Below are 113,678 nucleotides of genomic sequence, written 5' to 3'. Positions count from 1 at the left end.
AGCCGCGAGCCGACCGGGACGGTCGAGGGGAAACGGACCTTGTTGGTCCCGTAGTTGATGCCCATCTTCATGCCCTCGACCCGCATCACCTGCGGTACCAGCGCGGGCAGCAGCGACAGCGTCAGATATCCGTGCGCGATGGTCGTGCCGAACGGCCCGTCCTTCGCCCGCTCCGGGTCCACGTGGATCCACTGGTGGTCGCCGGTCGCCTCGGCGAACTGGTCGATCCTCTTCTGCTCGATCTCCAGCCAGTCGCTGTGCCCCAGCTGCTCGCCCACTCCGTCCCGCAGGTCCTGCGCGGACGTGAAGATCTTCGGCTCTGCCATGTTCCCGGTCCCTGCCTTCCGGCTCGCCGCGCCGTCCGGCGCGATGTCTAAGCGCTTGCTCAGCATCGTTGGGCGGCCCGTTCCTGTCAACGACATGGCAGTAGGTTTGAGGGGTGCCCCAGATCCCACAGACACTGCACGAACTCTCGGTCGGCCAGCTCTCGGCGCGCAGCGGCGCAGCCGTCTCGGCCCTGCACTTCTACGAGTCCAAGGGCCTGATCACCAGCAGCCGCACCAGCGGCAACCAGCGCCGCTACACGCGTGACGCGCTGCGGCGGGTCGCCTTCGTCCGGGCGGCCCAGCGCGTGGGTATCCCGCTGGCCACGATCCGGGACGCCCTCGCCGAACTGCCCGACGAGCGCACGCCGAACCACGAGGACTGGGCCCGCCTCTCCGAGGCGTGGCGCAGGGAACTGGACGACCGCATCACGCAGTTGCACCGGTTGCGCGACCATCTGACCGACTGCATCGGGTGCGGCTGTCTGTCGCTGGAGACCTGCGTGCTCTCCAACCCCGACGACATCAACGGCGAGAAGATCACCGGATCCCGTCTGATGCCCGAACGCAAGCAATCGACCGAGAACTGTTCTTAGTACACGTCAGGCGGCCGCCGCCGCCGGCCTCCGGTGCCGTGGCAGCCGGGCCCTGGCCAGCGTGCGGTCGGTCAGGGCGGGCTGCGGTACCGCGATCCCGCAGCCCGTGCACACCGGGCCCGCCCACGGCTCCTCGCCCCGCTCCTGCCGCCACTCGATGCCGGTGCCCGCGCAGACCGGACAGGCCGAGCCGGGACCGGAGCCGAGAGCCGCGATCAGGCGGCGCAGGACCTCCGCGAGCGGCTCCGTGGGATGGACGCCGGGGTCGGTGCAGCGGGCCACCCCGTGACCGCCCCAGGTGCGCCGGTGCCAGTCGTCGAACGCGCCGGGCCGCCGCAGCCCCGCGTGCTTCTCGCGACGCCGCCGCTCCGCGAACCCCGCCTCGTACGCGAGCCAGACCGCCCGCGCCTCCTCCAGCTCGTCCAGCGCGCGCATCAGACGCGCCGGATCGGGCTCCCGGTCCTCGGGGCCGATCCCGTGCCGGGCGCACAGATGGTCCCAGGTCGCCCGGTGCCCGTACGGGGCGAACCGCTCCAAACACTTCCGCAGCGAATACCGCCGCAGGGCCAGATCACCCCGCGGATCTCGGACCTGTCTCGCAAGACTCCGGAAACCGGCCATGACACCGCCACCTCCGTCGCTCGTCCTTGGACGTCATGGAATGGACGTACGCCTGCCCGTTTCGGCTCCATCGAAAGATGAAATCCGTCCATTGGCCGAGAATCCCCATGTGGGGCGGGGTGCCACGGGCGGAAGCGGAGCGGCGCACGGGCTGGTGGTGCGCGGGCGTGCACGCCTTGCGCGGATGGCGAATTCCCCCGGCGTCGATACGGTCCCGTTCCCGCATGACAACAGCTCGACCGCGCCTCGAAAAGATCACCGCCGGCAATGTGCTCGACGCCTGTCGGCTGGAAGTGGCGCCCGAGCAGCGCAGGTTCGTCTCCCGGGTCGCACGGCCCCCGGCCGAGGCTTGTATGCATCCCGGCCTCGCCTGACCCCGGCCGATCTGTGACGGGGAGCGTGCCGTCGGCTTCGTGATGGCGTACGTCGATCTGCCGTTCGACTTCGACGCCGGGGTGCCGGACGCCCCGCCCCGCTCCGTGCTCTGGCGGCTCGCCGTCGCCGCCGGTGAGCAGGGCCAGGGCTACGGGCGGTTCGCCGTCGGGGCGGTCAACGAGGAGATCCGGGGGCACGGCGGGACGGTCTCGCCCCTGACCTGGAAGCCCGGAGAGGGCGGCTCCGAGGAGTTCCGCCTCGGGCTCGGCTACCGCAGGCGGGGCCTCACCGACGACGGCGAGCACCTCGGCGACCTCGGCCTCACGGCAGCCTGACCCGGCAGAGGCCCTACCCCCCGTACCGCAGATACCTCCGCCGCTTCGCCCGGAACGCCGACAGGTCCCGCTGCCAGGCCCGTACGACCTCGTCCGTGTCCGCGCCCGCGTCGATCATCGTGCGGACCCGGGTGTTCCCGGTGAGCTTGTCGATCCAGTTGTCCGGCCGCCAGGCGAAGCCGCTCCACGTCCGCTTCGCCGTCACCAGCAGGGCGATGCCGGTGCGGACGGGGTCGAAGACCTCCCGGTCCTGGACGTGGAGCTGGACCCCGCCCACCGTCTTGCCCTGGAACTTGGAGAACGTCGGCGCGAAGTACGCCTCCCGGAAGGCGACCCCGGGCAGCTCCAGCGCGTTCGCCGCGGCCGCCCAGCGGTGGTCGATGCCCTCCGCGCCGAGGAGTTCGAAGGGGCGCGTGGTGCCCCGGCCCTCGGAGAGGTTCGTGCCCTCGAACAGGCAGGTGCCGGAGTAGACGAGAGCCGTCTCGGGCGTCGGCATGTTCGGGCTCGGCGGCACCCACGGCAGCCCGGTGTCGTCGAAGAAGTCCGAGCGCCGCCACCCCGACATCGTCACCACGTCCAGCCGCACCGGATTCTCGTGCAGGAACTCCGCGTTGAAGAACAGCGCCAGCTCCGCCACCGTCATCCCGTGCGCCTGGGCGATCTCCCGGCGGCCGACGAACGTCGCGAACGCCGGGTCCAGCACCGGGCCCAGCGCCGCCCGCCCGGTCACCGGGTTCGGCCGGTCCAGGACGACGAGCCGCTTGCCCGCGAGCGCCGCCGCCTCCATGCAGTCGTACAGCGTCCAGATGTACGTGTAGAAGCGCGCACCCGCGTCCTGGATGTCGAAGACGACCGTGTCCACGCCCGACGCGGTGAAGATGTCCGCGAGGTCCTGCCCGCTCTTCAGGTACGTGTCGTAGACCGGCAGCCCGGTCGCCGGGTCGTCGTACCGGCCCTCGGAGCCGCCCGCCTGCGCGGTGCCCCGGAACCCGTGCTCGGGGCCGAACACGGCGGTCAGGTTCACCCGCTCGTCCGGGTGCATCACATCGACGATGTGCCGGACGTCGGCGGTGATGCCGGTCGGGTTGGTGACGACCCCGACCTTCTGGCCCCGCAGCAGCCGGTAGCCGTCGGCCGCCAGCCGGTCGAAGCCGGTACGCACCCGGCCGCGCCCGTGCCCCGGGCCGCGCCCGGGGGCGGCGGAGGCGGGGCCGGTGCCGGCCGCCGTCGCCGCGAGCGCTCCCATCGCGCCTCCCGCGGCCAGCACACCACGTCGGGACAGGCTCATTCCGCTACCTCCATGATCGCGCCGACTGTCATGGCCACGCACGCTAGCGCGGGCCGGGGCCGCGCGGAACGACCTGGGCCGCGCCGATTCCCCGAGCCGCCCGCCGTACCCCGCCCAGGTCCTTCCCGATCGCGGACCGACCCCTTCCCGATCACATACCGACCGGTTAGTCTGCCGGTGCAGCCGGATCGGAGAGGCGGGATGACGATGGGTACGGTGCAGGGCGCCGGTGTGGTGGTCACGGGGGCCGGAGGCGGCATCGGAGCCGCTCTGGCCCGCAGGTTCGCCGGCCGAGGGGCGCGGGTCGTCGTCAACGACCTCGACCTCGCGCGGATCGAACCGCTCGCGAAGGAGATCGGCGGCACCGCCGTCGCCGGGGACGCCTCGGGGATCGTGGACGCGGCCCGGGAGGCGCTGGACGGCACGGTCGACGTCTACTGCGCCAACGCGGGCCTGGCCTCGCCCGGTGACGCGTTCGCCGACGAGGACGTCTGGGCCGCCGCCTGGGACGTCAACGTGATGGCCCACGTCCGCGCGGCCAGGGCCCTTCTGCCGGACTGGCTGGAGCGCGGCAGCGGGCGGTTCGTCACCACCGCGTCCGCCGCCGGACTGCTGACGATGATCGGCGCGGCCCCGTACAGCGTCACCAAGCACGGGGCGGTGGCCTTCGCCGAGTGGCTCTCGCTCACCTACCGCCACCGCGGGATCAAGGTCCACGCGATCTGTCCGCAGGGCGTCCGCACCGACATGCTCACCGCCGCCGGATCGGCCGGCGAGCTGGTCCTCGCCCCCGGCGCCATCGAGCCGGACGCCGTCGCCGACGCCCTCTTCGAGGCGATGGACGCCGACCGCTTCCTGGTCCTGCCGCACCCGGAGGTGGCGGACTACTACCAGGCCCGCGCCGCCGACCCCGACCGGTGGATGCGCGGGATGAACCGGCTCCAGCGGCAGTGGGAGGAGGGGAGCGGAGCATGAGTGACCCGACGTCCGACGGTGCCCCGGCTCCCGGAGCCCCCGCCGGCTCCCTCTACGCCGCCCGGCCCTGGCTCGCCCTGCTCAGCGAGGCCCAGCGCGCCCCCGTCACCCCGCCCCCGACCGTGCTGCACGCCTGGCGGGCGGCCGTGGGCCGGGCCCCGGACCACCCGGCCCTGGCCTACTTCGACGGACGGCTGAGCTACCGCGAGACCGACGAGCTGTCCGGCTCGGTGGCCGGGCACCTCGCCGCCCGGGGGCTGCGCCGCGGCGACCGGGTCGCGATCATGCTCCAGAACAGCCCGCACTTCGTCCTCGCGCTGCTCGGCGCGTGGAAGGCGGGAGCCACCGTCGTACCGCTCAACCCGATGTACAAGGCGGGCGAGGTCGGCCACGTCCTCGCCGACGCCGGGGTCACCGCGCTGATCTGCTCGGACCGGGCGTGGGAGACGTACCTCCGGGACACCGCGGCGGCCGCCCCGGACCTCCGGATCGCGCTGACCGCCTGCGAGCTGGACCTCCAGAGCGTGAACGACCCCCGCGTCCTCGGCTTCGAACGGCTCCCGGCCCCCGGCCCCGACGACCTCGCGGACGACCTGCTGACCGCCGCCCGCGCCGGGCACCCGGCCCCGGCGGACCGCGGTCTCACCACCGAGGACGTGGCGCTGATCAGCTACACCTCCGGCACCAGCGGCACCCCCAAGGGCGCGATGAACGCCCACGGCAACATCATGGTCAACGCCGAACGCCAGCGCACCGGCCATCCGATCGCCGAGGGCTCCGCCTACTTCGCGCTCGCCCCGCTCTTCCACATCACCGGCATGGTCTGCGAGCTCACCGCCTGCATCGCCAACGCGGGCACCCTCGTTCTCGCCTACCGCTTCGAGGCGGGCGTCGTCCTGGAGGCCTTCGCGGCCCACCGCCCCGCCTACACCGTCGGGCCCTCCACCGCCTTCATGGCGCTGGCCGCGCACCCGGACGCCACCCCGGACCACTTCGCCTCGTTCCGGGTGATCTCCTCCGGCGGCGCGCCCCTGCCGCCCGCGCTCGTGGAGAAGTTCCGCGCGGGCTTCGGCCCGTACATCCGCAACGGCTACGGGCTCACCGAGTGCACCGCCCCCTGCGCCTCGGTCCCGCCCGAGCACGAAGCCCCCGTCGACCCGGTCTCCGGCACGCTCTCCGTCGGCGTGCCCGGGCCCGACACCGTCGTCCGGATCCTCGACGAGGAGGGGCGGGAGGTGCCCTTCGGGGAGCAGGGCGAGATCGCGGTGCGCGGCCCCCAGGTCGTCTCCGGCTACTGGAACCTCCCCGAGGCCACCGCCGCCGCCTTCCCGGACGGCGAGCTGCGCACCGGTGACATCGGGTTCATGGACGCGGCGGGCTGGCTGTACGTCGTGGACCGCAAGAAGGACATGATCAACGCCTCCGGGTTCAAGGTCTGGCCCCGCGAGGTGGAGGATGTCCTCTACACCCACCCGGCGGTGCGGGAGGCGGCCGTCGTCGGCGTGCCCGACGCCTACCGGGGGGAGACGGTCCGGGCGTACGTGAGTCTGCGCCCGGGGGCCTCGGTGGAACCCGGCGAGCTGGGCGCGTACTGCGAGGAACGGCTCGCCGCGTACAAGTATCCGCGCGAGGTGGAGATCCTGACCGAGCTGCCGAAGACGGCGAGTGGGAAGATCCTCAGGCGGGAACTGCGTTCCCTCCGTTAGAACAGCGTCGAAACAGCTCACGCACAGTACGAAAGGAAGGTGGCGGCTCATGGCCAAGGCGACGGACCAGAACGGCACTCCCGTCCCCCAGAGGCTGCTGGCCGCCGCCACCCGGCTCTTCGCCGAGCGCGGGTACGACCGCACCTCGGTCCAGGAGATCGTCGAGGCGGCGGGCGTCACCAAGGGGGCGCTCTACCACTACTTCGGCTCCAAGGAGGACCTGCTCCAGGAGGTCTACGCCCGGGTGCTGCGGCTCCAGCAGGAGCGCCTGGACGCCTTCGCGGACGCCGAGGCGCCCGTCGAGCAGCGGCTGCGTGACGCGGCGGCCGACGTGGTGGTCACGACCATCGACAACCTCGACGACGCCGCGATCTTCTTCCGCTCCATGCACCACCTGAGCCCCGAGAAGAACAAGCAGGTGCGCGTCGAGCGCCGCCGCTACCACGAGCGCTTCCGGGCGCTGATCGAGGAGGGGCAGAACAGCGGCGTGTTCTCCTCCGCCACCCCCGCCGACCTGGTCGTCGACTACCACTTCGGTTCGGTCCACCACCTCTCCACCTGGTACCGACCGGACGGCCCGCTCAGCCGTCAGGAGGTCGCCGACCACCTCGCGGACCTGCTGCTGCGGGCCCTGCGCCCGTAGAGCCCGGTCCCGGGGCGCCCGCGCCGGGGGATGATCCAGTGGCCCGTCCCGCCGGGCGGGGTGAATCTGGACGTATGAGGTATGTCCGGCCTCCTCCGGAGGCGCCGGTGTTCGCGGGGGAGAGGCCCGTTCGTCCATGGAGAGGGATCCGTTCGTTAATAGAACGGACCTGTCCGGTTTCCGCTCTTGACGGAGCACTGTCATTTCCTTGAGCATCGGTCTCGCATCGCGCACAGCCAGCTCCAGGACCCGACCGGGCACCGCGCGGCCGGGTACCCCCCGCACGTTCCGTCAGTCCCCAACGGAATCCGGAGCCCGTGAATGAGACCGAACCGCTTCACCCTGCGCAGATCCTCGGCGGCCGTCGCCGCCGTAGCTCTCTCCGTCGCTCTGGGGGCCGGTGCGCCGGCCGTCCAGGCAGCGGGAGCGCCGACGGCCGGGGCGGCTGCCGCGGCAGCCCCCGACATCTCCCTGGCCAACGTCAAGGCCCACCTCTCGGAGCTCTCGACGATCGCCGCGAACAACGGCGGCAACCGCGCCCACGGCCGTCCCGGCTACAAGGCGTCCGTCGACTACGTGAAGGCCGAGCTCGACGCGGCCGGATACACCACCAGGCTCCAGCAGTTCACCTCCAACGGCGCCACCGGCTACAACCTGATAGCCGACTGGCCCGGCGGCGACCCGAACAAGGTCCTGATGGCCGGGGCCCACCTCGACTCGGTCTCCTCCGGCGCCGGGATCAACGACAACGGCTCCGGCTCGGCCGCTGTGCTGGAGACCGCGCTCGCCGTCTCCCGCGCCGGACACCAGCCCGACAAGCATCTGCGGTTCGCCTGGTGGGGCGCGGAGGAGCTGGGCCTGATCGGCTCCCGGTACTACGTCAACAACCTGCCGTCCGCCGAGCGTTCCAAGCTCTCCGGCTATCTCAACTTCGACATGATCGGCTCGCCCAACGCCGGTTACTTCGTCTACGACGACGACCCGGTCATCGAGAAGACCTTCAAGGACTACTTCGCGGGTCTGAACGTCCCCACCGAGATCGAGATCGAGGGCGACGGCCGCTCCGACCACGCCCCGTTCAAGAACGTCGGCATCCCCGTCGGGGGGCTCTTCACCGGCGCGGGCAACACCAAGTCCGCCGCCCAGGCGCAGAAGTGGGGCGGAACGGCGGGCCAGGCCTTCGACCGCTGCTACCACTCCTCCTGCGACAACCTGAGCAACGTCAACGACACCGCTCTGGACCGCAACAGCGACGCCGCCGCCCACGCCATCTGGACCCTCTCGTCCGGCACCGGCGAACCGCCCACCGGCGAGGGCGTGTTCAGCAACACCACCGACGTCGCCATCCCGGACGCCGGAGCGGCGGTCACCTCGGCGGTCGCGGTCACCGGACGAACGGGCAACGCCCCGGCCGCACTTCAGGTCGGCGTCGACATCAAGCACACCTACCGGGGCGACCTCGTCGTGGACCTGCTCGCCCCGGACGGCAGCGCGTACCGGCTGAAGAACTCCAGCAGCGGCGACTCGGCCGACAACGTCATCACGACGTACACGGTCAACGCCTCCAGTGAGGTGGCCAACGGCTCCTGGAGGCTCAGAGTCCAGGACGTCGCCCGGTACGACACCGGCTACATCGACAGCTGGAAGCTCACCTTCTGAGCCCTGCTGTGCGAGTGCGAGTGCGAGTGCGAGTGCGTGTACGGCGCGGCCCCCTCCCGACGAGCACCTCGGGAGGGGGCCGCACCGCGTCCGTCACACGTACCGCTTGATCTCCCGCCGGGCCAGCGACCGCTGGTGCACCTCGTCGGGACCGTCCGCCAGCCGCAGCGTCCGCGCCGAGGCCCACAGCTCCGCCAGCGGGAAGTCCTGGCTCACCCCGCCCGCGCCGTACAACTGCACCGCGGAGTCCAGGATGTCCACCACCGCGCGCGGGGTGGCGATCTTGATGGCCTGGATCTCGGTGTGCGCGCCCTTGTTGCCCACGGTGTCCATCAGCCAGGCCGTCTTCAGCACCAGCAGCCGCAACTGCTCCACCGTGACCCGGGCGTCCGCGATCCAGTTCTGTACGACGCCCTGCGCGGCCAGCGGCTTGCCGAACGCCGTACGCGCCACCGCCCGCCGGCACATCAGCTCGATGGCCCGCTCCGCCATCCCGATCAGCCGCATGCAGTGGTGGATCCGGCCCGGGCCCAGCCGAGCCTGGGCGATGGCGAAACCGCCGCCCTCCTCGCCGATCAGGTTCGCCGCGGGCACCCGCACGTCGTGGAAGACGACCTCGGCGTGGCCGCCGTGGGAGTGGTCCTCGTACCCGTACACCTGCATCGCGCGCCGCACCTCGACGCCCGGGGTGTCGCGGGGGACCAGGATCATCGACTGCTGGCGGCGGATGTCCTCGCCGTCCGGGTCGGTCTTGCCCATCACGATGAAGACCGCGCAGTCCGGGTTCATCGCCCCGGAGATGTACCACTTCCGCCCGTTGATGACATATTCATCGCCGTCCCGGATCATCCGCGTCTCGATGTTCGTCGCGTCCGAGGAGGCCACGTCCGGCTCCGTCATCGCGAACGCGGAGCGGATCTCCCCGGCGAGCAGCGGCTCCAGCCACTGCTTCTTCTGCGCCTCGGTGGCGAACTGGAACAGCACCTCCATGTTCCCGGTGTCCGGGGCGGCGCAGTTCGTCGCGGTCGGCGCGAGGTGCGGCGAGCGTCCGGTGATCTCCGCGAGCGGGGCGTACTGGAGGTTCGTCAGCCCCGCTCCGTACTCCGCGTCGGGCAGGAAGAGGTTCCACAGCCCCTGCCGCCCGGCCTCGGCCTTCAGCTCCCCGACGACCGCCGGGGTGTCCCACGGCGAGGCGAGCCGCGCCCGCTGCTCCTCGGCGACCCGCTCGGCCGGGTACACATGCTCGTCCATGAACGCGAGCAGCCTGCTCCGCAGCTCCTCGGTACGGGCGTCGAATGCGAAGTCCATGGGGTTCAGCCTTCCTGGAGGGTGGTGAGGCCGTGCGCGATGAAGACGGGGACCAGCTCGCCGATCCGGTCGAAGCCCGCGCCGACGGTCTGGCCGAGGGTGTAGCGGTAGTGGATGCCCTCCAGGATCACGGCGAGCTTGAACCAGGCGAACGCGGTGTACCAGGAGATGGCGGAGGTGTCCCGGCCCGAGCGGGCCGCGTAGCGCTCGATCAGCTCGGCGGGGGCGGGGTGTCCGGCCGCCCCGCTGGTGGTGGAGACGGGCGACTTCGGCAGCCCGAGGTCGGAGCTGTACATCACGAGCAGCCCGAGGTCGGTCAGCGGATCGCCGAGGGTGGACATCTCCCAGTCGAGGACGGCCCTGATCCGGTCGTCGGAGCCGATCAGGACGTTGTCCAAGCGGTAGTCGCCGTGGACGACGGTGGGCGCGGGGGAGGAGGGCAGCGCGCGGCCGAGCGCGGCGTGCAGCTCGTCGATGCCCGCCAGGTCGCGGTTGCGGGAGGCGTCCAACTGCTTGCCCCAGCGCCGCAGCTGCCGGTCCAGGAAGCCCTCGGGCCGCCCGAAGTCCCCGAGCCCGACCGCCTCCGGGTCCACGGCGTGCAGGTCGACCAGGGTGTCGACGAGCCCGAGGACCGCCGCCCGGGTGCGCTCGGGGCCCAGCGGGGCGAGCTGCTCGGCGGTGCGGTACGGGGTGCCCTCGACGTACTCCATCACGTAGAACGGCGCGCCGATCACGGAGTCGTCCTCGCAGAGCAGCAGCGGCTCCGGCACCGGGACGGCGGTCGGGTGGAGACCGCTGATCACGCGGTGTTCGCGCGTCATGTCGTGCGCGGTGGCCAGCACATGGCCGAGCGGGGGCCTGCGCACCACCCACTGTCCGGTCCCGTCGCCGACGACGTACGTGAGGTTCGAGCGGCCGCCCTCGATGAGCCGCGCTTCGAGGGGTCCGCTCACCAGCCCCGGTCGCTCGCGGTCGAGATGGCCGCGCAGCAGCTCAGGGTCGAGACCAGGTGGGGGGACTGAGCTCATGGTGCGTACCTCCGGGCGGCTGCGGAACGGTCGGCAACCATGATGCCGACCAGTCGGTATGTCGTCCAGTGCCCTTCCGTGATCCGGCCGCGGGGGAGGGGTGTCACGGCCGGAAAACTCCTCCTGACCCTGGCGAGGAGTGCGCATCTCTGAATAGGGTTCACGTATGAATACAGCCCTGGTGATCGAAGACATCCGGCTCACCCCGATCCTCGTGTCCGATCCGCCCCTGCTGAACACGCAGGGCGTCCACCAGCCCTACACCCCGCGCCTGATCGTGGAGGTCATCACCCGCGGCGGCACCACCGGTGTGGGGGAGACGTACGGCGACGCCGCCTACCTGGAGCCCGCGCGCTCCCTCGCCGAGGCGCTCCCGGGCCGGGCGGTCACCGATCTGAACGGGCTGTTCGCCCTGGCCGACGAGGTGTGCGACGGATCGCACGCCGCAGCCGACGACCGGGTGGACGCCGGAGGGCTGCGCGGGGTCCGGAACGCCGGGAAGATCCGGCTCTCGGTCGTCTCCGCCTTCGAGGTCGCCTGCCTGGACGCCCTCGGCAGGGCACAGGGCCTGCCGGTGCACGCGCTGCTGGGCGGCAAGGTCCGCGACAGCGTCGAGTACAGCGCGTACCTCTTCTACCGCTGGGCCGCCCACCCGGCCTCCGGCGAGCGCGACGACTGGGGCGCGGCGCTCGACCCGGCCGGCGTGGTCGCCCAGGCCCGGCGCATGGCCGACACCCACGGCTTCGGCTCCTTCAAGCTCAAGGGCGGCGTCTTCGGGCCCGACCGGGAGATCGCCGCGATGCGCGCCCTGGCCGAGGCGTTCCCCGGCCGCCCGCTGCGCCTGGACCCGAACGGCGCCTGGTCCGTCCCCACCTCGCTGTACGTCGCCGAGCAGCTGAAGGACGTCCTCGAATACCTGGAGGACCCCACCAGCGGCACGGACGACATGGCCGCCGTCGGCGCCGCCACCGACGTCCCGCTCGCCACCAACATGTGCGTCACCACCCTCGCCGAGATCCCCGAGGCGTTCGCCCGCGACGCCGTCTGGATCGTCCTGAGCGACCACCACTACTGGGGCGGACTGCACCGCACCCGGGAACTGGCGGGCATCTGCCGCACGTTCGGCGTCGGGCTCTCCATGCACTCCAACACCCACCTCGGCATCAGCCTCGCCGCGATGACCCACGTCGCGGCCACCGTGCCGGACCTCGCGTACGCCTGCGACAGCCACTACCCCTGGCAGACCGAGGACGTCATCACCGAACGCCACGCCTTCACCGGCGGCCGGCTGAGGGTCTCCGACGCCCCCGGCCTCGGCGTCGAACTGGACCGCGACCGCCTCGCCGCCCTGCACCGCCGCTGGCTGGCGGACGACGGCACCCACCGCGAGCGCGACGACGCGGCGGCGATGCGCGTCGCCGACCCGGACTGGGCGACCCCGCCGGTCCCGCGCTGGTGAGGGCGGGACCCACGGCCGTACCGCCTGAGTTGCGGCGACCCTGACCTGCGCGGAAGGTCGAGGGATGAAGGCGATCAGCTACAACGCGTACGGTTCCGCCGACGTCCTGGAGTACGGCGAGCGGCCCGACCCCAAGGTCGGCCCCGACAGCGTCCTGGTGAAGGTGCGGGCAGCGGCGGTGAACCCGGTCGACTGGAAGGCCCGCGAGGGCTATCTCCAGGGCGCCCTCGACGCCGTGTTCCCGGTGATCCCCGGCTGGGACGTCTCCGGGGTCGTCGTGCAACCGGGCGTCGCCGTCGACGAGTTCGCGGTGGGCGACGAGGTCATCGGGTACGTACGCGAGGACTTCCTCTCACGCGGTACGTTCGCCGAGTACGTCGCCGCCCCCGTGCGCACCCTCGCCCGCAAGCCCCTGAGCCTGAGCTTCGAGGAGTCGGCGGGTCTGCCACTGGCGGGGCTGACCGCGTACCAGGTGCTGCACCGCTCGCTGAAGATCCGCGAGGGCGACACCGTCCTGGTCCACGCGGCGGCCGGCGGCGTCGGATCGCTCGCCGTCCAGATCGCCCGGCACACCGGCTGCCGGGTCGTCGGCACCGCGAGCCCCCGCAACCACGAGCACCTGCGGAGCCTCGGCGCGGAGCCCGTGGAGTACGGCGAGGGCCTCGTCGAACGACTGCGGGAACTGGTCCCCGAGGGCTTCGACGCCTCCTTCGACACGGTGGGCGGCGACGCCCTGAAAGCCTCCGCCGAGACCCTGGCCCCGGGCGGCCGGCTCGCCTCCATCGCGGACGACGAGGTCTTCTCCTACGGCGGCCGCTACGCGTTCGTGCGCCCCGACGCGGCGGACCTGGCCCAGGTCGCGGAGCTGGCCGAGCGGGGCATCGTCACCGTCCACGTGGACCGGGTGTTCCCGCTGGCGGAGGCCGCCGAGGCGTACCGGCTGAACCAGGAGGGGCGGACGCGCGGCAAGATCGTGGTCACGGTGGACTGGGACGCGTAGCCGCGCTGCCGGACCGGGTTCGGAACAGCATCGCAACCGGAGTCATGCGTCCGGGCGTCAGAACAGCATCGCCGCCGCAGCCCGGCCGTCAGGTGTCGGGCGCCGGGCTCAGAACAGCATCGCCGCCGCGAACACCGCCAGCGCCACCGTGCACAGCGCCGCCGTCAGCGCCCCGCGCGGCGCGAACTGCTCGGGCCGCGCCACCCCCAGCACGCTCACCCGGCGGTGGGCGACCAGCAGGAACCCCAGCCAGGCCAGCGCGCTCAGCGCCACCGCGACCAGCGCCGCCGGGGTCGCCCCGCTGTGCAGCGCCTGCCGCCCCGCGAGGAGCGCGACGACCGTGGCGGTCAGCGTCGTCCGCCGCCAGGCCAGCCGCGTCCGCTCCGGCTGCAGCCCCGGATCCCGGTCCGCCGTCGCCGTCACACGCCCTCCCAGCCGAAGAGGACCACCACCACCATCGCCACGGCGACGACGGCGACCACCAGACTCAGCAGGGTCGGGAACCGGGACACCGGCAGGTCCTCGCCCCGCCGCATCGCCCGCTCGCACCGCACCCAGTGGTTGACCGCCCGCAGCGCGCAGAGCACCCCGGCGGCCAGCAGCCCGAGCGCGAGCCCGGCCCGGACGCCCCAGACCAGTTCCGGCAGGAACTGATCGACGGCGAAACCCCCGCCGATCAGGGCCAGAGCCGTCCGGATCCAGGCGAGGAACGTCCGCTCGTTGGCCAGCGAGAACCGGTAGTCGGGGGTGTCCCCCTCCTCCCGGATCCGCTGCGGCGCGAACCACAGCCGTACTCCCTGCGCGATCTTGTTCACACGGGAAACCCTAGGCCGTACGCGCGGCGCGGGCCCGGTCAGCCCGTCTGATCAGCCCGCCCGAAGCTCCCGCAGCCGCCGGTACGCCTCCAGCCCGTCCGGCACCCAGGGCCACGCGCCGAGCCGCCGTTCCAGCTCGGCGTCGTCCAGGAAGGCGTGCCAGGCGACCTCCTCCACCTGAGGCGAGACCGGCAATTCGCATCGCACCTGATAGACGGCCGACCACCAGGTGTGCGCACCGTCGTCGTAGAGGAACCGGAACAGCGGTTCGGGCCGCGGAAGCCCCGAGACGCCCAGCTCCTCCTCCGCCTCGCGCAGCGCCGCCTCCTCGTACGACTCGCCCGCACCGACGACCCCGCCGACGAACATGTCGTAGTGCGAGGGGAAGACCAGCTTGGTGGCCGTACGCCGGTGGACGAAGATCCGCCCCTCCGCGTCGCGCGCCTCGATGAACACACAGCGGTGCCGCAGCCCCCGCGTGGTCGCCTCGCCGCGCGGAGCCTGCCCGATGACCTCGTCGTTCTCGTCGACGATGTCCAGAATCTCGTCAGAAGGCGTCATGCGTTTCATCCAACCGCAGCCGGACGGTTGACGTGGCAGCGACCGGTACCCAAGATCTGACGCACGGGTAACTTGTGCCCGGCCGCCCCCGCCCCGACAGGATGGAACCCATGGCGTACGACGCTGATGTGATCGTGATCGGGGCAGGACTCGCCGGGCTCGTGGCCACCGCCGAACTGGTCGACGCCGGCCGTTCCGTGATCCTCCTCGACCAGGAGCCCGAGCAGTCCATCGGCGGCCAGGCGCACTGGTCCTTCGGTGGGCTCTTCCTCGTGGACTCGCCCGAACAGCGCCGGATGCGGATCAAGGACAGCCGGGAACTGGCCCTCCAGGACTGGTTCGGCACGGCGGGCTTCGACCGCGAGGAGGAGGACCGATGGCCGCGGAAATGGGCCGAGGCGTACGTCGACTTCGCCGCCGGTGAGAAGCGTTCCTGGCTGCACCAGCAGGGGCTGCGGATCTTCCCGGTCGTCGGCTGGGCGGAACGCGGCGGCTACGACGCCAACGGCCACGGCAACTCCGTACCGCGCTTCCACATCACCTGGGGCACCGGACCCGGCGTCGTCGCCCCCTTCGAGCGCCGCGTCCGCGAGGGCGTCGCCAAGGGGCTCGTCCAGCTGCGGTTCCGCCACCGGGTCACCGGCCTGGCCCGCACGGCCGGGGCGCTCGACACGGTCACCGGCGAGATCCTGGAGCCGAGCGGGGCGGAGCGCGGCACCGCGAGCAGCCGTGAGGTCACGGCCCCCTTCGAGCTGAAGGCCCAGGCGGTGATAGTCACCTCAGGCGGTATCGGCGGCAACCACGACCTGGTCCGCGCCCAGTGGCCCGAGCGGCTCGGCACCCCGCCCGAGAAGATGCTCTCCGGCGTCCCCGCCCACGTCGACGGCCTGATGCTCGGCATCGCCGAGAAGGCGGGCGCGCACCACATCAACCGCGACCGGATGTGGCACTACACCGAGGGCATCGAGAACTGGAACCCGATCTGGGCCAAGCACGGCATCCGGATCCTGCCCGGCCCCTCGTCCCTCTGGCTGGACGCGCGCGGCAAGCGGCTGCCGGTCCCGCTCTTCCCCGGTTTCGACACGCTCGGCACCCTCGAACACATCATGGGATCGGGCCACGGCTACACCTGGTTCGTGCTCAACCAGCGCATCATCGGCAAGGAGTTCGCCCTCTCCGGCTCCGAGCAGAACCCCGACCTGACCGGCAAGTCCGTCCGCGACGTGATCGGCCGGGCCCGCGCGGACGTACCCGCACCGGTGAAGGCGTTCATGGACCACGGCGCGGACTTCGTCGTGGAGAAGGACCTCGACGCCCTGGTCCGTGGCATGAACGAGGTGACGGGCGACGGCCTGATCGACGCGGCCGAGCTGCGCCGCGAGATCACCGCCCGGGACCGCGAGATCGCCAACCCGTTCACCAAGGACCTCCAGGTCACCGCGATCCACGGGGCCCGCGCCTACCTGGGCGACCGCCTCATCCGCACCGCGAAGCCGCACCGGATCCTGGATCCGGCGGCGGGCCCGCTGATCGCCGTCCGCCTCAACATCCTCACCCGCAAGTCCCTGGGCGGCCTGGAGACGGACCTGTCCTCCCGCGTCCTGACCGCCGAGGGCACCCCGCTCCCCGGCCTGTACGCGGCGGGCGAGGCGGCGGGCTTCGGCGGCGGCGGAGTCCACGGCTACCGCTCCCTGGAGGGCACGTTCCTGGGCGGCTGCATCTTCTCGGGCAGAGCGGCGGGCAGGGCGGCGGCAGCAGCACTTTGAGCCCCTCCGGCGATTGAGGAGCGAGGTCCGGGGCGGAGCCCCGGCGCTCACCCCAACCGCTCCACCACCCGAAACCGCTCCGCGACAACCATCGTCCCGTCGTCCACCGTGAACGACGGATCCCCCAACGCCTCCCGCATCTCCTCGCTGTGCCAGAACCGCTCGTGCCCCGCCCGCCACTCCGCCACCGACGTGTACCCCTCACCCTCGTCCAGCGCGTGCTGCAGATCGACGGCCCCCAGCGGCAGCACCCGTACCTCGGTGACCTCGACCACCGCGACCTCCCGCCCGTCCGAGTCGATCAGCGCGGAACGTTCGCCCACCGGAGGCAGTTCCTCCTGCTCCAGCTCGTACTCGCACAGCAAACCAGTGGTGGACACCTTCTCGCCGGAGAGGACCGCCGCCACCAGCCGGTCGCGCAACGGCCCGGGGAAGGCGAGAAGGTAGGGGGCGAGGGGTTCACGAGGCTCCATGCACACAGTGTGTCAGGGGTCACCTCCGTCCCGCCCGTCCCGCCCGCACGCTGCGCCGATACCGCCGGTGGTTCGTCCAGATCCAGCCAACTGGCCGGGAAGTCCGAGCTGTTGCCGAACAGTGCCCCTTGACGTGGAGCGTTGCCTGCCGCTTTGCTGTGCGCGATCATCTGCTCGCACACCGCATCGAAGGAAGCCTGCGGCATGCCCCCGCCCCCGCCGCCCCTGGGTCGCTCCCGTCGCCGGGGCAGCCGCTCGGACCACGTCTTCGACCCGGCGCTCGACGACGGCGAACTCCGCGCCGTACGCAGCCAGTTCGTCCAGGGCAGATGGTCCGAGGCGCGCACGCTGCTGGTGGCCACCGGGCGGGACTGGGACCGCCGCGGACACCGCGTACTCGCGCTCGCCGAGACCTCGTCCGCCGAGGACTGGGCCGGTGACTGGCTGCTCGTCGAACCCGAGAGCGCCGACGCGGCCCTCCTCCTCGCCTGCGCCCGGGTCATGCGCGCCCTGCGGCCCAAGGCCAGGGCGAACGAGGCCGCCCGCGCCCGGGAAGCCTGCCTGGCCGCCGCCCGCCTCACCCCCGACGACCCCACCCCCTGGCTCGCGCTGCTCCTCCTGGACCGGGGCCGCGACGACGGCACGGACGAGACCGGCAGGCTCTTCGAGGAGGTGCGCTCGCGCCACCCCGACCATCACCACGCCCACCATGTGATGACCGGGCTGCTGGCCGAGAGCAACCCCGCCAGCGGCCACGACCCGCTCCACGAGGTGTACGACTTCGCCGCCTGGGCCGCCGAACTGGCCCCCGCCGACTCCCCGCTGGCCGTCCTGCCGGTCGTCGCCCACGCCGAGCGCTACCGCGTCCTGGTCGCCGCCGGCATCGAGCCCGACGATCCGGCGCGCTCCGAGCACTGGTCCGGCCGCCGGGCCCGCCAGGTGATGAAGGCCGCCTTCGACTGGTGGCTGGAGTGGGAACGCGACGACCACCCGCGCCACCGCCTCGACCTGAACTTCCTGGCCCACGCCAAGGTCTGCGAGGGCCGGCCCGCCGAGGCCGCCGCCCTCTTCCACCGCATCGGCCCCTACGCCACCCCCGCGCCCTGGTCGTACTCCGGCCGGGAACCCCACGGGGCGTTCACCGCCGCACGCGCCTACGCGCTCGGCACCCCGTAAAGCACGAAGGGCACCACCCCACCACCAGGAACCACGAGAAGGGGACCCATCCCGCCATGTCGACCGGCAGTTCATTTTCCAGCGAGACCGGCACCACCAGGGGGACGGCCGATACCGGCGGGATCAACACCTACAAGGGCGAGGAACGCGCCCTGCGTGCCGACCGGCTCGGCACCCCCGGCCTTCTGCTCTCGGTGGTCGCGGCCAGCGCCCCCCTGATGGTGGTCGCCGGGGTGATGCCCACGGTCTTCGGCGTGATGGGCATCGTCGGCCAGCCGCTGCTCTACATCATCCTGGGCGTCGTCCTGATGCTGTTCAGCGTCGGTTACGCGGAGATGAGCCGGCACGTCCACAACGCCGGGGCGTTCTACGCGTACATCGCCCGGGGACTCGGCCCGACCGCCGGCGCCGGGGCGTCGCTCGTGGCGCTGGTGGCGTACAGCGCGATGCAGGTCGGCATCTACGGGATCCTCGGCTTCGAGGTCTCCGGCATCTTCGCCACGTACCTCGACATCGAGCTGGCGTGGTGGATATCGGCCCTGGTCTCGGCGGCCGTCGTCGGTGTCCTCGGCTGGCTGAAGATCGACCTCAACGCCAAGGTGCTCGGCGTCCTGCTCGTCATCGAGTGCGCCCTCGTCGTGATCTTCGACATCGCCGCCGTGAGCAAGCCGGGCCCCGAGGGCCTGTCGCTGCACGCCTTCAACCCCGAGACCCTCACCGGCGCCGGGCTCGGCACCGCGCTCTGCTTCTGCATCGCCGCGTTCGTCGGCTTCGAGCAGGCCCCGGTGTACGCGGAGGAGACCAGCCGTCCGCAGATCGTGGTCTCCCGGGTGATGTTCCTCGCGGTCGGTTACGCCGCACTGTTCCTGGCCATCAGCTCCTGGGCCCTGACCGTCGCCGCCGGACCCGGTTCCATCGCCGACACCTCCCTCAAGGAAGGCCCCGGCATGCTGTTCGGCCTCACCGAGGAGCGGCTCGGCTCCACCTTCACCGACGTGCTGCACATCCTCTTCGTCACCGGGATGTTCGCGGCGCTCCTCAGCTTCCACAACGTCGTGGCCCGCTACGCGTTCGCGATGGGCCGCGAGGGCCTGCTGCCCGCGAGCTTCGGCCGCACCAACCGGGCGAGCGGCGCCCCCGGCACCGGTTCGCTGCTCCAGTCCGCCGTCTCCGTCGTGATCATCGCGGCGTTCGCGTTCACCGACGACAACCCGGTCGGCGACCCCACCGCCCCCGTCCTGCGGCTGTTCACCTGGATGGGCAACGTCGGCGCGCTCGGCGTCATCCTGCTGATGGCCGCCGCCTCCTTCGCCGTCATCGCCTTCTTCGTCAAGCGCGGCGCGGGCCGTGCGCAGGCCCCGCGCCTGGTCTCCTCCGCCCTCGCCGGGCTCGCGCTCCTGACGATCGCCGTCTTCACCGTCCGCGACTTCGACGTCCTCGTCGGCTCCGGACCCGGCTCGGCCCTCAACTGGCTGCTGCCCGGCGTGATCATCCTCGCTCTCGTCGGCGGCCTGGTGTACGGGGCGGTGCTGCGCAAGGCCAAGCCCGAGGTGCACGCCCGGATCGGCCTCGGCAACGAGGCGTTCCAGCTGGAGAAGGCGGCCGAGAGCAAGTCGGCCCGCCGCTGACGTCCCCGTACGCGCGACGTGAGGACGCGCGACGCACGCACGCGAAACGCCCGCCCCGGTGACGTACCGGGGCGGGCGTCCGTCGTTCACTGCCGTACGGAGCCGGCTACAGCAACAGCGACAGCAGCAGGATGAACGCCATGGCCACCACGGAGATGATCGTCTCCATCACGGACCAGGTCTTCACCGTCTGCCCGACGTTCATGCCGAAGTACTCCTTCACCAGCCAGAACCCGGCGTCGTTCACATGGCTGAAGAAGAGCGAACCGGCGCCGACGGCCAGCACCAGCAGCGCCGCGTGCGAGGTCGACATGTCGGCGGCCAGCGGGGCGACCAGACCGGCGGCCGAGATCGTCGCGACCGTGGCCGAGCCGGTGGCGAGGCGGATCGCGACGGCGATCAGCCAGCCCAGCAGCAGGGCGGGGATCGACCAGTTCTCGGAGAAGTCCAGGATCATCTGGCCCACCCCGGCGTCGATCAGCGTCTGCTTGAAGCCGCCGCCGGCGCCGACGATGAGCAGGATCCCGGCGATCGGGGCGAGGGACTTCTCCACGGTGCCGGCCAGCCGGTCCTTGGTGAACCCGGCGGCCCGGCCCAGCGTGAACATCCCGACCAGGACGGCCGCGAGCAGGGCGATCAGCGGCGAACCGATGACCATGGTGACCTTCTGGAGGCCGTTCTCCGGGTTGTCGACCACGATCTCGACGAGCGCGTTCAGCAGCATCAGGACGACCGGCAGCAGGATCGTCGCCAGCGTCGCGCCGAAGCTCGGACGGCGGTCCAGGTCCTCGGAGGGGCGCTGCGGGATCATGTTCTCCGGCGGCTTGATGTCCACCCAGCGCGCGGCGTAACGGGAGAAGACCGGGCCGGCGATGATCACCGTCGGGATGGCGACCAGCACACCGAGCGCCAGCGTCACACCGAGGTTGGCGTCCAGGGCGTCGATCGCGACCAGCGGGCCGGGGTGCGGCGGGATCAGTCCGTGCATCACCGAGAGCCCGGCGAGCGCGGGGATACCGATCCGCATCAGGGAGTAGTTGCCGCGCTTGGCGACGAGCAGCACGACCGGGATCATCAGCACGATCCCGACCTCGAAGAACAGCGGCAGCCCGATGATCGAGGCGATCAGGACCATCGCCCAGGGCATGGCCCGGCCGCTCGCCTTCGCCAGGATGGTGTCGACGACCTGGTCGGCCCCGCCGGAGTCGGCGAGCAGCTTGCCGAGGATCGCGCCGAGCGCGATCAGGACGCCCACGCCCGCGACGGTCGAGCCGAGGCCCGCGGTGAAGCTGAGAATCGTGTCGGCCGGGGCGGCTCCGGCGAACGAGCCGAGCGCCAGCGAACCGATGGTCAGCGCCAGGAAGGCGTGCATCTTGAGCTTGGTGATGAGGAGAACGATGACGGCGATACCCGCCAGGACGGCGATGCCCAACTGAGCGTTGCCTGCCGAGGTGATCGGTTCGGCGGCGTCCGCTGCCAGCATCTCGACGCTGAGACTGGTCACGGTGATGGTCCTTAACTGTCGAGCCGGCGCAGCGCGGCGACGGCTCGCTGGGTGATTTCCGTAGGGGTGCCGGACACGTCGACGCTCACCCCGGCCTCGTCGGCCTGGAGTGGCTGGAGCGTCGCGAACTGCGAGTCGAGGAGCGCGGTGGGCATGAAGTGGCCCTTGCGGTCCGCCATCCGCTCCTCGATCAGCGCCCGGTCACCGGTCAGATGCAGGAAGAGGGCGTCCGGCGCCCCGTCCCGCAGCCGGTCCCGGTAGACCCGCTTGAGCGCCGAGCTGGAGACGACCCCGCCGAGCCCCGCTTGCCCGTGCGCCCACGCGCCGATGGCGTCCAGCCAGGGCCACCGGTCGTCGTCGTCCAGGGGGGTGCCGGCCGACATCTTGGCGATGTTCGCCGGGGGATGGAAGTCGTCGCCCTCGGCGTACGGAACGCCGAGTTCGGCGGCGAGCAGGGGACCGATCGTGGTCTTGCCGGTTCCTGCCACGCCCATCACCACGACGACGTGGGGGGTGCTCATGCGGGGTGCGGTGCTCATGGGGTGTCTCGCTGTCTTCTTCGACATCGGTCCGTCGCGCTACTGAAACCCATTAGGTACGACTTATTCAAGAGGCTGTGACGTAAACGTCGTACTTATTATTCCGTCGGCCCGCCCCGTAGGCTTGACCCATGACCACACAGAGCCAGGGGCTGCATACACATGTGCTGGACACCCTGGGTCTGGAGATCTCCTCCGGCCAGTGCCCGCCCGGCAGCGTGCTGCGCACCGACGAGCTCGCCCAGCGCTTCGACGTCTCCCGCACGGTGATCCGCGAAGTCATCCGGGTCCTGGAATCGATGCACCTGGTCGAGTCCCGCCGCCGCGTCGGCGTGACGGTCCGCCCCACCGAGACCTGGAACGTCTACGACCCCCAGGTCATCCGCTGGCGCCTGGCCGGCGCCGACCGCCCCCGCCAGCTGCGCTCCCTCACGGTCCTGCGCTCCGCGATCGAACCGGTCGCCGCCTCTCTCGCCGCCCGCCACGCCACCGCCGAACAGTGCGCCGAGCTCACCGAACGCGCCCTCGGCATGGTCGCCACCTCGCGCGGCCAGCAGCTGGAGGGCTACCTCGAACACGACATCGCCTTCCACCGCATCGTCCTCAACGCCTCCGGCAACGAGATGTTCGCCCGCCTCGGGGACGTCGTCGCCGAGGTCCTCGCGGGCCGCACCCACCACCAGGTGATGTTCGAGGACCCCGACCCGGCCGCCGTCACCCTGCACGTCCGGCTCGCCGAGGCGGTCCGCGAGGGCGACCCGGAGGCCGCCGAACGGATCACCAAGGAGATCGCGGTCGGCGCCCTGCACGAACTGGACGTCCTCGCTCCGTAGCGGGTCTCCCAAGGCGTACGGTGGTCCGCGATCGATCTTCGCGAAGCGCGGGAGCAGGGAGAGCACGGTTATGGCACAGCAGGTGCAAGCGGTCATCGCACCGGGCAGGAACGAGCCGGTCAGGGTCGAGACGATCGTGATCCCGGACCCCGGCCCCGGCGAGGCGGTCGTGAAGATCCAGGCGTGCGGCGTCTGCCACACCGACCTGCACTACAAGCAGGGCGGCATCAACGACGAGTTTCCCTTCCTCCTCGGCCATGAGGCGGCGGGTGTCGTGGAGTCGGTCGGCGAGGGCGTCACGGACGTCGCCCCCGGCGACTTCGTCGTCCTCAACTGGCGTGCCGTGTGCGGCCAGTGCCGCGCCTGTCTGCGCGGCCGCCCCTGGTACTGCTTCGACACCCACAACGCCAAGCAGAAGATGACGCTGCTCGACGGCACCGAGCTGTCGCCCGCCCTCGGCATCGGCGCGTTCGCCGAGAAGACCCTCGTCGCCTCCGGCCAGTGCACCAAGGTCGACCCCGAGGTCGCCCCGGAGGTCGCCGGACTGCTCGGCTGCGGGGTCATGGCGGGCATCGGCGCCGCCATCAACACCGGCCAGGTCGGCCGCGGCGACTCCGTCGCCGTCATCGGCTGCGGCGGTGTCGGCGACGCGGCCGTCGCCGGATCCCGGCTGGCCGGCGCGGCGAAGATCATCGCGGTCGACATCGACGACCGCAAGCTGGAGACGGCGAAGAAGATGGGCGCCACCCACACCGTCAACTCCCGCACCACCGACCCCGTCGAGGCGATCCGCGCCCTCACCGACGGCAACGGCGCCGACGTCGTCATCGAGGCCGTCGGCCGCCCGGAGACGTACGAACAGGCCTTCTACGCCCGCGACCTCGCCGGAACGGTCGTCCTCGTCGGCGTCCCCACCCCCGACATGAAGCTCGAACTGCCGCTCCTGGACGTCTTCGGCCGCGGCGGCTCCCTCAAGTCCTCCTGGTACGGCGACTGCCTGCCCTCCCGCGACTTCCCGATGCTCGTCGACCTCCACCAGCAGGGCCGCCTCGACCTCGCCGCCTTCGTCACCGAGACCATCGGACTCGGCGACATCGAGCAGGCCTTCGCCCGCATGCACGACGGCGACGTCCTCCGCTCGGTGGTGGTCTTCTGATGACCGCCCGCATCGACCACCTGGTCACCTCCGGCACCTTCGCCCTCGACGGCGGCGAGTGGGAGGTCGACAACAACGTCTGGATCGTCGGCGACGACACCGAGGCGATCGTCATCGACGCCGCCCACGACGCCGCCGCCATCGAGACCGCCCTCGCCGGCCGTACGCTGCGCGCCATCGTCTGCACCCACGCGCACAACGACCACATCGACGCCGCCCCCGCCCTCGCCGCGGCCACCGGCGCCCCGATCCTGCTCCACCCGGACGACCTGCCGCTCTGGCTCCACACCCACCCGGAGCACACCCCCGACGGCGCCCTCACCGACGGCCAGGAACTCACCGTGGCGGGCACCACGCTCACGGTCCTGCACACCCCGGGCCACGCCCCCGGCGCGGTCTGCCTGTACGCCCCCGAGCTGGGCACCGTCTTCACCGGCGACACCCTCTTCCAGGGCGGCCCCGGCGCCACCGGCCGTTCCTTCTCGTCGTTCCCCACGATCATCGACTCGATCCGGGACCGGCTGCTCACCCTCCCCGGCGACACCAAGGTCCGCACCGGCCACGGCGACCCCACCACCATCGGCGCGGAGGCCCCGCAGCTCGACGAGTGGATCAAGCGCGGCCACTGAACGCGTACGCCTTACGCCTCCGGCCAGGCGGAGAGCCGCAGCGCACTCTCGAAGCGACGCGGCTCCCCGCCGACCGGATCGGTGAACTCCAGCACCCGTGCCAGCAACTGCAACGGCCGTTCCCAGTCATCCACCGCTCCCTCCGGCTCCACCACCGGATACAGCGGATCGTGGACGATTGGCAGCCCCAGGGCGTTCATATGGACCCGCAGCTGATGCGTACGCCCGGTGGCGGGCACCAGCCGGTACCGCCCCAGCGCCCCTCTCCGCTCCACCAGCTCCACACGACTCTCGCTGTTCGCCTCGCCCGGCTCCTCCCGGGCGGCCAGCACCCCGCGCTCCTTGACGATCCGGCTGCGTACGGTCCGGGGGAGCGCCACCGAGGGGTCGTACGGGGCCACCGCCCCGTACTCCTTCCGCACCAGCCGGTCCCGGAACAACGTCTGGTACGCACCCCGGTCCCCAGGCCGCACCACGAACAGCACCAGCCCCGCCGTCAGCCGGTCCAGCCGGTGGGCGGGCTGGAGGGCGGGCAGGTCCAGTTCCCGCCGCAGTCGGGCCACCGCGGTCTCGGCGATGTGCCGCCCCCGGGGCATCGTCGCCAGGAAGTGCGGCTTGTCCGCGACCACGATCCGCTCGTCCCGGTACACCACGCGGACCGGGAAGGGCACCGGCTCCTCGGCCGCGAAGTCCCGGTGGAACCAGAGGAACCGCCCGGCGGCGTACGGCTCCGATCCCCCTACGGCGACCCCGTCGGCCCCCACGAACCGCCCGGCGTCCAGCATCCCGGCCACCCGGTCCGCCCCGATCGCCCCGCCGAACCGGTCGACGAGATGCTCCCCGACGGACGCCCACCGCCCCTCGCGATCCTCCGGCAACCGCACCCGCACCGCATCGATCCCGTCCCGCTGGGGAAGCGGGGAGGCGGGCGGCTTCCTGCGACCCCGCATCCTCGCCCCTCTCCGTGATCGCCCGGTGACGCAAAAGAGCCCCACCGAAGTGGGGCTCCTGCTGGTGTCCGAGGGGGGACTTGAACCCCCACGCCCGATAAAGGGCACTAGCACCTCAAGCTAGCGCGTCTGCCATTCCGCCACCCGGACAAGGTGTCTGTCTCGCGGGCCGTGCCCGTTCCGACGTGGAAAACCATAGCAAACATTCGGGGGTGCTCGATCACGCCCCGATGGCTGTGAACGGTGCGTGACGGGGGGTGTGCGGCCTTGGGCGTACGCCGTGGGCGCGGGAGGATGAGAAGGAGCACCACAGCGACCGCGGAAGGAACCAGCGTGAGCGAGAGCAGCACGGGCAAGGCCGGCACCGGCAGGGCCGAGCAGGAGGTCGTCGACCTCTGTCGTGACCTGATCCGGATCGACACCAGCAACTACGGCGACCACTCGGGCCCCGGCGAGCGGCTCGCCGCCGAGTACGTCGCGGAGAAGCTCGCGGAGGTCGGCCTGGAGCCGCAGATCTTCGAGTCGCACAAGGGGCGCGCCTCCACCGTCACCCGGATCGAGGGCGAGGACCCCTCCCGCCCGGCGCTCCTCATCCACGGGCACACCGACGTCGTCCCGGCCAACGCGGCGGACTGGACGCACGACCCGTTCTCCGGGGAGATCGCGGACGGCTGCGTCTGGGGCCGGGGCGCGGTCGACATGAAGGACATGGACGCGATGACCCTCGCGGTCGTACGGGAGCGGATGCGCAGCGGCCGCAAGCCCCCGCGCGACATCGTGCTGGCCTTCCTCGCCGACGAGGAGGCGGGCGGCACGTACGGGGCCCGCTACCTCGTCGACAACCACCCGGGTCTCTTCGAGGGCGTCACCGAGGCGATCAGCGAGGTCGGCGGCTTCTCCTTCACCGTCAACGAGAACCTGCGGCTGTATCTGGTGGAGACCGCCCAGAAGGGCATGCACTGGATGAAGCTGACCGTGGACGGCACCGCCGGACACGGCTCGATGATCCACAAGGACAACGCCATCACCGAGCTGTCCGAGGCGGTCGGGCGGCTGGGCCGGCACAAGTTCCCGGTGCGGGTCACCAAGACGCTGCGGCACTTCCTGGACGAGCTCTCCGACGCGCTGGGCACCGAGCTTGACCCGGAGAACATGGACGAGACGCTCGCCAAGTTGGGCGGTATCGCCAAGCTCATCGGCGCCTCCCTCCAGAACACCGCCAACCCCACCCAGCTCGGCGCCGGCTACAAGGTCAACGTCATCCCGGGCCAGGCGACCGCCCATGTCGACGGCCGGTATCTGCCGGGGTACGAGGAGGAGTTCCTCGCCGACCTGGACCGGATCCTCGGCCCCAACGTCCGGCGCGAGGACGTGCACGCGGACAAGGCCCTGGAGACCACGTTCGACGGCGCCCTGGTCGACGCGATGCAGACCGCGCTGGTCGCCGAGGACCCGATCGCCCGGGCCGTGCCGTACATGCTCTCGGCCGGCACCGACGCCAAGTCCTTCGACGACCTGGGCATCCGGGGCTTCGGCTTCGCCCCGCTGAAGCTGCCGCCGGAGCTGGACTTCGCCGGGATGTTCCACGGGGTCGACGAGCGGGTCCCGGTCGACGGGCTGCAGTTCGGCGTGCGGGTGCTCGACCGGTTCATCGACCATTCCTGACCGGTCCATGACCGATTCGCCGCCGATTCGGCCACCTGTGCGGACATGTCCGAACGGGTGAAACGAGCCGTTCACACGTAGCCCCGCGAATTCCTCCTCGTTACAAGGTTTGCGGTCCGCGGCTGGGACCGCATTTTCCAACTAGGAGGAATCATGATCAAGAAGGTCGTCGCAGTTGCGGCTGCCACCGGTGGCCTCGTTCTCGCGGGTGCGGGCATGGCTTCCGCCGACGCGGGCGCCCAGGGTGCGGCCATCGGCAGCCCCGGCGTGCTCTCCGGCAACGTCGTCCAGGTTCCGGTCCACGTGCCGGTCAACGTGTGCGGCAACACGGTCTCCGTGATCGGTCTGCTGAACCCCGCCTTCGGCAACACCTGCGTCAACGCCTGATCGTTGAACGTCAACCCGTAAGGGTTTGAGCTCGACCGGTCCCGGAGTGCACCCCATGCACTCCGGGACCGTTCGGCATTCGGCTCCCGCACGGTCATGTCCGGGGGTTTTTCGGAAGCCAGAAGGCAGGAAACGAACCTATGCGACAGGTCACTCGTAAAGGCCTGATCACCATGGCGGCTGCGGGCGGAGTGCTCGCGCTGAGCGGTGGATACGCCCACGCCGACTCCGGAGCGGCGAGCACCGCCTCCGGCTCGCCGGGCGTGCTGTCCGGCAACTCGGTCCAGGTACCGATCGACATCCCGGTCAACGTCTGCGGAAACTCCGTCAGCGTCGGCGGACTGCTCAACCCCGCCAGCGGAAACGACTGCGGAAACGGATCAGCAGGATCCGACCGGTCGGCGTCCGAGTCCGGCGGTGCCCAGGACCGCTCGGTCCCCGGTGGCTCCGGGAACGGCGCCCAGGCCGGCGACACCACGGCCTCGGACCGCACCTCCGAGCCCGGCACGGGCCGCCACCGGGCCCCGGAGGGCGGCGCCGCCGCCGAAGGGACCGCCCAGGGCTCGCCCGGTATCCTCTCCGGCAACTCGGTCCAGGCGCCGATCGACATCCCCGTGAACCTCTGCGGGAACAGCGTCACCATCGGCGGACTGCTGAACCCCGTCTTCGGCAACAGCTGCTCCAACGACGCCGAGGTTCCGCCCCCGCCGCCCGAGCAGCCGGAGAAGCCCCCGGTCACCCCGGAGAAGCCGGTCGACCCGCCGGTCAGCGAGCCGCCCGAGCCGAACGCCCCCGAGACCCGGAACGTTCCCCGCGAGCAGCTCGCACAGACCGGTGGTGACGGGCTCGAACTGCTCATCCCGGCCAGCGCCGGACTGCTGTTCGCCGGCGCCGGATCGGTGCTCTACCGCCGCTCGCGCAGCGCCGCCTGATCAGGGCGCACAGCACGGCACCCCCCCACGAAACAGCACGGCACCCCCCCACGAAAGAGAGCGGGCCCCGCCACCGCGGGGCCCGCTCCATGTCACCAGGTCGCCCGCAGCTGACGGATGATCCGTCGGCGCAGCCGCACTCTGCGGCTCCCGTCCCTGCGGAGCGTCAGGCGGTCCAGCTCCCAGTGTCCGTACTCGGCGTGGTCGGTCAGGAGTCGGGCCGCATCCTTGCGGGAGACCCCGCGCGGCACATACACGTCGATGAATTCGTATTCCGGCATCGCATCTATTGTGCGGGCAGAGCCCCGCTACGGATAGCGTCTGCACTATGTCTGATGCTGCGCAGCCCACCGCTGCCGAGGTACGTGCCGCCGCCGAAGCGGTCAAAGCCGCGATCGACCGTCACCTCGACGCGGTCGAACGCCGTACCGGGGACGACGACCCCGCCGTCTACGACGCGTTCAACGCCCTGGCCGCTGCCGCCGAGGTCTACGACGAACTCCTCTACGACCGCTACGACGAAGTCACCCCCTTCGAGATCCCCGGCGCGGACGACTCCCTGCCGCCCTACGCCGGTCCCGCGGAGCCCAGCGCGCTCAGTGTCCTGATCCGCCGCGACTACGTGGTCGCGGAGCCACCGCGTCTCCTCGCCCAGGCGCAGCGCCTCGCCGACGTCGACGCGGGCCCGGGCGCCGACGACACGACCCCGGTCGTCGGCACCAGCGTCCACGCCGCGCTCGGCGTGCTCTTCGGCGAGTACGAACCGGACGAGATCGCCTCCCGGCACAAGGAGTTCGGGCTGGAGGAAGGAGACTCCACCCTCTGGGTCTCGGCCGGGGAAGCGGCACCGGAACCGGGGGAGTGGCTCGGCGCCCCCTTCGAGGACGCCGACCCCGAACTGGTGGTCTGCCGCTTCGACGTCAGCGCGGTCTTCGACGAGGAGGACGACGCGGACGAGGACTTCGCCGGACCGGCGGTGAGCGGCGCCTGACCCTTCTCCTTCCCCTGCACCGCTTTTCGCACCGGACGTGACGGTGGGCCCCGGCGCACATCGCGCCGGGGCCCACCGTTGTCCGGGCCGTGGGCCGCTCAGGAAGCCGCGTCGGGCGTCGGGAGCGCTTCGAGCAGCGGGCGCAGCCGCGTCGTCCGCTCCTGGGCCGCGACCTCGGCCACCGCGTGGGGGAGCGCCTGGTCCACCCCGTGCACCACGGACAGATGCCGCTCGCCCCGGCCGAACGCGGTGTACACCCACGGCCGGCTCAGCCCCGCCGCCGCGTCGCCCGGCAGCACGACCACCGCGGCGGGCCAGCGCATCCCGGCCGCCTGGTGGGCGCTGAGCGCCCAGCCGTGCCGCACCGACGACTCCACCCGCTCCTGCGGTACGACGACGGGGACGCCCCCGCAGTCCAGATGCAGCCCCTCGGCGTCCGCCGAGCGCACCACTCCGGGCACCGCACGGCCCGGCGCGGGCACATGGACCACCCGGTCGCCCGGGTCGAAACCGCCGAACCGGCCGGGGCCCGGGTTGAGCCGCTGCTTCAGCGCCTCGTTCAGCACCCTGGTCCCGGCTGCCCCGCCGTGGCCCACCGTGATCACCTGGGTCTCGTCGGCGGGGATGGAGAAGGCCCGGGGCACCGAGTCGGCGACCAGCTGCACGGTGCGGTGGACGGCCTCGCCCGCGTCACGGACGGGGACGATCACCACCTCCTTGCCCGGGGCGTCGACCTGGTTCAGCTCGCCGATGCCGATGCCGGAGACCAGCTCGCCGATCGGGCCGGGGTCGGGGGTGCGGGAGACGACCTGCGGGCAGGTGCGGGCGGCCAGCACATCGGCGAACACCCGCCCGGCGCCCGCCGAGCCCAGCACGCCCGGGTCACCGCTCAGCACCAGCCGAGCGCCGTCGGCCAGCGCCTCGACGAGGACCGCCGCGCTCTCCACGTCCAGCTGCGGGGCGTCCAGCACGACCAGCAGATCCAGGGCGAGCGCCCCGTCCTCGTCCCGGCCGGGCCCCTGGGCGCCGGACAGCAGACCGGCCAGCGTGACCGCCGTGTCCGGATCGCCCGTGGCCGCCGCGAGCCGCCGTCGGCCGTCCTCGCTGTGGGCCGCACCGAAGGCCCGTAGTCCCAGACCCCGTGCCGCGGCGATCAGCGCGGCGGGTTCGGCCCGCGCCGCTTCACCGCCGCTGTGCGCGACCAGTCCCGCTGCGGCGGTCGTACGGATCAGCTCGGCCGCCGACGGGCTCGGGGCGGCGGCAGCGGCCTCCGCCCAGTCGGCGGCCTTCTCGCAGGCGTTGACCAGCCGGGCCAGACCGTCGGCGAGACTCTCCTCGGCCAGGGCGTAGCGGTCGAGGCCCAGAAGGATCCGGACCGGCTCCCGAGGCGTATCGGCGTCCGGCGCGAGGCCGCCCTCCGCCGCCGCTTCGTCCTCCTCCGGCTCCTCGTCCTCCCCTTCCTGGAAGAGCAGGGCGACACCTTCCTCGACGGCCTCGCGCACCGCCGCGTCCGGGTCGCTCACCGCACGTTCGGCGAGCGCCGCCCGCACGGCTTCGGCGTCCAGAGCCGTGTGGCCCTGGAGGGCGGCGCGCTCCAGGACCCAGCCGACCAGGGCCGCCGTCCGGCGGCCGTCGTCCGGGCCACAGTCGGCGCCCAGCAGGGCCCGGGCGAAGCCGTCGGCCTGCTCCGGCCGCACACCGGGCACGGCCAGCAGCTGCCAGGGGTCGGTGCGCAGCAGCTCGGCCGCCTGCTCGCCCAGCGCGCCGACGGCCGGGCGGGCCAGCGACTCGGGGGCCCCGCCCGCCACGAGCACCGCGCGCACCGCGTCCAGGGCCTCCGGAGAAGCGGCCTGCGGGGCGGGGGCGGCCTGGGGCGCGGAGGTCCGGGGCGGCGGTGCGGCGGCGGCCGGGGCAGGGCGCCGGGGGGCCTGGGGCGCGGCGGGCTGCCCGAAGAACGCGGAGCCCGCCTTCTCGCCGCTCTCCACCGCCCGGACGGCCGCGAGCAGATCGGCGGCCGTGCCGCTCAGACCCGCACCGGCGTCGATGGGCGCGGCCTTCGCCGCCTTGCGCTGCTCGATGCGCTCCCGCAGCTCACGCTGCGCGGCCAGCTCGGCCTGCGCCTCCGAGAGCTCGGGGGCGGGCGAGGCCTCGGCGGCGTCGGTCTCGACCGGCGACGCTGCGGCGGCCCCGTCGCTCGCGGCCTCGGCTTCCGCCTCGGGCTCCGGGGCTCCGGGCTCCTGGGCCCCGGCCTCGTCCGGCGGGGACACGGCGTCCTGCGGGGTGTCCGTGCCGCCGGTGCCGGGGGTCTCCCCGGGAAGCGCAGTCACAGCGTGCTCCAGTCCTGGTCGGGGTAGCGGTGCACGGGCGCCGACACATCGTCGAGCGCCTGGCAGATCTCGTAGGGAAGACTAAGCGCCTCCACTGACAAAGCCTCCGTGAGCTGCCCGGCGTTGCGCGCTCCGAGAATCGGCGCGGCCACGCCCGGCCGGTCCCGGACCCACGCGAGCGCCACCTGGAGCGGGCTCGTCGCCAGGCCGTCCGCCGCCGTCGCCACCGCGTCCACGACCCGGGCCGCCGCGTCGTCGAGATACGGCTCGACGAACGGGGCGAGCCGCTCGGACGCGCCCCGTGAGTCGGACGGGGTGCCCTGGCGGTACTTGCCGGTGAGCACGCCGCGCCCCAGCGGGGAGGACGGCAGCAGCCCGATCCCGAGGTCCAGCGCGGCGGGCAGCACCTCGCGCTCGATGCCCCGCTGGAGCAGCGAGTACTCCATCTGCGTGCTGGCCAGCCGGGTGCGCACCCCGGGAGCGGCGAGCTGCCAGGTGGCCGCCTTCGCCAGCTGCCAGCCGCAGAAGTTCGACACGCCCGCGTAGCGCACACGGCCCGAGGAGACGGCCAGGTCCACCGCCTGGAGGGTCTCCTCCAGCGGGGTTTCCGGGTCGAAGGCGTGGACCTGCCACAGGTCCACGTAGTCCGTGCCGAGCCGCTCCAGGGACGCGTCCAGGGCGGCCAGCAGATGCCCGCGCGAGCCGTTGACGCGGCGGTAGGGGTCGGGGACGTTTCCGGCCTTCGTGGCGATGACCAGATCCTCGCGCGGGATCAGGCTGCCGACGAGCCGCCCGAGCAGATACTCGGCCTCGCCGCCCCCGTACACATCGGCGGTGTCCACCAGGGTGCCGCCCGCGTCCCAGAAGGCCTTCAGCTGGTCGGCGGCGTCGTGTTCGTCCGTGTCCCGGCCCCAGGTGAGGGTGCCGAGCCCGATCCGGGACACGCGAAGGCCGGTACGGCCGAGATGCCTCTGCTCCATGGGCGCTGAGATTACTGGCCACGGCCCCACGGGGTGCAGGGGCTGTGGACAACCCGAGGTCCGCCGGGCCTGCCGGATCGCCGCCGCCCGCGCTAGAGTCCGGGGAAAGGGACGTTACTGATCGGTAAGGGGAGCGGCTATGCGGCTCGGCATCAATCTCGGTTACTGGGGCGCCGGCATGGACGGCGACAACCTCGCCGTCGCGCAGGAGGCCGACCGGCTCGGCTACGACGTCTGCTGGGCGGCCGAGGCGTACGGCTCCGACGCCCCGACCGTGCTGACCTGGGTCGCGGCCCAGACCGAGTCGATCGACGTCGGCTCCGCCATCATGCAGATCCCGGCCCGGCAGCCCACCATGACGGCGATGACCGCCGCCACCCTCGACTCGCTCTCCGGCGGCCGTTTCCGGCTCGGCCTCGGCGTCTCGGGCCCGCAGGTCTCCGAAGGCTGGTACGGCGTGAAGTTCGACAAGCCGCTGGCCCGCACCCGCGAGTACGTGGAGATCGTCCGCAAGGCGATGACCCGCGAGCGCGTGTCGTACGACGGCGCGCACTGGACGCTGCCGCTCCCCGGCGGCCCGGGCAAGCCGATCAAGCTCACCGTGCACCCCCAGCGCGAGCACATCCCGCTCTACATCGCCGCGATCGGCCCCAGGAACCTGGAGCAGACCGGTGAGATCGCCGACGGCGCCCTGCTGATCTTCCCCTCCGCCGAGCACCTGGAGGAGACCGCGATCCAGCCGCTGCGCGCGGGCCGCGAGAAGGCCGGCAAGACCATGGAAGGCTTCGACGTCAGTCCGACGCTGCCGCTCGCGGTCGGCGACGACGTGAACGGCCTCGCCGACATGTTCCGCCCGTACACCGCCCTGTACGTCGGCGGGATGGGCAGCCGGAAGCAGAACTTCTACAACCAGCTCGCCCAGCGCATGGGGTACGAGAAGGAGGCCGCCGAGATCCAGGACAAGTACCTGGACGGGGACAAGGCCGGGGCCGCCGCCGCCGTTCCGCACCAGCTGATCGACCAGACCGCGCTGCTCGGCCCCGTCGAGCGGATCGCCGACCGCATGCAGGCCTACGCCGCCGCCGGGGTCACCACGCTGAACCTCGCCCCGGCCGGCTTCACCCTGGAGGAGCGGCTCACCGCCCTGCGCGCCGGCACGGACGCCCTGGAGCGCTCCGGGCTCGTGTAACAGCACCGCGGGCAGCACTACGGCCGTGGTGGGGGCTCGGGGGTCTTCCCCGCCACGGCCGTCAGCAGGATCAACGCGCCACGCGCCCAGGGGTTACGCCGTCCCGGTGGGCGTGTCGGCCGTCGGTGGCCCGGCCGCCGCCGTGCGCGGTGCGTGACCGCTCCGGTTGCCGACCGCCCCGTAGCGCCTTTGACTCGTTCTGCGGACTACCGCTCCGCGGACCTGGGCTCCGCGGAAAACGGGTACGGAGGTGGCCCTCATGCTCTCTGCGAAGACCCTGTTCCAGGAGATCCTGGACAACGACGAGTCCTACCGGCTCTTCTGTTCCATCGCCGCGAGCGGCGAGGCCCAGGGCGGCTGGGAGAACGCCCGCATCGCCGCCCTCGTCCCGGAGGGCCGCCGTGAGCTGGCCCCCAGGATCGTCCGGCACGGGGCCGACGAGGACAAGCACGGCCGGATCTTCAACGCCCTTCTGAAGAAGCGCGGACTGCCGCCCGTCGAGGTCCCGCCGGAGACCGACTACACGATGCTCCTGGAGCAGCAGGGCATCGGCCTCGCGCACTCCCGGCTGCGCGGCGAGGAGCGGCTCACCGAGCGCGACATCATCACCTATCTGGCCCACAGCCGGATCACCGAGCAGCGCGCGTCCGAGCAGATGCAGCTGCTGCGCCGGTACTTCGGCGACCACCCCGACATCGGCCGCGCGGTGAAGATGATCTCCAACGACGAGGACAACCACCTCGCCTACTGCCACGAGGAACTGCTCGCCCTCGCCCGCGAGGGGCACGGCCGGACCATCCAGCGGATCATGCGCGAGTGCGCCCTGGCCGAGATCCGTGTCTACCGCGACGTCAGCCTCGCCGTGATGGCCAACATGGGCCGCATCCTCGGCTGGTCCCGCCCCAAGGCCGCCGTCCTCGCCGCGGGCATCCACGCCGTGTACGCGTACGAGCGCCTCGTCGGCTGGCGGCGCATGGTGACCCTGGAGATGCCGGAGCGGCGCGACGCGCTCGGCAGCCCCGCGGTGCCGGAGCACGAGTACGCCTGAGGCTGAAGGCGCTGGCGGCCTGCCCCGGGCCGCTAGAGCCAGCCGCGCCGCTTGAACAGCCGGTACAGCCCGTACACCGTGAGGCCCATCAGCGCGACCACCACCGGGTACGTCCACGGCCAGTGCAGCTCCGGCATGTTGTCGAAGTTCATGCCGTAGATGCCGGCCACCATCGTCGGGACAGCGGCCATCGCCGCCCAGGCGGAGATCTTGCGCATGTCGTCGTTCTGCCGCACGCCCATCTGTGCCAGATGCGCCGACAGGATGTCCGAGAGCAGCCGGTCCAGCCCCTCCACCTGCTCGTTGGCGCGGGTCAGGTGGTCGGCCACGTCACGGAAGAACGGCTGCGCGTGCTCGTGGACGAACGGCACGCCCGCGGCGGAGAGCCGGGCCATGGGCGCCGTCAGCGGCCCGGCGGCCCGGCGGAACTCCAGCACCTGCCGCTTGAAGGTGTAGATCCGGGCGGCGGTGTTCTTCGAGTCGCCCGAGCCGGTCGGCGCGAAGACCTGCGTCTCCAGCTCCTCCAGGTCGACCTGGAGTTCGCCGGCCACGTCCATGTAGTGGTCCACGACCGCGTCGCTGATCGCGTACAGCACGGCCGTCGGACCGTGCTTCAGGACCTCGGGCTCGGACTCCAGCCGCTGGCGCACGGCCGCCAGCGGGGCGCCCTCGCCGTGCCGGACCGTCACCACGAACGAGTCTCCTATGAAGACCATCAGTTCGTCGGCGCTGACCGTGTCGCTCTCGGGCTCGTAGACGATCGGCTTGAGCACCGCGAACAGGGAGTCGTCGTACACCTCCAGCTTGGGCCGCTGGTGCGCCCGCAGCGCGTCCTCCACGGCCAGCGGGTGCAGCCCGAACTCGTCCCGTACGCGATCGAACTCCGCCTCCGTCGGCTCGTGCAGCCCGATCCACAGGAACGCGTCCAGCGCGTCCCGGGCCTCGTCCAGAGCCTCGGAGAAGTCGTCGGGTCGTTCGATGCGGCGCCCGTCCCGGTAGATGGCACAGTCCACGATCACGGCGGGCATTCTTCCCCGTGAACCCGCCCCCACGCACCTCCGCCGTACGCTGGCGGGTATGCCCACGCTGATCCTCGTACGCCACGGACGCTCCACCGCCAACACCGCCGGGGTGCTCGCGGGCCGCACCCCCGGCGTCCTTCTCGACGAACGCGGCGCCGGACAGGCCGCCGCCCTCCCCGGCCGGCTCTCCGCCGTGGCCCCCGTCCTCGCCGTCAGCAGCCCCCTGGAGCGCTGCAGGCAGACGCTCCAGCCGCTCCTCGACGCGCGCCCGGGCCTGCCCCTGCACACCGAGGACCGGATCAGCGAGTGCGACTACGGCCACTGGTCGGGCCGGAAGCTCGCCGAACTCGCCGACGAGCCGCTGATGTCGGTCGTCCAGCAGCACCCCTCCGCCGCGGCCTTCCCCGGCGGTGAGTCCATGCGCGCCATGCAGGCCCGCGCCGTCGACGCCGTACGCGACTGGAACGAGCGCGTCGAGGCGGAGCACGGCGAGGACGCCACGTACGTCATGTGCTCGCACGGCGACATCATCAAGGCCCTCGTCGCCGACGCCCTGGGCATGCACCTGGACCTCTTCCAGCGCATCCACGTCGACCCCTGTTCGGTCACCGCGATCCGCTACACCCGGCTGCGGCCCTTCCTCCTGCGGCTCGGCGACACCGGCGACCTCGACTCCCTGGCGCCCCGCGAACACACCGTCGGGGCGGACGCCGCCGCGTCCCCCACCGGTGACGGTTCGGCGGACGCGACGGTCGGGGGCGGCGCGGGCGCGCCGTGATCGCTCCGGGCAGTAGGGTGGACGCGCCGTAGCGCCGCCCAACCACCTTCGAAGCTCAAGGGAGCAGGACGTGTCCCGTCAGGTGTTCCTCTACGACCCACCGGACCGATTCGTGGCCGGTACGGTCGGGCTGCCTGGCCGCCGTACGTTTTTCCTGCAGGCGTCCTCCCAGGGCCGGGTCACCAGCGTCGCCCTGGAGAAGACCCAGGTCGCCGCGCTCGCCGAGCGGATCGACGAGCTGCTCGACGAGGTCGTACGCCGCACCGGCGGCAACTCCCCGGTGCCCGCCGTGGCGCCCACCGACGTCACCGACACCGCGCCGCTCGACGTGCCCGTCGAGGAGGAGTTCCGGGTCGGCACCATGGCCCTGGCCTGGGACGGCGAGGAACAGCGCATGATCGTCGAGGCGCAGGCCCTCGTCGAGCTCGACGCCGACTCCGAGGACGACCTCGCGGAGGCGGAGGAGAAGCTCCTCCAGGACGAGGAGAACGGCCCGCCGATGCTCCGCGTCCGGCTCAGCGGCGCCCAGGCCCGCGCCTTCGCCAAGCGGGCCCTGGACGTCGTCAACGCGGGGCGTCCGCCGTGCCCGCTGTGCAGCCTGCCGCTCGATCCGGAAGGACACGTATGCCCGCGCCAGAACGGATACCGTCGCGGAGCCTGACCGACCCCGAGCTGCTCACCCTGCTCGCCGAGGGCACGCTCACCGTCCTCGGGCAGGTCGGCGGGGCGTCCAACGCGGTGCTGCACTGCGCGGTGGCGTACGACGGCGAGGAGCGCACCTGCGCGTACAAGCCGGTCGCGGGCGAGCAGCCGCTCTGGGACTTCCCCGACGGGACCCTCGCCCAGCGGGAGGTCGCCGCGTACGAGATCTCCCGGGAGACCGGCTGGGACCTCGTGCCGCCGACCGTGCTGCGGGACGGGCCGTACGGGCAGGGCATGGTCCAGCTCTGGATCGACGGCCCCGAGGACGGTGAGGACGCCCCGGAGCTGCTGGCCCTCGTCGAGGGCGAGGAGCCGGGCGACGGCTGGAAGGCCGTGGGCTTCGCGGAGGTGGGGGAGGGGAGGACCGCGCTGCTGGTGCACGCGGACGACCCCCGGCTGCGGCGACTCTCGGTGCTGGACGCGGTGATCAACAACGGCGACCGCAAGGGCGGCCATCTGCTGCCCGCGCCCGGCGGGCGGCTCTTCGGCATCGACCACGGGGTCACCTTCAACGCCGACGACAAGCTGCGCACCCTCCTCTGGGGCTGGGCGGGCGAACCGCTCACCGAGGAGGCCCTGGCGGTGCTGGGCCGGCTCGCCGCCGAGCTGGCGCCGGGGGCCGCCCTCGCCACCCGGATGGCCGAACTCATCACGGTGGCCGAGCTGGAGGCCCTGCGGGAGCGGGTCGACGGGCTGCTCAAGGGCGGAGTGCACCCGCGGCCGAGCGGCCAGTGGCCGCCGATCCCCTGGCCGCCGGTGTAGAACGCGCCCGACGGCGACCCGCGCTGTACCCCCTCCCATGGGTTGCACGCAAGGGGGCCTCTTCGGACAGAGTTCCGATGCCGGTTCGTATCCGGAAGCAACGTCCGGTTACGCTCATGACATGCATGCCTGGCCCGCTTCTGAGGTCCCCGCCCTGCCCGGCAAGGGCCGCGACCTTCGGATCCACGACACCGCGACCGGCGGACGGATCACCCTTGACCCCGGTCCCGTCGCCCGCATCTACGTCTGCGGCATCACGCCGTACGACGCGACCCACATGGGTCATGCGGCGACCTACAACGCGTTCGACCTCGTTCAGCGCGTGTGGCTCGACACCAAGCGGCAGGTTCACTACGTCCAGAACGTGACCGACGTGGACGATCCGCTGCTGGAGCGGGCCGTGCGCGACGGTCAGGACTGGACCGAGCTCGCGGAGCGCGAGACGGCACTCTTCCGCGAGGACATGACCGCCCTGCGGATGCTGCCCCCGCGGCACTACATCGGAGCGGTCGAGGCCATACCGGGGATCGTGCCCCTCGTCGAACGCCTCCGGGACGCGGGCGCCGCCTACGACCTGGACGGCGACATCTACTTCTCCGTCGACGCCGACCCGCACTTCGGCGAGGTCTCCGGCCTCGACGCCGACGCGATGCGCCTGCTCTCCGCCGAACGCGGCGGCGACCCCGAGCGCCCCGGAAAGAAGAACCCCCTCGACCCGATGCTCTGGATGGCCGCCCGCCCGGGTGAGCCGAGCTGGGACGGGGCCTCCCTGGGCGACGGCCGCCCGGGCTGGCACATCGAGTGCGTCGCCATCGCGCTGGACCACCTCGGCATGGGCTTCGACATCCAGGGCGGCGGCTCCGACCTCGCCTTCCCGCACCACGAGATGGGCGCCTCGCACGCCCAGGCGCTGACCGGCGAGCACCCCTTCGCCCAGGCCTACGTCCACGCGGGCATGGTCGGCCTGGACGGCGAGAAGATGTCCAAATCGCGCGGGAACCTGGTCTTTGTCTCGGCACTGCGCCGCGACGGCGTGGACCCGGCGGCCATCCGGCTCGCGCTGCTCTCCCGCCACTACCGCTCCGACTGGGAGTGGACCGACCAGGTGCTGGCCGACGCCGTCGAGCGCCTCGCGCGCTGGCGGGCCGCCGTCTCGCGCCCCGACGGGCCGTCCGCCGACGCGCTGGTCGAGGAGGTCCGCGAAGCCCTCGCCGACGACCTGGACAGCCCCGCCGCGCTCGCCGCGGTGGACCGCTGGGCCGCCCTCCAAGGCGCGGAGGGCGGCACCGACGAGGGCGCGCCCGGCCTCGTCTCGCGTACGGTCGACGCCCTGCTGGGGGTCGCGCTGTAGGCGGTGTCCTCCCGCCCGCCCGATGGTCTCCCGATGGCTCGAACCGGCCTCGGACTTCTCTACGAAGTTCGGGGCCGGTTCCTTTTTGTCCATGGTCACGTGCTCGAAGTTGCGCTAAAAGCTCTCTATGCAAACATCAACGCGCATGAGAGCGGCAGTGGTTGCTGCACTGCTCGGACTGGTCGCGGTCCTCTCGGGACCCGGCGGGGCCCACGCCGACGAGGCCCCGCCGGAGAGCACGGAGACCACCACCGTCGGGGACGTGACCGGCTTCCGCGCGGACGGAGCGGTCTACCGGCTGACCGCCGGCCAGGCCGAGGCCCGGGTCAGCTTCGTCTCCGAGGAGACCTTCCGCATCGAGCTGGCCCCGGACGGGAAGTTCACCGACCCCACCGGCGACGACATCGTCCTCCCGCAGGGCGAACCGCCCCGGACCCGCTGGAAGGAGCGCGGCGACCGCTACGAGCTGTCGACGGGCGAGGTCACCCTGCGGGCCTACAAGAAGCCGCTGCGCTTCGCCCTGCACCGGGCGGACGGCAGCCGCGTCTGGTCCGAGACGAAGGGCCTGAGCTGGACCGGCGAGAAGACCGTCCAGACGCTGGCCCGGGGCGCGAACGAGCAGTTCTACGGGGCCGGGATGCAGAACGGCCGCGGCAACACCACCCACCGCGACAAGACGGTCGAGGTCGCCGTCGACTACAACTGGGACGACGGCGGCCACCCCAACTCCGTGCCGTTCTACCTCTCGTCGGCCGGCTACGGCGTCTTCCGCAACACCTACGCACCGGGCACCTACGCGTTCACCGACCCGGTGACGACCAGTGCGAAGGAACAGCGCTTCGACGCCTACTACTTCGCGGGCGAGGGCGCCGACGCCGCCAAGGACGTCATCGGGCAGTACACCGACCTCACCGGCAAACCCTTCCTGCCGCCCGTCTACGGCATGGAGATCGGTGACGCCGACTGCTACCTCCACAACGCCAACCGGGGCGAGCGCCGCACCCTGGACTCGCTGAAGGTCGCCGACGGTTACGTCGAGAACGACATGCCCAACGGCTGGATGCTGGTCAACGACGGCTACGGCTGCGGCTACGAGGACCTGAAAGAGACCGCCCAGGGGCTGAAGGACCGCAACATGGAGCTGGGCCTGTGGACCGAGGACGGCATCGAGAACCTCGAAGCCCAGGTCAAGGCCGGCCAGCGGGTCGCCAAGCTGGACGTCGCCTGGGTCGGCCCCGGCTACAAGTTCGCCCTCGACGCCTGCAAGGACGCCTACCAGGGCATCGAGGACCACAGCGACGCCCGCGGCTTCACCTGGGCCCCCGAGAGCTGGGCGGGCGCGCAGCGCTGCGGAGTCCAGTGGTCCGGCGACCAGTACGGCACCTGGGAGTACATCCGCTGGCAGATCCCCACCTACGCGGGCGCCACCATGTCCGGACTCGCCTACACCACCGGTGACGTCGACGGGATCTTCGGCGGCAGCGCCAAGACGTACACCCGCGACCTCCAGTGGAAGATGTTCCTCGGCACCACGATGACCATGGACGGCTGGGCCCCCATGGACAAGCAGCCCTTCCGCCACGGCGAGCCGTACACCTCGATCAACCGCGACTACCTCAAGCTGAAGGAGTCGCTGCTGCCCTACCAGTACTCCTACGCCCACGAGGCCACCAAGACCGGTGTCGGCATGGTCCGCCCGCTGGTCCTCGAGTACCCGGACGACCCGAAGGCGTCGACGGAGGCCGCGAAGTACGAGTTCCTCTCCGGCGAGCACTTCCTCGTGGCGCCCGTCTACCAGGACGCCACCGAGCGCAAGGACATCTACCTCCCCAAGGGCACCTGGATCGACTACTGGAGCGGCCGCACCTACGAGGGCCCCACCACCATCGACTCCTACAGCGCCCCGCTCGACACCCTGCCGCTCTTCGTGAAGGCGGGCGCGGCCGTCCCGATGTGGCCGGGCATCCGCTCGTACCGCGACCGCACCGCCGACTCCCCGCTGGCCTGGGACGTCTACCCGCAGGGGAACACCTCCTTCACCCTGTACGAGGACGACGGCGTCACCCGTCAGCACCGCGACGGCAAGTACGCCACCCAGCGCGCCGACGTCCGGGCCCCGAAGCACGGCGCGGGCGACGTCTCCGTCACGATCAACGAGAGCCGGGGCAGCTACACCGGCAAACAGACCGCCCGCCCCTACGAGTTCACCGTCCACACCGGCTCCGAGCCGCGCGCGGTGAAGCTGGACCGGACGCTGCCGGAGCTGACCTCGAAGGCCGCCTATGACAACGCCCGCCAGGGCTGGTGGTACGACCGTGACGACCGGGGCGGCGTGGTGCACGTGAAGACCGCGCCCCTGAGCACCGCGAAGAAGTTCACGGTCAAGCTCCTGGGCACCAGCGCGGTCGGCGGCAAGAAGGCCTCGGCCGCCGCGGCCCTCACCGCCCCCACGGGCCAGGAGGCCGGAGCGGGCACGCCCGGCACGGTCCAGGTCGATGTGACCGCGGGCCGGTCCGACCTCACCGACACCACGGTCTCCCTCCAGGTCCCCGAGGGCTGGCGGACCGCCACCGCGAAGGTCCCGGGCCGCATCCCGGCGGGCGCCACCCGCCGGGTCGAGGTGGCGCTCACCCCGGCGAAGGACGCCGAGGTGCGCGAGACCAGGCTGACGGCACTGGCCCGCTACCGGACCGCCGGGGAGACCCGCACGAGTCAGCAGCGGCTCGCCGTCTCCGTACTGCCGCCGGCACCCGAGGGCGAGGCCTGGGCGAGCGATCTCGTCTGGCTCTCCGAGACCAACGGCTACGGCCCCGCCGAACGCGACCGCTCCAACGGGGAGTCGGGCGCGGACGACGGGAAGACGCTGACGCTCGCGGGGAAGACGTACGAGAAGGGGATCGGCACCCACGCCGACTCCGACATCGCCCTCCATCTCGGCGGCCGCTGCACCGCGTTCACCGCCGACGTCGGGATCGACGACGAGATCAACGGCTACGGCGAGGTCGCCTTCTCCGTCGAGGGCGACGGCAAGGTGCTGTGGACCTCCCCGAAGCTGACCGGCGCCTCGGCGACCGTGCCGGTGGACGTGAAGCTCGACGGCGTACGCCACGTGCGCCTCAAGGTCACCGACACCAACGGGTCCAAGACGGGGGACCACGGCGACTGGGCGGCGGCGAAGTTCCACTGCGCCTGAGCCTGTACAGGGGCGCGTGAACAGGGGCGCCGCACGGGATCATCTCCCGTGCGGCGCCCCGACGTTCGTCACCGGTTCTAGGACTCGCCGTCCTCCTCGGGACGGCCGCCGTCGGTGCCTTCGTCGCCGTCGGACCCCGACGCCTCGTCAGATCCCTTGGCGCCCTTGCCGTCGGAGGTCTTCCCGCGTCCCGTCTCCGGGCGCGGCGGCTTCGGCGGGCGGGTGCGGCCGCTGGAGGGGTCGCGCAGATAGGAGGCGTCCCCGGTCTCCGTGGCATGACCGCCCGGACCCTGCCCGGGGCCGCCGTCCCGCCGCCGCAGATACCGCTCGAACTCCCGGGCGATCGCCTCGCCGGACGCCTCGGGCAGCTCCGCGGTGTCCCGCGCCTCCTCCAGCGTCTGCACGTACTCCGCGACCTCGCTGTCCTCCGAGGCCAGCTGGTCCACCCCGAGCTGCCAGGCCCGCGCGTCCTCGGGCAGTTCGCCCAGCGGGATGCGCAGCCCGATCAGGTCCTCCAGGCGGTTGAGCAGGGCCAGGGTCGCCTTCGGGTTCGGCGGCTGCGACACATAGTGCGGGACCGCCGCCCACAGGCTGACCGCGGGCACCCCGGCGTGCGTGCACGCCTCCTGGAGGACCCCGACGATGCCCGTGGGACCCTCGTACCGCGTCTCCTCCAGGTCCATCGTCCGCGCCAGGTCCGCGTCGGACGTGACCCCGCTCACCGGCACCGGCCGGGTGTGCGGGGTGTCGCCGAGCAACGCGCCCAGGATGACGACCATCTCGACGCCCAGCTCATGGGCGAAGCCGAGGATCTCGTTGCAGAACGACCGCCAGCGCATGGACGGTTCGATCCCGCGCACGAGGACCAGGTCGCGGGGCTTGTCGCCGCCGACCCGCACCACGGACAGGCGCGTCGTCGGCCAGGTGATCTTCCGCGTGTTGCCGTCCAGCCACACCGTGGGCCGGTTGACCTGGAAGTCGTAGTAGTCCTCGGCGTCCAGCGCCGCGAACACCTCGCCCTTCCACTCCCGGTCCAGATGACCGACCGCTGTGGAGGCGGCGTCCCCGGCGTCGTTCCAGCCTTCGAACGCGGCCACCATGACCGGGTCGACCAGCTCGGGCACCGACTCGAGCTCGATCACCCGGGCCTCCTTCCGATGTCTCCATACGTACGGAGCAACCTTACGGCTTCCCGGGCCCCCGGCCGCAGCCCTCTTGCACGGCCGGGTGAACACTGTTCGATCACCCCCGGTCGACCATTACCGGAGCGGGGACGGCGCCTGACGCCGCACCACCGGGGTATGAACTCCACTGCCCCCGCGGCACGTTGCACGAGTGTGGCACCCGGCCGGTGCCCTGCGGGTACGGGAACGGGGGCGGCTCCCGCGAGGAAGCCGCCCCCGTCCGCGTACCCGTGGGGGGTGGGTGCGGTGGATCAGTCCCGGTCGGCCAGCAGCTTCTCGACGCCCTCGCGGACGTCGTCCGTCGCGAGGCCCCGGATGGTCAGCGTGGTCCGGCGGCGCAGCACGTCGTCCGCCGTCTCGGCCCACTCGTGGTCCCGGGCGTAGGCGACCTGGGCCCAGATCTCCGGGGCGTCCGGGTGGACGCGCTCGGCCAGCTCCGGGTTCTCGTTCGCCAGCCGGGCGATGTCGAAGGCGAGCGAGCCGTAGTGCGTGGCCAGGTGCCGGGCGGTGTCCGGGGCCATGCGCGGGCCGGGGGCCGGGCCGTCGACGAGCAGCCGGTGGGCGACCGCGTTCGGGTTGGCGATGCCGGGGAGCGGCAGCTTCCGCGGCAGCCGGTTCATCGGCTCCATGTCCTCGGCCAGCGGGTGCCCGGGCAGGGCGGCCAGCTTGTTCATGACGGTGCGGCCGATGTGGCGGAAGGTCGTCCACTTGCCGCCCGCGACCGACAGCATCCCGCCGCGGCCCTCGGTGACGACCGTCTCGCGCTTGGCCTTGGAGGTGTCGCCCGGACCGCCGGGCAGCACTCGCAGACCGGCGAAGGAGTACGTGATCAGATCGCGCGAGAGCTGCTGGTCCCTGATCGAGAACGCCGCCTCGTCGAGGATCTGCGCGGTGTCGTCCTCGGTCACCGAGACGTCCGCCGGATCGCCCTCGTACTCCTCGTCCGTCGTGCCGAGGAGCAGCATGTCCTCCCACGGCAGCGCGAACGTGATGCGGTACTTGTCGATCGGGGTGGCCAGCGCCGCCCGCCACGGCCGGGTCCGCTTGAGGACCAGGTGCGCGCCCTTGGAGAGGCGGATGGAGGGGGCCGCGTTGGGGTCCTCCATCTTGCGCAGGTGGTCGACCCAGGGGCCGGTGGCGTTCAGGACGAGGCGGGCGTCGACGCCGAACTCGGTGCCGTCGGTGCTGTCCTTGAGCTCGGCGCCGGTGACCCGGCCCCGGGTGAAGCGGAGCCCGGTGACGGCCGCGTGGTTGAGGACGACCGCGCCCGCCTCGACGGCCGCGCGGACCGTCATCAGCGCCATGCGGGCGTCGTTCATCTGGTCGTCGCGGTAGACCGCGACCGCCTTCAGGTCGTCCGTACGCAGCTCGGGCACATCACGCTGGGCCTTGGCCGGGGAGATGACGTGGCCGACGCCGTCGCCGAACGCCGAGAGCGCGGAGTAGGCGAAGACGCCCGCGCCGAGCTTGGCCGCGCCGTGCGGGCCGCCCTTGTAGACGGGCAGGTAGAAGGTGAGCGGGTTGGCCAGGTGCGGGGCCACCTCGCGGGAGACCGCGCGGCGCTCGAAGTGGTTCTCCGCGACCAGCTTCACCGCGCCGGTCTGGAGGTAGCGCAGACCGCCGTGGAGGAGTTTGGAGGAGGCGGAGGAGGTGGCGCCGGCGAAGTCGCCGGCGTCCACCAGAGCCACCCGCAGCCCGGACTGCGCGGCATGCCAGGCGGTGGAGATGCCCAGGATGCCGCCGCCGATGACCAGGAGGTCGTACGTGGCCCGGGACAGCTGGTCCCGGGTCTCGGCGCGGCTCGGCAGCGAGCCGGAGGCCGGGTGCGTTCCGAGGGCGGGAACGCTCTGCAGGGTGGTCATGGTGATGCTCCTCGTCAGCTTTCTTCGTCCTCGACCCAGCCCATGGTCCGTTCGACGGCCTTGAGCCAGCTCTTGTACTCGCGGGCACGGGTGTCCGCGTCCATGCGGGGGGTCCACTCGGCGGCCCGGCGCCAGTTGGCGCGCAGCGCGTCGGTGTCCGGCCAGAAGCCGACGGCGAGACCGGCGGCGTAGGCGGCGCCGAGGCAGGTGGTCTCGGCGACCATCGGGCGCACCACCGGCGCGTCCAGGAAGTCGGCGAGCGTCTGCATCAGCAGGTTGTTGGACGTCATGCCGCCGTCGACCTTGAGCGCGGTCAGCTCGACGCCGGAGTCCTTCGTCATGGCGTCGCTGATCTCGCGGGTCTGCCAGGCGGTGGCCTCCAGGACGGCACGGGCGATGTGCGCCTTGGTGACGTAACGGGTGAGACCGGTGATGACGCCACGGGCGTCGGGGCGCCAGTAGGGGGCGAAAAGGCCGGAGAAGGCGGGCACGAAGTACGCGCCGCCGTTGTCCTCGACCGAGGAGGCCAGCGTCTCGATCTCGGCGGCCGACTTGATCAGGCCCATCTGGTCGCGCATCCACTGCACCAGCGAACCGGTGACCGCGATGGAGCCCTCCAGCGCGTACACCGGGGGCTTGTCGCCGATCTGGTAGCCGACGGTGGTGAGCAGCCCGTTGTACGAGTTCACCGGGGTGCCACCGGTGTTCATCAGCATGAAGGTGCCGGTGCCGTACGTGGACTTGGCCTCGCCCTCGGAGAAACAGGTCTGGCCGAACAGGGCCGCCTGCTGGTCGCCGAGCGCGGAGGCGACGGGCACGCCGTCGAGGATGCCGCCCTTGGCGTTGCCGTACACCTCGGCGGAGGAGCGGATCTCGGGGAGCACCTCGGCGGGGATGCCGATGGACGAGAGGATCTTGTCGTCCCAGGCCATCGTGTGCAGGTTCATCAGGAGGGTGCGCGAGGCGTTGGTGACGTCGGTGACGTGGACGCCGCCGTCGGTGCCGCCGGTGAGGTTCCAGATGACCCAGGAGTCCATGGTGCCGAAGAGGATCTCGCCGCGCTCGGCGCGCTCGCGCAGCCCCTCGACGTTGTCGAGCAGCCAGCGGACCTTGGGGCCCGCGAAGTACGAGGCGAGCGGCAGTCCGGTCTCGCGGCGGAACCGGTCCTGGCCCACGTTGCGGCCGAGCTCCTTGCAGAGCGCGTCGGTGCGGGTGTCCTGCCAGACCAGCGCGTTGTGCACCGGCTCACCGGTGTTCTTGTCCCACAGCAGGGTGGTCTCGCGCTGGTTGGTGATGCCGATCGCCTTGACGTCGGCGGAGGTGATGCCGGCCTTGACGATGGCCCCGGCGACGACCTCCTGGACGTTCTCCCAGATCTCGGTCGCGTCGTGCTCGACCCAGCCCGGCTTCGGGAAGATCTGCTCGTGCTCCTTCTGGTCGACGGAGACGATGCGGCCGTCCTTGTCGAAGACGATGCAGCGGCTGGAGGTGGTGCCCTGGTCGATGGCCGCGATGAACGGCCCGGTGCCGTGGGTGCCGGTGGTGTGTGCGTCGGTCACGGAGTGCTCCCGGAAGTCTGTGAGGTGATGAGCGAGCGGCTAGGCGAAGGCGAGGTTGTAGAGCCCGCCGGCGAGTGCGCCGCCGACGAGCGGACCCACGATGGGTACCCACGCGTAGCCCCAGTCCGAACCACCCTTGTTCGGCAGCGGCAGCAGGGCGTGCACGATGCGCGGACCGAGGTCGCGGACCGGGTTGATGGCGTAGCCGGTCGGGCCGCCGAGCGAGAGGCCGATGCCGACGACGACCAGGGCGGTGATCAGCGCGCCGAGCACGCCCAGGCCGTTGCCCTCGTTGTTGAGGCCCTGGGTCAGGATCGCCAGGACCAGCACGACGGTGGCGATGATCTCGGTGATCACGTTCTGCACGCCGTTGCGGATCTCCGGACCGGTGGAGAAGATCCCGAGCACCGGGCCCGCCTTCGGGGCGGCGGTCTGGTCGACCATGCCCTCGTCGGTGGACTTGGTGCCGACGATCTCCGGGTCGGTCAGGTGGGCGTGGAACTGGCCGTAGTAGACCGCCCAGACCAGCAGGGCGCCGATCATCGCGCCGAGCAGCTGCGAGCCGAGGTAGAGGGGGACGTCGCCCCACTCCGTGCCGCCCTGGATGGCCAGGCCGACCGTGACCGCGGGGTTGAGGTGGGCGCCCGATACGCCGCCGGCGAGGTAGGCGCCGGTCAGCACGGCGAAGCCCCACCCGAAGGTGATGGCCAGCCAGCCCGCGTTGCGGGCCTTCGAGCTCTTCAGCGTGACGGCGGCACAGACACCGCCGCCGAGCAGGATGAGTACGGCGGTACCTATGGTCTCGCCGATGAAAATGTCGGAGCTGGACACCCGCGACTCCTTCGTCCTTCGTCCAGGGGAGAGCGGATCACCGGTCCCGCCGGTGTTCCGCGCCCCAGATGGGTATCCACGAAGCGTGGGCAGCCCATCTGTAAGGGCTTGACCGGCCCTTGGCACTGTCACACCCTAACGCGTATTGCCGTTAGGCGTTCGACAATGCCGACCGTTGAACGGCAGTGTTTCCCCGAAGTGAAGGAAGCGTCAAGGGTTCTGTGGTCCACGACTCGGTGCGCGACGGGATCGTTACCGGCCGGTGCCGGGCGTACCCGGGCAGGGGCGTGCCGGGCCGAGGCGAAGGGGGCGGGCCGGGCCCGGAGTGGAGAGCGCGGGGCGTACGCGCCTCAGAAGCGGCCGGCGCCCAGATCCCGGGAGACCGCCCGGGCGCAGTCCCGTACGGCCGCGATCAGCTCGGGTCGCAGCGTGCCGCCCGGGGCCACGCGCTCCACCGCGCCGGTCACGGCGACCGCGCCCACCGGCATCCTGCGCCGGTCGTGCACGGGGGCGGCCACGGCGGCGACGCCCTCCCAGGTCTCCTCGGCGTCGGCCGCCCAGCCCTGGGCGCGGATCAGGTCGAGCATCGACTCGAACGCGTCGGCCTCGGTGACGGTGCGCCCGGTGAAGGAGCGGCGCTCCGCCTCCATGACCTCGCTGTGGGCCACCGGGTCGTACGCGGACAGCACCTTGCCCAGCGCCGTGGAGTGCAGCGGCTGCATCGCCCCGACCTCCAGCACCTGGCGGCTGTCGTCGGGCCGGAAGACGTGGTGGACGATCAGCACGCCGTGCTGGTGCAGCACTCCGAGGTGGACGCTCTCGCCGCTGGATCGGGCGAGGTCGTCCGTCCAGACCAGGGCGCGCGCCCGCAGCTCGTGGACGTCCAGATAGCTGTTGCCGAGCCGCAGCAGCTCCGCGCCCAGCTGGTAGCGGCCCGACGCCGTGTCCTGCTCGACGAACCCCTCCAGCTGGAGAGTGCGCAGGATGCCGTGCGCGGTGCCCTTGGCCAGCCCCAGGGAGGAGGCGATGTCGGAGAGCCCGAGCCGGCGCTCGCCGCCCGCCAGCAGACGCAGCATCGCGGCCGCCCGCTCCAGCGACTGGATGTTCTTGGCCATCGCGCCGTACTCCTCCACCTCGGTTCGACAATGCTGAACACTATCGGTCGATGCCGACCTGCGCCGGACTCCGGGGGAAAGTCTCCGCCACCCGGCCGCACGTGTCGCACCCGGCACAGCATGCAGGCCGGACGCGTTCCGTCCCGTGGACGCCTCTACGGACCCGGCCGCCGTCGGGCTAGGCTGGCGAGGTGCGCCTTCCCCAAGAAGGACGCAAAGCCGACAGCCGTCGCATCCCTGGGAGATCATCCATGGCCTCGTTGCCGACATCCGCCGCCGACAGCCGGAACCGCGCAGAAGCACTCCGAGAGGCACTCGCCACCCGCGTGGTGGTGGCCGACGGGGCGATGGGCACCATGCTCCAGGCACAGGACCCCACGCTGGAGGACTTCGAGAATCTCGAAGGCTGCAACGAGATCCTCAACATCACCCGGCCCGACATCGTGCGCTCGGTCCACGAGGAGTACTTCGCGGTCGGCGTCGACTGCGTCGAGACCAACACCTTCGGCGCGAACCACTCCGCCGCCAACGAGTACGAGATCGCCGACCGGATCTTCGAGCTCTCCGAGTCCGGCGCCCGGATCGCCCGCGAGGTCGCCGACGAGTTCGGCGCCAAGGACGGCCGCCAGCGCTGGGTCCTCGGTTCGATCGGCCCCGGCACCAAGCTGCCCTCGCTCGGCCACACCACGTACGACATCCTGCGCGACGGCTACCAGCAGAACGCCGAGGGCCTCCTCGCGGGCGGCTCCGACGCGCTGATCGTCGAGACCACCCAGGACCTCCTCCAGACCAAGGCCAGCATCATCGGCGCCCGCCGGGCCATGGACGCCCTCGGCCTCCAGGTCCCGCTGATCTGCTCCCTCGCCTTCGAGACCACCGGCGTCATGCTCCTCGGCTCCGAGATCGGCGCGGCCCTGACCGCCCTGGAGCCGCTGGGCATCGACCTGATCGGCCTGAACTGCTCCACCGGCCCGGACGAGATGAGCGAGCACCTGCGCTACCTCGCCCGCCACTCCCGTACGCCGCTGATGTGCATGCCCAACGCCGGCCTGCCCGTCCTCACCAAGGACGGCGCGCACTTCCCGCTCGGCCCCGACGGGCTCGCCGACTCCCAGGAGCACTTCGTCCGGGACTACGGTCTCTCCCTCATCGGCGGCTGCTGCGGTACGACCCCGGCCCATATGAAGGCAGTCGTGGAGCGGTCCCAGGGGCTCACGCCGCCCGAGCGCGACCCGCGCCCCGAGCCCGGCGCCGCCTCCCTCTACCAGCACATCCCCTTCCGCCAGGACACCGCCTACCTGGCCATCGGGGAGCGCACCAACGCCAACGGCTCCAAGAAGTTCCGCGAGGCCATGCTGGAGGCCCGCTGGGACGACTGCGTGGAGATGGCCCGCGACCAGATCCGCGAGGGCGCGCACATGCTCGACCTCTGCGTCGACTACGTGGGCCGCGACGGCGTCGCCGACATGACCGAGCTGGCCGGCCGCTTCGCCACCGCCTCCACCCTGCCGATCGTGCTGGACTCCACCGAGCTGGACGTCCTGCGCGCCGGGCTGGAGCAGCTCGGCGGCCGGGCCGTGCTGAACTCGGTGAACTACGAGGACGGCGACGGCCCCGAGTCCCGCTTCGCACAGGTCAGCGCCTTGGCCGCCGAGCACGGCGCCGCCCTGATCGCCCTGACGATCGACGAGGAGGGCCAGGCCCGCACGATCGAGCACAAGGTCGCCATCGCCGAGCGGCTGATCGAGGACCTGACCGCCAACTGGGGCATCCGCGAGTCGGACATCCTCATCGACACCCTGACCTTCACCATCTGCACCGGCCAGGAGGAGTCCCGCGGCGACGGCATCGCCACCATCGGCGCCATCCGCGAGCTGAAGAAGCGCCACCCCGACGTCCAGACCACACTGGGCCTCTCCAACATCTCCTTCGGCCTCAACCCGGCCGCCCGCGTCGTGCTGAACTCCGTCTTCCTCGACGAGTGCGTCAAGGCGGGCCTGGACTCCGCGATCGTCCACGCCTCGAAGATCCTGCCGATCGCCCGGCTGGAGGAGGAGCAGGTCAAGGTCGCCCTCGACCTGATCTACGACCGCCGCGCCGAAGGCTACGACCCCCTCCAGAAGCTCATGGAGCTCTTCGAGGGCGTCAACATGAAGTCGATGAAGGCGGGCAAGGCCGAGGAGCTGATGGCCCTCCCGCTGGACGAGCGGCTCCAGCGCCGCATCATCGACGGCGAGAAGAACGGCCTGGAGGCCGACCTCGACGAGGCCCTCCAGGACACCCCGGCCCTGGACATCGTCAACAACACGCTGCTGGAAGGCATGAAGGTGGTCGGCGAGCTGTTCGGCTCCGGCCAGATGCAGCTGCCGTTCGTCCTCCAGTCCGCCGAGGTCATGAAGAGCGCGGTGGCCCACCTGGAACCGCACATGGAGAAGTCCGACGACGAGGGCAAGGGCACCATCGTGCTCGCCACCGTCCGCGGCGACGTCCACGACATCGGCAAGAACCTCGTCGACATCATCCTCTCCAACAACGGCTACAACGTCGTCAACCTCGGCATCAAGCAGCCCGTCTCCGCGATCCTGGAAGCCGCCGAGGAGCACCGCGCCGACGTCATCGGCATGTCCGGTCTCCTGGTGAAGTCGACCGTGATCATGAAGGAGAACCTCCAGGAGCTCAACCAGCGCAAGATGGCCGCCGACTTCCCGGTCATCCTCGGCGGTGCCGCGCTGACCCGGGCCTACGTCGAGCAGGACCTGCACGAGATCTACGAGGGTGAGGTCCGCTACGCCCGGGACGCCTTCGAGGGCCTGCGCCTCATGGACGCGCTCATCGGCGTCAAGCGCGGCGTGCCGGGCGCGGCACTGCCCGAGCTGAAGCAGCGCCGGGTCCCCAAGAAGGACGTGGCGGCGGTGCTGGAGGTCGAGGAGCCCGAGGGCTCGGTGCGCTCGGACGTCTCCATCACCAACCCGATCCCCGAGCCGCCGTTCCGCGGCACCCGCGTCATCAAGGGCATCCCGCTCAAGGACTACGCCTCCTGGCTCGACGAGGGCGCCCTGTTCAAGGGCCAGTGGGGCCTCAAGCAGGCCAGGACCGGTGACGGACCGACGTACGAGGAGCTGGTGGAGACCGAGGGGCGCCCGCATCTGCGCGGCTGGCTCGACCACCTCCAGTCCAACAACCTCCTGGAAGCCGCCGTCGTCTACGGCTACTTCCCCTGCGTCTCCAAGGGCGAGGACCTGATCCTCCTCCACGAGGACGGCTCCGAGCGCACCCGCTTCACCTTCCCGCGCCAGCGCCGCGGCCGCCGCCTCTGCCTCGCCGACTTCTTCCGCCCCGAGGAGTCCGGGGAGACCGACGTCATCGGCCTCCAGATCGTCACCGTCGGCTCCCGGATCGGCGAGGCCACCGCAGAGCTGTTCGCCGCCAACTCCTACCGCGACTACCTGGAGCTGCACGGCCTCTCCGTTCAGCTCGCGGAAGCCCTCGCCGAGTACTGGCACGCCCGGGTCCGCAGCGAGCTGGGCTTCGGCGGGGAGGACCCGGACGACGTCGAGGACATGTTCGCGCTGAAGTACCGCGGCGCGCGGTTCTCGCTCGGTTACGGGGCGTGCCCGGACCTGGAGGACCGGGCCAAGATCGCCGACCTGCTCCAGCCGGAGCGGATCGGTGTGCACCTCTCCGAGGAGTTCCAGCTCCACCCGGAGCAGTCCACCGACGCCATCGTCATCCACCACCCCGAGGCGAAGTACTTCAACGCCCGGTAGGACGCACTTCGCCCCCCGGTCACGCGCCTGTCGCGCACCGCGGAGCTACCCGTCGTACACTGGTCGGTCCAGTGCAGGCCGGTCGCCCTCCCACTTCTGGGAATGGCGGCCGGCCTTCTCGTCCCTTACGGAAGGTGTGCCGGATGACCAGTACGGTCCCCGCGTCCTTGACCCGCACGGCCGAAGAGGCCGCCCTGCAGGCGGTCCTTCTCGACATGGACGGAACCCTGGTCGATACCGAGGGCTTCTGGTGGGACGTCGAGAAGGAGGTCTTCGCCGGCCTCGGACACCGCCTGGACGAGGCCTGGCGCGACGTGGTCGTGGGCGGTCCGATGTCCCGCAGCGCCGGCTATCTGATCGACGTCACCGGGGCCGACATCCGGCTGGACGAGCTGACCGTGCTGCTCAACGACGGATTCGAGAACCGCATCAGCCGGGGCGTCCCGCTGATGCCGGGAGCCGAGCGGCTGCTCGCCGAGCTGGCCGTCCACGAGGTGCCCACCGCGCTCGTCTCGGCCTCGCACCGCCGGATCATCGACCGGGTGCTGGAGTCCGTGGGCCGTCACCACTTCGCGCTCACGGTCGCCGGGGACGAGGTCGCCCGGACCAAGCCGCACCCCGAGCCGTACCTCACCGCCGCCGCGGGCTTCGGCGCCGACCCCTGGCGCTGCGCGGTCATCGAGGACACCGCGACCGGCGTGGCCGCCGCCGAGGCCGCCGGCTGTCGCGTCGTCGCCGTGCCGTCCGTCGCCCCCATCGCACCGGCCGCCGCACGCGTGGTCGTCGGCTCGCTCGAAGAGGTCGACCTCGCCTTCCTGCGTGGGCTGATCACCGGCTCTCGTGCGCGTTTGTGAACAAACGGTGGATTTCCTGCTCCCCTCCGTGTGTGTTCCGGCAACGTTCCGTGGATGTGGATCAGCTGTAAGGCGCTCCTGTGAAGACGTCGGACGGGTGACCTTGCTCACTCGGAAGCCTCCGGTGTCCCGCCGAAACGAGCGTGCTGTCCGTAATGGTGATCATATGTCCGCCTCGTTGGCGGCCGGGGGAGCGTGCACCGTTCGTCGGGCGGTCGGAGGGCCCACCCGCGGCTACTAACTTGGATTCCTCACCTGCCGGGATGAGGGAGAACGTCCAGATGAACCGCAAGACCCTGGTGCTGCCGGCCGTCGTCGGCCTGCTCGCCCCCGTGCTCGCCGCCTGCGGCAGCACGGACAGCGGCGCCGGTGGCGAAGGGGCCATCGTCGTCGGCACCACGGACCAGCTCGTGGCCTCCAAGGAGAACCCCGCGCCGCTCGACCCGGCCATCGGCTACGAAGCGGGCGTCTGGAACGTCCTGCGGCAGACCGTGCAGACCCTGACCACCGTGCCCAACGGCGGCGGCGAGCCGGTGCCCGAGGCCGCCCGCAGCTGCACCTTCACCGACACCGCGAACGAGAGTTACCGCTGCACCCTGCGGGCGGGCCTCACCTTCGCCGACGGGACGCCCGTCACCGCCGAGGACGTGAAGCACTCCATCCAGCGCGTCATCGACATCGACTCGGACAGCGGGCCGGTCGGCCTGCTCGCCAATATCGACACGATCGAGACCAAGGGCGAGGACCAGGTGATCTTCCACCTGAACACGCCCGACGCGACCTTCCCGTACAAGCTCGCCACCCCCGCCGCCGGCATCGTCCCGAAGGCGCAGTACCCGGCGAAGGCGGCCCGCACCGGCTTCCAGGTCGACGGATCCGGCCCGTACACCATGAAGCCGGAGGTCGAGGACGGCCGCGTCGTCAAGATCGCCTTCAAGAAGAACCCCTCGTACAAGGGCGAGCTGAAGGTCCTCAACGACGAGGTCGAGATGGACCTCTTCCCCGACGCCGAGGCCATGGGCAAGGCGCTCGAGGAGAAGAAGATCCACCTGATGACCCGGGCGATGTCGCCCGAGCAGGCCCACGACATGCTCGTGCAGCCGAAGGAGGGCATCGACCTCACCGAGCTGCCCGGACTGGCCATCAGCTACCTCGGGTTCAACACCAAGGACCCCGTGGTCGACAAGCCCGTCCGGCAGGCCATGGCGCAGATCATCGACCGTGGCCAGATCGCGGGCAAGGTGTACGGCACCACCGCCGAACCGCTCTACTCGCTGATCCCCTCCAGCATCGCCGGGCACACCAACGCCTTCTTCAACAAGTACGGCGAGCCCAGCACCGCCAAGGCCGCGGCGATCCTGCGCGAAGCCGGGATCAAGACGCCGGTGAAGTTCACCCTGCACTACACCAACGACCACTACGGCCCGGCCACCGCCGCCGAGTTCAAGGCGATCCAGCAGCAGCTGAACACATCGGGCCTCTTCGACGTCTCCGTCCAGGGCACGGAGTGGTCGAAGTACCGCCCCGAGCAGAAGCGCGGCGACTACGCGGCCTACGGCATGGGCTGGTTCCCCGACTTCCCGGACCCGGACAACTACACCGCGCCCTTCCTGGACGCCAACAACTTCCTCAACTCGCCCTACCGGTCGCCCGAGGCGGAGAAGGTCCTCATCCCGCAGTCCCGCCGCGAGGCCGACCGCACCGCGGCCGCCGCCACCTACGAGAAGCTCCAGAACATCGTCGCCAACGATGTGCCGGTGCTGCCGATCTGGCAGGGCAAGCAGTACGTGGCCTCCCGCGACGGGATCGCCGGGGTGGAGCGCTCCGTCAGCGCCACCTCCGAACTCCAGCTCTGGGAGCTCAACCGGCAGAGCGCCTGAGTTCCGAGCGCGAACGCCGTCCGGCCCGCACCCCGCCTCTCGCGAGGTGGGGCGCGGGCCGGACGGTGTTGTGCCGCGTGAACTTCCTTCCGCGAGCGCGGGGGCGGGGCCGGGCTACTGCGCGCCGGGGCGCACCAGCCCGCTCTCGTACGCATACACCGCGGCCTGCACCCGGTCGCGCAGACCGAGCTTGGTGAGCACATGGCCCACATGCGTCTTGACCGTCGTCTCACTGACGAACAGCTCCGCCGCGATCTCCGCGTTGGACAGCCCCCGCGCCACCAGCTTCAGCACCTCGACCTCACGGTCCGTCAGTGTGTGCAGGGCGTCCGGCACCGGCTCCTCGCCGGACGGCAGATGATCGGCGTACTTGTCGAGCAGCCGGCGGGTGATGCTGGGCGCGAGCATCGCCTCGCCCGCCGCCACCACCCGGATCGCCTGCACCAGCTCGGCCGCTGGGGCGTCCTTCAGCAGGAAGCCGCTCGCCCCCGCACGCAGCGCCTCGACCACGTACTCGTCGAGATCGAAGGTCGTCAGCACCAGCACCTTCGCCGGGCCGTCCTTCCCGGGGCCGGTGATCTGACGGGTCGCCTCCACCCCGTCCATCCGCGGCATCCGGATGTCCATCAGCACCACATCGGGTTGCAGCGCCCGCACCTGGTCGATGGCCTGCAGACCGTCACCGGCCTCGCCGACCACCGCCAGATCGCCTTCCGCCTCCAGGATCATCCGGAAACCGGTGCGCAGCAGAGGCTGGTCGTCGACCAGAAGGACGCGGATCGCCACAGGAACTCCTTAAGGGCCCTCAAGGGCCACGGGTCGGCCGGCCTCGGCCCGGACCGGTGCCATTCTGCCCTGGTCATCCTCACCCGAATCCGCCGGGCGGACCGACAGCGGATAGACCGGGGGAGTCCCGCCGAATTCCGGACACACTGCCTGGTGGTCGCACCAGCCGCACAGCTTCGTCGGCCGGGGCCGCCAGTCGCCGGTCTCCGTCGCCAGCCGGATCGCGTCCCACAGCGCCAGCAGCTTGCGCTCCACCCGCTCCAGGTCCGCCACCACCGGGTCGTACGTCATGACGTCCCCGCTGCCCAGATAGACCAGCTGGAGACGGCGCGGCACCACGCCCTTCAGCCGCCAGATCACCAGCGCGTAGAACGTCATCTGGAACAGCGGCCCGTCGGAATACTCCGGCCGCGGCGCCTTGCCCGTCTTGTAGTCGACGATCCGGACCTCGCCGCTCGGCGCGATGTCCACCCGGTCGATCACCCCGCGGAGCCGCAGCCCCGACTCCAGCTCCGTCTCGACGAACATCTCGCGCTCGGCCGGTTCGAGACGCGTCGGGTCCTCCAGCGAGAACCACCGCTCCACCAGTCGCTCCGCCTCGCCCAGCCACCGCGTCAGACGCTCGCCCTCGGCGTCCCCGGCGAACAGATCGCTCAGCTCGGGCTTCGACTCCAGCAGCCGGTCCCACTGGCCGGGGATCAGCGCCCGCGCCCGCGGCGCCGTACGGTCGGCCGCCGGGACGTCGAAGAGGCGCTCCAGCACCGCATGGACCAGCGTGCCGCGGGTAGCCGCCTCGCTGGGCTTCTCCGGCAGCTTGTCGATGACCCGGAAGCGGTACAGCAAGGGGCACTGCATGAAATCGCTCGCCCGCGACGGCGACAGGGACGAAGGCGGCTGAGGCGGCCGCGGCACGGAGGTCATGTCTCAAGACCCTACGGCCCGCCACTGACACCGAGCGGCATACCATCGACGGCAGACCCTCGCACACTGCATGATCGTGGCACAGGCCACTCACCGAACCGAAGGGACCCCGTGGAAGACAGCGGCGACAGCGGGCGGCCGCAGCCCGGCGCAGGGGGAACGGCCTCCGGCACCGACCCGGACGACGGCAAGCCCAAACGCCCCGCGGAGCCGGGCGGCGGCCTGCTCATGGGCCGCCCCTTCGGCGTGCCCGTCTACGTCGCCCCCAGCTGGTTCGTCGTCGCCGCGCTGATCACCTGGGTCTTCGGCGGCCAGCTCGACCGCGTGCTGCCCGAGCTGGGCGGCGCCCGCTACCTCGTCGCCCTGTTCTTCGCCATCGCCTTCTACGCCTCCGTGCTCGTCCACGAACTGGCCCACACGGTCGCCGCCCTGCGCTACAAGCTCCCGGTCCGCCGCATCCAGCTCCAGTTCTTCGGCGGCGTCTCGGAGATCGAGAAGGAGACGGAGACCCCCGGCCGCGAGTTCGTCCTCGCCTTCGTCGGCCCGCTCCTCTCCCTCGTCCTCGGCGGCGTCTTCTACGGCGCGATGCAGCTCGTCGAGCCCGGCACCGTCCCCGGCGTCCTGCTCGCGGGCCTGATGATCTCCAACCTCATCGTGGCCGCCTTCAACCTGCTGCCCGGGCTGCCGCTGGACGGCGGCCGGATGCTCCGCGCCGTCGTCTGGAAGATCACCGGCAAGCCCATGAGCGGCACCATCGCCGCCGCCTGGGTCGGCCGGGGCCTCGCCGTCACCGTCCTCGTCGGACTGCCGCTGCTCACCCACACCGGAGCCCTCGGCGGCACCGCCCAGGACATCGGCGGCGTCGAGACCGTCATGGACGCGCTGCTCGCCGCGATCCTCGCCGGCATCATCTGGACCGGCGCCGGGAACAGCCTGCGCATGGCCCGCCTCCGCGAGCACCTGCCCGATCTGAGGGCCCGAAGCCTGACCCGCCGCGCCGTCCCCGTCGAGTCCGCCACCCCGCTCTCCGAAGCGCTGCGCCGGGCCAACGAGGCCGGCGCCCGCGCCCTGGTCGTCGTCGACGGACAGGGCAACCCCAAGGGCGTCGTGCGCGAGGCCGCCATCGTCGGCGTCCCCGAGCACCGCCGCCCCTGGGTCGCCGTCAGCGGCCTCGCCCAGGACCTCACCGACGGCATGAAGGTCCCCGCCGAACTGGCCGGCGAAGCCCTCCTGGACCGGCTCAAGGCCACCCCCGCCACCGAGTACCTGGTCGTCGAGGAGACCGGGGAGATCTACGGCGTCCTCTCCACCGCCGACGTCGAGCGCGCCTTCGTCAAGGCCATGGCCCGCCCCGAGTCCTGAGGGGCCCCCGGAACACCGGTAGGCTGGTCACATGTCTGAACCGACCGGTGCCGCCCGCCGACGTGGGCCCTTCAAGGTCGGGGACCAGGTACAGCTCACCGACCCCAAGGGACGCCACTACACCTTCACGCTCGAAGCCGGAAAGAACTTCCACACCCACAAGGGTTCTTTCCAGCACGACGAGCTGATCGGTGCTCCCGAGGGCAGTGTTGTCCGCACCACGGGAAACGTCGCCTACCTCGCGCTGCGCCCCCTGCTCCCCGACTACGTCCTGTCCATGCCCCGCGGCGCCGCCGTGGTCTACCCCAAGGACGCGGGCCAGATCCTGGCCTTCGCCGACATCTTCCCCGGCGCCCGCGTCGTGGAGGCCGGGGTCGGATCCGGATCGCTCTCCACCTTCCTGCTGCGCGCCATCGGTGAGCAGGGCATGCTGCACTCCTACGAGCGCCGCGAGGACTTCGCCGAGATCGCCCAGCAGAACGTCGAGCGCTACTTCGGCTCGCCGCACCCCGCCTGGCAGCTGACCGTCGGAGACCTCCAGGACAACCTCTCCGACACCGACGTCGACCGCGTCGTGCTGGACATGCTCGCCCCCTGGGAGTGCCTGGAGGCCGTCTCCAAGGCCCTGGTGCCCGGCGGCATCCTCTGCGCCTACGTCGCCACCACCACCCAGCTCTCGCGCACCGTCGAGTCCATCCGCGAGATCGGCTGCTTCGCCGAACCGCAGCCCTGGGAGTCGATGATCCGCAACTGGCACGTCGAGGGCCTCGCCGTCCGCCCCGACCACCGGATGATCGGCCACACCGGCTTCCTGGTCACCGCCCGCCGCCTCGCGGACGGCGTCGAGCCGCCGCTGCGCCGCCGCCGCCCCTCCAAGGGCGCCTACGGCGAGGACTACGAGGGCCCGGGCAGCCAGAGCCGCGGAGGCTCCGCCGCCGACCGCGGCTGACCCGCACAACGCACCGGCGCCGCCGCGCAGTTCCCCGACCGACCGGAGAACGGCGCGGCGGCGCCTTTTCGTTGACCCCGGCGTTCCGCCCGGGTGTGAGGTGTGGCACGATGCTGGCCACCCCTCGGGGGTGTTCCCACCCCTTCACCGGGCTTCCAGGAACCATCAGGAGACATACCGCGTGCAGACCTCCGCGCTCCCGGACCTCGCCCACACCGCCGCCAAGCCGATGCACTGGCTCGCCACGGCCGCGGCGATGGCGGGCGTCGTCGCGCTGGCCGGGCTGCTCCAGCCCCGTACGGCCACGGCGACCGCCACGGCCTCCGAGCAGCGGACCACCACGCAGCACGGCGCCCCCGTGCCCGCCCCGGACCCGGCCGGCGTCGACTTCCCGCTCCAGTGCGGCGGTGCCGGGACGACCGTCGCGAAGCAGGCCCCCGGGGACCTCGACGGGGACGGGCGGCCGGAAACCGTCGCCGTGGTGCACTGCGCCGCCGGATCGGGGACCCCGCCCGGCGGCATCTACGTCCTGACACAGACGAGCGGGGCCGCACCCCGGGTCGTGGCGACCCTGGTGGACCCCGCTGACAAGAAGACCGTCGGGGACTTCGCCGTACGCGACGGCGTCGTCTCCGCGACCCTCCTCGGCTACTCCTCGCTCGAGGTGCCCCGCTGCTGCCCCGACCAGGAGGAACAGGCCTCCTGGCGATGGAAGGGGCAGGCCTTCGTCCGCAGCTCCGGGGAGCTCGCCCGCAGCGTCTGAGCGCCGCTGGGGCCCGCGCTCCCGGACGGCTACTCGGCGTCCGGCCCGTACACCTCGACGTTGTCCTTGACGCGCCGCACGTGGATGCAGTCGCCCGGGCACTCCTTGGCCGAATCGACGACGTCCTGGAGGAGCGGCAGCGGCACCGGAGTGGTCGCCCCCGGGTCCTGGAGCAGCTCGTCGTCGGAGCTCTTCACATACGCCAGGCCGTCGATGTCCAGCTCGAAGACATCGGGGGCGTACTGCACGCAGATACCGTCCCCCGTACAGAGGTCCTGGTCGATCCAGACCTCCAGGTCCTGCGTGTCACTGTCGCCCGGCGAGTCCTGCTGCACGGTCATGTGTCCTGCCGTTCCTGCGTATCCGAACCAATTGAAGCCAGCCCTGACGGGTGTTGAACAGTTCGACGATACAACCGGCGGCTTTCCGGTGCCGAAGGGTGGGTATTCCCTTGACGTGAGGGAGAGCGCAAGGGTGAAGATCGGACACGCCCCGCAGTCTTTGTGATCTAGGGGTTTCAATCACCACCCACCCAGGTAGGGTCAGGAAGCGTCCAGCTCCCCATGGAGGAGGTGAGGACCGTGGCAGCCCACGACGACGACATCAACCGCGGCATCCGGCCCGCGCGCGGGTCCGAGGACCCAGCCGGCCAGGTTGCCTATCTCGAGCAGGAAATCGCCGTCCTGCGACGTAAGCTCGCCGACTCTCCGCGGCACACGAGGATTCTCGAAGAGCGGATCGTCGAGTTGCAGACGAATCTGGCAGGCGTGTCCGCTCAGAACGAGCGGCTCGCCAACACGCTCCGTGAGGCGCGTGACCAGATCGTGGCCCTCAAGGAAGAGGTCGACCGGCTCGCGCAGCCGCCGGCCGGCTTCGGCGTCTTCCTGCAGGCCAACGAGGACGGCACCTGCGACATCTTCACCGGGGGCCGCAAGCTCCGGGTGAACGTCAGCCCCAGCGTCGAGCTCGAAGATCTGCGGCGTGGCCAGGAGGTCATGCTCAACGAAGCGCTCAACGTGGTCGAGGCCATGGAGTTCGAGCGCGCCGGGGACATCGTCACCCTCAAGGAGATCCTTGAGGACGGCGAGCGCGCCCTGGTGGTCGGGCACACCGACGAGGAGAGGGTGGTGCGGCTCGCCGAGCCGCTGCTCGACATCACCATCCGCTCCGGCGACGCCCTGCTCCTGGACTCCAGGTCGGGTTACGTCTACGAGGTGGTCCCCAAGAGCGAGGTCGAGGAGCTAGTCCTCGAAGAGGTCCCGGACATCGACTACGACAAGATCGGCGGCCTGGGCGACCAGATCGAGCTGATCCGCGACGCGGTCGAGCTTCCGTATCTGCACCCCGACCTCTTCAAGGAGCACGAGCTGCGCCCGCCGAAGGGCATCCTGCTCTACGGCCCGCCCGGCTGTGGCAAGACGCTCATCGCCAAGGCCGTAGCCAATTCGCTCGCCAAGAAGGTCGCCGAGGTGACCGGGCAGCCCGCGGGGAAGAGCTACTTCCTCAATATCAAGGGCCCCGAGCTGCTCAACAAGTACGTCGGCGAGACCGAGCGGCACATCCGCCTGGTCTTCCAGCGTGCGCGGGAGAAGGCGAGCGAGGGTACCCCCGTCATCGTCTTCTTCGACGAGATGGAGTCCCTCTTCCGCACCCGCGGCAGCGGCGTCAGCTCGGACGTGGAGAACACCATCGTCCCGCAGCTGCTCGCCGAGATCGATGGGGTGGAGGGCCTGGAGAACGTCATCGTCATCGGCGCCTCCAACCGCGAGGACATGATCGACCCCGCCATCCTGCGGCCCGGGCGGCTCGATGTGAAGATCAAGATCGAGCGTCCGGACGCCGAGGCGGCGAAGGACATCTTCGCGAAGTACCTGACCCCGTCGCTCCCGCTGCACGCGGACGACCTCTCCGAGCACACCGGCTCGCGCGAGGCCGCCGCCCACGCCATGATCCAGTCGGTCGTGGAGCGGATGTACACGGAGTCCGAGGAGAACCGCTTCCTCGAGGTCACCTACGCCAACGGCGACAAGGAAGTCCTGTACTTCAAGGACTTCAACTCCGGCGCGATGATTCAGAACATCGTCGACCGGGCAAAGAAAATGGCCATCAAGGCATTCCTGGAACAGGGCCAGAAGGGGCTGCGGGTCGCTCATCTCCTGCAGGCCTGCGTGGACGAGTTCAAGGAGAACGAGGACCTGCCGAACACCACCAACCCGGACGACTGGGCCAGGATTTCCGGTAAGAAGGGTGAGCGGATCGTCTTCATCCGCACACTCGTCACCGGAAAGCAGGGCGCGGACACCGGACGCTCCATCGACACGGTGGCCAATACCGGCCAGTACCTGTAATACCCGGACCGGCTGCGGAAGGCCCCAGGGGCCTCCGCAGCCGGTTTCATTCCCACGTTCCGGCCATGCCGGAGCCAAAGTCGTAATTGATCTCCCCACCGGCGCAGAGGCGCTCTAGGCTCTGCGGTACCGCCGAGTCGCGCAGTGCGGTGACGGGCACCGCACAGACGCACCGGACACAGCAGCGGTACGTGAGCGTCGCTCCGGGAGGGGCCGACGCCGGGCAAGGAGGGCCGCATGACCGTACGGCGAGTAATGGGCATCGAGACGGAGTACGGGATCTCCGTCCCCGGTCACCCCAACGCCAATGCCATGCTCACCTCGTCCCAGATCGTCAACGCCTACGCGGCGGCGATGCACCGGGCGCGACGTGCCCGCTGGGATTTCGAGGAGGAGAACCCGCTGCGTGACGCGCGAGGCTTCGATCTCGCCCGTGAGACCGCCGACTCCAGCCAGCTCACCGACGAGGACATCGGCCTGGCCAATGTCATCCTCACCAACGGCGCCCGGCTCTACGTCGACCACGCGCACCCCGAATACAGCTCCCCGGAGATCACCAACCCGCTCGACGCGGTGCTCTGGGACAAGGCCGGCGAACGGATCATGGCGGAGGCCGCCGAGCGGGCGGCCGCCATCCCCGGCGCGCAGCCGATCCACCTCTACAAGAACAACACCGACAACAAGGGCGCCTCCTACGGCACGCACGAGAACTACCTCATGCAGCGGGAGACGCCCTTCTCGGACATCGTGCGCCATCTGACGCCGTTCTTCGTCTCACGCCAGGTCGTCACGGGCGCGGGCCGGGTCGGCATCGGACAGGACGGCCACGAGCACGGCTTCCAGATCAGCCAGCGCGCCGACTACTTCGAGGTCGAGGTCGGCCTGGAGACCACGCTCAAGCGCCCCATCATCAACACCCGGGACGAGCCCCACTCCGACGCCGAGAAGTACCGCCGGCTCCATGTGATCATCGGCGACGCCAACCTCTCGGAGATCTCCACCTATCTCAAGCTCGGCACCACGTCCCTGGTGCTGTCGATGATCGAGGACGCCTTCATCAGCGTCGACCTGGCCGTCGACCAGCCCGTACGCACCCTGCACCAGGTCTCCCACGACCCGGACCTGCGGCAGCTGATCACGCTCCGCAGCGGCCGGACACTCACCGCGGTCCAGCTCCAGATGGAGTACTTCGAGCTGGCCCGCAAATACGTCGACGAGCGGTACGGGACGGACGCCGACGAGCAGACCAAGGACATCCTGACCCGCTGGGAGGACACCCTCAACCGGCTGGAGACCGATCCGATGAGCCTGTCGGGCGAGCTGGACTGGATCGCCAAGCGGGAGCTCATGGAGGGCTACCGCCGCCGCGACGCGCTGGACTGGGACGCCCCCCGGCTGCATCTGGTGGACCTCCAGTACGCGGACGTACGGCCCGACAAGGGCCTGTACAACCGTCTGGTGGCCCGCGGCAAGATGAAGCGCCTCCTGAACGAGGACCAGGTCACCAGGGCCCGTACGGCGCCTCCGGAGGACACCAGGGCCTACTTCCGCGGCCGCTGTCTGGAGCAGTACGCCGACGATGTGGCGGCGGCCTCCTGGGACTCGGTGATCTTCGACCTGCCGGACCGCGACTCCCTGCAGCGGGTGCCCACCCTGGAGCCGCTGCGCGGGACCAAGGAGCACGTGAAGGATCTCCTCGACCGCTGCCGTACGGCGGAGGAGCTGGTCCGCACGCTGTCGGGCGGCTGAAAGGCCTCCGGGCTGGGAATCAATCACCTGAGGCACGGGCTTGCATCAACTACCGGGCCAAATGTCGGACCCGGTGGGTAGGGTCTGATCAAGAGCTTCGATTGCTTCGAACCGAGCGGGGTGAGCTACATGGCGACCAAGGACACCGGCGGCGGACAGCAGAAGGCGACACGTTCCACCGAGGAGGTCGAGGAGCAGGCGCAGGACGCGCAGGCGTCCGAGGACCTTGCGGAGCGACAGGAGAAGCTGAGCGACGACGTCGACTCGGTGCTGGACGAGATCGACGACGTGCTCGAGGAGAACGCCGAGGACTTCGTGAGGTCCTTCGTTCAAAAGGGCGGGGAGTAGTTCACGAGTGTGAACGCTCGGTAGGAAGCGGGGTGACGGCGCACGCCGTCACCCCGCCTGCCGACCGGGGCCCGGTCGACGGGCCGCCGGATCGGCGCGGATATCCCCCGCCGAACATGTGGATCACTCCCGCGGGGCGGGTAGGGTCCGTGGCACAAGTTGCTTCAACTGCAATTCGGCCATCGGCAAGTTGGGGGATGATCCTGACTCTCTTGCGCAGGGCCATCGCATACCTGGAGGGAAACGCGTGGAAGCCAACACTCGTAGCACCGGGCGTCTACCAGCTGCCTTCCTGACGCCGGGTTCGTCCTCGTTCATGGACTTCCTGTCCGAGCAGTCGCCCGAGATGCTCCCGGGCAACCGCAGCCTGCCGCCGCTCCAGGGGGCGATCGAGGCGCCGCACGGGACGACCATCGTCGCCACGTCCTTCCCCGGCGGCGTGGTCCTGGCCGGCGACCGGCGCGCCACCATGGGCAACATGATCGCGCAGCGCGACATCGAGAAGGTCTTCCCGGCCGACGAGTACTCCGCGGTGGGCATCGCGGGCACCGCCGGACTGGCCGTGGAGATGGTCAAGCTGTTCCAGCTGGAGCTGGAGCACTTCGAGAAAGTCGAGGGCGCCCAGCTCTCCCTGGAGGGCAAGGCCAACCGGCTCTCCACCATGATCCGCTCCAACCTCGCCATGGCCATGCAGGGCCTCGCCGTCGTCCCCCTCTTCGCGGGCTACGACATCGACCGCGACAAGGGCCGAATCTTCTCCTACGACGTCACCGGCGGCCGCTCCGAGGAGACCGGCTACGCCGCCACCGGCTCCGGGTCGATCTTCGCCCGCGGCTCGATGAAGAAGCTCTACCGCGAGGACCTGACGCAGGAACAGGCCCTCACCCTGGTCGTGCAGGCGCTGTACGACGCGGCGGACGACGACTCGGCGACCGGCGGCCCGGACGTGGCCCGCCGTATCTACCCGATCGTCACCGTCATCACCGACGAAGGCTTCCGGAGGCTGACCGACCAGGAGTCCTCCGAGATCGCGCGCTCCATCCTGGAACGCCGACTCGAGCAGCCCGACGGCCCGCGCGCCGCGCTGCTCTGATCCGGACTCCGAGCCTTTTTCCGATGCACTCGTCACTGACAGGAAGGGACGGATAGCCGGTGTCGACGCCGTTCTATGTCTCACCCCAGCAGGCCATGGCCGACCGGGCGGAATACGCCCGCAAGGGCATCGCCCGTGGTCGCAGCCTCGTTGTGCTGCAGTACGCCGACGGCATTGTGTTCGTCGGCGAGAACCCGTCCCGCGCGCTCCACAAGTTCAGCGAGATCTACGACCGGATCGGCTTCGCCGCCGCCGGCAAGTACAACGAGTACGAGAACCTCCGCATCGGCGGTGTGCGCTACGCCGATCTGCGCGGATACACCTACGACCGGGACGACGTGACGGCCCGTGGGCTGGCCAACGTCTACGCCCAGACGCTCGGCACCATCTTCTCCAGCGCGGCCGAGAAGCCGTACGAGGTGGAGCTGGTGGTCGCCGAGGTCGGCACCGACCCCGAGGGCGACCAGATCTACCGGCTGCCGCACGACGGTTCGATCGTGGACGAGCACGGCTCGGTCGCGGTCGGCGGCAACGCCGAGCAGATCAGCGGCTTCCTCGACCAGCGGCACCGCGACGGCATGACGCTGGCCGAGGCGCTCAAGCTGGCCGTCCAGGCCCTCTCGCGGGAGCCGGGCGGCGGCGAGCGGGAGATCCCCGCGGAGCGCCTGGAGGTCGCGGTCCTGGACCGCACCCGCCCCCAGCAGCGCAAGTTCAAGCGGATCGTCGGCCGTCAGCTGGCCCGGCTGCTGGAGACGGAATCCGCCGCCAGCACGCCCACGGACGCCCCGTCCGACGCCGAGGACGGCGACTCCACCGGTACGGACACCGGCCGCGCGTCCGGCTCCGAGTCCGGCTCCTCGGAGGAGACCGACAAGTAGCCGAGCGGTGCTCGACGTGCCCCCGGGTCCCGGCCCGGGGGCACCGTCATGCCCGGGCGGCGGGCGGGGGCGCCGTGGAGCCGCGTACGACGAGCTCGACCGGGAGACCGCCCTGTTCGGCGGGGCGGCCGTCCAGCACGGCGAGCAGCGCCTCCATGCCCCGTTCCCCGACCTGCTCCGCCGGCAGCCGCACGGTGGTCAGCTCCGGCTCCAGCGCGGTGGCCAGCGCCAGGTCGTCGAAGCCGGTCACCGACAGCTCGTCCGGCACCCGCAGCCCGAGCCTGCGCGCCGCCTTGCAGGCCCCGGCGGCGAGGATGTCGTCGTCGCAGATGATCGCGGTGGGCCGCTCCCCGGTGACCGCCAGAGCCTGCTCGGCCGCCTCACGCCCCGCCCCCACGTCCAGCGGAGCCCGCACCGTACGCACCGTCGCGTCACCCGCCGCGCCCAGCGCTTCGTGCAGCGCCTCCGCGCGCACCGCGAACGTCCAGGTGTCCACGGCGGACGCCAGATGCAGGAAGCGACGGTGGCCGAGCCCCAGCAGATGGTCCGTCACCTGCCGCATCCCGTCCGCGATGTCGAGGTTCACATGGGCGGCGGGACCGGTGTCCGAGGCGTCGCTGTCCAGCATCACCAGCGGCAGATCCGCCCCGTGCAGCGCGTCCAGCGCGTCGGCGGCCATCGAGGACGCGATGACCCCGTCGAGCGCGGCCCGGGCCGAGTCGAAGGGGTCCCGGGCCGGACCGGTGCCGTCCGGTGAGGGATAGAGCACCACGCCGAAGTCGTGCTCGGCGGCGAGCGCCGCGGCGCCCGCGTAGACCCGCGCGAAGAACTCGTTGGTGAGCGCGGGGACCACCAGCAGCGCCGTCCTGGTGCGGCCGAGCCGCAGACTGCGGGCCGCCAGATTGGGCCGGTAGCCGAGCTCCGCCGCGGCCTCCCTCACTCGCTGGGCCGTGACCTCCGACACCCGGCCCGGCCACTTCCCGCCGAGCACCAGGGAGACCGTCGCCTGGGAGACGCCCGCCGCACGGGCCACGTCACGACTGGTGGGCCGGGCGGGGACGGGCTGCTGCGGGCTGGTCACTCGTGCCTCCGTGCGGAACGTCTCCGTAGCGCCGCGGGGTGGACCCGCGAACTGCGCACATGGTACGTATGAACCTCGACGTTATACGTAACACTTCGGCGGGCGCACGGTCGGCCGGGGCGGAGAGGGGCGGGAATGGCCGCGGGATATCTGGACATCCTCCGGGCGCGGCACGCCGCCCGGCTGCTGACGGGCACCCTGGTGGGGCGGCTGCCCAACGGCACCGCGCACATCGCGATCGTGCTGTTCACCCGGGCGGAGGGCGGCAGCTACACCCTGGCCGGCGCGCTCGCCGCCGCGTACGGCCTGGCCACCGCCGTCGGGCAGCCGCTGCTCGGCCGCGCCGTGGACCTGTACGGGCAGCCGCGCGTCCAGCTCCCGGCCGCCGTGCTCTCCGCGCTCGGGATGGCCCTGCTGGCCCTCACCGGCCTCGGCTCGCTCCCGCTGGCCTGCCTCGCCGTGATCGTCGCCGGAGTCGCCACACCGCCCCTGGAGGGCGGTCTGCGGGCCCTGTGGCCCAGCGTCCTCAAGGGCGAGGGCCAGGTGCACCGGGCGTACGCCATGGACGCCGTGGCGCAGGAGATCATGTTCACCGTCGGACCGCTCCTGGTGACGCTGCTCGTCTCGCTCTGGTCCCCGGCCGCCGCGCTGCTCGTCATCAATGCCATCGGCGTCCTCGGCGCCCTCTCGGTCGTCCTGTCCGAGCCCTCGCGCACCTGGCGCTCCGCACCCCGCGAGGCGCACTGGCTCGGCGCCCTGCGCTCGTCCGGACTCCTGGCGCTCCTCGGCGCGTTCTTCTTCGTCGGCCTCGCGCTGGGCTCCATCACCGTGGCCGGGGTGGCCTACGCCGACGACCACGGGCGGGAGGCGGTGTACGGCTGGCTGATGGCCGCGCTCGGCCTCGGCGCGCTGATCGGCGGACTGGCCTACGGGGCGCGCCAGTGGGCCGGCGCCCCCGAGAAGCGGCTGCGGGTCATCGTCGGACTGCTGGCACTGGGCTATCTGCCGCTGACGCTCACCCCCTCGGTGCCGCTCATGACCGTCTTCGCCGCTCTCGCCGGAGTGTTCCTCGCGCCGGCCATCGCCTGCTCCTTCATCGTGGTCGACCGGCACGCCCCGCGCGGCACCGTGACCGAGGCGTTCTCCTGGCTCGTCACCACGTTCGGCGTAGGCGCCGCGGTCGGCACGGCCGTCGCCGGACCGGCCGTCGAACTCGGCTCGACCGCCTGGAGCTTCGCCGTCGCGGGGGCCGGGGGAGTAGCGGCTCTGATCGTCCTGCTGGCCACCGGAAGGGTCCTCGCAGCTCCCGTCCGTACCGCCGCCGTCGTGACGGGATCGGAAAATGATCGAAACGGTGCCGTCGAACCCGGTTTCAGCTCGGGCCACAAGGCGTAATGTTCAGTCATGGACCGCCGCATTTTCGGGCTGGAGAACGAGTACGGCGTCACGTGCACGTTCAGGGGACAGCGCCGACTGTCACCTGACGAAGTGGCGCGCTACCTCTTCCGCCGTGTCGTGTCATGGGGCCGCAGCAGCAACGTCTTTCTGCGGAACGGCGCCCGCCTCTACCTCGACGTGGGATCGCATCCGGAATACGCAACCCCGGAATGCGACAACGTGACCGAACTGGTCACCCACGACAAAGCCGGCGAGCGCATTCTCGAAGGCCTGCTCGTCGACGCCGAACGCCGCCTGCACGAGGAGGGAATCGCGGGCGACGTCTATCTCTTCAAGAACAACACCGACTCGGCGGGAAACTCCTACGGCTGCCACGAGAACTACCTCGTGGCCCGGCACGGAGAATTCTCCCGGCTCGCGGACATCCTCATTCCCTTCCTCGTCACCAGGCAGCTGATCTGCGGCGCCGGCAAGGTGCTCCAGACCCCGCGCGGCGCGGTCTACTGCGTCAGCCAGCGTGCCGAGCACATCTGGGAGGGCGTCAGCTCCGCGACGACCCGCTCCCGGCCGATCATCAACACCCGTGACGAACCGCACGCCGACGCCGAGCGGTACCGCCGCCTCCACGTCATCGTCGGTGACTCGAACATGTCCGAGACGACCATGCTGCTCAAGGTCGGCGCCACCGACCTGGTGCTCCGCATGATCGAGGCGGGCACCGTGATGCGCGACCTGACCCTGGAGAACCCGATCCGGGCGATCCGCGAGGTCAGCCACGACCTCACCGGACAGCGCAAGGTGCGCCTCGCCAGCGGCCGGGAGGCCTCGGCGATCGAGGTCCAGCGGGAGTACTACGAGAAGGCCGTCGACTTCGTCGAGCGCCGGGGTATCCGCACCGGCACCGTCGACCAGGTCCTGGAGCTGTGGGGCCGCGCCCTGGACGCGATCGAGGCCCAGGACCTCGACCGGATCGACACCGAGATCGACTGGGTCATGAAGTACAAGCTCATCGAGCGGTACCGGGCCAAGCACAACATGACCATGTCGAACCCGCGGGTCGCCCAGATAGACCTCGCCTACCACGACATCCACCGCCGGCGCGGTCTCTTCTACCTCCTGGAGAAGAAGGGCCAGACGGCCCGCATCTGCAACGACCTGAAGATCTTCGAGGGCAAGACGGTGCCCCCGCAGACCACCAGGGCGCGGCTGCGCGGCGACTTCATCCGCAGGGCCCAGGAGCAGCGCAGGGACTTCACCGTCGACTGGGTCCACCTCAAGCTGAACGACCAGGCGCAGCGCACGGTGCTGTGCAAGGACCCGTTCCGGTCCGTCGACGAACGGGTGGAGAAGCTGATCGCCGGCATGTGACCGGGCCGCCCGCGCGGCACCACTCGGGAGCGCGAAACCGCCCGGGAAAAGCGGAACCCGCGGGAAAAGGGACACAGTGTACGCCGGGGCCGGTCGCCCCGGCGTACAGCCGTGTCGGTACGCGTGATGCCGCTGGGGCGAAGTCGTAGAGTGGCGGGAGTGCCCGGAGCCCCCTACGCGAGTTGGACTGATGATCCCCACGAAAACTGCCCGGCGTGCCGCCGCCGTACTGGCCGTGCCCGCTCTGCTGATCACCGCCGCCTGCGGTTCCGATTCCAAGGACGACGCCGCGCCCAAGAACTCGGGGCCCGTCGCCGAGGTCTCCGGGAAGTTCGGTGCCGAGCCCAAGATCGAGATCGCCAAGGACGCCAAGGTGTCCGACGAGGTCGTCACGAGCGACGTCTCCACCGGTGACGGCGCCGAGGTGAAGAAGGGCGACATCGTCCGCCTGGACTTCGCCGGCAACATCGAGGCGCTCGGCTCCACCTGGGCCCAGCGGCAGGGTGCCGACCCGAAGGCCCCCCGCGCCCAGGTCGTGCAGGAGGTCGGCAAGCAGGGGCAGATGCTGCCGACCAAGGTCGCGGACGCGCTGGCAGGCCACAAGGTCGGCAGCCGGGTCCAGGTCGAAGGCACGGCCGAGGCGATCGTCGGCGAGCAGCTGAACCCGCAGTCCGGGATCAAGCCCACCGACCCGCTGGTCTGGGTCGTCGACATCGTCAACGCCAAGAAGGTCGACAAGAAGGGCGAGGCGAAGGGCGCCCAGGCCGCCAGCGAGGCCGGGATGCCCGAGGTGAAGGCCGCGTCGCAGAAGGCCGCGACCATCACCATCCCCAAGGGCGAGAAGGCCCCGAAGGACCTCAAGGAGCAGGTCCTGATCAAGGGCGACGGTGCCGCGGTCAAGGCCGGTGAAGGCCTGGTCGTCCAGTACACCGGGGTGAAGTGGGAGGACGGCGAGAAGTTCGACTCCTCCTGGGACCACGGTGGCGCGAGCGCCTTCCCGATCGGCGTCGGCGGCGTCATCCAGGGCTGGGACAAGGGCCTGGTCGGCAAGCACGTCGGCGACCGAGTCCTGCTGACCATCCCGCCCAACCAGGCCTACGGAGCCGACCCCTCCAACCAGCTGGCCAAGAACAACCTGGTCTTCGTCGTCGACATCCTCGGCACCGTCTGAGACATCCTCTCCGTACGGTGACACCCTCTCCGTACGTCCGGGCGACGGGGTGACCCGTGCAAGACTTGTGGGGTTTTTCCCCAAGATTCTTTTAGGAGCAGTTCAGTGAGCATCGAGAAGCCCGAGGTCGACTTCCCGGGCGGCGAGCCGCCGGCCGATCTGGAGATCAAGGACATCTGGGAGGGCGACGGCCCGGTGGCCCAGGCGGGCCAGACCGTCTCCGTCCACTACGTGGGTGTGTCCTTCTCCACCGGCGAGGAGTTCGACGCCTCCTGGAACCGCGGCACCCCGCTGCAGTTCCAGCTCGGTGCCGGCCAGGTCATCTCCGGCTGGGACAAGGGCGTGCAGGGCATGAAGGTCGGCGGCCGTCGCCAGCTGATCATCCCCGCCCACCTCGCCTACGGCGACCGCGGCGCCGGCGGCAAGATCGCCCCCGGTGAGACGCTGATCTTCGTCTGCGACCTCGTCGCGGCCTGATCCGTTCCGCTGTACGTCCGAGGGCTCCCGCCGTACGGCGGGAGCCCTCGGTGCTGTCCGGCGAGCCCCCACCGCGCTCCGGACCACGGCCCGACTTTGGATCCCCACACCCCGGGGCGGTAGGTTCGACCGTCGTAGAGCACCGGAGAAAGGGCGTCGATGGCGATTGCCAAGGCCGAGCGGTTGATGAACCTCGCGCTGTGCCTGCTGGGGACCCGGCGCCCCCTCAGCAAGCGCGAACTCCGCGGATCCATCGAGGCCTACCTCGAAGCGGGCTCCGACGACTCCTTCAACCGGATGTTCGAGCGCGACAAGGACGATCTGCGCGAGCTCGGACTCGTCATCGAGACCGTCGAGAACCTCGACGGCGACATCGGCTACCTCGCCCGCCGCGACAGCAACCGGCTGCCCCCCATCACCCTGGACGCCGAGGAGGCCGCCGCCCTCGGCCTCGCCGCCAAGGTCTGGCAGCAGGCCCGCCTCGCCGGGGCCGCCAGCGGTGCCCTGCAGAAGCTGCGCGCCGCCGGAATGCCCGAGGCCGAGGACGCCTACGAGGTCCACAGCGCCCTCGAACCCCGCATCCCCGTCCACGAGGCGGCCTTCGAGCCCCTGATGCTGGCCTGCCGCGACCGCCGACCCGTCACCTTCGACTACCGCAAGGCCAACTCCGCCCGCGCCGAACAGCGCCAGGTCGAACCCTGGACCCTCGAATGCTGGCGCGGCCACTGGTATCTGGCCGGCTGGGACCGTGAGCGGGGCGCCGAACGCGTCTTCCGGCTCTCCCGCATCACCGGCAAGGTCCGCTCCCGCGCCGGAGCCTTCAGCGCCGAGGTTCCCGACGTGGTCACCGTCCGCGAGACCGTCGAGAGCTGGGCCGGCGAGACCGCGACCCGGACCGCCCGGATCAGGCTCCGCGCCGGAGCCGGCTACCCGCTGCGCTCCCGCGCCACCGCCGTACGGGACCGGGGCGACGGCTGGGACGAGCTGGAGATCCCGTACGGACACGGGCTGGACGCCTGGCTCGTCGAGTTCGGCCCGGACGTCGTCGTGGAGGAACCCGCCGATCTGCGGGCCGATGTGGTGGACCGGCTCCGAGCCGTGGCCAAGGACTAGGGGAGCCGACACGATGGCCACGAACGCGATCGACCAGACCCGCCGGATGCTGTCCCTGGTGACGTATCTGCGCGAGCGGCCCGGCGCCCACGTCCAGGACGTGGCGCGGGCTTTCGGGATCACCGAGGACGAGCTGATCTCCGACCTCGACGTCCTGCCCATGTGCGGCACCAGCTTCCGCGGCGGCGACCTCCTCGACATCGACACCGACGGCGACCGCATCTGGTGGCACAACCCGGACGACGTCGCCGAACCGCTCCGGCTCGCCGCCGACGAGGCCACCGCGCTGCTCGTCGCCGCCCGCGCCGTCGCCACCCTGCCCGGCCTGCGCGAGAGCGACCGGGAGGCCCTCGTCCGCGCCACCGCCAAGCTGGAGACCGCCGCCGGCGAGTCCGGTGCGGCCAGCTCCCGGCTCTCGGTGACCTTCGAAGCGGAGGGCGGCGTCTTCGCCGACGTCGACCGGGCCATCTCCGAGCGCCGCCGCCTCTGGCTGCGCTACTACTCGCCCGCCCGCGACGAACTCACCGAGCGCGAGGTCGACCCGATCCGGCTCTTCGCCGTCGGCCACACCTACATGGAGGGCTGGTGCCGGCTCTCCGAGGCCCGCCGGACCTTCCGGCTCGACCGGGTCGCCGAGATCCGCCTCCTCGACGCCCCCGCCGCCCCGCCCGAGCTGGAACTGCGCGACCTGTCCGCCGGTCTCGTCCAGCCCGCGGCCGAGGACCCGGAGGTCGTGATCGAGGTCGGCACCGGCGGCCGCTGGGTCGCCGAGTACTACCCGCACGACAGTGCCGAAGAACTCCCCGACGGCGGCCTGCGCATCACCCTGCGCACCCCGGACCCGGCCTCGCTGCGCCGGCTCGCCCTGCGCCTCGGCGGTGACGGCCGCATCGTCGCCCCGCCGGAGCTCGCGGACAGCGCCCGCGAGGCCGCCCGCGAGGCGCTCGCCGCCTACGAGGACGCGGTCTGAGGGCCGGGGGGAGGGAGACGACGATGAACCGGACGCCCCTGTTCCCGGCCGCCTCCGGAGTCCGCCCGGAGGCTCCGCCCGGCACCGGGATACGCCCCGCGCACCGGTCGGGCACCGGTCCCGTCCCCGTGCCGGTCCCCGCAGCCGTGCGCTTCCGGGCAGCCTGCCCCGACTGCCGCGGGCGCTTCGAACTGGCCGCCGCCGCACTGCGGCTGGCGATCGGCGCCACCCGCCGCACCACCTTCTACACCTTCACCTGCCCCGAGTGCGGCGCCTCGGTCCGCAAGCCCGCCGGGGAGCGCATCATCGAACTGCTCACCGGCGGCGGCGTACGGACCCTGCGCCTGCACACCGCCCTGTAGCGCCGCGCAGCCGTACAGGAGAGAGGCCCCCCGTATGTTCTGGCCCATGCTCGCCATCGCCCTCGGATTCCTGGGCATCGCCGTGCTCGGCGTCCTCGGCATCAAGGTCTTCGTCGAGGCGCAGCGGCTCGGCCGCCAGGTCACCGACACCACCGAGCGCATCAACCGGGCCTCGGAGGACCTGGAGCGGGCCGCCACCCGGCTCGCGGCCACCGGTGACGGCCTGCGCTAGCGCGCCGGGGCCTGATGCCCCACAGCACCGGGGGGTACGCTGCATGGGTCGGCCCAGGCAGGGAGGTGCGGGGCCGCAAGCCGGAGTACGCACGGGCATTGCCTCGCGTTTACCCCTGCGGGTTACGATCGCTGCCAAGCGCAACGATCGGACGTATGCCCGGTCGAACGGGTAGCGAGCCCACCCCCAGCCGCCTCAGTGAGAAGGAAGTCGCACATGATCGGCAATCTGAAGCCCCTCGAGATCGTTCTGATCATCGCTGTCATCCTGCTGCTCTTCGGTGCCAAGAAGCTCCCCGACATGGCGCGCTCGCTCGGCAAGTCGGCCCGCATCCTCAAGAGCGAGGCCAAGGCCATGAAGAAGGACGACGCGGCGACCGCGACGCCCACCACGGAGACCGTCGACGACACGGTCCCCCCGCAGTCCACCACCGCGCGCACCATCCAGGCCGCGCCGGGAGACGTCACCAGCTCCCGCCCGGTCAACGAGGCCAAGCCCACCACCCAGAGCTGACCGCCGACGCGCTCCGCCGACAGCCGCCGCACGAGACGAGGGAAGTGGGTTGCTCAAGTCTGCCCGCAAGCAGGAGAAGGACGACGAGGGGCGGATGCCTCTCCTCGATCACCTGCGTGAGCTGCGTAACCGGCTGCTGAAGGCCGTCCTGGCGATCGTCGTGGTGACGATCGTGGCGGCGTTCTTCCAGAAGGAGATCTACGACTTCCTTCTGCGCCCTCTGCTCGAATCCGTCGGCTGCAAAGACGGCGTCGTCGTCGCCGTCAACGGCAAGCCCTGCGCGCTGCTGAAGACCAACACCCTGCTGGCGCCGTTCACCAACGCCCTCAAGGTCGCTCTGATGTCCGGTGTGCTGCTCGCCACGCCGGTCTGGCTGTACCAGCTGTGGGCCTTCGTCGCCCCGGGGCTGCACAAGGGCGAGAAGCGCTACGCCTACGCCTTCGCCGTGGTGGGCGCACCCCTCTTCATCTCCGGCGGCTACCTCGCCTACGCGATCCTCCCGCAGACCGCCGAGATCATGCTCGGGTTCAGCCCCGACAACGTGCAGAACCAGATCGAGCTCGACAGCTACCTGGACCTGCTGGTCCGGATGGTGATCGTCTTCGGCATCGCCTTCGAGCTGCCCCTGCTGCTCATCGCGCTGAACATGACGGGCGTCGTCACTGGCAAGCGGATGCTCGGCTGGTGGCGCGGCATGATCGTCGGCCTCACCGCCTTCGCGGCGATCGCCACTCCCGGCGGCGAACCGCTCTCCATGCTGCTCCTCGCCGGGCCGCTCGCCTTCCTCTACTTCGTCGCCACCGGCTTCTCCCTCCTGAACGACAAGCGGCGCAACCGCAACAACCCCGACGCCGAGCTCAGCGACGACGAGGCATCGCAGCTGGATCTGACGCCCGAGCCCGTCGGCCGTGTGGAGAACGTGTCCTCCTCCCGCCCCGCGCTGCCCGGCCAGAACACCGGTGAGGCGGACGGGCCCGGATCGCAGCGGCTGAACGGTTACGACGACATCACCTGACCTTGTAGGGTCCGGAAGGGTGACCAGCGAGATCACCCTCTTCGTCAATCCCACCGCGGGACGCGGCCGGGGCGCGCACGCCGCGCAGCCGGCCGCTTCCGCGTTGCGGGACGCCGGATTCTCCGTCCGTACGGTGCTGGGTGAAGACGCCGACGACGCCCTGCGCCGGGCCCGCGAGGCCGTCGCGGCGGGGACCGGGGCAATGATAGCCGTGGGCGGGGACGGGCTGATGTCCCTCGCCCTCCAGGCCGTCGCGGGGACGAGTACGCCGCTGGGCGTCGTCGCCGTCGGCACCGGCAACGACTTCGCCCGTGCGCTGGGGCTGCCGATCCGCGACCCGGCCGCCGCCGGACGGCTGGCCGCCCGGGCCCTCAAGGACGGCGGCCACCGCGAGATCGACCTGGGGCGGGTCGGAGGCCGCTGGTTCGGCACCGTCCTCGCCTCCGGCTTCGACTCCCGGGTCAACGACCGGGGCAACCGGATGCGCCTCGTCGGCGGCCGGTTCAAGTACGACCTCGCGATCCTCGCCGAACTGGCCGCCTTCAAGCCGATCCCGTACCGGATCCGGCTCGACGGGGGCGAGGTCCGCGAGATCGGGGCGACGCTCATCGCGGTGGGCAACGGGACCACGTACGGCGGGGGCATGCGGATCTGCGCCGAGGCCGAGATGGACGACGGGCTCTTCGACGTGACCGTGGTCGGGGAGTGCACCCGCACCGAGCTGCTCAAGGTCTTCCCGAAGGTCTACAAGGGCGCGCATCTGACCCACCCCGCCGTCACCGTGCACCGGGTCTCCTCGATCGAGCTGGTGGCATCCGGTGTCACGGCGTACGCGGACGGCGAACCGATGGGGCCCCTGCCGCTCACCGCCACCTGCGTACCGGGGGCCGTGCGGGTGCTCACGGGGCGCTGACCGGCTCCGACCGGGTGGCAGCCCAAGGGGATTTAAAGATCGGGCTGACTGTCAGAGGTGACGGGTAGGCTCGTAGCCAAGATGACAGAGGACCTCTCACCAGCTGAGCGATACCAGGCATCCCGCGCCCGTGCGGCCGAGATGGCGACGGCCCTCGGGCCCTTCCGGGAGATGTACGACTTCGGTCTGGACCCGTTCCAGATCGAGGCCTGCCAGGCCCTGGAGGCGGGCAAGGGGGTGCTGGTCGCGGCGCCCACCGGGTCGGGCAAGACGATCGTCGGCGAGTTCGCCGTGCACCTGGCCCTGGAGCAGGGCCGCAAATGCTTCTACACCACGCCGATCAAGGCGCTCTCGAACCAGAAGTACGCCGACCTGGTCAAGCGGTACGGCGCGGACAAGGTCGGGCTGCTGACCGGCGACAACAGCGTCAACTCCGAGGCGCCGGTGGTCGTGATGACCACCGAGGTCCTGCGGAACATGCTGTACGCGGGCTCGCAGTCGCTCTCCGGCCTCGGCTATGTGGTCATGGACGAGGTGCACTACCTCTCCGACCGCTTCCGGGGCGCGGTGTGGGAGGAAGTGATCATCCACCTCCCGGAGTCGGTGACGCTGGTCTCCCTCTCGGCGACCGTGTCCAACGCGGAGGAGTTCGGCGACTGGCTGGACACCGTGCGCGGCGACACCGAGGTCATCGTCTCCGAGCACCGGCCGGTGCCGCTGTGGCAGCACGTGATGGCCGGACGCCGGATGTACGACCTCTTCGAGGAGGGCACCGACCACGGCGGCCGGGGCGCCGGACGCCGTGAGGTCAACCCGGACCTGGTCCGCCTCGCCCGCCAGGAGAGCCAGAACACCTACAACCCGCGCGACCGCCGCCGGGGCAAGATGGTGCGCGAGGCCGACCGCGAGCGCGAGCGGCGTCAGCGCGGCCGGATCTGGACGCCCGGCAGGCCCGAGGTCATCGACCGGCTGGACAACGAGGGGCTGCTCCCCGCGATCACGTTCATCTTCAGCCGGGCGGGCTGCGAGGCCGCCGTCCAGCAGTGTCTGTACGCCGGACTCCGGCTCAACGACGAGGACAACCGCCGGCTGGTCCGCGAGATCGTCGAGGAGCGGACCGCGTCCATCCCCGGCGAGGACCTCCACGTCCTGGGCTACTACGAATGGCTCGAAGGCCTGGAGCGGGGCATCGCCGCCCACCACGCGGGCATGCTGCCGACGTTCAAGGAGGTCGTCGAGGAGCTGTTCGTCCGGGGGCTGGTCAAGGCCGTCTTCGCCACCGAGACCCTGGCGCTCGGCATCAACATGCCCGCGCGCTCGGTGGTGCTGGAGAAGCTCGTCAAGTGGAACGGCGAGCAGCACGCCGACATCACCCCCGGCGAGTACACCCAGCTCACCGGCCGGGCCGGACGCCGCGGCATCGACGTCGAGGGCCACGCGGTGGTCCTGTGGCAGCGCGGCCTCGACCCGACGGCGCTGGCCGGCCTCGCGGGCACGCGTACGTATCCGCTGCGCTCCAGCTTCCGCCCCTCGTACAACATGGCGGTCAACCTGGTGCAGCAGTTCGGGCGGCACCGGTCGCGCGAGCTGCTGGAGACCTCGTTCGCCCAGTTCCAGGCCGACAAGTCGGTGGTCGGGATTTCGCGGCAGGTGCAGCGCAACGAGGAGGGCCTGGAGGGCTACAAGGAGGGCATGACCTGCCACCTCGGGGACTTCGAGGAGTACGCGCGCCTGCGGCGCGACCTCAAGGACCGCGAGACGGAGCTGGCCAAGCAGGGCGCGGCCCAGCGGCGGGCGGCGGCGGCCTCGTCCCTGGAGAAGCTGAGGCCGGGCGATGTCATCCACGTTCCGACGGGGAAGTTCGCGGGGCTGGCCCTGGTGCTGGATCCGGGGCTGCCCGCCGGGCGGGCCAACGGGCATCGCGGCTTCGACCACCACGACGGGCCTCGGCCGCTGGTGCTGACGGCCGAGCGGCAGGTCAAGCGGCTGGCCTCGATGGACTTCCCGGTGCCGGTGGAGGCGCTGGACCGGATGCGCGTCCCGAAGTCGTTCAACCCGCGCTCGCCGCAGTCCCGGCGTGATCTGGCCTCCGCGCTGCGGTCCAAGGCCGGGCACATCGTGCCCGACCGGCACCGCAAGGGGCGGGCGCCGGCCGCCGACGACCGCGAGATCGCCCGGCTGCGGACCGAGCTGCGCGCCCACCCCTGCCACGGGTGCGACGAGCGGGAGGACCACGCGCGGTGGGCCGAGCGCTACCACCGGTTGCAGCGGGACACACGGCAGCTGGAGAAGCGGATCGAGGGGCGGACGAACACGATCGCCCGGACCTTCGACCGGATCGTCGCGCTCCTCACCGAGCTGGACTACCTCCGGGGCAACGAGGTCACCGCCAACGGGCGGCGGCTGGCCCGGCTCTACGGTGAGCTGGATCTGCTGGCCAGCGAGTGCCTGCGCGAGGGTGTGTGGGAGGGGCTCAACCCGGCTGAGCTCGCCGCGTGCGTCTCGGCTCTGGTGTACGAGGCGCGGCAGGCCGATGACGCGGTCGCGCCCAAGCTGCCGTCCGGTCCTGCCAAGGTCGCCATGGGCGAGATGGTGCGGATCTGGGGGCGGCTTGATGGTCTGGAGGAGGACTTCAAGATCAACCAGACGGAAGGGGTCGGACAGCGCGAGCCCGATCTCGGCTTCGCCTGGGCGGTCTACATGTGGGCCTCCGGCCGGACGCTGGACGAGGTGCTGCGCGAGGCGGAGATGCCGGCGGGGGACTTCGTGCGGTGGTGCAAGCAGGTGATCGACGTGCTGGGGCAGGTGGCCGCGGCGGCGCCTCGGGATGCGGGGGAGGGGGCTTCCGGCGTGGCCAAGAGTGCGCGGAAGGCGGTGGATGCGGTGTTGCGGGGGGTTGTGGCGTACAGCTCGGTGGGGTGAGGAGCGGGTGGCCCGGTGCGGGAGTGGGGCGCCTGCGGCGGGCTTGCCCCCTCCCCGCCCCTTCCCGAAACCGGGGCTCCGCCCCGGACCCCGCTCCTCAAGCGCCGGAGGGGCTGGAAGGTGGGGCGCTGCCCCGGACCCCGCTCCTCAAGCGCCGGAGGGGCTGAGAGCCCCAGGCCGAGGTGAGGAGCGGGGGCGTAGGGGTCGCGCGTCGCGCTCGTCCGTCACGCGCTGCGGGTTCTGGCCGCTGCTCCTGCGCAGACCATGCCCAGCAGTACCGTCAGTCCGCCGACGATGATGTTGTTGATCACGATTCCGGCGTCCGGGCTGCTGCCCACCACCCAGGTCGACACGATGATCCACGCCCCGATGGCGCACATCGCCCAGCTCAGGCCGTACATGCGCTCGGGCATCACGGTGAAGCCGAGAGCCAGCACCGCGATGGCGATACCCATCACGAGGTTGTGCGTGACCAGGGCCGGCTGGCTCGCCGTGAAGTGGAGCACCCACGGGGAGACGGCGCAGTAGAGGCCGACGAGGAAGACCGGCGCGTCCACCAGCGCCACATCGCGGCCGCCCATCACGCGGTCGTACCGTGCACGCATTTCGGAGGCGTCGGGGTGGCCCGACAAGTCACTCCTCGCGTGTGAGACGTTGCTCATGAGTTTTCGTCTCCTTCGGTCCTGCGGGCCCTGCCGCTGTGCGGAGGGGTGCGGCAGGCACCCATACCTCCATAGTGCGCTTATCCAGCGCTTATGTGTACATTTCGGGCGCGGTTTTTCCCGGGTACGACGAGGGGCGGGCAGCCGCGTGCACCGCGGCTGCCCGCCCCTCGTCGATGGGGGAATCGGTGGGGACTACTTCGGGGGCATCAGGACCGTGTCGACGATGTAGACCGTCGCGTTGGCGGTCGGGACGTTGCCGCAGACGACCTTCGAGTCGTCGTTCACGGTGTACTCGGTGCCCGAGCCGGCCGTCGTCAGCTTGCTCTTCTCCAGGGTGTCGAAGGACCCCTTCTCCAGCTGCTGCGGCGTCAGCTTCTCGCCCACCACGTGGTAGGTGAGGACCTTGGTGAGCTCGGCCTTGTTCGCCAGCAGCGCGTCCAGGTCGGCCTTCGGGATCTTCGCGAAGGCGTCGTTCGTCGGGGCGAACACCGTGATGTTCTCGGCGTTGTTGAGCGTGTCGACCAGGCCGGCCTGCTTCACTGCGGCCACCAGCGTCGACAGCTCCTCGTTGTTCGAGGCGGCCGTCGCGACCGGGTCCTTCGCCATGCCGTCGAACGAGCCCGCGCCTTCCTTCGGCACCGACGAACAGGCCGGGCCGAACGGCTCGTTCATGGTCGCCGAGTCGTCGGCCGAGGGGCTCGCCGGCGCGGACGCGCTGGGTGTGGAGCCGGCTGCCGAGTCCTTGGAGGAGTCGTCCGACGAGCAGGCGGTCAGCGCCAGCGGCAGCACGGCTGCTGCGGACACGGCGACGGCTGCGCGGCGGAAGAGGAGCGTGTTCATGGCGTTCTCCTGGATCGGAAGTGTCGTGCGGAGAGCTGTCTGTTCTGACACAGGGGGTTCGGCGCGGGGCGGCCGGCGGATTGGTCGCCAGGTCTTCATTCACTCGTTCGGAGCAGATCCGGTGATCGACCAATCCGCTCGGCCGCCGGCCACGAATGCCGGTTGAGGGGCGCTCCAGCAGCGCTCCGACCAGGCGGTAGGACCGGAGGGAGCCGGAATGGCAGGGGAACGGCGGCGTACGGCCGTGGTGGGAGCGGGAGTGGCGGGACTGACCGCGGCCCACGTTCTCCGCGACGCTCATGAGGTGACGCTGTACGAAGCGGACGACCGCGTCGGCGGCCACGCCCACACCCACGAGCTGGGCGCGTCCGACGGCCGGGTCCACCGTGTCGACTCCGGGTTCATCGTGCACAACCGGCGGACCTACCCCCACCTGCTGCGGCTCTTCGACGAACTGGGCGTCGCCACCCAGGAGGCCGAGATGTCGATGTCCGTACGGTGCGAGGGGTGCGGTCTGGAGTACGCCGGAGCCCGTGGGCCCGCCGGGCTCTTCGCGCAGCCGCGCTCCGCCGTGCGCGGCCCCTATCTGCGGATGCTCGCCGAGGTGCCGCGCTTCCACCGTGCCGCCCGGGCCCTGCTCGCGCTCCCGGAGAACGGGGCGAGCGGGGAGAGCGGGATGACGCTGGGGGAGTTCGCCCGGCGCGGACGCTTCTCGCCGTACTTCCACGCCCACTTCCTGACGCCCATGGTCTCCGCCGTCTGGTCCTGCGACCCGGTCACCGCCCTGCGCTACCCGGCCCGCTACCTCTTCCGGTTCCTCGACCACCACGGCATGCTCACCGTCAGCGGCTCCCCGGTCTGGCGCACCGTCACCGGCGGCTCGCGCGCTTACGTCGACCTTGTCGTCAAGCAGCTCGCCGCCGTGCGCACCGCCACCCCGGTCCGCGCCGTCACCCGGCACGCGGACGGCGTCGACGTGACCACCGAGGACGGCACGACCACCTCGTACGACTCCGTCGTCATCGCCACCCACCCCGACCAGGCGCTGCGGATGCTCGCCGACCCGACCGACGCCGAGCGCAGCACGCTCGGCGCGTTCCGGTACTCCCGCAACCCGACCCTGCTGCACACGGACACCACGCTGCTTCCCCGCGCCCGAGGAGCCAGGGCCTCCTGGAACTACCTGATGCCCTCGTGCGCCGCCGACGCCGACCGGGTCACCGTCAGCTACGACATGAACCGGCTCCAGCGTCTGGACGCCCCGGACACCTTCGTCGTCACGCTGAACGGCGCCGACCGGGTCGACCCGGACACCGTCCGCGCCCGCATGGTCTACGAGCACCCCGTCTACACCCCGGAGTCGGTCGCGGCCCAGGCCCGGCTGCACACCCTGTCCGGTCCCGTCACCGCCTACGCGGGGGCGTACCACGGCTGGGGCTTCCACGAGGACGGTTGCCGTTCGGGGGTCGAGGCCGCCGCCGCCCTGGGGGTGAGGTGGTGAGCGCCCTCTACCCGTGCACGATCACGCACGTACGGAACCGGCCGACGAAGTACGCGCTCCGGCACCGGACCTACCTGTGGCTGATCGACCCCGACCGGCCGCCCCGGCTGCCGCGCGCCCTGCGCCCGCTGGCCCGGTTCGATGCCCGCGACCACTTCGGCGGCACCGCCCCCACCATCCGGGCCGGGCTCGAACGCTTCCTGCGGGCCCGGGGCGTGGAGCTGGGCGACGGCACCGTCACCATGCTCACCCAGGCCCGGGTGTTCGGGTACGTCTTCAACCCGATCACCGTCTACTGGTGCCACCGCGCCGACGGCAGTCCCCTCTGCGTCGTCGCCGAGGTGCACAACACGTACGGCGGACGGCACGGCTATCTCCTGCGTCCCGACGGGAATGACCGTGCCGTGACCGGCAAGGAGTTCTACGTCTCGCCGTTCTTCCCCGTGGACGGCGGCTACCGGATGCGGCTGCCCGAACCCGGGTCCCGGCTCGACCTGAGCGTCCACCTGGAGCGCGAGGGGGGCCGCCCGTTCACCGCGACCGTACACGGCAGGCGCAGACCGGCCACCCCCCGCGAGCTGGTGCGTCTCGCCCTGCGCCACCCTCTCTCCACCGTCCTCGTTTCCGCCGCGATCCGCCTGCACGGCATCCGGCTCTACCTGCGCGGGCTCCCCGTGCAACCCCGTCCCCCGCACCGCACACAGGAAGGCATGCAGTGACCGCTCCCACTTCGGCGCTGCCGGCAGAGCACACCCCCGGGACCGACCCGGAACGCTGGCCCGACATCGTCACCCTGCCCCGGGTCTCCCGCGCCCGGACCGCCGTCGCCGAACGCATCGTCCGCCGCGCGCTCGGCCGGCTCCCCCTGCGCGCCCGGCTCGCGGGCCGAGGCGACATCGGCCTCGGCGGGCCGCTCATGGACATCCGCGACCCCGACGCCTTCTTCCGGCGGATCGGGGCGAGCGGACTCATCGGCTTCGGCGAGTCCTACATGGCCGGCGAGTGGGACGCGCCCGACCTCGTCGCCGTGCTGACCGTCCTCGCCGACAACGCCGCCGACCTCGTCCCCCGCTCCCTGCAACGCCTGCGCGGCATCTGGCATCTGCGCAGGCCCGCCGCGCAGATGAACACCCCCGAGGGCTCCCGGGACAACATCAGCCACCACTACGACCTGTCCAACGATCTGTTCGCCCTCTTCCTCGACGAGACGCTCTCCTACTCCTCCGCCGTCTTCCGCGGCTTCCCCGCCGCACACGACCTGCTGCCCGCCGCCCAGCACCGCAAGATCGACCGGCTGCTCGACGCCGCCGGGGTCACCGACGGCACCCGGCTGCTGGAGATCGGCACCGGCTGGGGCGAACTGGCCATCCGCGCGGCCGCCCGCGGCGCCCGGGTCACCACCGTCACCCTCTCCGCCGAACAGCGCGAACTGGCCCGGGCCCGCATCCGCGAAGCCGGGTTCGAGGACCGCGTCGAGGTACGGCTGAGCGACTACCGCCAGGTCACCGGCGACTACGACGCGATCGTCAGCGTCGAGATGATCGAGGCGGTCGGCGAGGAGTTCTGGCCGGTCTACTTCCAGACCCTGGACCGGCTGCTCGCCCCCGGCGGCCGGATCGCTCTCCAGGCCATCACCATGCCCGACGACCGGCTGCGCGCCAGCCGCTCCACGTACACGTGGATCCACAAGTACATCTTCCCCGGTGGACTGCTGCCCTCCACCGAGGCCGTCGAGCGGATCACCACCGGCCACACCCGGCTGCGCACCACCCAGCGCATCCGGTTCGGCGCGCACTACGCCGAGACGCTCCGGCTGTGGCGCGAGCGGTTCACCGAGCGGACCGCCGAGGTCGACGCCCTCGGCTTCGACGCCGTCTTCCGCCGGATGTGGACCTTCTACCTCGCCTACTCCGAAGCGGGCTTCCGCTCCGGCTATCTCGATGTGCAGCAACTGCTGCTGACCCGTGAGGAGACCGCGTGACCACCTCCGCCACCAGGCCGCCCGCCCGGCGCACCCCGACCGGGGCCGCCCAGCGCGTCGAACCGCTGATCGAGCGGTTCCTCGGCGGCGGACTGCCGGTCCGGGTACGGATGTGGGACGGCAGCGAGACCGGACCGCGGGACGCCCCCACCGTCCATGTGCGGACCCGCAGAGCGCTGCGCCGCCTGCTGTGGGAGCCGGGCGAACTCGGCCTCGCCGAGGCCTACATCACCGGTGACATCGACCTCGACGCCGACCTCGCCGACGGGCTGCGCGCCATGCGCCGCGCCGTCCGCGAACGCGGCCTCACCGCTCCCGCGCCCGCCCTCGCCGACCGCGTCAAGGCGGCCGGCCTCGCCCTGCGCCTCGGCGCGGTCGGCCCCCGGCCGCCGGTGCCCGCCGCCCGCGCGGGACTGCGCGGGGAACTGCACAGCAAGGCCCGCGACCGGGCGGCGATCAGCCACCACTACGACCTGTCCAACGCCTTCTACGCCCTGCTCCTCGACGACACGATGGCGTACTCCTGCGGCTACTGGACCAGCGACGCACCCGGCTACGGCCCGGCCGACGCCCAGCGCGACAAGCTGGAGCTGATCTGCCGCAAGCTCGGACTGCGGCCCGGCGCACGGCTGCTGGACATCGGCTGCGGCTGGGGTTCGCTGACCCTGTACGCGGCCGAGCACCACGGTGTCCGCGTCACCGCCGTCACTCTCGCCGCCGAACAGGCCGCGTACGTACGGCAGCAGGTCGAAAGCCGTGGGCTCGGCGAGCTCGTCGAGGTGCTGAACATCGACTACCGGGACATCGCGGACCGGTCCGGGACCCGGGGCGCGTACGACGCCGTCTCCACCATCGAGATGGGCGAACACGTCGGGGACGCCGAGTATCCGGCGTTCACCCGGATCCTGCACGACGCCCTCCGGCCGCAGGGCCGGGCCATGGTCCAGCAGATGTCACGCGGTACGACCGCTCCTGGCGGCGGCGCGTTCATCGAGTCCTACATCGCCCCCGACATGCACATGCGGCCGCTCGGCGAGACCGTCGCCCTGCTGGAGGGCTCGGGGCTGGAGGTCCGCGACGTCGAATCCCTGCGCGAGCACTACGTGTGGACGGTGGAGGCCTGGCGGCGCACCCTGGAGGAGCGCTGGGCCGAGTTCGTCGCCATGGTGGGGGAGGAGACCGCGCGGGTGTGGCGGCTCTATCTCGTCGGCGGCGCGCTCGCGTTCGAGGAGCGGCGGATGGGCGTCGACCAGATCCTGTCCGTACGGCCCGACCCGGTCGGCTCCGCCGCGATGCCCGCCACCCGGCGCGACTGGTACGCACCGGCCGGTCCCGCGGGGCAGCGATGAGCGGCTTCGCCTGGGACGCGTTCGCGAGCGGGCTCGCGGGCGCGGCCGTCGCCGCCCTCGGCGTCATGCTCGTCACCTTCGCCGTCGCCCTGAACAAGGGGGTGCACCGGATCGTCGACATCGCCTGGGGGCTCGGGTTCGCCGTCGTCGCCCTGGTCTCCTACGCCCTCTCGGCGGGCGAGGGCGACGACGGCCGCCGACTGCTCGTCACCGCGCTGACCGTGATCTGGGGGCTGCGCCTCGCGATCCACATCGGGCGGCGCGGGAGGGGCCACGGCGAGGACCCGCGTTACGAGAAGATGCTGGCCAAGGCCCCCGGCAACCCCCAGCTGTACGCCCTGCGCAAGGTGTATCTGCTCCAGGGCGCGCTGGTCTGGCTCGTCTCGCTCCCGGTGCAGGCCGCGCAGTACCTCACCGCGCCGCTCGCCTGGTGGGCCTGGGCGGGGGTGCTGCTGTGGGCGGTCGGGCTGGCCTTCGAGGCGATCGGTGACGCCCAGCTCGCCCGGTTCAAGGCCGACCCCGCCAACAAGGGGAAGATCATGGACCGGGGGCTGTGGTCCTGGACCCGCCATCCGAACTACTTCGGCGACTTCTGCGTCTGGTGGGGCCTCTTCGTCTTCGTCTGCCAGGCGCCGGCCGCCGCTGCCGCGACCGTCGTCGCCCCGCTGGTGATGAGCTTCCTGCTGACCAAGGGCAGCGGCGCGGCCCTGCTGGAGCGTCATATGGCCGACCGGCCCGGGTTCGCCGAGTACCGGGCCCGGACGAGCGGCTTCTTCCCGCGGCCGCCGCGCCGGGCGTGAGACACCGGAAGGGGCCTGTTCCGCGCGGCTGCGGAACAGGCCCCTTCCGGGTGGTCGTACGGTCAGTCCAGGCCGCGCGCGCGTTCGAAGCGGGACCGTGCCTCGGCCAGGTCCACCACCGGGTCGGGATAGTCGACGCCCGCCCGGTCCAGGCCCTCCAGCTTCCAGGGTTCGTGGATCGCGGGCCCCTCCACCTCGGCCAGCTCCGGCACCCACCGCCGTACGTAAGCGCCGTCCGGGTCGAAGCGCTTGCCCTGGATCACCGGGTTCAGGACCCGGTTGGGGCGGGTGTCGGTGCCGGTGCCCGCCACCCACTGCCAGTTGAGCTGGTTGTTCGCCACGTCCCCGTCGACCAGCAGGTCCAGGAAGTGCCGTGCGCCCACCCGCCAGTCCACGTACAGGGTCTTCGTGAGGAAGCTCGCGGCCAGCATCCGGCCCCGGTTGTGCATCCAGCCCTCGTGCGCGAGCTGCCGCATCGCCGCGTCCACCAGCGGATAGCCCGTGCGCCCGGACTTCCAGGCCTCGATCTCGTCCTCGTCGGAGCGCCACCGGTCGTGGCGCGGCCGGTAGTCGGACCAGGAGGCGTCGGGCCGGGCGGCGAGGACCTGGTGGTGGAAGTCGCGCCAGGCCAGCTGCCGCACGAAGGCCTCGCCGCCGGGGCCGCCCTTCTCCCGTGCCCGGTTGGCCAGTTCGGCGGCGGAGACCGTACCGAAGTGCAGATGCGGGGAGAGCCGGGACGTCGCGTCGCCGGCCAGATCGTCGTGGCCGTCCTCGTAGCCGGCCATGGGGCCGTGCAGCCAGGACGTCACCAGCTTGCGGCCCGCCTCCTCGCCGCCGCGCGCGAGGCCGGGGGAGAGGTTCTTGATCGTGTCCCGGTCCGGGAGCGCGTCGCCGGACACGCCGTCGGGCACCCGGACCGTGCGGGGAGCGGCCAGTGTGCCCCGTACTCCCTCCGCCTCCCAACGGCGGAAGTACGGGGTGAACACCGCGAAGTGGTCCTTGCCGCCCGTCGGGACCACCCGGCCCGGAGCGAGCGCGGTGACCACCGCGTCATGGACGCGCAGAGCGCAGCCGGTGCCCGCGAGGGCCTCCCGGACGCGCTCCTCGCGCTGTGCCGCGTACCCGCTGACCCCGGCGGCGATGTGCACGGAGTTGGCCCCGGTCTGCTCGACGACCCGTTTCACCTCGCGGGCGATCTCGCCCCGCCGCACGATCAGTCTGCCGTCGCGGTCACGGAGTCCGGCATCCAGATCCGCCAGACAGTCCGCGAGGAACGCCAGCCGGTTCGGCGCGTCGAACCCGGCCCGGTGGACGGCGTCGTCCCGCACGAACAGCGGGACGACCTCGTCCGCGTCCCCCAGGGCGGCACGCAGCACCGGATTGTCGTGCAGACGCAGGTCGGAGGTGAACAGCACCACCGCGACACTACTCATGGAACAGCGGCTCCCTTGCGGTACTCGGGGGTGGGACGTCAGGCGGTCGGGAAGTCCATCAGCGCCACCGGATCCGAGGTCGGTTCGGCGGAGCCGCCGGAGGGCTCGACCGTGATGCCCATCCCGGACGCCCGGTCCACGGGCCCGTCCAGCAGGACCGCGTCGTCGCTCGCCTTCGGGTCCATCAGACCGGCCGAGCGCATGGTGCCCTCGTCGTTGAACCAGATCTGGTAGACCTTGCCGCTCGGCGGCGGTGCCATGCCGGAGGCGAGGAACACCGCGCGGTTCTGGCTCTGCGAGACGACGACGGTGCCGCGAGCCCCACCCGTCAGCTCGCCCGACGAGGTCCTCGCGTCCGGGGCGGAGAGCACCTGCGCCAACTGCTCGTTCTGCCGCTGCGCCTGGTTCGCCTCCTGCCGCGCGTCCTGCGCCAGCTGGTTCTGCCAGACCGCGACCCCGCCGAACGCGGCGGCTGCCGCGACGCAGGCGGCGAGCGCGTAGGCGTACCACCGTCCGGTGCGGCCCCGGCCGCCGGTCCGCTCCCGCCTGCCGTGCGCCGGAGCCTCCTGGCGTACGGTCGTGATCTCCCGCAGCACCCTCTCGCGCAGCTCGCGCGGCGGGGTCTCGGCGACGGCAAGACCGAGCCGGGCGGCGGTGGCCGACAGCTCCCGCACCTCCTGGGCGCAGGCCTCGCAGTCCTCCAGATGCTGTTCGAACGCCCGCTGTTCGGACTCCGGCAGCGCATGCAGGGCGTAGGCCCCGGTCAGCGTGTGCAGTTCGGCCGTGCTCATGCGCTCACCCCCAGGCAGTCGCGCAGCCGGATGAGGCCGTCGCGGAGTCGTGTCTTGATGGTGCCGAGCGGCACGGAGAGGAGTTCGGAGACCTCACGGTAGGTCAGGCCCCGGTAGTAGGCGAGGGTCACCGACTCCCGTTGCAGCTCGGACAGGGTGCGCATACAGCGCCGTACCTGTTCTCTCTCCAGGCGGGTCTCGACCTGTTCGGACACCTCGTCGAAGGCGGGTGTCCGCTCCAGCAGCGCCGCCTTGTGCTCCCGGGCGGCGGCGGCCTCGGCGGAGCGGACCCGGTCCACGGCCCGGTGGTGGGCCAGGGTCAGCACCCAGTTCATCGCGCTGCCCCGGGAGGCCTGGAAGCGGGGCGCGGTGCGCCACACCTCCACCAGCACCTCCTGCGCCACCTCCTCCGACTGGGCCGGGTCGCGCAGAACGCTGCGCACCAGGCCGAGCACAGGCCCGCTCACCGCGTCGTACACCGAGGCGAACGCGTCCTGGTCGCCCCGCGCGACCCGCACCAGAAGCTCCTGGAGATCGGGACCTGGCGAGGGCACCCCACTGATGTGTACGGCTTCCTTCACGCGGGTTTCCTTCCGGGGGATCGTAGGTTCCGGAAATGATTCGGAGCCGGTGCCCGTGCGGATTGGTCGGGTGTCCGCGATCTTTCCAGACCGGGCCCCGGGAGGACGCGCGACTCAGCCGGGGACCGGTCCCCGACCCCGCAGACGGACGGCGCGGACGGCGAGGAAGAGCAGCAGCCCGAACGGCGCCGGCAGGATCGTCAGCACCAGCAGCGGGCCCATCAGCAGCGGCGAGAGCCCCAGCTTCCGGCTCTGGAGGAACATCCACCGGCCGAGCAGGAGATCCCAGGCGATCACCTGCGCCCAGAGGGCTCCCGCTCCGCCGGCCGGCGCCGCCAGATCGCGGAAGGTGTCGATGTCCGGGCTGCTCACCGCCGTCCAGAGCTCCGGGAAGACCGGGACCGCCAGGACGGTGTACACGGCGGCCGGCCCCGGAGCGCCTGCCAGGTGATGAGCGCGACGAGCGCCGCGTAACCACCGACGGCGACCCGGAGGAGGCACAGCCGCACCCCGGCGTCGCGCAGCGGAGCGAAGCGGGGTGCGAGCAGCACCAGAGCGATCAGGAGGAGCGGTATCAGCTGGAGCGCGTGCATCCCCACGAAGTGCGGGGCCCGCAGATCGCCGCCGGTCGTCGACCAGCCGGTCAGGGGCATGGGCGGGCCGCCGTCCGGTACGTCGGCGGCCTCTCGCTCGCCGCCATCGGCGAGGTCCTGCGGGCCATGGACGATCCCGGGCGGCCGGTGCACAAGGTGCTCGGGGCCGCGGCGGACCGCGTCACGCCGACCGGCGGGGAGACGGCGGGGCCCGAACTGGAGGACGCCCGGAGGGAGGTGGCCGAACTGCTGCGCCGGCGTGGCCGGCAGGCCGATGCGCGGGGCTCCGCCGCCGAATCGCCGGCGGGGGGCCTGTGCGCGCTGCACAGGGCCGGGCACGGCGGCTACATCGACCTGCTGGACGTCTACGCGGATGCAGCCGAGCCGGTCGCCCGCGCCGACCTCGACTACGCACAGCGGTGGGTGGCGCGCGAGGACCTGGCCGAGAGCGTGGTGGTGGGGACCGTCCTCGGCGAGGCGATGTTCGGCGCGTTGCGGAGGCTGGCGCCCGTCGATGTGTCGTACCTGCGCTTCGAGTCGCCGGAGTACCTGTCCGGGCCGGTCGAGCCGGTCGAGCCGGTCGAGCCGGGAGGCTGGGGGGGGCTCGGGGGGCTCCGGCGGCGGGGAGGTGGGCCCTGCGGGCGACTGAAGCCCGGGCCCGTCGGGCGCCCGGTCGCGCCTCTCGATCGAACGGACCCCGCCCGCCGCGATGTGCGGCGGACGGGGTCCGGGGTCTGCTCGTCGGGCAGCCAGGTGAGCTCGCGGTCAGGCAGCCGCAGACCCGAGGCGACCCGGCGGCCGAGAAGTTCGGCAGCCGGGCTGCGCGCCTGCGGTCGGGCCGGCCCGCGGTGAGGGCGCCAGGCGGCCCCGGCCGGGGACCCCGGCGGTCAGGCGACCCGGACGCCCCCGACGGGTCAGGCGCCCCGGGCGACCCGGCAAGCAGCCGCTACGCGGCCTGCGTGCCGCTCTCCTGCTCGCGTTCCACCTGCTCGTTCCACTCGCGCTTCACCGCGCGCCAGGCGTCGTCGTTCTGGCCGAGGCGCCAGTAGCCCGAGATCGACAGCTGCGGCAGCGGGATCTGCCGTTCCACGCGGAGATAGCGGCGGATCTCCTTCACGAAGCCCGCCTCCCCGTGCACGAACGCCTGGACCTCGCCCTCGGGGAAGTCCAGCCCCTTCACGGCGGCCGTCAGCAGCTCGCCGACGGGCCGGTCGCCGCGGTGCAGCCAGGTCACGGCCACCCCGTCGGGCGTCACGATCTTCTGCTCCTCCGAGGCGTCCGGCACCTCGACGAAGGCGTGCACCAGCGCGCCCACGGGCATCTGCTCCAGCGCCGCCGCGATCGCGGGCAGCGCGCTCTCGTCGCCGACCAGCAGATGCCAGTCCGCCGAGGCGTCGGGGCCGTAACCGCCGCCCGGGCCGAGGAAGGTCACCTGCTCACCCACGCGCGCCCGCTGGGCCCACGGTCCCGCCAGGCCCTCGTCGCCGTGCACGACGAAGTCGACGGCCATCTCCCGGGCGACCGGGTCCCACGAACGCACCGTGTACGTACGGGTGGTGGGCCACAGCTCGCGAGGGTAGGACTCCCGGATGGCCGCCATGTCGAACGGGTGCGCGTAGTCCGCGCCCTCGGGCGCGAAGCACAGCTTGATGTAGTGGTCGGTGAAGCCGGAGAGGGAGAAGTCCGCAAGCCCCTCGCCGCCGAGGACCACCCGCACCATGTGCGGGGTGATCTGCTCGGTGCGCACGACCTGCGCCCCCTGGGCCTTGGGTCCCTGCCGGGCCGGCCGCTCTGCCACGAGGTACTCCCTGGTTCGAAGACTTAGGTATGCCTAAGTTAACACCTCGGGCGGAGCCCCGGTCGACCCCTCAGCGCTGAAGGACGGTCAGCAGGCGCTGGATCGCCCCGCTCAGCCCCCACTGCTCCGCCAGCGCCTCCAGGGCGGCCGGGTCGCGGGGCTCGCGCGGCAGCGCCGGATCGAAGTCGGGCAGCGGGACATCCCCGGCCACCCGGACCACCTTCGGGGCGACGGCGACATAGGCGCGCGACTCGTCCAGCCGCTTGCGCTGCGACGGGGTCAGCTTCGCCTTCGGGTCGTCCACCGCCGCCATGATCCCGTCGAGATCGCCGTACGCGTCCAGCAGCTTCGCCGCCGTCTTCTCGCCGATGCCGGGGACGCCCGGGAGCCCGTCGCTCGGGTCGCCGCGCAGCAGGGCCAGATCGACGTACCCCGCGCCGTCCACGCCGTACTTCTCGCGCAGCCACGCCTCGTCGGTCACCTGGAGCGTGCCGACGCCCTTGAGTGGGTAGAGCACGCGCACCTGGCGGGCGTCGTCGACCAGCTGATACAGGTCGCGGTCGCCGGTGACGATGTCGACCGGTCCCCTCGCCCGCCCCGTGAGCGTGCCGATGATGTCGTCCGCCTCGTACGGCGTGACGCCGACGCGGGCGATCCCGAGCGCCGCCAGCACGTCCTCGATGATCGGGACCTGCGGCGACAGCGTGTCGGGGATCTCCTCCTCGTCCGTCTGCCCGGCGGGCGTCTCCTCGGCGACCCGGTGCGCCTTGTACGTCGGGATCAGGTCGACCCGCCACTGCGGACGCCAGTCGTTGTCCCAGCAGGCGACCAGCTCGTCCGGCCGGTGGTCGTGCACCAGGCGGCCGATGAAGTCGAGGAGGCCGCGCACGGCGTTCACGGGCGTCCCGTCCGGCGCGCGCACCGAATCGGGCACCCCGAAGTAGGCGCGGAAGTAAAGGGAGGCGGTGTCGAGGAGCATCAGGCGTCGCGTCACAGACCCGATGATGCCCCACGGCGCCGACAGTCGCTCAAAGTAACCGCTTACCCGCGCTCCGTCGCAGGTCAGTGACGTGGGTCACGGTCGCGTTTGGGCCGCGTAAGTGCGGGCAGGCGCGCCACCGGAGCGGACCACGTCGCATTTTCAACTAATGCATGTGCCACGCGGACAGAGCCCGCATCGCTCCACGGTCTGCCGGAGGGGGTGGCAGACCGTTTTTCGGTTCAACGCGTGAGGTGTATGTGTCCAGGCTGCAAGCCGAGCACTTGTACAAAGTGTTCGGCAGACGACCCGATGAAGCCGTGCGGAAGCTGGAGAGCGGTGCGGACCGCGACGAGCTGCGCGCCGAAGGAACGACCGCAGCGGTGATCGACGCCTCGTTCACCGTCGAGCCGGGCCAGATCTTCGTCGTCATGGGGTTGTCCGGCTCGGGCAAGTCCACCCTGCTGCGGATGCTCAACGGCCTCCTCGACCCCACCGCGGGCCGGGTGCTCTTCGACGGCCAGGACCTGACCGCCCTGAGCCCCCGCGAGCTGCGCCACGTCCGCTCCACCAAGATCAGCATGGTGTTCCAGCACTTCGCGCTCTTCCCCCACCGGAGCGTCCTGGAGAACGCCGCGTACGGCCTGGAGGTCCAGGGCGTCTCGCGCGAGGAGCGCGAGGTGCGCGCCGCCGAGGCGCTGCGGCTCACCGGCCTCGAAGGCTGGGAGAAGTCCTGGCCCGACGAGCTGTCCGGCGGTATGCAGCAGCGCGTGGGCCTCGCCCGCGCCCTGGCCACCGACGCCGACCTGCTGCTCATGGACGAGTCCTTCAGCGCCCTCGACCCGCTGATCCGCCGTGACATGCAGGACCAGCTCCTGGAGCTCCAGAAGCGTCTGAAGAAGACCATCGTCTTCATCACCCACGACCTCAACGAGGCCATGCGGCTCGGCGACCGGATCGCCGTCATGCGCGACGGGAAGATCGTCCAGCTCGGCAGCGCCGAGGACATCCTCGTCACCCCGGCCAACGACTACGTCGCCTCCTTCACCCAGGACGTCGACCGCTCCCGGGTGCTCACCGCAAGCGCGATCATGGCCGAGCCGCACACCGTGATGGGAGGCAAGGCCGCGGACGGCACCGAGCTGCGCACCCCGCAGGACGTGCTCGCCGCCGCCCCCGCCACGGTCGCCGAGTCCACCCCGATCATCGACCTGTTCACGCCCTGCGCGCAGAGCCCGGACCCGGTCGCCGTCACCGACGCCAAGGGCAAGCTCGTCGGCGTCGTCCCCAGCTCCCGGCTGCTCGCCGTCCTCGGCGAGCCGATGACCCCGGCCGAGGCGCCCCGCGACTCCGAACCCGCGGCCGCGGCCGCGGCAGGTGCCGACGTGAAGAAGGTGGCCGGTGTTTAGGCTCCCCCTCGGCGAATGGGTCGACTCCGCGGTCGACTGGCTGCAGACCCACCTCGTCTGGCTCTTCGACGCCATCAGCTCGATCGTCAGCGGCATGTTCGACGGCATAGCCGCCGTCCTGTCCGCCCCCGCACCCCTGCTGTTCGCGGGCATCGTCGCCGTCATCGCCTGGTGGCTGCGCGGCCTGTCCGCCGCCCTGCTCACCTTCGTCGGATTCGCCCTCATCGACTCCGTCGAACTGTGGGACGAGGCGATGGACACCCTCACCCTGGTGCTCGTCGCGACCCTCGTCACCCTGGTCATCGCCGTACCGCTGGGCATCTGGGCCTCCCGGTCCAAGACGGTCAGCGCGGTGGTCCGCCCGGTCCTGGACTTCATGCAGACCATGCCCGCCATGGTCTACCTGATCCCCGGCGTCATCTTCTTCGGCGTCGGCGTGGTCCCCGGCATCATCGCCACGATCATCTTCGCGCTGCCCCCGGGCGTCCGGATGACCGAGCTCGGCATCCGCCAGGTCGACGGTGAACTCGTCGAGGCTGCCGAGGCCTTCGGCACCACCTCGCGCAACACCCTGCTGCGCGTCCAGCTGCCCCTCGCGCTGCCCACGATCATGGCCGGTATCAACCAGGTCATCATGCTCGGCCTGTCCATGGTCGTCATCGCGGGCATGGTCGGCGGCGGCGGCCTCGGCGGCTCCGTCTACCGTGCCATCGGCAACGTCGACGTCGGCCTCGGCTTCGAGGCGGGCATCTCCATCGTCATCCTCGCCATGTACCTGGACCGGATGACCGGCGCCCTCGGCACCGTGGTCTCCCCGCTGGGCCGCCGCGCGGTCGTCAAGGCCCGCGCCATGGCCGAGGGCTGGAAGATCTGGACCTACCGCCCCCAGCCCGTGGTCGCGGTCGCCGCCATCGTCGCCCTCGCCCTCGTCGCGGGTGGCATGAGCGTCTTCGGCGGCTCCAAGGACGACACCGCCGGCAAGACCGCGCAGATCGGCGACGGCAAGAAGATCAGCATCGGCTACATCCCGTGGGACGAGGGCATTGCCTCCACGTTCCTCTGGAAGGAGATGCTGGAGCAGCGCGGCTTCGAGGTCGACGTCAAGCAGTACGAGGCCGGCGCGCTGTACACCGGCATGGCCAACGGGCAGATCGACTTCCAGACCGACTCCTGGCTGCCGGTCACCCACGCCAGCTACTGGAAGAAGTACCAGGACCGCCTGGAGGACATGGGCTCCTGGTACGCCCCCACCTCGCTGGAACTGGCCGTCCCGGCGTACATGAAGGACATCAAGTCCATGGAGGACCTGAAGGGCCGGGCCTCCGAGTTCAAGGGCCGCATCGTCGGCATCGAGCCGAGCGCCGGCGAGATGGGCCTGCTCAAGGACAAGCTCCTGCCGGGCTACGGCCTGGACAAGGAGTACAAGCTCATCGACGGCTCCACGCCGTCCATGCTGGCCGAGCTGAAGCGCGCGTACGCCAAGAAGGAACCGATCGTCGTTCCGCTCTGGTCGCCGCACTGGGCGTACAACGACTTCGACCTCACCAAGCTCAAGGACCCCAAGGGCCTGTGGGGCAAGGGCGACGGCATCCACACCCTGGCACGCAAGGGCTTCTCGCAGGAGAACCCCGAGGTCGCCAAGTGGCTGAAGAGCTTCAAGATGACCGAGAAGCAGCTCACCAGCCTGGAGGCCGAGATCCAGAAGGCCGGCTCCGGCAAGGAGCAGGAAGCCGTCCGCACCTGGCTGAAGGCCAACCCGGGCGTCGCCGACAAGTGGTCCCCGGTCCCGAAGGACGCCAAGGCCGCCGGCGGCAAGGACGAGCGTGACCGCGCGCTGGAGGTCGCCTGGTTCCCCTGGGAGGAGGACATCGCCGCCACGTACCTGTGGAAGGCGGTCCTGGAGGAGCGCGGCTACACGATCAACCTCAAGCAGTTCGAGGTCGGCCCGATGTACGCCGCGATGTCGCGCGGCCAGATCGACGTCCAGTTCGACGGCTGGCTGCCGTACACCCAGAAGAACTACTGGGACAAGTACGGCGACAAGCTGACGGACCTCGGCTCCTGGTACGGGCCGACCTCCATCGAGGTCGCCGTCCCCGACTACGTCAAGGACGTCAAGACCCTCGACGACCTCAAGGGCAAGGGCTCCGACTTCAAGGGCCGGATCGTCGGCATCGAGCCCGGCACCGCCACCATGGAGAACCTCAAGAAGAACGTCCTGCCGAGTTACGGCCTGGACAAGGAGTACGAGGTCGTCGACTCCTCCACGCCCGGCATGCTGGCCGAGCTGAAGCGCGCGTACGCCAAGAAGGAGCCCATCGCCGTCCTGCTGTGGACCCCGCACTGGGCGTACAACGAGTACGGCATGACCAAGCTGAAGGACCCCGAGAAGGCGTTCGGTGAAGGCGACCGGCTACATACCATCGCCTCCAAGGAGTTCCCGGAGCAGTACCCGCAGCTGACGAAGTGGTTCAAGGACTTCAAGCTCACCGAGAAGCAGCTCGGCGGCCTGGAGAACGAGATCCAGAAGCGCGGCGCGGGCCACGAGGAGGAAGCCGTGAAGGCTTGGATGGACGACAACCCGGGCATCGCGGACACCATGGCGCCCCAGTAGGGCCCACGGGCCCGACGGGCACCGAGAACACAGGCAGGAAAAGGGGTGGCCCCGCCTTCGGGCGGGGCCACCCCTTTCCGGCTGCCCGCAGGTCGTTTTCCGGACGTCGTGCGCAACCATGTGCGTAAGGTGCTGGCAACCGCGAGGATGGGCGGGTGCGGGAGGGAGCTCGGAGATGGACGACAAGGACACACCGCGGGTGGGCGCCGCGGTCCGGCGTCGACGACGGACCCTCGGCCTCACGCTGGCCGCGGTCGCCGAGCGCAGCGGGCTCTCCGTGCCCTTCCTCAGCCAGATCGAGAACGAACGGGCCCGCCCCAGCGCCCGCTCCCTCGACCGCGTCGCCGAAGCGCTGGAGACCACCACCAAGAAGCTCCACGCCGCCGCCGACTCCGCCCGCGCCGTGGACGTCGTCCGGGGCGAGGAGGGCGAGGGCGTACGCCGCCTGGTGCGCGGCCGCCACCAGCTCAGCGCCCTGGAGTTCTCCGGCGAACCGGATCTCGGCCGCGAGTTCCAGCACCGCAACGACGAGCTGATGTACGTCGTCGCGGGCGCCGTCGACGTCGAGGCGGAGGGCCAGGTGCACCGGCTGGAGAGCGGCGACACCCTGTTCCTCTCCGGCGGGGTCCGCCACCGCTGGCGCGCCACCGTGCCCGACACCAGGCTCCTCGTCGTCTCGGTGGCCGAGCACATCGACGCCACCTTCGACTCGCGCCGCTGAGACCGGGAGCCCAGGTGCCCGTGCGCGTCGTCTCCCTGGTCCCCTCGCTCACCGAGGCCGTGGCCCGCACCGCACCCGGGCTGCTCGTCGGCGTCACCGACTGGTGCACCCACCCGGCGGACCTCACGGCCGACCGGATCGGCGGCACGAAGAACCCCGACGTGGCCGCGATCGCCGCCCTCGCCCCCGACCTCGTGATCGCCAACGAGGAGGAGAACCGGGCCCCCGACCTCGACGCGCTCCGGGCCGCCGGGCTCGACGTCCTGGTCACCGAGGTCCGCACCCTGGACCAGGCCCTCGCCGAACTCCACCGCGTCCTCGTCGACGGCTGCGGGCTTACCCGGCCCGCGTGGCTGGACGAGGCGGAGGCCGCCTGGGCCGCCCTGCCCGCGCCCCCGGAGAACCCCCGCCCCGCCGTCGTACCGATCTGGCGCAGGCCCTGGATGGTGCTCGGCCACGACACCTTCGCCGGGGACCTCCTCGCCCGCCTCGGTGTCCGCAACGTGTACGCCGGCCACCCCGAGCGCTACCCGCGCATCCCGCTCGACGAGCTGAACGCCTCCGGGGCCGAGCTGGTCGTGCTGCCCGACGAGCCCTACCACTTCACCGCCGACGACGGGCCCGAGGCCTTCCCCGCCCTGCCCGCCGCACTCGTCGACGGGCGGCTGCTCACCTGGTACGGGCCGTCGCTGGCCGAGGCGGCACGGGTGCTGCCGTCAACGCTCCGCTGACCACCCCGCGCACCGTCCGCGCCCCGGCCGCCGCCCACGCCACGACCAGGAACACGTACAGCGCCACCGCGAGCCAGGTCAGCGCGTCCAGACCGGTGTGCCGCGCCAGACCCGCCGCCCCCGTCACACACGTACCGACGGGGAAGGTGAACGCCCACCACGTCATCGCGAAGCCCATCCCGTCCCGCACGGCCCGCACCACCATCGCGGCCGCCAGGGCCAGCCACAGCAGCGCGAAGCCCATCACCGGCACCCCGTACAGCACGGCGAACGCGCCGAACGCGGAGGCGTAGGGGGCCGCCACCGCCCCCGGGGCGACATCGGCCAGCTGGTTGACGGCGGTCGTCGACTGGCCGAGCGGCCCCAGCACCAGAAACAGCGTCGGGGTCAGCGCGAGCGGCAGCGGACCGTGGTGGACCAGCCGCGAGAAGACCAGCGGCAGCACCACCAGCGTCGCCAGCAGCGAAAGACCGAACATCGCGTAGCAGGCCAGCAGCAGCGCCTCACGCCCCTGCCCGGATCCGAGGTGCGGCACCAGCAGCGCCCCCTGCGAGGCCGACACCATCGGGGCGACCAGCGGCAGCAGCCAGACCGGCGACGCGGTCCCGGGCGCGGGACGGTGGCGTACGACCATCAGGTACGGCACCACGACGGCCGCCGCCAGCCCCACCGCCGTACCCACCGAGAACAGCACCACGTCCACCGCGAGCGCCGCCCGAGCGCCCACCACGTCCACGCCCACCGTCAGGGTGGCCCCGCCGACGGCCATCAGCGCCATCGCCAGACAGCCGTAGAACGGGGCGACCGCCGGGTCCAGCAGATGGGCGCGGGCCTGGTCCCGGTGGTGGATCCAGTGCCCGGTCCGCGCGGCGAGGACGGCCAGGAGCAGCACGGCCGACAGCGCCCACACGACGGTGATCGCGGCCCGCAGACCGGGGACGTCGACGGGGAGCGCGGCCCCGGCGCCCGCGACGATCGCGGTGCCCATCACGCTCGCGTACCAGTTCGGGCCGATGTGCCGCAGGGACGGCAGCCGCGTCGCGTCACCGGACGCCCCCGACGCCGTCGCCGGACGGGTCGCCGACGCGGCGGAGGGAGGCGGAACGGGGGTACGGGTCTGCGGAAAGATGGCCATGCCACGATTCTTGACGGAGGGGCCCGGGCCCACCAGGGACCCCGTTCCTATGAGGTCATAAGCTGGCTTGATGACCGGCGACGACGCGCACACCCCCCACATCCCCCTCGCCCACCGGGTCCCCGACCTCGGGGCGCTGGAACTGCTGCTCGCCGTCGCCCGCCACGGCAGCCTCGGCCGGGCCGCCCGGGACGTCGGCATCACCCAGCCCGCCGCCTCCAGCCGCGTCCGGTCCATGGAGCGGCAGCTCGGCGTCACCCTGCTGGACCGTTCCCCGCGCGGCTCCCGGCTCACCGACGCGGGCGCGCTGGTCACCGACTGGGCGCGCCGGGTCGTCGAGGCGGCCGAGGCCTTCGACGCGGGCACGCAGGCGCTGCGCGACCGCCGCGACTCCCGGCTGCGGGTCGCCGCCAGCATGACGATCGCCGAGTACCTGCTGCCGGGCTGGCTGATCGCCCTGCGCGGGGAGCGCCCGGACACCGCGGTCTCGCTCCTCGTCGGCAACTCGGCGGCCGTCGCCCGCCGCCTGGTCACCGGGGAGGCCGACCTCGGCTTCGTCGAGGGCCTGTCGATACCGGAGGGCCTCGACGGCACCGTCATCGCCCACGACCGTCTCGTCGTCGTGGTCGCCCCCACCCACCCCTGGGCCCGCCGGCGCACCCCGCTGCTGCCCGGCGAACTCGCCGCCACCCCGCTGATCCTGCGCGAACACGGCTCCGGCACCCGCCAGGTCCTGGACGCCGCGCTCGCCGTGCACGGCGGTCTGGCCCAGCCGCTGCTGGAACTCTCCTCCACCACGGCGGTCAAGGGCGCGGCCGAGAGCGGGGCGGGCCCCTGCGTCCTGAGCGAACTGGCCCTGGGCGAGGAGCTGTCCGCCCGCCGCCTCGTCAAGGTCCCGGTCGCGGGCGTACGGCTGCGCCGCCAGCTGCGCGCCGTCTGGCCCGGCGGTCACCGCCCCACCGGTCCCGCCCGCGATCTGCTGTCCCTGACCGGCCGCGGCGCCTGAACCGTGGACTCCCGTGACCGTGTCGGAGGCGGACTTTAGAGTGTGGGCATGAGCTATGCGACGCCGCCCGGCTGGTATCCGGACACGGGCACACCCGGCCTGGAGCGCTGGTGGGACGGCACGGCCTGGACCGCGCACACCCGCCCGTCCGCCGCCGGCCCGGCCGCATCGCACCAGCCGCCCGCACCGGCGGACCCCGGCCCGGCGCAGTCCGGCCCGGCCGGGTTCGGTCCGGCGGATCCCGGCCCGGGGAGCTTCGGTCCGGCGGAGGCGGCCCCTGCGGGGTTCGGACCGCCGTCGCTCCCGCTCCCGCACCAACGCGGCCCGCACGACGGATCCGGGGGCGGCAACCGTACGAGAATCCTGGCGATCACGCTCTCCGGAGTGCTGGTCCTGGGCGCGGCCGTCACCGGCGTGATCCTCCTGGGCCGCGACGACGGCGGTACGCCGGCCGCCCGGACGACGACCACCTCGGCCCCGGCCCCCGTCACGACCCCCACGGCCACCCCCACGACCTCCGACGAGCCCGACCCCGACGAGAACCCGGCCGTTCTCGTCGACCAGCTCAACGGGGTCACGGTGCCGGTGCCCGAGGGCTGGGAGAAGCCGAGGAGCAGCTCCTCCGACGTCCCCACCATCCGCACGGTCCAGTCCTACGACTGCCCCGGCGGCTCGTCGTTCTGCTACCACGGCACGGTCACCACCCACACCGCCCGGAGCGCCGAGACCGACCCCAAGGCCCTGGCCGAGGCCGACATCACCACCGCCGCCGACCTCGCCTACGAGGAGGACAGCCTCGGCCGCCGCAACCACGGCGGCATCACCTCGCACAAGGTCCTCAGGGCCGAGCAGCTGTCCGTCGCCGGACGCGTCGGCTACCTGGTGCGCTGGCAGGTCACCACCGGCAAGGGGCCCGGCGGATACGTGCAGTCCGTCGCCTTCCCCTCGTCCGTGGGCAGTGGCACCCCGGTGATCGTCCGGCTCGTCTTCGACGCGGACGTCGCCGAGCTGCCGCTCTCGCTGATGGACACGATCACCCGGGGTGTCCGCCCCCTGGGCGACGACGGGACGAGCGGCGGCGTGGGCGCGTCGATCAGCCCCTGACCGGGCGCCGGGGCCGGAGCAGGCCCGGTCAGAGGAAGGTCCGCCCCTCGCCCCGGTACGTCGGAACGCTCGCCGTGACCCGGTCGCCCTCGACCAGGTGCAGCGTGTCGAAGCGCTCGCACAGTTCCCCGGCCTTCGCGTGCCGGAACCACACCTTGTCGCCGATCAGCAGATCGTCGGCGGGGGAGCCCAGCAGCGGCGTCTGCACCTCGCCCGCGCCCTCCTGCGGGTCGTAGCGCAGCCCCTCCGGCAGATACGGCACCGGCGAGCGGTCCGCGCCGGCCGCACCGGACGCCGGGTAGCCGCCCCCGAGCACCGTCACCACGCCCACCCCGGGCCGGCGCACCACGGGCTGCGCGAACAGGGCCGCCGGCCGGGCGGTGAACGACGTGTAGTTGTCGAACAGCCGGGGCACGTACAGCCCCGAACCGGCGGCGATCTCCGTCACCGCGCGCTCGGCCGCCGTGTGCTGCACGCTGCCCGTGCCGCCGCCGTTCACGAACTCCAGCTCCGGCGCGACCGCCCGGACCGCCCGCACCACCTCGGCCCGGCGCACCGCCAGCTCCTTGCGTGCGGCGGTCTGCATCAGCCGGATCGCCCGGGACCGCAGCGGCCGCCCGGCGACCGCGTCCCCGACCCCGGCGACATGGCCCTCGTACGCCATCAGACCCACCAGCCGGAAGCCCGGCCTGCGCGCCACCGAGCGGGCCAGCTCGGCGAGCTGGGCGGGGGAGCGCAGCGGCGAACGCAGCGCCCCGATCCGCACCCGGCCGCCCAGCATCCGCAGCGAGGTGTCCAGCTCCAGGCAGACCCGGATCTCCTCGCGCCCACCGGCCCGGGAGGCGTCGATCAGCTCCAGCTGGGAGTGGTCGTCCACCATCACGGTCACGGCCGCGGCCAGCTTCGGATCGGCGGCCAGCTCGGCGAAGGCGCCCCGGTCGGCCGACGGATAGGCGAGCAGGACATCCTCGAACCCGGCCCGCGCCAGCCACAGCGACTCCGCCAGCGTGTACGACATGATCCCGGCGAACCCGGGCCGCGCGAGCACCCGCTCCAGCAGGGCCCGGCACCGCACCGACTTGCTCGCCACCCGGACCGGCTTCCCCGCCGCCCGCCGCACCAGATCGTCGGCGTTGGCGTCGAACGCCTCCAGATCCACGATCGCGATCGGGGCGTCGAGATGGGCGGTGGCCCGGTTGTAGCGGGTCCGGTCAGCGGCGCGGGCAGTCATGGCCGCAGCTTGCCAGAGAGCCGCTACGGCTGGGTAGGGGGACGATCGGGACAGATCCTCCACCCGCCCGGGAGTCCCGTTCCCCGCGGCCCGCCCGCAGCCCGTAGAGTGACCTGCACGCGAGCACCAACGGGCCTGTCACCGGCGGTGATCCGTGGTCGGTACGAGGATGTGTCAGCAGGGGGCCGGATGAGTACCGAAGCGCAGCGCGCTCCCGTCCCGCCCCGCCCGACCACCCCGCCCGCACCCCCGTCGGCGAAGCCCCCGACACCGCCCCGGCCCGGCACACCCCCGGCGGCGTCGGCCCCGGTGCCCCCGGGCCCCGCCCCGTCGGCCCCTCCGGTTTCCGCGACCTCGGCCCCGTCGGTTCCCGCTTCCGCACCCCCTGCCGGTTCGGTTCCGCAGGGAACGTCCGCGTCGGCGGCCCCGGCCCGGCGGCCCTCGCCCCCCGGCCCGACGACCTCGGCAGGGCCGGCCCGCCCGTCGGCCTCCGCCCCGGAGGCTCCCACCGCGCCGCCCGCCCCGTCGGCCGCATCGGACCGATCCGGCCCACCGGCGGCCTTCACCCAGCAGGGCGCATCGCGCCGACAGGCGGCTCCCACGCCCGCCACGCCCGCCGCACGCCCCGCGCAGAGCCCGGCGCCCGCCGAGAGCCCCGCATCCTCCGCGCGTACCGCGAACCCGGAGCCCGCGACGCGCCCCGGCCCGCCTGCCGCGCACCTCGGCCCGCCTGCCGCGCACCCCGGCCCGCCCGTGACGGGCTCGACGCGCCCCGGCCCGCCTGCCGCGCGCCCGGCTCCCTCCGCGAGCCCCGCGCACCCCGCCCGCCAGGTCCCGCCCTCCCAGAGGCCCGCGCCCCCGCAGGCCCCCCAGAGCCCGGCGCCCGCCGAGAGCCCCGCACAGGCCCCCGCAAGCCCGGCGCCCGTGCCGCCCGCCGCAAGCCCCGCGCCCCGCGCCCCGCCCGCCACCGGCCCCACGCCCCAGGGCACCCCCATCCCGCCCCCCGTAACCCGCCGCAGGCCCGTCGGAGCCGTTGATCTGACGCCCGCGCCGGGGGCCGTTCCGCCGCCTCCGGGTGGCTACCGGACGCCCGTCCACCACGGCTTCCCGGAGACCGCCGTCGAGACCACCACCCGGCTGCGCCCCGTCCGGCCCCGGCAGCGGTGGCGCACGGCGGCGGCAGCCGCCTGTGTCGTGCTCGGCCTCGGGCTCATCGGCGGGGCCGCCACCGGCGCCTGGCTGACCGGCGACTCCTCGGCCGGGACCGCCAGGAGCCCGTACACCGCCGCCCGTGCCGCCTGGCACAGCGTCCCCGTCGACACGCTGTTCCCGCGCACCCTGAAGGGCCGGGGCGCGGGCCCCGGCGGCACCCACCGCACCTGGACCCGGGTCGCCGTCGCCGCCGACAGCACCTGCAAGGACGGCCTCGACCCGCTGCTCCTCACCACGCTCCGGTCCGTCGGCTGCGAGCGGCTGGTGCGCGCCACGTACACCGACGCCACCCGCTCCGCCGTCACCACCGTCGGCCTCGTCTTCACGGAGGCCGACGCCTCCGGCATGCAGGCCCTGCGCACCCGGTTCACCGAGCAGAGGCTCGGTGCGCGCAAGGACCTGATGCCCCGCACATACGCCCCCGAGGGCACCTCCGCGGCCTCCTTCGGCGACAAGCAGCGCGCCAGCTGGACGGTCAACCCGCTCACAGAGATCCCGGTCGTCGTCCTCGCCGTCTCCGGCTTCGCGGACGGCCGCGCCGTCGCCGAACCGCAGCCCGCCTCCGACGCCATGGCCTCCGGCGCCGAGACGGACATCGCCCAGGCCGGGCTCGGCCACGAGGCGAAGGGCGTCGCGGACCGCGTGGAGCGCGGACTGCGCACAGCCGTCGCCGACCTCACGGAGCAGCCCGGATGACCCGACGACCCCGCCGCGCCCTCGCCGCGGTCTGCGCCGCCGCCGTCCTCTCCCTCACCCCCGCCGCGCCCGCCCACGCCGACGCCATCCGCGACCAGCAGTGGGCCCTGGACGCCCTGCACACGGACCGGGCCTGGCAGACCACCCGCGGTGACGGCATCACCGTCGCCGTCCTGGACACCGGGGTCGACGACGCCCACCCCGACCTCACCGGCCAGGTGCTCCCCGGCAAGGACCTCGTCGGCTTCGGCGCCGCCCGCGGCGACTCCTCCTGGGCCCTGCACGGCACCGCGATGGCCGGCATCATCGCCGGACACGGCAACGGCCCCGGCCGTACCGACGGCATCCTCGGCATCGCCCCCGAGGCCCGGATCCTGCCGGTCCGGGTCATCCTCGAATCCAAGGACCCGGCCCGCGCCAAGGCCCGCAAGACCCGGGGCGCCGCCCTCGCCGACGGCATCCGGTGGGCCGCCGACAACGGCGCCGACGTCATCAACCTCTCCCTGGGCGACGACAGCAAGTCCGCCCACCCCGACCCCGGCGAGGACGCGGCCATCCAGTACGCCCTGTCCAAGGGCGTCCCGGTCGTCGCGTCGGCGGGCAACGGCGGCGAGAAGGGGGACCGGATCTCCTACCCCGCCGCCTACCCGGGGGTGATCGCGGTCGCCGCCGTCGACGAGTACGGCACCCACGCCTCGTTCTCCACCCGCCGCTGGTACGCCACCGTCAGCGCCCCCGGCGTGGACATCGTGGTCGCCAACCCGGACGGGCACTACTACATCGAGTGGGGCACCTCCGCCGCCGCCGCGTTCGTCTCCGGCTCGGTCGCCCTGGTCCGGGCCGCCCACCCCGGCCTCTCCCCGGCCCAGATCAAGAAGCTCCTCGCCGACACCGCCCGCGACGCCCCCGCCCAGGGCCGCGACGACGCCCGCGGCTACGGCATCGTCGACCCGGCGGAGGCCATCGAGGCGGGCGCCCGGCTGCGCCCGGCGGACCTGGACGCCAAGGCCGCCCCGGCCGGGCACCGGGGGCGGTACTTCGGTGCGGGCCCGACCCCGCCCCGTACCGCCGACGGGACGGCCAACTGGGCAGCCCCGCTCGCCGGCGGCCTCGGCGCGGCGCTGCTGGCGGTCGCCGTCGTCCTGTGGCGCGGCCGGAACGCCCCCGCCCGCCGCTGAGCACGCTCACTCCTTCGGCGTACGCCGAGCCCGTACGCCGCTGAGCACCGACGCCGCGACACCTGCGAGCAGGCCCCCGGACGCCAGGCACTACCCTCGTCCCGTGGAGCTCAAGAACATTCCGGACCCCGGTTTCTCCGACGACGACGGCTCGGCGTCCCCGGCCCTGACCAGTGCACTCGACGCCTGGTCCCGGGACCGGAGCGCCGTCGGCCCGGTCCTCACGGCCCTGCGGGACGCCCGGCTCCTGGTCCCCGTCGTCGCCGTCCTCGGCGAGGTCGAGGAGGACGAGAGGGGGCTCCGGCGCGAGAAGACCAGCGACATGGCCGTCCCCACCCTCAAGGCTGGCGAGCGGCGTGCGCTCCCCGCCTTCACCTCCACCGCCTCGCTGGCGCTCTGGGACCCGGAGGCGCGCCCCGTCGCGGTACCGCTGCACCAGGCCCTCCAGGCCGCCGCCCACGAGAAGGCCGACACCGTCGTGCTGGATCTCGCCGGGCCCGTCGCCTTCGAGCTGAGCGGGCAGGCGCTCCTGGCGCTGGCCGAGAACCGCACCAGCACCGACCCGCTCCAGGACCCCGCCGTCATCGAGGCCGTACGGGACATCGTCGCCGCCGACCCCGCGGTGGTCCGCGCCCACCTCGGCCCCGGCAGCGCGGACGGCACCCTCGCGCTCGTCCTCGCCCCGGACACCGTGCCCGCCGAGGCGGCCCGCCGCGTCGCGCAGGCCCTGTCGGCCAGTGATGTGCTGCGGGCCCGGCTGGTCAGCGGCCTGGACCTGGCCCTCCTCCCCGCCGGGACGGCCATGCCGGGGGAGCCCCTCTTCGCCCGTTGACCGCCCCTGCTCGTCGGGCCGGTACCGGCCCGACGAGCGCGAACCGCTCACCGCCGTGAGAATTGTCGGGAAAATCGGAGGAATCCGACCTACCGGACGACATCGCGAGGTGGTTCCATGCAGAAGCGGATCGTGGCGTCAGAGTTTCTCGGCACTTTGCTGCTGGTGTTCTTCGCCGTGGGGTCCGCGGTGGTCGCCGTCGAATACCTCGGCACGGTGGGCATCGCCCTCACCTTCGGCTTCACCCTCCTCGCCCTGGCCTACGCGCTCGGCCCGATCTCCGGCTGCCATGTCAACCCGGCGGTGACGCTGGGCATGCTGATGGCCGGCCGCATCGACCTCCGTACGGCCGTCGAGCGCTGGGTGGCCCAGTTCCTCGGCGCGATCGTCGGAGCCGCCCTGCTGTTCCTGCTGGCCAAGCAGATCCCCGGCCTGGAGACCAGCGGCGAGTTCGGCACGAACGGCTACGACGACCGGTCGGCCGTCGGCATCAACATCGGCGGCGCGTTCCTCGCCGAGGTCGTGCTGACGTTCCTGCTCGTCTACGTGGTCCTCGCGGTGACCCACAAGGTCGCGGTCACCGGCTTCGACGGCCTGCCCATCGGCCTGGCGCTCGCGGCGATCCACCTGGTCGGCATCCCGCTGACCGGCACCTCGGTCAACCCGGCGCGCAGCTTCGGCCCGGCGCTCTTCGCGGGCGGCGCAGCCCTCTCCCAGCTCTGGCTGTTCATCGTCGCGCCGCTGGTCGGCGGAGTCATCGCGGCCTACGCCCACCGGCTCACCCACCCCTTCCCCAACGTCCTGCCCGAGGAGACCGAGGACGCCGTCTGAGGATCCGCGAACGGTCCCGGCGCACACGCCAGGGAGCCCGCCGCCCCACGGGGGGGACGGCGGGCTCCCTGGCGTACGTACGGGAATGGGGCGGGCGGCTAGCCGTAGACGGGACCGGTGTACTTCTCGCCCGGGCCGTGGCCGGGCTCGTCCGGCACCAGCGAGGCCTCGCGGAAGGCGAGCTGGAGCGACTTCAGGCCGTCGCGCAGCGGCGAGGCGTGGAAGGTGCTGATCTCCGTGGTGCTCGCGTCCAGCAGTCCGGCCAGGGCGTGGACCAGCTTGCGGGCCTCGTCGAGGTCCTTGTGGTCCTCGCCCTCCTCGGTGAGGCCGAGCTTCACGGCGGCCGCGCTCATCAGGTTGACGGCGACCGTCACGATCACCTCGACCGCGGGGACCTCCGCGATGTCGCGGGCCATGTCGTCGAAGCCGGGGTTCTCACTGCTGGGGGTCGCGTCGCTCATGCCCACACGATAAGGCCAGGCCACCGCCCTCCCGTCCGCGGGCGTCCCTCCGGCCTCCGTGGTGCGGGCCCCGGGGATCGTGCGGTAGTCTGGTGGAACGACCGGCCGGACATCTATGTGCCCGGCCCACAAGTGGAGGCTCCGATCTCCCACCTGGCTGTCCGTTCAGGACGGCGGGTCACCGGTCAGGCGGCGACCATCGTTCCGTACGGACGATGGGCCCGCCCGATAGCCCCGCGGTTCACCGCGGCGGTGTTCCGGTAGTTCCTGGAGCCTCGCCTTGTGTCCCGTCCGGGGCATTTTTGCGGTTCCGGCGCGGTTGGTCTTGACGTTATAAGACGTTACGCGGCTGTCCGCCAGGCGGTCGCGTGGTGCTACCGAGGAGGATCCATCAGCGCCGAGCCCCGCATCAACGACCGGATTCGCGTTCCCGAGGTCCGACTTGTCGGTCCCAGCGGCGAGCAGGTCGGGATTGTTCCGCTTGCCAAGGCCCTGGAACTCGCACAGGAGTACGACCTCGACCTGGTCGAGGTGGCGGCGACAGCCCGTCCGCCCGTGTGCAAGCTCATGGACTACGGGAAGTTCAAGTACGAGTCGGCCATGAAGGCCCGTGAGGCGCGCAAGAACCAGGCGCACACGGTCATCAAGGAGATGAAGCTCCGGCCGAAGATCGACCCGCACGACTATGACACCAAGAAGGGTCACGTCGTCCGGTTCCTCAAGCAGGGCGACAAGGTCAAGATCACGATCATGTTCCGCGGTCGTGAGCAGTCCCGTCCTGAGCTGGGCTTCCGACTGCTCCAGCGTCTCGCTTCGGACGTCGAGGACCTGGGCTTCATCGAGTCCAACCCGAAGCAGGACGGCCGGAACATGATCATGGTTCTGGGCCCGCACAAGAAGAAGACCGAAGCCATGGCCGAAGCCCGTGAGGCCCAGGCCGCCCGCAAGGCGGGGCGTCAGGGTTCCTCCGACGCCGCGTCCGAGGGCGAGACCGCCGAGGCCCAGGCCGACGCGGCCGAGGCTCCGGCCGAGACACCTTCCGAGGCGTGACCTTCGGGGGCCGCCACCCAGGCGCCCCCGGGTCATCCCGGAACCCCATAGAGATCTGACGCCCCTGCAGTCCGGTGCTCCGCACCGTGAGGGGCGCCACTGACGAGGAGAGAACGGCGCGATGCCGAAGAACAAGACGCACAGCGGTGCCAGCAAGCGCTTCAAGATCACCGGCTCCGGCAAGGTGCTCCGCGAGAGGGCCGGCAAGCGCCACCTGCTCGAGCACAAGTCGTCCAAGAAGACCCGCTCGCTGACCGGCACGGTCGTCGTGGCTCCGGCCGACGCCAAGAAGATCAAGAAGCTTCTCGGCAAGTGAGGCCCGGCCTCCGGCTCGCCCCGGAGGCACGACCTCGATCACACCGGGACCAATTCGTTTCCGGGCCGTGTGAAGACACCCACGGCCCCGCTACAAGGAGTTAACAAGTGGCACGCGTCAAGCGGGCAGTCAACGCCCACAAGAAGCGCCGGGCAATCCTCGAAGCCGCCAGCGGCTACCGCGGTCAGCGCTCGCGTCTGTACCGCAAGGCCAAGGAGCAGGTCACCCACTCCCTGGTCTACAACTACAACGACCGCAAGAAGCGCAAGGGCGACTTCCGTCAGCTGTGGATCCAGCGCATCAACGCCGCTGCCCGCCAGAACGGCATGACGTACAACCGCCTCATCCAGGGTCTGAAGGCCGCCAACATCGAGGTGGACCGCAAGATCCTGGCCGAGCTCGCGGTCAACGACGCCAACGCGTTCGCCGCCCTCGTCGAGGTCGCCCAGAAGGCCCTCCCGAGCGACGTCAACGCCCCGAAGGCCGCCTGATCCAGGCACCGCCTTCCCAGGCAGTACGTGAACCGGACCCGCAGGCGCACGCCGCCTGCGGGTCCGGTGCGTTGCCGCTGAACCCCACCGCCGTACGCAGAGAGGCTCGCCGCCGACCATGGGCACCCCCGAACTGATCTCCCCGCGCTCCCCCCGCGTCGCCGCCGCCCGTCGGCTGGCCCGCCGCAACTTCCGGGGCAAGGAGCGCAGGTTCATCGCCGAGGGGCCCCAGGCCGTACGCGAGGCCGCCGCCCACCGCGGCGGGGACGGTGAGCCGACCCTCATCGAGCTGTTCGCCACCCCCGAGGCCGCCGACCGGTACGCCGACATCGTCGAGGCCGCCCACACGGCGGGCGCCCGGGTCCACCTGGCCGACGCCGACGTCCTCGCCGACGTCTCCCAGACCGTCACCCCACAGGGCCTCATCGGCGTCTGCCGTTTCCTGGACTCCCCGTTCCAGGAGATCCTGGACGCCCGGCCCACCCTGGTGGCCGTTCTGGCCAACGTCCGCGACCCCGGGAACGCCGGTACGGTCCTGCGCTGCGCGGACGCCGCCGGCGCGGACGCGGTGATCCTCACCGACGCCTCCGTCGACCTCTACAACCCCAAGTCCGTACGCGCCTCGGTCGGTTCGCTCTTCCACCTCCCCGTCGCCGTCGGCATCCCCGTCGACCAGGCCGTCCAGGGCCTGCGCGACGCCGGGGTGCGGATCCTCGCCGCCGACGGCGCCGGCGCCGACGACCTGGACGACGAGCTGGACGCGGGCACCATGGGCACCCCCACCGCCTGGATCTTCGGCAACGAGGCCTGGGGGCTCCCCGAGGAGACCCGCGCGCTCGCCGACGCCGTCGTCCGCGTCCCCATCCACGGCAAGGCGGAGAGCCTCAACCTGGCCACCGCCGCCGCCGTCTGCCTCTACGCCTCCGCCCGCGCGCAGCGTCCGCGACGCGCCCCCGACGCGTAACCCAGCGCCGTCCTCACCGCCCGTCAGCACACGATCCCGGCCATTCCCGCGCCCCCTCCCACCGGCGCACTCCCCTCCGCGCCCCCACAGGGTGTCGCGGGTTCACCGACGACTAGTAGGGTGACGAACTCGGGGGCCCACTGCACCTGTTCGAGAGGTGGGGATACGGGAAGATGGCTGTCGGCATGAGCTCGCCGCGACCGGCGCGCACCGCCGCCGTGCGCGCCGCGGCCGAGGAACCGGCCGGTCCTGCGGCCGGTCCGGACGGTCTCGCCGGTGGCCTCGACCCGGACGATCTTCCCGACGGTCTCGTCGTCGCCGACGAGCGCGGACACGTCGTCTGCTTCAACACCGCCGCCGCCCGGATCACCGCCACCTCCCGCGCCGACGCGATCGGCCGGCCGCTGGACACCGTCCTCCCGCTGGAGGACCTCAAGGGGAAGCGCTGGTGGCCGCTGACCGACCCGTACGGCGGTCTCGCCACCCGCAACGGCCAGCCCGAACGCAATCTCCTGCTGCCCGGGGGCCGTGAGGTGCTGGTCTCCGCCCGCTACGTACGCGAGCACCCGACCGGGCCGGTGCGCCGGGTCGTGGTCTGCCTGCGGGGGACCGAGGCCCGCCGGCGTACCGAACGCAGCCACGCCGAACTGATCGCCACCGTCGCCCACGAGCTGCGCTCCCCGCTGACCTCCGTCAAAGGGTTCACCGCCACGCTGCTCGCCAAGTGGGAGAGGTTCACCGACGACCAGAAGCGGCTGATGCTGGAGACCGTCGACGCCGACGCCGGCCGGGTCACCCGGCTCATCGCCGAACTGCTCGACATCTCCCGCATCGACTCCGGGCGGCTGGAGCTGCGCCGCCAGCCCGTCGACATCGCCGCCGCCGTGGCCCGGCACATCCAGGCGCTCATCACCGGCGGCCAGGCCGCCGAGCGCTTCCTCGTCCGCACCCGCGGACCGCTGCCCGACCTGTGGGCCGACCCCGACAAGGTCGACCAGGTCCTCGGCAACCTCCTGGAAAACGCGGTGCGCCACGGCGAGGGAACCGTCACCATTGAGATCGCCCCGGCACCCGCGCCGGGCGCCGACGACGAGATGGGAACGGCTGTCACCGTGAGCGACGAAGGCCCCGGCATCCCCGAGGAGTCGATGAGCCGCGTCTTCACCCGCTTCTGGCGGGGCAGCAAGCGCGGCGGCACGGGCCTGGGCCTCTACATCGTCAAGGGCATCGTCGAGGCCCACGGTGGCACCATCACCGTCGACCGGGGGCCCCGCGGCGGAGCCGAGTTCCGATTTATTCTGCCCGTGGCCCTGCCCGCCTACCTGGTGTGAGCAGCCCACGGGCGCCCCGACCGTCCTGCGGCCCGTAGACTCGACCTTTGGCACCTTTGCGTCCAGCGGTCTCCGGCCGGGTCGCGCCATCAGCCAATCGGAAGCACGGGAAGAGATGTCGGCACCGAACAAGTCGTACGACCCAGTCGAGGTCGAGGCACTGAAACCGGAAGAGATCGAGCGCATGCGGGACGAGGCGTTCGCCGCCTTCGCCGCCGCCGGTGACCTCGACGCGCTCGCCCAGGCGAAGACCGCGCACACCGGAGGTACCTCGCCGCTGTCCCTCGCCAACCGCGAGATCGGCGCCCTGCCCCCGCAGGCCAAGGCCGAGGCGGGCAAGCGCGTGGGCCAGGCCCGCGGCGCCGTCTCCAAGGCGCTGGCCGCCCGCCAGGCCGAGCTGGAGGCCGAGCGCGACGCCCGGGTGCTCGTCGAGGAGGCCGTGGACGTCACGCTGCCCTACGACCGCACCCCGGCCGGCGCCCGCCACCCGCTGACGACGTTCATGGAGCGCGTCGCGGACGTCTTCGTGGCCATGGGCTACGAGATCGCCGAGGGCCCCGAGGTCGAGGCGGAGTGGTTCAACTTCGACGCCCTGAA

At 71.7% G+C, this 113,678-nt stretch carries 104 protein-coding genes, 1 tRNA gene and 4 pseudogenes (2 of these 109 running past the window's edge); 71 read left to right on the top strand and 38 right to left on the bottom strand.

Features of this window, described 5'->3' with window-relative positions; all coding sequences use genetic code 11:
• Positions 1 to 326: the 5' portion of a MaoC family dehydratase gene (locus IE140_RS20820; protein WP_093444420.1), read on the bottom strand. The gene continues 136 nt to the left of window position 1, outside the view; the window shows 326 of its 462 coding nt (coding positions 1–326); it begins with the start codon at positions 324 to 326; the stop codon falls past the left edge of the window.
• A gap of 113 nt (positions 327 to 439) precedes the next feature.
• On the opposite strand from IE140_RS20820, the gene soxR reads away from it, so the two are divergent.
• The gene (soxR, locus tag IE140_RS20815; RefSeq protein ID WP_032775680.1) at positions 440 to 919 is read left to right on the top strand and encodes a redox-sensitive transcriptional activator SoxR; all 480 of its coding nucleotides are present in this window, start codon (positions 440 to 442) and stop codon (positions 917 to 919) included.
• 6 nt (positions 920 to 925) lie between these two features.
• On the opposite strand, the gene IE140_RS20810 is transcribed toward soxR, so the two are convergent.
• Complete coding sequence (locus IE140_RS20810; protein ID WP_093444412.1) at positions 926 to 1,540, bottom strand: hypothetical protein; 615 nt, start codon at positions 1,538 to 1,540, stop codon at positions 926 to 928.
• Positions 1,541 to 1,764: 224 nt separating this feature from the next.
• Here IE140_RS20810 and IE140_RS20805 point away from each other — a divergent pair.
• Positions 1,765 to 2,250, top strand: a pseudogene (locus IE140_RS20805) (GNAT family N-acetyltransferase).
• Positions 2,251 to 2,263: 13 nt separating this feature from the next.
• Here IE140_RS20805 and IE140_RS20800 read toward each other — a convergent pair.
• Positions 2,264 to 3,538, bottom strand: coding sequence for an exo-beta-N-acetylmuramidase NamZ family protein (locus IE140_RS20800; protein WP_150193181.1), 1,275 nt, complete (start codon positions 3,536 to 3,538; stop codon positions 2,264 to 2,266).
• 201 nt (positions 3,539 to 3,739) lie between these two features.
• Between IE140_RS20800 and IE140_RS20795 the strand changes: the two genes are divergently transcribed.
• From IE140_RS20795 to IE140_RS20780, 4 genes are all read left to right on the top strand, one after another.
• Positions 3,740 to 4,513 (top strand): SDR family oxidoreductase, encoded by a 774-nt coding sequence (locus IE140_RS20795; RefSeq protein ID WP_176741845.1) that lies wholly within the window; start codon positions 3,740 to 3,742, stop codon positions 4,511 to 4,513.
• Positions 4,510 to 6,219, top strand: coding sequence for an AMP-binding protein (locus tag IE140_RS20790; protein ID WP_150193182.1), 1,710 nt, complete (start codon positions 4,510 to 4,512; stop codon positions 6,217 to 6,219). Before IE140_RS20795 ends, IE140_RS20790 begins: the two co-directional genes overlap by 4 nt.
• A gap of 49 nt (positions 6,220 to 6,268) precedes the next feature.
• Positions 6,269 to 6,862: a TetR/AcrR family transcriptional regulator gene (locus tag IE140_RS20785; protein WP_010057064.1), complete on the top strand. Its 594-nt coding sequence runs from the start codon at positions 6,269 to 6,271 to the stop codon at positions 6,860 to 6,862.
• Positions 6,863 to 7,183: 321 nt separating this feature from the next.
• Positions 7,184 to 8,521 (top strand): M28 family metallopeptidase, encoded by a 1,338-nt coding sequence (locus IE140_RS20780; RefSeq protein WP_093444409.1) that lies wholly within the window; start codon positions 7,184 to 7,186, stop codon positions 8,519 to 8,521.
• 93 nt (positions 8,522 to 8,614) lie between these two features.
• Here IE140_RS20780 and IE140_RS20775 read toward each other — a convergent pair whose 3' ends face one another.
• Together IE140_RS20775 and IE140_RS20770 are read right to left on the bottom strand one after the other, a co-directional pair.
• Positions 8,615 to 9,829 (bottom strand): acyl-CoA dehydrogenase family protein, encoded by a 1,215-nt coding sequence (locus IE140_RS20775; RefSeq protein WP_093444408.1) that lies wholly within the window; start codon positions 9,827 to 9,829, stop codon positions 8,615 to 8,617.
• 5 nt (positions 9,830 to 9,834) lie between these two features.
• Positions 9,835 to 10,857, bottom strand: a complete 1,023-nt coding sequence (locus IE140_RS20770; RefSeq protein WP_032775672.1) for a phosphotransferase family protein — start codon at positions 10,855 to 10,857, stop codon at positions 9,835 to 9,837.
• Between the two features lie 166 nt (positions 10,858 to 11,023).
• On the opposite strand from IE140_RS20770, the gene IE140_RS20765 reads away from it, so the two are divergent.
• On the top strand, positions 11,024 to 12,316 hold the full coding sequence (locus IE140_RS20765) for an enolase C-terminal domain-like protein (RefSeq protein WP_150193183.1): 1,293 nt from the start codon (positions 11,024 to 11,026) through the stop codon (positions 12,314 to 12,316).
• Positions 12,317 to 12,380: 64 nt separating this feature from the next.
• On the top strand, positions 12,381 to 13,316 hold the full coding sequence (locus IE140_RS20760) for an NADP-dependent oxidoreductase (protein WP_032767463.1): 936 nt from the start codon (positions 12,381 to 12,383) through the stop codon (positions 13,314 to 13,316).
• Positions 13,317 to 13,424: 108 nt separating this feature from the next.
• Here the strand turns inward: IE140_RS20760 and IE140_RS20755 are convergent, their stop codons facing one another.
• The 3 genes from IE140_RS20755 to IE140_RS20745 are packed head-to-tail and all read right to left on the bottom strand — an operon-like array spanning position 13,425 to position 14,692.
• The gene (locus IE140_RS20755) at positions 13,425 to 13,739 is read right to left on the bottom strand and encodes a DUF202 domain-containing protein (protein WP_093444404.1); all 315 of its coding nucleotides are present in this window, start codon (positions 13,737 to 13,739) and stop codon (positions 13,425 to 13,427) included.
• Positions 13,736 to 14,131: a YidH family protein gene (locus IE140_RS20750; RefSeq protein WP_032775669.1), complete on the bottom strand. Its 396-nt coding sequence runs from the start codon at positions 14,129 to 14,131 to the stop codon at positions 13,736 to 13,738. Before IE140_RS20750 ends, IE140_RS20755 begins: the two co-directional genes overlap by 4 nt.
• 51 nt (positions 14,132 to 14,182) lie before the next feature.
• A complete protein-coding gene (locus tag IE140_RS20745; RefSeq protein ID WP_093444403.1) occupies positions 14,183 to 14,692 on the bottom strand; it encodes an NUDIX domain-containing protein in 510 nt (169 codons plus the stop codon).
• Positions 14,693 to 14,802: 110 nt separating this feature from the next.
• On the opposite strand from IE140_RS20745, the gene IE140_RS20740 reads away from it, so the two are divergent.
• Positions 14,803 to 16,458: an FAD-binding dehydrogenase gene (locus tag IE140_RS20740; protein ID WP_150193184.1), complete on the top strand. Its 1,656-nt coding sequence runs from the start codon at positions 14,803 to 14,805 to the stop codon at positions 16,456 to 16,458.
• A gap of 47 nt (positions 16,459 to 16,505) precedes the next feature.
• Here IE140_RS20740 and IE140_RS20735 read toward each other — a convergent pair whose 3' ends face one another.
• Positions 16,506 to 16,931: an ASCH domain-containing protein gene (locus tag IE140_RS20735; protein WP_032775665.1), complete on the bottom strand. Its 426-nt coding sequence runs from the start codon at positions 16,929 to 16,931 to the stop codon at positions 16,506 to 16,508.
• A 204-nt stretch (positions 16,932 to 17,135) separates the two neighbouring features.
• On the opposite strand from IE140_RS20735, the gene IE140_RS20730 reads away from it, so the two are divergent.
• Both IE140_RS20730 and IE140_RS20725 read left to right on the top strand, forming a co-directional pair.
• Positions 17,136 to 18,107 (top strand): hypothetical protein, encoded by a 972-nt coding sequence (locus IE140_RS20730; protein ID WP_189460611.1) that lies wholly within the window; start codon positions 17,136 to 17,138, stop codon positions 18,105 to 18,107.
• A gap of 56 nt (positions 18,108 to 18,163) precedes the next feature.
• Positions 18,164 to 19,735: an APC family permease gene (locus tag IE140_RS20725; protein ID WP_150197432.1), complete on the top strand. Its 1,572-nt coding sequence runs from the start codon at positions 18,164 to 18,166 to the stop codon at positions 19,733 to 19,735.
• Positions 19,736 to 19,841: 106 nt separating this feature from the next.
• Here IE140_RS20725 and IE140_RS20720 read toward each other — a convergent pair whose 3' ends face one another.
• Both IE140_RS20720 and IE140_RS20715 read right to left on the bottom strand, forming a co-directional pair.
• A complete protein-coding gene (locus IE140_RS20720) occupies positions 19,842 to 21,239 on the bottom strand; it encodes a GntP family permease (RefSeq protein ID WP_032767454.1) in 1,398 nt (465 codons plus the stop codon).
• Between the two features lie 11 nt (positions 21,240 to 21,250).
• On the bottom strand, positions 21,251 to 21,760 hold the full coding sequence (locus IE140_RS20715) for a gluconokinase (protein ID WP_032767453.1): 510 nt from the start codon (positions 21,758 to 21,760) through the stop codon (positions 21,251 to 21,253).
• 149 nt (positions 21,761 to 21,909) lie between these two features.
• Between IE140_RS20715 and IE140_RS20710 the strand changes: the two genes are divergently transcribed.
• From IE140_RS20710 to IE140_RS20700, 3 genes are all read left to right on the top strand, one after another.
• Positions 21,910 to 22,611 carry a FadR/GntR family transcriptional regulator gene (locus IE140_RS20710; RefSeq protein WP_093444400.1) on the top strand — a complete coding sequence of 234 codons (702 nt, stop codon included), beginning with the start codon at positions 21,910 to 21,912 and terminating at the stop codon, positions 22,609 to 22,611.
• A gap of 70 nt (positions 22,612 to 22,681) precedes the next feature.
• A complete protein-coding gene (locus tag IE140_RS20705) occupies positions 22,682 to 23,767 on the top strand; it encodes an S-(hydroxymethyl)mycothiol dehydrogenase (protein WP_150197433.1) in 1,086 nt (361 codons plus the stop codon).
• The gene (locus tag IE140_RS20700; protein ID WP_093444399.1) at positions 23,767 to 24,396 is read left to right on the top strand and encodes an MBL fold metallo-hydrolase; all 630 of its coding nucleotides are present in this window, start codon (positions 23,767 to 23,769) and stop codon (positions 24,394 to 24,396) included. Before IE140_RS20705 ends, IE140_RS20700 begins: the two co-directional genes overlap by 1 nt.
• A gap of 11 nt (positions 24,397 to 24,407) precedes the next feature.
• On the opposite strand, the gene IE140_RS20695 is transcribed toward IE140_RS20700, so the two are convergent.
• The gene (locus IE140_RS20695) at positions 24,408 to 25,346 is read right to left on the bottom strand and encodes an RluA family pseudouridine synthase (RefSeq protein ID WP_150197434.1); all 939 of its coding nucleotides are present in this window, start codon (positions 25,344 to 25,346) and stop codon (positions 24,408 to 24,410) included.
• 62 nt (positions 25,347 to 25,408) lie between these two features.
• Positions 25,409 to 25,496, bottom strand: a tRNA-Leu gene (locus IE140_RS20690).
• Between the two features lie 183 nt (positions 25,497 to 25,679).
• Between IE140_RS20690 and IE140_RS20685 the strand changes: the two genes are divergently transcribed.
• The 3 genes from IE140_RS20685 (at position 25,680) to IE140_RS36525 (ending at position 28,330) form a co-directional block, all read left to right on the top strand.
• Positions 25,680 to 27,011 (top strand): M20/M25/M40 family metallo-hydrolase, encoded by a 1,332-nt coding sequence (locus IE140_RS20685; RefSeq protein ID WP_150197436.1) that lies wholly within the window; start codon positions 25,680 to 25,682, stop codon positions 27,009 to 27,011.
• Between the two features lie 153 nt (positions 27,012 to 27,164).
• On the top strand, positions 27,165 to 27,398 hold the full coding sequence (chpH, locus tag IE140_RS20680) for a chaplin ChpH (protein ID WP_006123411.1): 234 nt from the start codon (positions 27,165 to 27,167) through the stop codon (positions 27,396 to 27,398).
• A gap of 140 nt (positions 27,399 to 27,538) precedes the next feature.
• Positions 27,539 to 28,330: a chaplin gene (locus IE140_RS36525; RefSeq protein WP_150197438.1), complete on the top strand. Its 792-nt coding sequence runs from the start codon at positions 27,539 to 27,541 to the stop codon at positions 28,328 to 28,330.
• Positions 28,331 to 28,422: 92 nt separating this feature from the next.
• Here IE140_RS36525 and IE140_RS20670 read toward each other — a convergent pair whose 3' ends face one another.
• On the bottom strand, positions 28,423 to 28,611 hold the full coding sequence (locus IE140_RS20670; RefSeq protein WP_006123409.1) for a DUF5703 family protein: 189 nt from the start codon (positions 28,609 to 28,611) through the stop codon (positions 28,423 to 28,425).
• A gap of 47 nt (positions 28,612 to 28,658) precedes the next feature.
• Here IE140_RS20670 and IE140_RS20665 point away from each other — a divergent pair, with 47 nt between their 5' ends.
• Entirely contained in the window at positions 28,659 to 29,321 is a 663-nt protein-coding gene (locus tag IE140_RS20665) for a hypothetical protein (RefSeq protein ID WP_093444395.1), read from the top strand.
• A 98-nt stretch (positions 29,322 to 29,419) separates the two neighbouring features.
• Here the strand turns inward: IE140_RS20665 and IE140_RS20660 are convergent, their stop codons facing one another.
• On the bottom strand, positions 29,420 to 31,648 hold the full coding sequence (locus tag IE140_RS20660; RefSeq protein WP_189460608.1) for a helix-hairpin-helix domain-containing protein: 2,229 nt from the start codon (positions 31,646 to 31,648) through the stop codon (positions 29,420 to 29,422).
• On the bottom strand, positions 31,645 to 32,628 hold the full coding sequence (locus IE140_RS20655; RefSeq protein WP_032767442.1) for an aldo/keto reductase: 984 nt from the start codon (positions 32,626 to 32,628) through the stop codon (positions 31,645 to 31,647). Before IE140_RS20655 ends, IE140_RS20660 begins: the two co-directional genes overlap by 4 nt.
• 139 nt (positions 32,629 to 32,767) lie before the next feature.
• Between IE140_RS20655 and IE140_RS20650 the strand changes: the two genes are divergently transcribed.
• Positions 32,768 to 33,817, top strand: a complete 1,050-nt coding sequence (locus IE140_RS20650; protein WP_150193578.1) for an LLM class F420-dependent oxidoreductase — start codon at positions 32,768 to 32,770, stop codon at positions 33,815 to 33,817.
• A gap of 259 nt (positions 33,818 to 34,076) precedes the next feature.
• Positions 34,077 to 34,865 carry a hypothetical protein gene (locus tag IE140_RS20645; RefSeq protein ID WP_093445026.1) on the top strand — a complete coding sequence of 263 codons (789 nt, stop codon included), beginning with the start codon at positions 34,077 to 34,079 and terminating at the stop codon, positions 34,863 to 34,865.
• A gap of 32 nt (positions 34,866 to 34,897) precedes the next feature.
• Here IE140_RS20645 and corA read toward each other — a convergent pair whose 3' ends face one another.
• The gene (gene corA, locus IE140_RS20640; protein ID WP_093445025.1) at positions 34,898 to 35,893 is read right to left on the bottom strand and encodes a magnesium/cobalt transporter CorA; all 996 of its coding nucleotides are present in this window, start codon (positions 35,891 to 35,893) and stop codon (positions 34,898 to 34,900) included.
• A 49-nt stretch (positions 35,894 to 35,942) separates the two neighbouring features.
• On the opposite strand from corA, the gene IE140_RS20635 reads away from it, so the two are divergent.
• From IE140_RS20635 to IE140_RS20615, 5 genes are all read left to right on the top strand, one after another.
• A complete protein-coding gene (locus tag IE140_RS20635; RefSeq protein ID WP_150193577.1) occupies positions 35,943 to 36,665 on the top strand; it encodes a histidine phosphatase family protein in 723 nt (240 codons plus the stop codon).
• A 70-nt stretch (positions 36,666 to 36,735) separates the two neighbouring features.
• Complete coding sequence (locus IE140_RS20630) at positions 36,736 to 37,326, top strand: DUF3090 domain-containing protein (protein ID WP_030114163.1); 591 nt, start codon at positions 36,736 to 36,738, stop codon at positions 37,324 to 37,326.
• A complete protein-coding gene (locus IE140_RS20625; RefSeq protein WP_150193576.1) occupies positions 37,290 to 38,129 on the top strand; it encodes an SCO1664 family protein in 840 nt (279 codons plus the stop codon). The genes IE140_RS20630 and IE140_RS20625 overlap by 37 nt, the downstream gene beginning before the upstream one ends.
• 121 nt (positions 38,130 to 38,250) lie before the next feature.
• A complete protein-coding gene (gene mshC / locus IE140_RS20620) occupies positions 38,251 to 39,480 on the top strand; it encodes a cysteine--1-D-myo-inosityl 2-amino-2-deoxy-alpha-D-glucopyranoside ligase (RefSeq protein WP_032767434.1) in 1,230 nt (409 codons plus the stop codon).
• Between the two features lie 127 nt (positions 39,481 to 39,607).
• Entirely contained in the window at positions 39,608 to 42,673 is a 3,066-nt protein-coding gene (locus IE140_RS20615; RefSeq protein WP_150193575.1) for an NPCBM/NEW2 domain-containing protein, read from the top strand.
• A gap of 77 nt (positions 42,674 to 42,750) precedes the next feature.
• On the opposite strand, the gene IE140_RS20610 is transcribed toward IE140_RS20615, so the two are convergent.
• The 5 genes from IE140_RS20610 to IE140_RS20590 all read right to left on the bottom strand — a co-directional run bounded on the left by IE140_RS20610 (position 42,751) and on the right by IE140_RS20590 (position 49,224).
• Positions 42,751 to 43,815, bottom strand: coding sequence for a PAC2 family protein (locus IE140_RS20610; RefSeq protein ID WP_150193574.1), 1,065 nt, complete (start codon positions 43,813 to 43,815; stop codon positions 42,751 to 42,753).
• A 293-nt stretch (positions 43,816 to 44,108) separates the two neighbouring features.
• Positions 44,109 to 45,719, bottom strand: coding sequence for a glycerol-3-phosphate dehydrogenase/oxidase (locus IE140_RS20605; protein ID WP_150193573.1), 1,611 nt, complete (start codon positions 45,717 to 45,719; stop codon positions 44,109 to 44,111).
• A 14-nt stretch (positions 45,720 to 45,733) separates the two neighbouring features.
• Positions 45,734 to 47,278, bottom strand: a complete 1,545-nt coding sequence (gene glpK, locus IE140_RS20600; protein ID WP_150193572.1) for a glycerol kinase GlpK — start codon at positions 47,276 to 47,278, stop codon at positions 45,734 to 45,736.
• A 39-nt stretch (positions 47,279 to 47,317) separates the two neighbouring features.
• Positions 47,318 to 48,109 carry an MIP/aquaporin family protein gene (locus tag IE140_RS20595; RefSeq protein WP_107410699.1) on the bottom strand — a complete coding sequence of 264 codons (792 nt, stop codon included), beginning with the start codon at positions 48,107 to 48,109 and terminating at the stop codon, positions 47,318 to 47,320.
• A 350-nt stretch (positions 48,110 to 48,459) separates the two neighbouring features.
• Positions 48,460 to 49,224 carry an IclR family transcriptional regulator gene (locus IE140_RS20590; protein WP_093813727.1) on the bottom strand — a complete coding sequence of 255 codons (765 nt, stop codon included), beginning with the start codon at positions 49,222 to 49,224 and terminating at the stop codon, positions 48,460 to 48,462.
• A gap of 251 nt (positions 49,225 to 49,475) precedes the next feature.
• On the opposite strand from IE140_RS20590, the gene metH reads away from it, so the two are divergent.
• The 3 genes from metH (at position 49,476) to IE140_RS20575 (ending at position 55,725) form a co-directional block, all read left to right on the top strand.
• Complete coding sequence (gene metH, locus IE140_RS20585; protein WP_150193571.1) at positions 49,476 to 52,991, top strand: methionine synthase; 3,516 nt, start codon at positions 49,476 to 49,478, stop codon at positions 52,989 to 52,991.
• Between the two features lie 143 nt (positions 52,992 to 53,134).
• The gene (locus IE140_RS20580; RefSeq protein WP_150193570.1) at positions 53,135 to 53,845 is read left to right on the top strand and encodes an HAD family hydrolase; all 711 of its coding nucleotides are present in this window, start codon (positions 53,135 to 53,137) and stop codon (positions 53,843 to 53,845) included.
• A gap of 281 nt (positions 53,846 to 54,126) precedes the next feature.
• Positions 54,127 to 55,725, top strand: a complete 1,599-nt coding sequence (locus IE140_RS20575) for an ABC transporter substrate-binding protein (protein ID WP_150193569.1) — start codon at positions 54,127 to 54,129, stop codon at positions 55,723 to 55,725.
• A 114-nt stretch (positions 55,726 to 55,839) separates the two neighbouring features.
• Here the strand turns inward: IE140_RS20575 and IE140_RS20570 are convergent, their stop codons facing one another.
• Together IE140_RS20570 and IE140_RS20565 are read right to left on the bottom strand one after the other, a co-directional pair.
• Positions 55,840 to 56,511 (bottom strand): response regulator, encoded by a 672-nt coding sequence (locus IE140_RS20570; protein WP_006123389.1) that lies wholly within the window; start codon positions 56,509 to 56,511, stop codon positions 55,840 to 55,842.
• A gap of 9 nt (positions 56,512 to 56,520) precedes the next feature.
• Positions 56,521 to 57,366, bottom strand: coding sequence for a RecB family exonuclease (locus IE140_RS20565; RefSeq protein WP_229826856.1), 846 nt, complete (start codon positions 57,364 to 57,366; stop codon positions 56,521 to 56,523).
• A 177-nt stretch (positions 57,367 to 57,543) separates the two neighbouring features.
• Here IE140_RS20565 and IE140_RS20560 point away from each other — a divergent pair, with 177 nt between their 5' ends.
• The 3 genes from IE140_RS20560 to IE140_RS20550 all read left to right on the top strand — a co-directional run bounded on the left by IE140_RS20560 (position 57,544) and on the right by IE140_RS20550 (position 60,506).
• On the top strand, positions 57,544 to 58,794 hold the full coding sequence (locus IE140_RS20560; RefSeq protein WP_109177994.1) for a site-2 protease family protein: 1,251 nt from the start codon (positions 57,544 to 57,546) through the stop codon (positions 58,792 to 58,794).
• 31 nt (positions 58,795 to 58,825) lie between these two features.
• Positions 58,826 to 59,743, top strand: a complete 918-nt coding sequence (locus IE140_RS20555) for a tRNA (adenine-N1)-methyltransferase (protein ID WP_006123386.1) — start codon at positions 58,826 to 58,828, stop codon at positions 59,741 to 59,743.
• Positions 59,744 to 59,924: 181 nt separating this feature from the next.
• A complete protein-coding gene (locus IE140_RS20550) occupies positions 59,925 to 60,506 on the top strand; it encodes a hypothetical protein (RefSeq protein WP_093445014.1) in 582 nt (193 codons plus the stop codon).
• A gap of 29 nt (positions 60,507 to 60,535) precedes the next feature.
• On the opposite strand, the gene IE140_RS20545 is transcribed toward IE140_RS20550, so the two are convergent.
• Positions 60,536 to 60,847 carry a ferredoxin gene (locus IE140_RS20545; protein WP_006123384.1) on the bottom strand — a complete coding sequence of 104 codons (312 nt, stop codon included), beginning with the start codon at positions 60,845 to 60,847 and terminating at the stop codon, positions 60,536 to 60,538.
• A 240-nt stretch (positions 60,848 to 61,087) separates the two neighbouring features.
• Between IE140_RS20545 and arc the strand changes: the two genes are divergently transcribed.
• The 6 genes and pseudogenes from arc to prcA all read left to right on the top strand — a co-directional run bounded on the left by arc (position 61,088) and on the right by prcA (position 66,922).
• The gene (gene arc / locus IE140_RS20540; RefSeq protein WP_006123382.1) at positions 61,088 to 62,854 is read left to right on the top strand and encodes a proteasome ATPase; all 1,767 of its coding nucleotides are present in this window, start codon (positions 61,088 to 61,090) and stop codon (positions 62,852 to 62,854) included.
• Positions 62,855 to 63,091: 237 nt separating this feature from the next.
• The gene (gene dop, locus IE140_RS20535) at positions 63,092 to 64,603 is read left to right on the top strand and encodes a depupylase/deamidase Dop (RefSeq protein ID WP_093445013.1); all 1,512 of its coding nucleotides are present in this window, start codon (positions 63,092 to 63,094) and stop codon (positions 64,601 to 64,603) included.
• Between the two features lie 129 nt (positions 64,604 to 64,732).
• Positions 64,733 to 64,951: a ubiquitin-like protein Pup gene (locus tag IE140_RS20530; protein WP_010057120.1), complete on the top strand. Its 219-nt coding sequence runs from the start codon at positions 64,733 to 64,735 to the stop codon at positions 64,949 to 64,951.
• A gap of 103 nt (positions 64,952 to 65,054) precedes the next feature.
• A pseudogene (locus tag IE140_RS36080) lies at positions 65,055 to 65,247 on the top strand (endonuclease domain-containing protein); the annotation flags it as partial.
• Positions 65,199 to 66,044: a proteasome subunit beta gene (gene prcB / locus IE140_RS20525; RefSeq protein ID WP_150193568.1), complete on the top strand. Its 846-nt coding sequence runs from the start codon at positions 65,199 to 65,201 to the stop codon at positions 66,042 to 66,044. The pseudogene IE140_RS36080 and the gene prcB, both read left to right, overlap by 49 nt.
• A gap of 59 nt (positions 66,045 to 66,103) precedes the next feature.
• Positions 66,104 to 66,922 (top strand): proteasome subunit alpha, encoded by an 819-nt coding sequence (gene prcA / locus IE140_RS20520; protein WP_109177993.1) that lies wholly within the window; start codon positions 66,104 to 66,106, stop codon positions 66,920 to 66,922.
• A 46-nt stretch (positions 66,923 to 66,968) separates the two neighbouring features.
• Here the strand turns inward: prcA and IE140_RS20515 are convergent, their stop codons facing one another.
• Positions 66,969 to 68,003, bottom strand: coding sequence for a LacI family DNA-binding transcriptional regulator (locus tag IE140_RS20515; protein WP_093445012.1), 1,035 nt, complete (start codon positions 68,001 to 68,003; stop codon positions 66,969 to 66,971).
• 135 nt (positions 68,004 to 68,138) lie between these two features.
• Here IE140_RS20515 and IE140_RS20510 point away from each other — a divergent pair, with 135 nt between their 5' ends.
• From IE140_RS20510 to IE140_RS20455, 12 genes are all read left to right on the top strand, one after another.
• Positions 68,139 to 69,398, top strand: coding sequence for an MFS transporter (locus tag IE140_RS20510; protein WP_150193567.1), 1,260 nt, complete (start codon positions 68,139 to 68,141; stop codon positions 69,396 to 69,398).
• 9 nt (positions 69,399 to 69,407) lie between these two features.
• The gene (gene pafA / locus IE140_RS20505; protein ID WP_006123373.1) at positions 69,408 to 70,769 is read left to right on the top strand and encodes a Pup--protein ligase; all 1,362 of its coding nucleotides are present in this window, start codon (positions 69,408 to 69,410) and stop codon (positions 70,767 to 70,769) included.
• Positions 70,770 to 70,959: 190 nt separating this feature from the next.
• Positions 70,960 to 71,940, top strand: coding sequence for an FKBP-type peptidyl-prolyl cis-trans isomerase (locus IE140_RS20500; protein ID WP_032767414.1), 981 nt, complete (start codon positions 70,960 to 70,962; stop codon positions 71,938 to 71,940).
• Positions 71,941 to 72,045: 105 nt separating this feature from the next.
• Complete coding sequence (locus IE140_RS20495) at positions 72,046 to 72,417, top strand: FKBP-type peptidyl-prolyl cis-trans isomerase (protein WP_032767413.1); 372 nt, start codon at positions 72,046 to 72,048, stop codon at positions 72,415 to 72,417.
• Between the two features lie 159 nt (positions 72,418 to 72,576).
• A complete protein-coding gene (locus tag IE140_RS20490) occupies positions 72,577 to 73,530 on the top strand; it encodes a helix-turn-helix transcriptional regulator (RefSeq protein WP_093445009.1) in 954 nt (317 codons plus the stop codon).
• 13 nt (positions 73,531 to 73,543) lie between these two features.
• The gene (locus IE140_RS20485; protein WP_093445008.1) at positions 73,544 to 74,500 is read left to right on the top strand and encodes a helix-turn-helix transcriptional regulator; all 957 of its coding nucleotides are present in this window, start codon (positions 73,544 to 73,546) and stop codon (positions 74,498 to 74,500) included.
• A gap of 23 nt (positions 74,501 to 74,523) precedes the next feature.
• Positions 74,524 to 74,862, top strand: coding sequence for a hypothetical protein (locus IE140_RS20480; RefSeq protein WP_189460604.1), 339 nt, complete (start codon positions 74,524 to 74,526; stop codon positions 74,860 to 74,862).
• Between the two features lie 34 nt (positions 74,863 to 74,896).
• On the top strand, positions 74,897 to 75,094 hold the full coding sequence (locus IE140_RS20475; RefSeq protein WP_006123367.1) for a hypothetical protein: 198 nt from the start codon (positions 74,897 to 74,899) through the stop codon (positions 75,092 to 75,094).
• Positions 75,095 to 75,310: 216 nt separating this feature from the next.
• The gene (gene tatA / locus IE140_RS20470) at positions 75,311 to 75,607 is read left to right on the top strand and encodes a Sec-independent protein translocase subunit TatA (RefSeq protein WP_030088270.1); all 297 of its coding nucleotides are present in this window, start codon (positions 75,311 to 75,313) and stop codon (positions 75,605 to 75,607) included.
• Positions 75,608 to 75,656: 49 nt separating this feature from the next.
• Complete coding sequence (gene tatC / locus IE140_RS20465) at positions 75,657 to 76,622, top strand: twin-arginine translocase subunit TatC (protein WP_100562184.1); 966 nt, start codon at positions 75,657 to 75,659, stop codon at positions 76,620 to 76,622.
• A gap of 19 nt (positions 76,623 to 76,641) precedes the next feature.
• Positions 76,642 to 77,535, top strand: coding sequence for a diacylglycerol kinase (locus tag IE140_RS20460; protein WP_150193566.1), 894 nt, complete (start codon positions 76,642 to 76,644; stop codon positions 77,533 to 77,535).
• Positions 77,536 to 77,616: 81 nt separating this feature from the next.
• Entirely contained in the window at positions 77,617 to 80,457 is a 2,841-nt protein-coding gene (locus IE140_RS20455; RefSeq protein WP_093445005.1) for a DEAD/DEAH box helicase, read from the top strand.
• Between the two features lie 224 nt (positions 80,458 to 80,681).
• On the opposite strand, the gene IE140_RS20450 is transcribed toward IE140_RS20455, so the two are convergent.
• Entirely contained in the window at positions 80,682 to 81,119 is a 438-nt protein-coding gene (locus tag IE140_RS20450) for an SPW repeat protein (protein WP_150198894.1), read from the bottom strand.
• Positions 81,120 to 81,314: 195 nt separating this feature from the next.
• The gene (locus tag IE140_RS20445) at positions 81,315 to 81,962 is read right to left on the bottom strand and encodes a fasciclin domain-containing protein (RefSeq protein WP_100562186.1); all 648 of its coding nucleotides are present in this window, start codon (positions 81,960 to 81,962) and stop codon (positions 81,315 to 81,317) included.
• A 217-nt stretch (positions 81,963 to 82,179) separates the two neighbouring features.
• Here IE140_RS20445 and IE140_RS20440 point away from each other — a divergent pair, with 217 nt between their 5' ends.
• From IE140_RS20440 to IE140_RS20420, 5 genes are read left to right on the top strand one after another with little or no spacing between them, the layout of a single operon-like run.
• Positions 82,180 to 83,463: an NAD(P)/FAD-dependent oxidoreductase gene (locus IE140_RS20440; RefSeq protein WP_150195133.1), complete on the top strand. Its 1,284-nt coding sequence runs from the start codon at positions 82,180 to 82,182 to the stop codon at positions 83,461 to 83,463.
• Entirely contained in the window at positions 83,457 to 84,182 is a 726-nt protein-coding gene (locus IE140_RS20435) for a DUF1365 domain-containing protein (RefSeq protein WP_109177985.1), read from the top strand. Before IE140_RS20440 ends, IE140_RS20435 begins: the two co-directional genes overlap by 7 nt.
• On the top strand, positions 84,179 to 85,444 hold the full coding sequence (locus IE140_RS20430) for an SAM-dependent methyltransferase (protein WP_150195131.1): 1,266 nt from the start codon (positions 84,179 to 84,181) through the stop codon (positions 85,442 to 85,444). Before IE140_RS20435 ends, IE140_RS20430 begins: the two co-directional genes overlap by 4 nt.
• A complete protein-coding gene (locus IE140_RS20425) occupies positions 85,441 to 86,793 on the top strand; it encodes a class I SAM-dependent methyltransferase (protein ID WP_150195129.1) in 1,353 nt (450 codons plus the stop codon). The genes IE140_RS20430 and IE140_RS20425 overlap by 4 nt, the downstream gene beginning before the upstream one ends.
• Positions 86,790 to 87,593 carry a DUF1295 domain-containing protein gene (locus IE140_RS20420; RefSeq protein ID WP_150195127.1) on the top strand — a complete coding sequence of 268 codons (804 nt, stop codon included), beginning with the start codon at positions 86,790 to 86,792 and terminating at the stop codon, positions 87,591 to 87,593. The genes IE140_RS20425 and IE140_RS20420 overlap by 4 nt, the downstream gene beginning before the upstream one ends.
• Positions 87,594 to 87,655: 62 nt before the next feature.
• On the opposite strand, the gene IE140_RS20415 is transcribed toward IE140_RS20420, so the two are convergent.
• The 5 genes and pseudogenes from IE140_RS20415 to IE140_RS36075 form a co-directional block, all read right to left on the bottom strand.
• Complete coding sequence (locus IE140_RS20415) at positions 87,656 to 89,026, bottom strand: cryptochrome/photolyase family protein (protein WP_150195125.1); 1,371 nt, start codon at positions 89,024 to 89,026, stop codon at positions 87,656 to 87,658.
• A 38-nt stretch (positions 89,027 to 89,064) separates the two neighbouring features.
• Positions 89,065 to 89,817 (bottom strand): anti-sigma factor, encoded by a 753-nt coding sequence (locus IE140_RS20410; RefSeq protein ID WP_109177982.1) that lies wholly within the window; start codon positions 89,815 to 89,817, stop codon positions 89,065 to 89,067.
• Positions 89,814 to 90,398 carry a sigma-70 family RNA polymerase sigma factor gene (locus tag IE140_RS20405; RefSeq protein ID WP_030712278.1) on the bottom strand — a complete coding sequence of 195 codons (585 nt, stop codon included), beginning with the start codon at positions 90,396 to 90,398 and terminating at the stop codon, positions 89,814 to 89,816. The genes IE140_RS20410 and IE140_RS20405 overlap by 4 nt, the downstream gene beginning before the upstream one ends.
• 114 nt (positions 90,399 to 90,512) lie before the next feature.
• Positions 90,513 to 90,821 (bottom strand): annotated as a pseudogene (locus IE140_RS20400) (abscisic acid-deficient protein Aba4 family protein); the annotation flags it as partial.
• Positions 90,809 to 91,117, bottom strand: a pseudogene (locus tag IE140_RS36075) (hypothetical protein); the annotation flags it as partial. The pseudogenes IE140_RS36075 and IE140_RS20400, both read right to left, overlap by 13 nt.
• On the opposite strand from IE140_RS36075, the gene IE140_RS36625 reads away from it, so the two are divergent.
• Complete coding sequence (locus tag IE140_RS36625; RefSeq protein ID WP_373296180.1) at positions 91,001 to 91,843, top strand: MerR family transcriptional regulator; 843 nt, start codon at positions 91,001 to 91,003, stop codon at positions 91,841 to 91,843. The pseudogene IE140_RS36075 and the gene IE140_RS36625 overlap by 117 nt on opposite strands.
• A gap of 94 nt (positions 91,844 to 91,937) precedes the next feature.
• On the opposite strand, the gene IE140_RS20390 is transcribed toward IE140_RS36625, so the two are convergent.
• Both IE140_RS20390 and IE140_RS20385 read right to left on the bottom strand, forming a co-directional pair.
• Positions 91,938 to 92,789: a siderophore-interacting protein gene (locus IE140_RS20390; protein ID WP_150197743.1), complete on the bottom strand. Its 852-nt coding sequence runs from the start codon at positions 92,787 to 92,789 to the stop codon at positions 91,938 to 91,940.
• Between the two features lie 70 nt (positions 92,790 to 92,859).
• Positions 92,860 to 93,768 (bottom strand): 5'-3' exonuclease, encoded by a 909-nt coding sequence (locus IE140_RS20385; RefSeq protein WP_093435897.1) that lies wholly within the window; start codon positions 93,766 to 93,768, stop codon positions 92,860 to 92,862.
• A gap of 260 nt (positions 93,769 to 94,028) precedes the next feature.
• On the opposite strand from IE140_RS20385, the gene IE140_RS20380 reads away from it, so the two are divergent.
• The 4 genes from IE140_RS20380 to IE140_RS20365 all read left to right on the top strand — a co-directional run bounded on the left by IE140_RS20380 (position 94,029) and on the right by IE140_RS20365 (position 99,243).
• Positions 94,029 to 95,177 (top strand): quaternary amine ABC transporter ATP-binding protein, encoded by a 1,149-nt coding sequence (locus IE140_RS20380; protein ID WP_150197744.1) that lies wholly within the window; start codon positions 94,029 to 94,031, stop codon positions 95,175 to 95,177.
• Positions 95,170 to 97,791 (top strand): ABC transporter permease/substrate binding protein, encoded by a 2,622-nt coding sequence (locus tag IE140_RS20375; RefSeq protein ID WP_150197745.1) that lies wholly within the window; start codon positions 95,170 to 95,172, stop codon positions 97,789 to 97,791. The genes IE140_RS20380 and IE140_RS20375 overlap by 8 nt, the downstream gene beginning before the upstream one ends.
• Positions 97,792 to 97,966: 175 nt before the next feature.
• Positions 97,967 to 98,512, top strand: coding sequence for a helix-turn-helix domain-containing protein (locus tag IE140_RS20370; protein ID WP_006123345.1), 546 nt, complete (start codon positions 97,967 to 97,969; stop codon positions 98,510 to 98,512).
• A gap of 20 nt (positions 98,513 to 98,532) precedes the next feature.
• Entirely contained in the window at positions 98,533 to 99,243 is a 711-nt protein-coding gene (locus IE140_RS20365; RefSeq protein ID WP_150198556.1) for a helical backbone metal receptor, read from the top strand.
• On the opposite strand, the gene IE140_RS20360 is transcribed toward IE140_RS20365, so the two are convergent.
• Positions 99,182 to 100,378: a TDT family transporter gene (locus tag IE140_RS20360; RefSeq protein WP_150198552.1), complete on the bottom strand. Its 1,197-nt coding sequence runs from the start codon at positions 100,376 to 100,378 to the stop codon at positions 99,182 to 99,184. The two genes, IE140_RS20365 and IE140_RS20360, sit on opposite strands and share 62 nt — an antisense overlap.
• 70 nt (positions 100,379 to 100,448) lie before the next feature.
• Between IE140_RS20360 and IE140_RS20355 the strand changes: the two genes are divergently transcribed.
• Together IE140_RS20355 and IE140_RS20350 are read left to right on the top strand one after the other, a co-directional pair.
• On the top strand, positions 100,449 to 101,384 hold the full coding sequence (locus tag IE140_RS20355) for a LysR family transcriptional regulator (RefSeq protein ID WP_032775585.1): 936 nt from the start codon (positions 100,449 to 100,451) through the stop codon (positions 101,382 to 101,384).
• Between the two features lie 48 nt (positions 101,385 to 101,432).
• Complete coding sequence (locus IE140_RS20350) at positions 101,433 to 102,488, top strand: DUF2510 domain-containing protein (protein WP_189460595.1); 1,056 nt, start codon at positions 101,433 to 101,435, stop codon at positions 102,486 to 102,488.
• 28 nt (positions 102,489 to 102,516) lie between these two features.
• On the opposite strand, the gene IE140_RS20345 is transcribed toward IE140_RS20350, so the two are convergent.
• On the bottom strand, positions 102,517 to 103,719 hold the full coding sequence (locus IE140_RS20345; RefSeq protein WP_150198753.1) for an amino acid deaminase/aldolase: 1,203 nt from the start codon (positions 103,717 to 103,719) through the stop codon (positions 102,517 to 102,519).
• A 1,038-nt stretch (positions 103,720 to 104,757) separates the two neighbouring features.
• Between IE140_RS20345 and IE140_RS20340 the strand changes: the two genes are divergently transcribed.
• From IE140_RS20340 to IE140_RS20325, 4 genes are all read left to right on the top strand, one after another.
• Positions 104,758 to 105,627, top strand: coding sequence for a hypothetical protein (locus IE140_RS20340; RefSeq protein ID WP_150196982.1), 870 nt, complete (start codon positions 104,758 to 104,760; stop codon positions 105,625 to 105,627).
• A complete protein-coding gene (gene mycP, locus IE140_RS20335; RefSeq protein WP_150196981.1) occupies positions 105,624 to 106,805 on the top strand; it encodes a type VII secretion-associated serine protease mycosin in 1,182 nt (393 codons plus the stop codon). The genes IE140_RS20340 and mycP overlap by 4 nt, the downstream gene beginning before the upstream one ends.
• Positions 106,806 to 106,908: 103 nt before the next feature.
• Complete coding sequence (locus IE140_RS20330; RefSeq protein WP_150196980.1) at positions 106,909 to 107,637, top strand: SseB family protein; 729 nt, start codon at positions 106,909 to 106,911, stop codon at positions 107,635 to 107,637.
• A gap of 117 nt (positions 107,638 to 107,754) precedes the next feature.
• On the top strand, positions 107,755 to 108,468 hold the full coding sequence (locus tag IE140_RS20325) for an MIP family channel protein (protein WP_093438440.1): 714 nt from the start codon (positions 107,755 to 107,757) through the stop codon (positions 108,466 to 108,468).
• Between the two features lie 98 nt (positions 108,469 to 108,566).
• Here IE140_RS20325 and IE140_RS20320 read toward each other — a convergent pair whose 3' ends face one another.
• Positions 108,567 to 108,929 carry a DUF1844 domain-containing protein gene (locus IE140_RS20320; RefSeq protein WP_006123336.1) on the bottom strand — a complete coding sequence of 121 codons (363 nt, stop codon included), beginning with the start codon at positions 108,927 to 108,929 and terminating at the stop codon, positions 108,567 to 108,569.
• A 333-nt stretch (positions 108,930 to 109,262) separates the two neighbouring features.
• Here IE140_RS20320 and infC point away from each other — a divergent pair, with 333 nt between their 5' ends.
• From infC to pheS, 6 genes are all read left to right on the top strand, one after another.
• The gene (infC, locus tag IE140_RS20315) at positions 109,263 to 109,979 is read left to right on the top strand and encodes a translation initiation factor IF-3 (protein WP_078566967.1); all 717 of its coding nucleotides are present in this window, start codon (positions 109,263 to 109,265) and stop codon (positions 109,977 to 109,979) included.
• Positions 109,980 to 110,100: 121 nt separating this feature from the next.
• Positions 110,101 to 110,295, top strand: coding sequence for a 50S ribosomal protein L35 (rpmI, locus tag IE140_RS20310; RefSeq protein ID WP_003970213.1), 195 nt, complete (start codon positions 110,101 to 110,103; stop codon positions 110,293 to 110,295).
• Between the two features lie 107 nt (positions 110,296 to 110,402).
• On the top strand, positions 110,403 to 110,786 hold the full coding sequence (gene rplT, locus IE140_RS20305; RefSeq protein WP_003970214.1) for a 50S ribosomal protein L20: 384 nt from the start codon (positions 110,403 to 110,405) through the stop codon (positions 110,784 to 110,786).
• Positions 110,787 to 110,904: 118 nt separating this feature from the next.
• Positions 110,905 to 111,750, top strand: a complete 846-nt coding sequence (locus tag IE140_RS20300; RefSeq protein WP_093438437.1) for a TrmH family RNA methyltransferase — start codon at positions 110,905 to 110,907, stop codon at positions 111,748 to 111,750.
• A gap of 173 nt (positions 111,751 to 111,923) precedes the next feature.
• Positions 111,924 to 113,081, top strand: a complete 1,158-nt coding sequence (locus tag IE140_RS20295; RefSeq protein WP_109177972.1) for a sensor histidine kinase — start codon at positions 111,924 to 111,926, stop codon at positions 113,079 to 113,081.
• 115 nt (positions 113,082 to 113,196) lie between these two features.
• Positions 113,197 to 113,678 carry the 5' end (the start) of a phenylalanine--tRNA ligase subunit alpha gene (gene pheS, locus IE140_RS20290; protein ID WP_100562204.1) on the top strand. Its footprint extends 658 nt past the window's final position, so only the first 482 of its 1,140 coding nucleotides appear in the window; the start codon lies at positions 113,197 to 113,199; its stop codon lies beyond the right edge, outside the window.

Origin of the sequence: Streptomyces parvus, from assembly GCF_014648875.1 — a bacterium.
Lineage (GTDB): Bacteria > Actinomycetota > Actinomycetes > Streptomycetales > Streptomycetaceae > Streptomyces > Streptomyces parvus.
The sequence above is the reverse complement of the archived record's forward strand: the minus strand, read 5'-3'. Positions and strand labels throughout refer to the sequence as shown.

Bases quoted from the DNA above. Each gene is read 5' to 3' on its own strand.
- dop (WP_093445013.1), top strand. From the start codon at position 63,092: ATGACCGTACGGCGAGTAATGGGCATCGAGACGGAGTACGGGATCTCC.
- IE140_RS20740 (WP_150193184.1), top strand. From the start codon at position 14,803: ATGGCGTACGACGCTGATGTGATCGTGATCGGGGCAGGACTCGCCGGG.
- IE140_RS20790 (WP_150193182.1), top strand. From the start codon at position 4,510: ATGAGTGACCCGACGTCCGACGGTGCCCCGGCTCCCGGAGCCCCCGCC.
- IE140_RS20455 (WP_093445005.1), top strand. From the start codon at position 77,617: ATGACAGAGGACCTCTCACCAGCTGAGCGATACCAGGCATCCCGCGCC.
- mycP (WP_150196981.1), top strand. From the start codon at position 105,624: ATGACCCGACGACCCCGCCGCGCCCTCGCCGCGGTCTGCGCCGCCGCC.
- IE140_RS20295 (WP_109177972.1), top strand. From the start codon at position 111,924: ATGGCTGTCGGCATGAGCTCGCCGCGACCGGCGCGCACCGCCGCCGTG.
- IE140_RS20735 (WP_032775665.1), bottom strand. From the start codon at position 16,931: ATGGAGCCTCGTGAACCCCTCGCCCCCTACCTTCTCGCCTTCCCCGGG.
- IE140_RS20700 (WP_093444399.1), top strand. From the start codon at position 23,767: ATGACCGCCCGCATCGACCACCTGGTCACCTCCGGCACCTTCGCCCTC.
- IE140_RS20475 (WP_006123367.1), top strand. From the start codon at position 74,897: ATGTTCTGGCCCATGCTCGCCATCGCCCTCGGATTCCTGGGCATCGCC.
- IE140_RS20545 (WP_006123384.1), bottom strand. From the start codon at position 60,847: ATGACCGTGCAGCAGGACTCGCCGGGCGACAGTGACACGCAGGACCTG.
- IE140_RS20345 (WP_150198753.1), bottom strand. From the start codon at position 103,719: ATGACTGCCCGCGCCGCTGACCGGACCCGCTACAACCGGGCCACCGCC.
- tatA (WP_030088270.1), top strand. From the start codon at position 75,311: ATGATCGGCAATCTGAAGCCCCTCGAGATCGTTCTGATCATCGCTGTC.
- IE140_RS20730 (WP_189460611.1), top strand. From the start codon at position 17,136: ATGCCCCCGCCCCCGCCGCCCCTGGGTCGCTCCCGTCGCCGGGGCAGC.
- IE140_RS20490 (WP_093445009.1), top strand. From the start codon at position 72,577: ATGGCGATTGCCAAGGCCGAGCGGTTGATGAACCTCGCGCTGTGCCTG.
- IE140_RS36525 (WP_150197438.1), top strand. From the start codon at position 27,539: ATGCGACAGGTCACTCGTAAAGGCCTGATCACCATGGCGGCTGCGGGC.
- IE140_RS20580 (WP_150193570.1), top strand. From the start codon at position 53,135: ATGACCAGTACGGTCCCCGCGTCCTTGACCCGCACGGCCGAAGAGGCC.
- IE140_RS20670 (WP_006123409.1), bottom strand. From the start codon at position 28,611: ATGCCGGAATACGAATTCATCGACGTGTATGTGCCGCGCGGGGTCTCC.
- metH (WP_150193571.1), top strand. From the start codon at position 49,476: ATGGCCTCGTTGCCGACATCCGCCGCCGACAGCCGGAACCGCGCAGAA.
- IE140_RS20810 (WP_093444412.1), bottom strand. From the start codon at position 1,540: ATGGCCGGTTTCCGGAGTCTTGCGAGACAGGTCCGAGATCCGCGGGGT.
- IE140_RS20780 (WP_093444409.1), top strand. From the start codon at position 7,184: ATGAGACCGAACCGCTTCACCCTGCGCAGATCCTCGGCGGCCGTCGCC.
- IE140_RS20725 (WP_150197432.1), top strand. From the start codon at position 18,164: ATGTCGACCGGCAGTTCATTTTCCAGCGAGACCGGCACCACCAGGGGG.
- IE140_RS20325 (WP_093438440.1), top strand. From the start codon at position 107,755: ATGCAGAAGCGGATCGTGGCGTCAGAGTTTCTCGGCACTTTGCTGCTG.
- IE140_RS20530 (WP_010057120.1), top strand. From the start codon at position 64,733: ATGGCGACCAAGGACACCGGCGGCGGACAGCAGAAGGCGACACGTTCC.
- pafA (WP_006123373.1), top strand. From the start codon at position 69,408: ATGGACCGCCGCATTTTCGGGCTGGAGAACGAGTACGGCGTCACGTGC.
- IE140_RS20770 (WP_032775672.1), bottom strand. From the start codon at position 10,857: ATGAGCTCAGTCCCCCCACCTGGTCTCGACCCTGAGCTGCTGCGCGGC.
- rpmI (WP_003970213.1), top strand. From the start codon at position 110,101: ATGCCGAAGAACAAGACGCACAGCGGTGCCAGCAAGCGCTTCAAGATC.
- IE140_RS20575 (WP_150193569.1), top strand. From the start codon at position 54,127: ATGAACCGCAAGACCCTGGTGCTGCCGGCCGTCGTCGGCCTGCTCGCC.
- IE140_RS20705 (WP_150197433.1), top strand. From the start codon at position 22,682: ATGGCACAGCAGGTGCAAGCGGTCATCGCACCGGGCAGGAACGAGCCG.
- IE140_RS20360 (WP_150198552.1), bottom strand. From the start codon at position 100,378: ATGGCCATCTTTCCGCAGACCCGTACCCCCGTTCCGCCTCCCTCCGCC.
- IE140_RS20760 (WP_032767463.1), top strand. From the start codon at position 12,381: ATGAAGGCGATCAGCTACAACGCGTACGGTTCCGCCGACGTCCTGGAG.
- IE140_RS20605 (WP_150193573.1), bottom strand. From the start codon at position 45,719: ATGACCACCCTGCAGAGCGTTCCCGCCCTCGGAACGCACCCGGCCTCC.
- IE140_RS20485 (WP_093445008.1), top strand. From the start codon at position 73,544: ATGGCCACGAACGCGATCGACCAGACCCGCCGGATGCTGTCCCTGGTG.
- IE140_RS20785 (WP_010057064.1), top strand. From the start codon at position 6,269: ATGGCCAAGGCGACGGACCAGAACGGCACTCCCGTCCCCCAGAGGCTG.
- IE140_RS20500 (WP_032767414.1), top strand. From the start codon at position 70,960: ATGATCCCCACGAAAACTGCCCGGCGTGCCGCCGCCGTACTGGCCGTG.
- IE140_RS20445 (WP_100562186.1), bottom strand. From the start codon at position 81,962: ATGAACACGCTCCTCTTCCGCCGCGCAGCCGTCGCCGTGTCCGCAGCA.
- IE140_RS20615 (WP_150193575.1), top strand. From the start codon at position 39,608: ATGCAAACATCAACGCGCATGAGAGCGGCAGTGGTTGCTGCACTGCTC.
- IE140_RS20440 (WP_150195133.1), top strand. From the start codon at position 82,180: ATGGCAGGGGAACGGCGGCGTACGGCCGTGGTGGGAGCGGGAGTGGCG.
- IE140_RS20765 (WP_150193183.1), top strand. From the start codon at position 11,024: ATGAATACAGCCCTGGTGATCGAAGACATCCGGCTCACCCCGATCCTC.
- IE140_RS20480 (WP_189460604.1), top strand. From the start codon at position 74,524: ATGAACCGGACGCCCCTGTTCCCGGCCGCCTCCGGAGTCCGCCCGGAG.
- corA (WP_093445025.1), bottom strand. From the start codon at position 35,893: ATGCCCGCCGTGATCGTGGACTGTGCCATCTACCGGGACGGGCGCCGC.
- chpH (WP_006123411.1), top strand. From the start codon at position 27,165: ATGATCAAGAAGGTCGTCGCAGTTGCGGCTGCCACCGGTGGCCTCGTT.
- IE140_RS20775 (WP_093444408.1), bottom strand. From the start codon at position 9,829: ATGGACTTCGCATTCGACGCCCGTACCGAGGAGCTGCGGAGCAGGCTG.
- IE140_RS20745 (WP_093444403.1), bottom strand. From the start codon at position 14,692: ATGACGCCTTCTGACGAGATTCTGGACATCGTCGACGAGAACGACGAG.
- IE140_RS20355 (WP_032775585.1), top strand. From the start codon at position 100,449: ATGACCGGCGACGACGCGCACACCCCCCACATCCCCCTCGCCCACCGG.
- IE140_RS20320 (WP_006123336.1), bottom strand. From the start codon at position 108,929: ATGAGCGACGCGACCCCCAGCAGTGAGAACCCCGGCTTCGACGACATG.
- IE140_RS20555 (WP_006123386.1), top strand. From the start codon at position 58,826: ATGTCTGAACCGACCGGTGCCGCCCGCCGACGTGGGCCCTTCAAGGTC.
- IE140_RS20695 (WP_150197434.1), bottom strand. From the start codon at position 25,346: ATGCGGGGTCGCAGGAAGCCGCCCGCCTCCCCGCTTCCCCAGCGGGAC.
- IE140_RS20590 (WP_093813727.1), bottom strand. From the start codon at position 49,224: ATGGCCAAGAACATCCAGTCGCTGGAGCGGGCGGCCGCGATGCTGCGT.
- IE140_RS20350 (WP_189460595.1), top strand. From the start codon at position 101,433: ATGAGCTATGCGACGCCGCCCGGCTGGTATCCGGACACGGGCACACCC.
- IE140_RS20645 (WP_093445026.1), top strand. From the start codon at position 34,077: ATGCTCTCTGCGAAGACCCTGTTCCAGGAGATCCTGGACAACGACGAG.
- IE140_RS20410 (WP_109177982.1), bottom strand. From the start codon at position 89,817: ATGAGCACGGCCGAACTGCACACGCTGACCGGGGCCTACGCCCTGCAT.
- IE140_RS20625 (WP_150193576.1), top strand. From the start codon at position 37,290: ATGCCCGCGCCAGAACGGATACCGTCGCGGAGCCTGACCGACCCCGAG.
- IE140_RS20385 (WP_093435897.1), bottom strand. From the start codon at position 93,768: ATGCTCCTCGACACCGCCTCCCTTTACTTCCGCGCCTACTTCGGGGTG.
- IE140_RS20655 (WP_032767442.1), bottom strand. From the start codon at position 32,628: ATGGAGCAGAGGCATCTCGGCCGTACCGGCCTTCGCGTGTCCCGGATC.
- IE140_RS20510 (WP_150193567.1), top strand. From the start codon at position 68,139: ATGGCCGCGGGATATCTGGACATCCTCCGGGCGCGGCACGCCGCCCGG.
- IE140_RS20715 (WP_032767453.1), bottom strand. From the start codon at position 21,760: ATGAGCACCCCCCACGTCGTCGTGGTGATGGGCGTGGCAGGAACCGGC.
- IE140_RS20415 (WP_150195125.1), bottom strand. From the start codon at position 89,026: ATGAGTAGTGTCGCGGTGGTGCTGTTCACCTCCGACCTGCGTCTGCAC.
- IE140_RS20800 (WP_150193181.1), bottom strand. From the start codon at position 3,538: ATGAGCCTGTCCCGACGTGGTGTGCTGGCCGCGGGAGGCGCGATGGGA.
- IE140_RS20420 (WP_150195127.1), top strand. From the start codon at position 86,790: ATGAGCGGCTTCGCCTGGGACGCGTTCGCGAGCGGGCTCGCGGGCGCG.
- IE140_RS20665 (WP_093444395.1), top strand. From the start codon at position 28,659: ATGTCTGATGCTGCGCAGCCCACCGCTGCCGAGGTACGTGCCGCCGCC.
- IE140_RS20565 (WP_229826856.1), bottom strand. From the start codon at position 57,366: ATGCAGTGCCCCTTGCTGTACCGCTTCCGGGTCATCGACAAGCTGCCG.
- IE140_RS20370 (WP_006123345.1), top strand. From the start codon at position 97,967: ATGGACGACAAGGACACACCGCGGGTGGGCGCCGCGGTCCGGCGTCGA.
- IE140_RS20710 (WP_093444400.1), top strand. From the start codon at position 21,910: ATGACCACACAGAGCCAGGGGCTGCATACACATGTGCTGGACACCCTG.
- mshC (WP_032767434.1), top strand. From the start codon at position 38,251: ATGCATGCCTGGCCCGCTTCTGAGGTCCCCGCCCTGCCCGGCAAGGGC.
- IE140_RS20450 (WP_150198894.1), bottom strand. From the start codon at position 81,119: ATGAGCAACGTCTCACACGCGAGGAGTGACTTGTCGGGCCACCCCGAC.
- IE140_RS20650 (WP_150193578.1), top strand. From the start codon at position 32,768: ATGCGGCTCGGCATCAATCTCGGTTACTGGGGCGCCGGCATGGACGGC.
- IE140_RS20635 (WP_150193577.1), top strand. From the start codon at position 35,943: ATGCCCACGCTGATCCTCGTACGCCACGGACGCTCCACCGCCAACACC.
- IE140_RS20795 (WP_176741845.1), top strand. From the start codon at position 3,740: ATGACGATGGGTACGGTGCAGGGCGCCGGTGTGGTGGTCACGGGGGCC.
- IE140_RS20300 (WP_093438437.1), top strand. From the start codon at position 110,905: ATGGGCACCCCCGAACTGATCTCCCCGCGCTCCCCCCGCGTCGCCGCC.